This is a genomic window from Bradyrhizobium sp. SZCCHNRI1009 (assembly GCF_032487575.1).
In the GTDB taxonomy this organism is placed as follows: Bacteria; Pseudomonadota; Alphaproteobacteria; order Rhizobiales; family Xanthobacteraceae; genus Bradyrhizobium.
The window spans coordinates 1-112533 of sequence record NZ_JAUEUL010000009.1 but is presented as its reverse complement, the minus strand read 5'-3'; the positions used below and the strand labels follow the sequence as shown (position 1 = coordinate 112533).

Below are 112533 nucleotides of genomic sequence, written 5' to 3'. Positions count from 1 at the left end.
GCTCGGGGTCGGAGAGGTCGACACCTCCGAGCTCAATGCGGTCGTCACTCGCCGGGATTTCGGCCTGGGCATGATCGATCCCGGCCACATGCGCGCCCCGTGCGAGCGCGAGATCGGCCACGCTGCGTCCGAGCGCCCCTTGCGCACCCGTAATGACAATCACTGCTCCGTTCATTCCGTCCCTGGTCTCCGTTGACGCGCCCCACAGCGCCGCTTGTTATACTATGGCCCTGCCGATGAGTTGCAATGGCCGGACGGCCGGGGCATGCAATTGCAATCAGAAAGCGTGGTTCGTCAGAGGTGACCATGACGGCGACAGACTCTCTCGAATTTCCCGACGTCGCCACCGGTTTTGTCCGTCCGATCAGACAGTTCAGGCAGAGTCTGGATGCGCAGCGCAAGACCCGGATCGTGGCGCTTGGCTCATCGTCCACCGCCGGCACCAACGGAATTGTCGCTTTCCCGGCCCGGATCGAGCAGGCGCTGCGCAAGACCAATTTCGGCTGCCTGATCGACGTCCTCAATCGGGGTGTGGGCGGACAGGAATCCCCGGAGGAGCTCTCGCGCTTCGAATGCGACGTGATTGCGGAGCAGCCCTCGCTGGTCATCTGGCAGGTCGGCACCAACGCCGCCTACAGGCCTGAGGTCTATAGTCCCGATGAGGTCGAGGCGGCGCTGCGCGTCGGCCTTCGATGGCTGGCGGGGCTGGCCATCGACGCCATCGTGATGGACCTGCAATATACCGCGGCGATCGTGACGGTGCCGAACAGGCTGGCGCGTGCCGAGGACATTCAGCGACGGATCGAGAAGGTCACGTCTGCGGCCAACGTCAATCTCTTCGGGCGCTGGAATTTGATGAAGAGCTGGCATGAGGCTGGCCAGATTCCGTTGTCGGCGCTCGACGACGGGCACGGTGACCGCTTGCATGTGAGCGAGGCCGCCACCGCGAAGATCAGCGACGTTTTGGCCAGCGCCATCATGACGGCGCCTGCCGCGCTGGCCTGATCGATAAAATTAGCCGGACTTTCGTAAGTGGATTGCCAGCGCCGCCCGCTAGCCTGTCGCTATGCCGCTTGAGGGGCGTTGGAGCTTTGACATGATGAGACATCTGCCGGACCACGGTTTGCCGCTGGTGCAACTGAAGGAGCAGCGGCGGGATCTGGTGGTCGCCTTGCAGAACCGTGCAGGTCCGGTGACGGGCTGGGAATTGATGCAGATCGCGGCGGTTCAACAGGCGATTTCCGCATTCGAGGAGGTGATTGCCGATCTCGACGCGATGGAAGCCGCCGAGACAGCCGATATCGAAGCGGCCTGATCGGGCTCAAGCGTATTCGTGCCGCCCTGGCTCACAGTGTGAGATAGCGCGCCTGTAACGTCTTTCGTGCAGCGCCGTCGATGCCGAGACCGTCGCGCAGGTAGGTGTCGACGTCGCCGAAATCATCACGCATGGCGTCGAACGCAGCGGCGAGGAACGAGGCCTGGACCGTCCCGATCGCCTGGACGACATCAGCGGGAAGATCCGCGTGAGCTGCAGTCTCGCGACGATAGAGCTGGTTCGTGAGCAGGTAGTCTTCCAGGATCACGTCATCCGGAACGTCGAGCGCGTGCAGGACCAGTGCACAGGCGACACCGGTGCGATCCTTGCCGGCCGTACAATGGATCACCAACGGCGCATTCCCGTTGAGAACATGTTCGAACAGCGCGCGGAAGCGCGGCGTGTAGCTGCGGATGTAGTTGCGGTAGGACTCGCGCATCAGCTCCAAGGCATGGTCGGTTGTGAGCTGTCCTCCTGTCGCCAGGGCCCGCAGCGCCGGCAGGACGCTCGGCTCGATCGGCACGGAATGCACGGCGATCTCGGCGATCGTGCAGAGGCCGGCCGCGCGCTCGTCGCGACCGCGGAAATCGAACGCTGCGCGAATGCCGAGTTCCCGCAGGACCGCGAGGTCGGGCTCCGTCAACTGACCGAGATGGTTCGACCGAAACAGCTGCCGCCATCGCACGTGCCGGCCATCCCTGCTGGGATATCCGCCGAGATCTCTGAAGTTGCTGGCACCGTGAAGTCCGAGATGGCGGAGCGGATGGGCGGGCATGAACGCATTCTAGGGAATGCGGGCTTGATGTGAAGCGTCGTTTCGCCTGCGCGACGGCAAGGCAGAGGAGAGCATGAAGCGGCTCAGGACGGCGGAACGTATGCACCCGCCACGTCGAGCCCGTCGGTGACCGCCAGCAGTAGACATGGTTGACAGCGGGCAAGAAAAAGGGCCGGAACCTTGTCGGTCCGACCCTTCAGCAAAGGCGCGTGAGCGGCACGGTACAGTCGGACATCAGCGGTCCCACGCCGGCTTGGCTTCCTGGATCGCCTCGTCGTGATACCAGCTGCCGCTGTAGATCGTCGGCTGGATCGAGGGCGCGATCGGCCGCGCCGGCGATGCCGCGGATTGGCGAGGCGCAAGACCTGCCCGCCCTCCGCGCGGAAATTGATAGATCCTTGCGGACCCCTCGTGCACGTTAGTGTCCATTCCTCAGTCTCCTTCCATCGGGCCACACGTCATGCTGCGCCCGACTCGTTCTCTTGTGGTTACCGATCTCGATATCGGCTCTGCCCGGAGGGAATGCAACGTGACCAAAATCAAATCACATGTTGCGCGTTTTGCGGGCATTTCTGTCTTTGCTTCCTCCGCAGCAACGTGCAGCTGACCAACACTTGGGCTGGACCAAAGGTTGCGGAAAGAGGCTCAGGTCTTTTCAAAAATGTCCCGGACTTGCTGAGAGCTTGTTCGGACGTTTTTGCGCATCGCCGCAAATGCCACGGAATCAAGCGGGTTTTGACCAGCCTCTGATTTCCGCCATGCGTTCCGTGCAATCCCGGTCGCGCTGCTTTGCCGCACCCCTGACGTGCAAAAACCAGCGCCAGCTCCGCCCTGATTGGCCTTCGTCCATGCGACGGGACGTCGCGGGACTTGGCACGTTCCATGCTTAAGAGTGCGCTGGCCGATCGTGGCCGGGTAAGCGGGGAGCCTTCGATTGCTGGGCTCCCACCTTTCGATAAGACAGAGAGGCTCAATGACGAAGTACAAGCTCGAGTACATCTGGCTCGACGGCTACAAGCCGGTGCCGAATTTGCGCGGCAAGACACAGATCAAGGAATTTTCCTCGTTTCCGACCCTGGAACAGCTGCCCCTTTGGGGCTTCGACGGCTCGTCGACGATGCAGGCCGAAGGCCATAGCTCCGACTGCGTGTTGAAGCCGGTCGCCGTGTATCCCGATGCCGCCCGCACCAATGGTGTGCTGGTGATGTGCGAAGTGATGATGCCGGACGGCAAGACCCCGCATCCGTCGAACGCCCGCGCCACCATCCTGGACGATCCGGACGCGTGGTTCGGTTTCGAGCAGGAGTACTTCTTCTACAAGGACGGCCGTCCGCTCGGCTTCCCGGAATACGGCTATCCGGCTCCGCAGGGTCCGTATTACACCGGCGTCGGCTTCAAGAACGTCGGCGACGTCGCCCGCAAGATCGTCGAAGAGCATCTCGACCTCTGCCTCGCGGCCGGCATCAACCACGAAGGCATCAACGCCGAGGTGGCGAAGGGCCAGTGGGAATTCCAGGTGTTCGGCAAGGGCTCGCGCACGGCTGCTGACCAGATGTGGATGGCCCGCTACCTCATGCTGCGTCTGACCGAGAAGTACGGCATCGACATCGAGTTCCACTGCAAGCCGCTCGGCGACACCGATTGGAACGGTTCGGGCATGCACTGCAACTTCTCGACCAAGTATATGCGCGAGGTCGGCGGCAAGGAGTACTTCGAGAAGCTGATGGACGCCTTCAAGGAGGCGCGCGCCGACCACATCGCCGTGTATGGTCCGGACAACCACATGCGCCTGACCGGCAAGCACGAGACCGCTTCGATCGACACCTTCAGCTGGGGTGTGGCCGACCGTGGCGCCTCGATCCGCGTGCCGCACTCGTTCGTGAACAACGCCTATAAGGGCTATCTGGAAGACCGCCGTCCGAACTCGCAGGGCGACCCCTACCAGATCGCGTCTCAGGTCCTGAAGACGATCGCGATGGTTCCGACCGGCGCGAAAGCCGCAGCCTAAGACGCCGAACACATTACCCCGGGGCCGGGGCTGACATGATGATCCGCCGGAGCAGCCGCTTCGGCGGATCATTCGTTTGGCGGGCTGGCGTGATCGCGGAGGCGCCGCCTTGATCAATCGCAAGTCCGTCTCCGATCGCAGCGGTATGTCTTTCTGGAAGCGGTTTATGGAAGCGGGGCGTCGAATGAATTATCGCAAGTGGGTTTCAGGCGTTCTGATCGCCTGTTCGGCCATCTCCCTGGCGGCGGCACAGTCGCAGTCCAATGCAGAACAATATCTGCCGCGGCTCGGCGACATCATGAATCTGATCCAAGTCAGGCATGCGAAACTGTGGTTCGCGGGACAGGCCAAGAACTGGGATCTCGCGTCCTATGAGCTCGCGCAACTGAGGCAGAGCCTGACCGACGCCGCGGTGTTCTATTCGGGACTGCCGGTGGACAACGTCACCACGCTGGGCCAGCCGATTCAGTCGATCTCGGACGCCATCGCCGCCAAGGATGGCAAGCGCTTCGCCTCCGCCGTGACCGAGCTGACGTCGGGATGCAACGCCTGCCACGCGACCATGGATCGCGGCTACGTCGCGATCCGCATTCCGACCGACAAGCCGTTCGGCAACCAGGATTTTCGGCCTCAGGGCCGCTGACCGGGATGGGGCGGACAGAGCGGCGGAGGGCGCCTAAATTGCGCCTTCCACCGGCGGCGCGCATCGACTAAGAGCGGCGGCAACCTGTCCATGTCCTGAGACCTCATGATCCGCCTCGATAACGTCAGCAAGCAAGTCGGCCACCAGATTCTCTTCATCGAAGCCTCCGCCGCCCTCCAGCGTGGCGAGAAGATCGGCCTGGTCGGTCCGAACGGGGCCGGCAAGACGACGCTGTTCCGGATGATCTCGGGCCGCGAGCAGCCCGACGAGGGGCAGGTCTCGATCGATCGCGGCGTCTCGATCGGCTATTTCAACCAGGATGTCGGTGAGATGTCCGGCCGCAGTGCCGTGGCTGAGGTCATGGATGGGGCTGGGCCGGTGTCGTCGGTCGCCGCCGAGCTCAAGGAGCTCGAAGCCGCGATGGCCGATCCGGACCGCGCCGACGAGATGGACGACATCATCGCGCGCTATGGCGAGGTGCTGGCGCGGTTCGAGGAGCTGGACGGCTATGCGCTCGACAGCCGGGCCCGCGAGGCACTGGCCGGCCTCGGCTTCTCCGAGGAGATGATGGACAAGGATGTCGGCCTGTTGTCCGGCGGCTGGAAGATGCGCGTCGCTCTGGCGCGCATCCTCCTGATGCGTCCCGACGTGATGCTGCTCGACGAGCCGTCCAACCACCTCGATCTCGAGAGCCTGATCTGGCTGGAGCATTTCCTGAAAGGTTACGAGGGCGCGCTGCTGATGACCTCGCACGACCGCGAATTCATCAACCGCATTATCAACAAGGTGATCGAGATCGACGCCGGCCAGCTCACGACCTATTCCGGCGACTACGATTTCTACGAGCAGCAGCGGGCGCTGAACGAGAAGCAGCAGCAGGCGCAATATGAGCGCCAACAGGCGATGCTCGCCAAGGAAATCAAGTTCATCGAGCGGTTCAAGGCGCGGGCCTCGCATGCGGCGCAGGTGCAGAGCCGGGTCAAGAAGCTCGACAAGATCGAGCGGGTCGAGCCGCCGAAGCGGCGCCAGACCGTCGCGTTCGACTTCCTGCCGGCGCCGCGCTCGGGCGAGGACGTGGTGGCGCTGAAGAAGGTGTCGAAGAGCTATGGCAGCCGCCGCATCTACGACGGGCTGGACTTCATGATCCGGCGCCGCGAGCGCTGGTGCGTGATGGGCGTCAATGGCGCCGGCAAGTCGACCCTGTTGAAGCTCGTCGCCGGTAGCGCGGAGCCCGATGACGGCTCGGTGACGATCGGCGGCAGCGTCAAGATGGGCTACTTCGCGCAGCATGCGATGGACCTGCTCGACGGCGACGAGACGGTGTTCGAGTCGCTCGAGCATTCGTTTCCGCAAGCCGGGCAAGGCTCGTTGCGCGCACTGGCGGGCTGCTTCGGCTTCTCCGGCGACGACGTCGAGAAAAGATGTCGGGTGCTGTCGGGGGGCGAGAAGGCACGGCTCGTGATGGCCAAGATGCTCTACGATCCGCCGAACTTCCTGGTGCTGGACGAGCCGACCAACCATCTGGACATGGCGACCAAGGAAATGCTGATCGCGGCCCTGTCGAACTTCGAGGGGACCATGCTGTTCGTCTCGCACGATCGTCATTTCCTCGCCGCGCTCTCCAACCGCGTGCTGGAGCTGACACCCGACGGCCTGCACCAGTATGGCGGCGGCTACACCGAGTATGTCGCGCGCAGCGGCCACGAAGCGCCGGGCCTGCGCGGCTGATCGAGGGCAAGACGGCGGCGATCACGCGTTCAGCTCTCCACCATCTCGCCGACGCGGGCGGCCAGCGCCTCGACGTCGAACGGCTTGGTCAGCACCTGCATCCCCGGCGCGAGCTGGCCGCTGCTCAGGATCGCGTTCTCGGCGTAGCCGGTGATGAACAGCACCTTGAGATCCGGCCGCGTCGCGCGCGCCGCATCGGCCAGCTGGCGGCCGTTCATGCCGCCGGGCAGACCGACATCGGTGATCAGGAGATCGATGTGCGCGTCTGATTGCAGCGCCGCAAGGCCGGTCGGTCCGTCCTTGGCTTCGACTACCGCGTAGCCGCACTCGTCGAGCACCTCCATCACCACCATGCGCACCGTCGGCTCGTCGTCGACAACGAGGATGGTCTGGCCGGTGCGGGAAGACGGCGCCGCGCCGGCGCGCGCGGGATCGCTGGTCTCAACGGCACCGGCATAATGCCGCGGGAAATAGAGACACATCGTGGTGCCCTGACCGAGCTCGGAATAGATCCGCACCTGTCCGCCGGACTGCCGGACGAAGCCGTAGACCATCGATAGGCCGAGGCCGGTGCCCTGGCCGATCGGCTTGGTGGTGAAGAACGGATCGAACGCGTGCTCGATCACGTCGGGTGTCATGCCGGTGCCGGTATCGGTCACGCACAGCGAGATATATTGGCCGGGCGGCAGGTCGCGCTCGCGCGCGGCGCGGTCGTCCAGCCATTTGTTGGCGGTCTCGATCGTGATCCGGCCGCCCTCGGGCATCGCGTCGCGGGCATTGATGCAGAGGTTGAGCAGTGCGCTTTCGAGCTGCGACGAATCGATCAGTGCCGGCCAGAGCCCTCCGGCCGTCACGACCTCGAGCGCGATCTGCGGGCCGACGGTGCGGCGAACCAGCTCCTCCATGCCCATGACGAGCCGGTTGACATCGGTCGGCTTGGGATCGAGCGTCTGCCGGCGCGAGAAGGCGAGCAGGCGATGGGTCAGCGCGGCGGCGCGCTTCGAGGCGCCCTGGGCGGCCGCGACGTAACGGTCCACATCGGCAAAGCGGCCCTGGCGCAGGCGGGTCTGCAGCATCTCGAGCGAGCCCAGGATGCCGGTCAGCAGATTGTTGAAATCATGGGCGATGCCGCCGGTGAGCTGTCCGACGGCTTCCATCTTCTGCGACTGCCGCAACGCCTCCTCGGCCTCGTGCAGCCGGGTCTGTTCGCGCAGCCGGTCGGTGACGTCATAGGCGAACTGATAGGCGCCGATCTGTCGGCCCGCGGCGTCGCGCAGCACCGAGAAGCGCATTTCGTAGAAGCGGCGGTCGCGGCCGGGATCGCCGAATTCCTCGACCGCGACGAACTCCTCGCCAGCCAGCGCGCGGGACCATACCGCGCGAACCGCCGCCCGATGCTCCGGTAGATCCTTGAACAGCTCCAGCATGTCGTCGCCGATCTTGGGCTGGAGGCCGAAGACACGTCCAAACTCCTGCACGGCTGCGCCGTTGATCGCGATCAGGCGGTATTGCGTATCGACCACCTGTACGAAGGCGTTGGTGCCTTCGACGATGTCGGCGAGCAGCTTGCGCTCGGCGAGCGCGGCGACCACGCGGGCCTCCAGCGTGTCGTTGATCTCCTGTAGTGCAGCCTCGGCGCGCTTGCGCGCGGTGATGTCCTGGAACAGCACCGCGACCTGTCGACGTTCGGCCGGCTCCACCCGGAACGCCGCGAGCTCGAGATAACGTCCGGTGGCGACCAGCTCGCGCTCGAACCGGATCGGCTCGCCGGTGCGCAGCACGCCGCCATAGAGCTCGACCCAGCCGTCGGCCTCGCCCGGCACCATCTCCCGCACCTTCTGTCCGACCACGTTCGGAATGCCCGCATGCAGCGCGTAGGCCGGGTTGGCCTCGACATGGACGTAGTCGCTCAGCGGGCCGTGCGGGCCGTCGAAGAACTCGATGATGCAGAAGCCTTCATCGATCGAGTTGAACAGCGTCCGGTACCGCTCCTCGCTCTCCGCCAGGGCGGTCTCGGCGCGCGCGCGCTTGCCGGCATCGGCGGCGAACAGGGCCTGAAGACGGGCATTTTCGCTTTCGAGCTCCCGCAGCCGCTGCCGGAGCGCATCGATCGCTGAGGGACTCACGCCGCCTCGCGCAGATGAGGAGGCGGGGCAGGCAAAGCGGAGAACATTGAAGGGCCTATGCAGCTCGATGTGGAGATCGCTTGACGTCATAACATGTCAACGATCGTCCGTCAGGCCGCTGCCGATGGAACCCGACGATCATCGAGCGGCCCCGCCCACCCATGGCGGGGCCCAGATGTCGTCCAGCCCGGCGTCCGGTCAGCCGCCGGCCTCGCATTTCTTCATGAAGCTGGTCTTGGCGGCGCCGGCGAGCTTCTTGCCGTCGGAGCCGACCGCCTTGGTTTCACACGTCTCGGCCATGCACTTCTTCATGAAAGAGGTCTTGGCGGCACCGGCCAGTGCCTTGCCGTCCTTGCCGACGGCCTTGGTCTCGCAGCTATCCTCGGCGAAGGCGGAGCCGGCGGCGAAGGTCGCGAGCGCGGCAATCAGGAACAACTTCTTCATGAGTGTGTCTCCTTGGGACAAACAATGCGGCGGATGGGAGCCGCAAATCTTGGCGTGATCAAGTTTCCTGTTCGGCCTATCACCCGAAATCCGGCCGGGTCGGCCGGCGAACTCATCAGCATGCTACCGATGACGCGGACGCGACGCGCTTTGCAGCGAGTGGTCATCCCATGCCGCGCTGCAGAAACGCCAACGTCTGGCGATCCCGCACCCCGTCGCAATAGCGATCGAGCGCCTGCGCGAAGATCCCATTCGGGCTGATCGAATCGAACAGCGTCATGCATGAGCGGAATTTGGCATCGTCCGGCACACCCAGAATGTCGCGCAGCGACTTGCCTTGCACCGCGAGCACCAGTCGGGTGCATTCGACGAGTCGCGGGCCGAGCAGGGGATGCGCCAGATAGGCCTCGGCCTCGGCGCGGGAGCGGATCGCGTAGCGCTGCGCCATGGCGGAGCTGCCGAGCCCCTCGACCTGGGGAAAGATGAACCACATCCAGTGGCTTTGCTTGGCGGCGGCCGCAAGTTCGGCGGTCACCCGTGAATAAATCGAACTTTGTGCGTCGGCAAATCGGCCGAGATCATCCCATTCGGCGTTCATCCATTCCTCCAACCGGCTGATTCATCGATGTAATCGGCTTTCTGGGACGGTCGCGGCGCGGCCCTGCGAGGCTTGGATCCCGGTCCATTCCCCATCACTCCGGGCTGGCGTTTGTCTAGATTATGCCGCACTCTTGCCATCCTATGTCATGACGGGTCGAATCGTACCCCTTGGGGTCGGGCACCTTTCCCGGGTGGTCCGAAAAGGGGGGTATATCGGGGACGTGATGGCTTCCAGTGAAGCAAGCGTAGACGTTCTGTTGTCGCAAGGCCGCTTCGGGCGCTCCGAAGCGATCGCACTCGTGCTTGCAGCACTTGCGGTCGCAGCGGGCGCGGCCGCATGGGTCGGAGCCAACAGCGATGAGACGCCCCTTGCGAGCGCGGCGATTCCGGCCGCCGCGCCGTCCATGACCTTCGAAACACGTTTCGCGCCGGCCTCCGCCTCGGCCACGGCGTATTCGGAAAAAGACGCGGTTCGCGCGCTCGACCGTTTCGCCCTTCGCGGCGCGATCGACCGCCAACTGCTCGATGCCCGGGCCGCGCTGGTGAAGGGCATGGAAGCGCGCGATTCGGGCGCACGCGACCCCAGCAACAGCGATTGGCGGCCGATGTTGACGGAGGGCAATACCGTCACGATGCCCGCACCGGGCGTGCCGCTGCCGCGACCGCGGCCGTCCGTCGCCAACCTGCCGACCAGTCTGGTTTCGGCCAGTGCGCCTGAAGCCGTCGGACGCGTCGACGATCGCTCCATCCTGCAGAAGCTGTCCGACCTGTTGCCGAGCCCGACCAAGTTCGCCTCGCTCGGCCCGGATAGCGGCATCGTGCGCTCCGGGATCGATCTCGGTGCGCTCGGCTACGACAAGACCGCCGTCTACGACATCAAGGCCAAGATGGTGTATCTGCCGTCGGGGATCGGGCTCGAGGCCCATTCCGGCATGGGCAGCCTGCGCGACGACCCCGAGCACGTCAATCAGCGCATGGTCGGCGCGACCCCGCCCGCCACCTATGACCTGAAGCCGCGCGAAAAGCCGTTTCACGGCGTGCGCGCCCTGCGCATGAACGTGGTGGAGGGATCGACCCTCGGCCGGAGCGGATTGCTGACCCACCCCTATATGCTGGGGCCGGAGGGTGATTCGAACGGCTGCGTCTCGATCAAGAATTACGATCGCTTCCTGAAGGCGTATGATGACGGCGAGTTCAACCGACTCGTTGTCGTCGTCGGGCTCGAGGCTGGCACCCCGACGCGGACCGCGCAAAAGACCGAGTGACGTTTTGTTGCTGGGCCTCGGCGCGACCTCGGCGGTGACGCCCGTCGCATCTTCCGGAAGGTCCCCATGATTGATCCCGCAAACTCGGAAACGCGTCTGCGTACCACCTTCAACATCAAGGTGAACGGCAAGCCGGTCGTGATTTCGACGGTCGGGCAGGCCCATCAGTTCCTCACCAGCCTCAACGCCGTCGAGTGGATGGAGTTCAAGTCGCTGCACGACCAGGCCATGGCCGCGCTGCAGGCCGCGGCCGACAACGCGATCATGACGGTCCAGGCCACCACGGCGGTGCGCACGCTGTTCGTGAGCGCGAAGCTGTTGTGAGAAACCTGGTCCGAGACGGCTGCCGTGTCGGGCCATGCCGCGCGTGTTGCTCGCGTCACTGTCCGCCCCTTCACACTTGGTGTCATCGCCCGGCTTGCCGCCTCCGTTAAAGCTGCGGCGCGCCCTGGCGCTCGTTGCCGCGTCGAAGCCGACAGGCGAAGACGGGACCGGGCGATCCAGCACGCCGAGGCCGTCGTGATTGCGCGAGCGGCCGCGGCGCACCGGATGCCCCGCCGGAGCCTGTCCTCGGGCTCGCCGAAGGCGAGACGCGGGGGCGGGGCATGACAGCGGTGGGAGGAGCACCATCTCGCCTCATCGTCATGCAGGGGCGCGTGCAGCGCGAGCCCGGCATCAATAACCACGAGCGGCCGTGTGAGGCATGTTGGCCGCTCCATCTCGCTCAATCATTCCTGCCTGTGAGTATGGATTCCAGGCTCGCGCTGCGCGCGCCCAGGAATGACGGTGAGTCTGTGGAAGCGCTGCTCCGCTCATGACCTCACCTTTTCGCAGACTTCGAGATGTTCACGCATGCGCTCGCGCTCTCGCGACGCTCCGCGCCCGAGGGATCCGTCCGTCTTGCCCTCTCCATAAAAAGAGGGCGCGGGGAATGCCGGGATGCTGGCCGCAACCCATGGCCCGCCTGCAGAAAAAAAGCAGGCGGCAGTCACCACAGGTTCAGCCGGGCAACCGGCATTCCCCGCGCGATGATCTTAACGGCTGCTTCGCGCGCTCCCCGGTGCGCCGGGCGTTCTGGTCACCGTGCACGATGACGCGCTTTGGGCGCGCCACCGCGGGGGCATCAGCGTCGGGATGCCAGGACCACGCGACTTGACCGTACGCGACACCAGCGTTCGTCGGCGCAAAGATGCGCTGCGCTGCCATCGCGTTCACCGCTCCTCCCGCTCCACGTCCGTGACGACCGCGAACCGCCCCTCCTGCGAGCGGGAGATGGCGCGACAAAAGCACTGAATTCGATTTAGGAAAAGCAGAATATTTTCGACGAAGGGACTGGACAGGCCAAATCAGCTTGATGGGCCTGCGGAAAATCGTTTCCGCGCGCACCGCCGTTGTTGCCGATTCAAGCCCCGGAGGTGACGCCACCAGATGGACATGCGCCTTGATTTGCCCGGCGGGCAGGCGTTCGCGTCGTTCCGATGATCGTTGTTCGGCCGAGAGCCGCGGCGTGAACATGTTTGTTAGTTGCCCGGCGCACGCTGATCGCGCGAGGAAGCGAAGGCAGGCTGAAGCACGCTCGATGCGCGCCACGCGAAGCGACCGGGGATGGTCTTCGCGTGCATGCCGCGATGCACGCGTGGGGCCGTCCAACGCCATTGCGCGGGAGTGGATCGGCAGGACCAAGGCCCAGATCGAGCTGCCGCTGGAGGGATTCTACGACGGCGGCGACTGAAGCCCGCCGATGTTGCGGCGCGGCGGCCGTATCAGTTGGCCATCTCGGCGGCGTCGAGCGCGATCTCCTCGCGCTCGGCCTTCTCGGCCGCCGGAGCGTTGGCGGTCTCGGCCGTTTCGAAATCGTCCTCGGCGATCTCCTGGACCGCAGCCTCCTGGACTTCTGCCGTCTCGACCTCGGCCGTCTCGACCTGCTCGGCGGCGAGTGCGGCGGCCACGACGGCCTCCGGCTCGGCGTCGTCATTGGCCGGCGTCGCGAACAGGTTGGGGGCGGGGATGGTGGTCGGCACCACCGGCCGCTGCTTGGCCTTGTACCAGGACGAAAATTTCTGCGACAGGCCGGCTTCGAACTCGGCGAGCGGCAGGCTGTTGCCGTCCTCGTCGGTGATGACGACCTGCCAGCCTTCAGCCTCCATCACCTGTGCGTTGGCGAGAACGATGAGGGCGCTTTCGCGCTGCTTGCGGATCGTCTGCTGCTCCCGCTCAGCCACCATCGTGTACGCCATGAACCTGACTCCCACACCTGAACTCGGGACACGTGATGGTCCGAAGCACCATCAGGACGCCGCCACTACGCCGTGAGAGTGTGAGCGCGGCTGGGCCGGATTGCGTTCGCCTAATGACAATTTGGCGGCGTCTCACAGGTTCCGGCCGGCCAAGGGAGTCGAAGATGCAACAGGCCGCAAAATTGTGGTGCAGGACCGAGAGCGCTTGTTGAAGGCGCGCCGCGACGTGTCATCATTTGATTCTGCGGCGGCAACTGCTTCGCGACATCAGCGAAGGCAGCGGGTGAACCGGACAAACAGCGGGCGAATTGGGGACGGCGATGCGAACTCATCTGTTCAGGATGCGGAATTGGAATGTGGCAATGGCGGGGCTTGCGCTGGCGATGGTCGCCAGCCCGCGCGCGGGCCATGCCTTCACGGAGGACGACCAGCGGCGGCTGTGCACGGGCGACGTCTTCCGGCTGTGCTCATCGGAGATTCCCGATCGCGACCGCATCATTGCCTGCATGATGAAGCAGCGCGCCAGCCTCAGCGACGGTTGCCGCAGCGTGTTCGGCCGGCCATCGGAACGCTCCGCTTCGGCCACCGTGACGCGCTGAGCGTGCCACGCCTCGTTTCCGCCAGCCACGCGCCGCCGGTCCTTCGATCTGCGGCGTGACCAGAACTACCTCGATGACATGACGGCGTGTTAGCTTGGCGCGGATTGTACGGCCAGGAGTTGACCCGCCATGAGCTTCCGCATCCTCGTCCTCTACGGCTCCTATCGCTCCGACCGGATGGGCATCCGGCTCGCGCAATTCGTCGTGGACGGGTTGCGCGCCAGGGATCAGGTCGTCGAGCTGATCGACGCCAAGGCGGTCGGCCTGCCGATGCTCGACCGCATGTACAAGGAATATCCGCCCGGCCAGGCGCCAGCAGCCATGGCCGAGCTTGCGGCCAAGATCCGTGCCGCCGACGGCTTCGTGTTCGTCACTGGCGAATACAACTGGGGCATGCAGCCGGGACTGAAGAACCTCACCGACCACTTTCTCGAGGAATGGTTCTGGCGTCCGGCGGCGATCGCGAGCTATTCCGCCGGCCGCCTCTCCGGGGCACGGGCCGCCACGGCGTGGCACGGCACGTTGTCGGAGATGGGCATGGTGGTGGTGTCGAGCACGCTTGCCGTCGGCCCGATCGGTCAGGCGCTGTCCGCCGACGGCAAGCCGACCGGCGATTCCGGCCAATCGCTCGAGCACGCGTTTCCGCGCTTTGCCGACGATCTCTTGTGGTGGGTCGAGGCGGGCAGGGAGCAGCGGGCGCGCAGGGCGCCACCTTACTGAGTGCGGGCATCAGCGCAGGCCGGAGCGCAAGCGCTCCAGCTCTTGCGCCAAGTCCGCTCCAAGTCCGCTAACGTTGTTCCGCGCTGCCGGTCCCGTTGGTGACCGCGCGCTGACGCGCCGGGGCGCTTGCGCTCTGCCCCTGACAGGGCCGCTCCATCCAGCTCCCGTCCGGGGCCTGCTGGTAGGCGCGGCACGGCAGGGACGACGTGGCCTGATCATCCGGCTTGGATGCCTGGGAGCTTTTCGCCAGTGCGGGGGCGGCCGTCGCGACGAGGGCTGCCAGCGAACCGACGTAGATCATTTGGCTGATCCGCATCTTGGGGGTTCTCCTGCTCGAAGCACCCCCGATTCAAAGTCGAATTGTGGAAACTTTGAGGCAAATCCCGCCTGTCGTCGCAGGACGCTTAAGGATCGCTTGCGACGTGGCCTGCGGCGTTAAGGCAAATGCGCGGTCCGGCGAGCGTGGCTTTCTCAAGGCTGGCGTTGCGCCCATGCTGACGGTAAGAGCGGCATGACGCGCGAAAGCGCCCTCGTGATCCGCGATGCGGGTGCTCCGCCCGGAGCGTCCTGTGCGGTCAACGGACGCCGGCATGGCCGCCGGCGCTCCCGACATCAGCCGCGCGACCGACGGATCGTGGCGGTTCCGCTTCAGGGCGGGGAGGGAGACCGCGCAGGCTGAGAACTGTGCGAGCATGACGAGACCCCGGTTGCCCTCCCTGATCGCGCTGCGTGCCTTCGAGGCCGTCGGCCGCAAGGGCAGCGTGCGCGCCGCCGGCGACGAGCTCGCGGTCAGCCACACCGTGGTCTCGCGCCATCTGCAGAATCTGCAGCGCAGCCTGGGCGTGGCGCTGGTGCGCGCCGAGGGACGGGGCCTCGCGCTGACCGATGCCGGACGTCAGTTCCATGCCGAGGTCAGCCAGGCCTTCGACATCATCGCCCGCGCGACGATGTCGGTGCGGCCCGTGGCGCGTCCGACCCTGAACATCTGGTGCATTCCGGGCCTCGCCAATCGCCGCCTGCTGGCGCGGCTGCCCGAGCTGAGCGGCCCGCCACGCAACTGGGACATCAACCTGCAGCCGACGCTGGCGCACCCCGACCTGCAGCGCGGCGAAGCGGATGCGGAGATCGTCTATGCCGAAGCGATCGACCGGAGCGGCGGCGTGGTCGCCGAGGAGCTGGTGTGCCCACGCGTATTCCCGGTCGCAAGCCCGGCCTATCTGGCAAGGTTTCCGGCGATCGCGACACTCCCGGGCCTCGCCAGGGCCTCGCTGATCCACGAGGAGTCCACCGCGCAATGGGAGCAATGGTTCGAGCTGGCGGGGTATCGCGAGCCGGTCACGTTGCGCGGGCAGCGGCTGTGGCACGCGCATCTCGCCATTGAAGCCGCCCGCTTCGGCCAGGGCGTCGCGCTCGCCAACGAGGTGCTGGTCGCCGATGATCTGCGCAGCGGTGCGCTGGTCGAGGTGATCCCATCGGCACTCCACATGGGAGCCTATCAGCTCGTCGCGCTCCGGGAGCGCTGGGACGAGCCCGCGATCGTGGCGCTGCGGGCGTGGCTGAAGAATGTGCTCGCCGCGTAGCTGCGCGCTCATCCTGCTGGGTCTGGTGCATTGCAGGCACCTGTCGTCAGGAACAAGCTGATTGATCGCGACGGCTCGCGGCTTAGCCTTCTGCTCGATTTTCCGACGAGGAGTTGAGCCATGGTTGCCAATTTGGCTGCGAATTTGGCTGCGAACGAAGAACTGCTGGCGCGACGTCATGAGGCCGTCGTCCGGGGCGTGAGCTATGCGACGCCGCTGTTTGCCGACCGCGCCCTCAACAGCGAGGTGTGGGACGTCGAGGGCAAGCGCTACGTCGACTTCGCCGGCGGCATCGCGGTGCTCAACACCGGCCACTGCCATCCGCATGTCGTTGCCGCGATCCGGGCACAGCTCGACCGCTTCACCCACACCTGCTTCCAGGTGCTGCAATACGAGCCCTATGTGCGGCTGAGCGAGCGGCTCAACGCGCTGGCGCCGATTTCGGGGCCGGCCAAGTCGATCCTGCTGACGACCGGCGCGGAGGCGACCGAGAACGCCATCAAGATCGCACGCGCCGCCACCGGCCGCAGCGGCATCATCGCCTTCACCGGCGCCTTCCACGGCCGTACCGCGCTCGCCAATGCGATGACCGGCAAGGTGATGCCGTACAAGAAGCATTTCGGGCCGCCGCTGCCCGGCGTCTGGCACGCGCCGTTTCCGATCGCCGGCAGCAACGTGACGGTCGAGGACACGCTGTCCTACATCAACTTCATCTTCAAGGCCGACATCGACGCCTCGCAGGTCGCGGCCATCATCATCGAGCCCGTGCAGGGCGAGGGCGGTTTCCACCAGGCGCCGCCGGAGCTGATGCGGGGCCTGCGCCGGATCTGCGACAGCCATGGCATCGTGCTGATCGCCGACGAGGTGCAGACCGGCTTCGGCCGCACCGGCAAGATGTTCGCGATGGAGCACTACGACGTGCAGCCGGACCTGATCTGCGTCGCCAAGAGTCTCGCCGGCGGCATGCCGCTGTCCGGCGTGATCGGCCGCGCTGCGATCATGGACGCCGCCGAGCCGGGCGGTCTCGGCGGCACCTATGGCGGCAATCCGCTGGCCTGCGCCGCGGCGCTTGCCGTGCTCGATGTGTTCGAGCAGGAGAAGCTGCTCGACCGCGCCAATGCGATCGGCGAGCGGCTGCGTGCGGCGATCGCGCGCTTCTCGCGCGCCAACACGCTGGTTCCGGTTTCCGGCCCGCGCGGTCCTGGCGCAATGGTTGCATTCGATATCCTGAAGCAGCGCGGCAGCGACGAGCCGGATGCGGAAATGACCAAGCGCGTGACGCGCGTGGCGCACGAGAACGGCCTGATCCTGTTGTCGTGCGGCGTCACCGCGAGCACCATTCGCATCCTGGTGCCGCTGACGGCATCGGACGAGATCGTGGACGAAGGGCTCGCGATCCTGGAGAAGTGCCTGGCCGCCTGACGTGCGGCCGAGGTGAACGGGAAGGCTGGAGGTTTGCAACGTGACTGAAGCTACGGCGGCTGTGCCGAATGACGTGATGGAGCGGCTCGCCGCCGCCGTCGATGCCAACTTCGCCAAGCAGGTCGCCTTCCTGCAGCAGCTCGTGCAGTTCCGCAGCCTGCGCGGCGAGGAAGCGCCGGTGCAGGACTGGCTGGCGCGCGAGCTCGCGAGCCGCGGCTATCAGGTCGACCGCTTCAGCCTGGGCGATGTCGACCTGATGCGCCATCCCAAGGCGGCGCCGATGGACGGCATCGCACTCGACGGCTCGCAGCAGGTGGTGGCGACGCTCGACGGAGCGGGCAAGGGCCGCAGCCTGATCCTGCAGGGCCACGTCGACGTCGTGCCGGAAGGGCCGACCGATCTCTGGAACGACCCGCCCTATGAGGCGATCGTGCGCGACGGCTGGATGATCGGGCGCGGTGCCCAGGACATGAAGGCCGGCGTCTCCGCGATGATCTTCGCGCTCGATGCGATCAAGGCGGCCGGCTTCGTGCCGGACGGACGCATTCACCTGGAGACGGTGACCGAGGAGGAGAGCACCGGCAACGGCGCGCTCTCGACTCTTTTGCGCGGCTACACGGCTGATGCTTGCCTGATCCCGGAGCCGACCGGCCACACGCTGACCCGCGCCCAGGTCGGCGCGATCTGGTTTCGCTTGCGCGTGCGCGGCACGCCGGTGCACGTCGCCTACGCCGAGACCGGCACCAATGCGATCCTGTCGGCGATGCACCTGATCCGCGCGTTCCAGGAGCACACCCGGGAGATCAACGCGCGCGCCAGGTCGAACGCGTGGTTCGCCGCGGTCAAGGATCCGATCAAGTTCAACGTCGGCATCATCAAGGGCGGCGACTGGGCCAGCTCGACGCCGGCGTGGTGCGACCTCGATTGCCGGCTCGGCGTGCTGCCCGGCGAGACGCCGGCGCAGGCCATCGCCGGCATCGAGCAATGTCTCGCCATAGCGCAGGCCGCAGACAGCTTCCTGTCGGAGAATCCGGTCGAGCTGGTGTGGAGCGGCTTCCAGGCCGATCCCGCCGTGTGCGAGCCCGGCAGCGCCGCGGAGGCCGCGCTCGCCGACGTCCATGCGCGCGTGTTCGAGCAGCCGCTGGACGTGCGGCTGTCCACGGCGGTCAACGACACCCGCTACTATCAGGTCGACTACGGCATCCCGGCGCTGTGCTACGGGCCCTACGGCATCGGTCCGCACGCGTTCGACGAGCGCGTCGATCTCGACAGCGTGCGCAAGACCACGCTGTCGATCGCGATGTTCGTCGCGCAATGGTGCGGACTGCGGCCGGCATGATCACGGTCGCGCTTCTCAGCCGTCCCGGGCTGATGGATCCGATGCGGGCGCTGCTCGCGCGCGAGCTGCCGGGCGTGGCCGTCGCGTCATGGCCGGAAGCCGCGGCGCGCGACGCCGAGCTAGCGGTATGCTGGAAGCCGGAGCCCGGTGCGCTGGCGGCGATGCCGAAGCTGAAGCTGATCCATGCGATCGCGGCCGGCGTCGACAACATCCTGTCCGATTCCACCGTGCCGGATGTGCCGCTGTGCCGGATCGTCGATCCCGACATCTCGGCGGCCATGACCGAGTTCGTGCTGTGGGGGACGCTGTATTTCCACCGCGATTTCGATCGCGCCGTCGGCAACGCGCGGAACGGCGTGTGGCGGCGCTACGAGCAGCGTGCCGCCAGGGACCGTCGGGTCGGCATTCTCGGGCTCGGCGAGCTCGGCTCCGCGGCCGCGATCCGTCTGGTCGAGCTGGGCTTCGCGGTGAGCGCGTGGTCGCGCTCGCCCAAGGCGCTCGCCGGCGTGCGGACCCATTGCGGCACCGCTGCGCTCGACGACTTCCTGGGCGAGACGGAGATCCTGGTCTCGCTGCTGCCGCTGACGGCCTCGACCGTGGGGCTGCTCGATGCCGAGCGTCTGGGCCGGCTGCCCAAGGGCGCCGCGCTGATCCTGTGCAGCCGCGGCGAGCACCTGGTGACGGAGGATCTGGTCGCGCTGCTGCGCAGCGGCCATCTGCGCGGCGCGGTGCTCGACGTCTTCGCGCATGAGCCGTTGCCCCCGGACCATGCGCTGTGGCGCGAGCCGGGCGTGCTGGTGACGCCGCACATGGCGGCGATCGCATCCTGGGAGGTGATCGCGCAGCAGGTCGCGGAGAATGCCCGGCGGCTGCTGCGCGGCGAGCCGTTGCTGAACGTCGTCGATCGCGCCCGCGGCTACTGATTAGTCAGCTACTCAAGCGTCTGCACCGGCGGCGCCACCGGACCGCGCGGCGCCGGCGGAGCGACAGCGATGGTCCGTGCAGGCGGTGGTGCGCTGCGCGGCGCGGCCTGCGGTTGCTGCTGAGACTCGGTCATCGCAGCCTGGCTGTCCCTGACCGGACGCCGGACCTGCTGTGACCGCGCCGCGCGCGAGCGGCGGAAGCCCCAGGAGCGCGCGATCGAGGGACCTGCCGTGTAGCCGACGACCGCGCCGGCAACCGCTCCAACCGGTCCGAACACGACGGCGCCCGACAAGGCGCCCAGCGCGGCATCGCCGCCGCGGTGCTCGTCGGCCATCGCCGCCGATGCCGTCAATGTCAGCGCCAAGGCCGCGGTCGCCAGCAGTCTGGTCATGAGATGTCCCCTCCGTCGCAACAGCGCCGAAATGGCGGACAAATGTGGCGAGAAGAATGCGGGGAGTGGAACCTGTCAGGGAACCGGTAACCCTAATGCGGACACAATGTCTCAGCGCCGCGGCATGGCGCGCAGCGTCGTTCAATGCATCGCGCCGAGCACCGACGTGAACGGCATGGCGATGATTTCCTCGCCGAGATCATCGGAAATGTGCAGCACCCAGTCGCGCCAATCCTCGTCGCTTTCGGAGGAAATCAGCGAATGCATGACGCGCTCGGCGTGATCGCAGGCCTCGGCGAGATCGACGACCGCGGTTCCACGCCGATCGACGAGAAACTCCTCGGGATTGGAGCAGTGGAAGAAGACCTGCGTCATGTCCGTCTCCTCAATCGCCATCCGGCGAATCTCAGCCAGGAGTAACAGCGTGGCGGCGCACGCGAAATCGGATTGATCACGTAAGGTAAATTACGGGGAGAAGTCTAAGCCTGGGGAACCGGGCCCGCAGTGATCCATCTCACGGAACGCATCGGTGTGGAGAAAGTTGACCTGGGTTATTCGATCCGGCGACAGGAGCTCGACATGATGTCTGAAGTCCAGATCCATGCGATCGCCCGGCAGATGCTCGAGATGCACGGCGCCTCGGCCGTCGCGCAGGCTGCGCAGAAGGCGCAGCAATGCGAAGCCAGCGGCGAGGCCGAGGAGGCCCGCGAATGGCGCCACATCTCGGATGCGATGCGGATGATGCGCGGCCCGCACCAGAGCTGACATCGGATTCCATTTTACCGAATATTGCCGCGCGTTCCGCCGGATCGACCGACTCTGCTCCGCAGCAGCCGGCGGTGGATACGTTCCGTCAAGGGAAACGTGTGCCGCATCTCATCCTGGTTTCCGACCCATTTTCCACGCAAGAATCGGGCAACATGATTCGGCGGTGGATTCGCCGACCAACGTTTGCCGGCGCGCCCGCCGTCCAGGGATTATTGCCATGGTCTTCTTCAAGCGTGAGCTGAGCCCCGTCGAGATCTTCGAGCGTGCGCTGAAGGACAAGCAGGCCGCGCGGCAACGGCTGACGGATCGCCTCCGCGTGGCCGAGGCGGCGCTGGACGAGAAGAAGGTTGCCGCAGAGCGGCTCGCCAAGGCCGGCGCCAGCAACGGGCAGCTCGATCGTGCCGAATCCAAGATGCAGGCCGTCGAGCAGAAGGCCAAGGCGCTGCGCGCAGCAGTCGCCGAATGCGATGAGCAGATCATCCTGGCCGAACGCGCCTTCGCCGACGCGGTGGCGCAGCGCGACCGCGACCGCGCCGCCAACGACATCGAGGCCGTCGCCACCGCGATCGAGCAGGCGGTTCCGCGCTTCGAGATCGGTGCGGCGGCGCTCGTCGATGCGGTCACGCGCGGCCGCGCGGCGTTGAGCGAGGCCAGCCGCTTCGCGTCCGATGTCGACGACATCCGGCGCGAGGTGATGTCCGCCGCGGAGCTGATCTGCTGGGAGCTGCGCGCGGCCGCGAGCCGCACGCGGGCCGGCAACATCAACGTGGCCCTGCTGGCGCCGCCCGAGATGCGGCAACTGCCGGCGCCCGAGACCGACCGCCAGATGATCTATACGCTGAGCCCGCTGACCTGGCGTGAGGGCGAGGAGGTGAAGCGCGTCGCCGCCTTTACCATGACCGCGCTGCCCAAGGCCCTGCTGCCGCTGGCGCTGGCGCATCAGCACGTCGACTATCTCAACGCGCGCCGGGTGCAGACGCTGATGCACGTCCATGGCGGCGGACAGCAGCAGAGCGAGCCGATGCCCGACGATCCGGCGCTGGTCGATCTCGATGCGCTGGGTACGCAGGCCGAGGAAAGCCCGCAGGCTGATGTCGCCTGAGCGCGTCCCTGCGCGCAGGCGCGCCGGAGCGCAGCTGGGGCTTGTTGGATCGGCCGTGCTGCTGCTGATTGTCATCAGCGGTGCACGGGCGGAAAATCTCGATGCCGGTAAATCCGGCGCGCGGCTGTTTGCGGACAGCTGCGCCACCTGTCATCGCTCGGCACGTGGGCTCGCCAAGGGACGCTTCCGCCTGACGCTCTATTTGTTCCTGCAGAAGCACTACACCAGCAGCGACGACGCCGCGTCGGCCTTGAGCACCTATCTGCAGTCGGTCGATGCGCCGGCAGCCGCGCCGGCCCGTCGTCCTGCTGCGCGGCGACGGGATTATCGCGGTGAGACGCGACCGCCGCGGCCGCCGCTGCCGGTCCGGGGACGCTAGTCCGGCGGGCCGCACGACGATCTCCGCTCGCTTCGTCCTGCGAGGGGAACGGGCCGCGGCGAGTGAACGTGAGCTGCTCAGGTTCAGCCGCTCGGCCCGCAGTTTTCCGGTGTGCGCTCGTCCGGGTGTGGCCGATATCCGCAACCTGGGCTATGCTCGTCGGCCAAGGTGCTCGACGCCTCGGGGGTGCCGATCTCGTGCGTGTCCGTGCGAAGCTGGCCGCCCCGAGCCGTATCGTGACGTCTCAGTCGTTCCACGAGCCGCGTTATCGTGATTGTGTTTTCGGGCGTTATGTCTTTTGACGTTGTGTTAGGGCTGTCTGAGGCAGGGCAGCGGCGATGATGACCTTACCGGAGCTCGCGGCAGCGGCGTTGGAGCGTTTCCTCAGCTCCTATATGCGACGCCGTTTCGGATCGTCTCATACCCAGTTGACGGAGATGCTTCCGGCGGCTGCGCGCATTGCGCTGGAATGCATCGGCAACAGCGATGCGCTGTATCACAACGTCGAGCACACCTTGCTGGTGACGCTGGCCGGCCACGAGATCCTGCGCGGCCGTGCGCTGCACAGCCACATGACGGCGGACGACTACGTCCACGTCATCCTGGCCTGCCTGCTTCACGACATCGGCTATGTCCGCGGCCTGTTCAGGGAAGACGATGTCAACGGCTTCGTCGTCGATCGCGGCGGCCGCAAGATCTGCCTGCCTCGCGGCTCCTCCGACGCCAGCCTGATGCCGTATCACGTCGACCGCTCGAAGCTGTACGTGATCAACCGCATCGAAGGCATGGCGCCCCTGGACAAGGACCGCATCGCCCGCGCCATCGAAGGCACGCGCTTTCCGCCGCTCGCCGGCCAGCACTTCGACGAAGAGCAGTCGATCGTGCGCGCCGCCGACCTGATCGGACAGCTCGGCGACCCCAACTACATCCGCAAGGCCAACGCGCTGTATCACGAGTTCGAGGAGGTCGGCATCAACCGGCAGCTCGGCTATGAGTCGCCGGCCGACATCGTCAACCGCTATCCGCAGTTCTATTGGAACAGCGTCGCGCCGCACATCCAGACCGAGATCCGCTATCTCAACATGACCTCGACCGGGCGCCAGTGGATCGCAAACCTCTACGCCAACGTGTTCCGCGCCGAACGCGACATCTCGCTGTCCGGCCCGCAGAGCTGACTGGCGGGAGTTAGCGCCGGCCGCCGACCTCGTCGATGTGGTCGAGCAGGTCGGCCGGGTCCTCGTAGACTCGGATGGCGCCGGACTGGCGCAATTCCTCCGAGCCATAGCCGCCGCTCAACAGGCCGACTCCGAGCGCCCGGCAGCGGGTTGCGGCGAGCATGTCCCAGATGCTGTCGCCGACCACGACCGCGCGCTCGATCGACATGTCGAGGCGGGCGGCGGCGGCGAGAAACAGATCGGGATCAGGCTTGGCGTAGCGGACCTCGTCGCGGGTCACGACGGCGCTGGTCTTGGGATCGACGCCGAGCGCGGCGAGATTGACGGCCGCCGTTTCCATTCTGCCGCTGGTCGCGATTGCCCAGGGGATGCCGGCATCGGTCAGGAAGCCGAGCAGCTCGCGGGCGCCGGGCAGGGGGCGGACCTGGCCTCCGAGCTTCTGATAGGCCGCCGCATGCGCCTTCCGCAGCCGCTCGATCCGCTCGGGCTCGATGGCATAGCCGGTCTCGCGCAGCAGCTGGTTGGTGAACAGGCCGCCGCTCATCCCGATCTTGCGGTGGATGCGCCAGACCGAGAGCTCGATGCTCTCGGCATCCAGCGCCGTCTTCCAGGCCAGCACATGCTGGTAGACGCTGTCGACCAGCGTGCCGTCGAGGTCGAACAGGAAAGCGGTTTCGATGCGCATGGCTCGCTCCGGGCTGGACGTCTGCTACGCAGCAGCCGCTACGGCCAAGCGGCAGCGGACATTCTGGTTCCTGGCCGCTGCGGGAGCTGTGCTGTGCCTGCGCCGCGACCCGGCTCAGCCCTTCGGACGGATGAAGCCGGCCAGCGTCTTCTTCTGCTCCTCGCACCAGTTCGTCATGCCGAGGCGGCGCTGATCCATGTCGATGGCCTGGGTGGCGACGGCGACCTCCGCCATCAGATCGTCGTCCTGCTTCTCGCCCATCTTGCCGCCGGTGTGCATATAGGCGATCGCCTTGCGCACCTTCTCGGTCGTGCCGTCAGGCATCTTCATGTCCTGCGCCTTCTGGACCAGATCCTGATAGACGACGTCGACGCCGGGACATTCGACCTTGGTGGCGAACGCCTCCAGCACCATGGTCGTATACATGTGGCGTGGCTCGGCGCTGCCCGGTGTCAGGGCCGCCAGCAATGCCGCAATGCTCAATGCCGCAAGGGTTGACGTATAAAGCAGACCGTTTCGCATCCTCTGGCTACCTCCCGCTTGTTTTCGGCGAGGCTAGCCTGTGGGCGAAGCCCGGGCAACAACGAGCGCAGTGCAGCACGCGCGAATTGATCGAAGGGGCCGCCGGCTATTTGTTCAGCCGCCGCTCCTGCTCCTTGAGCAGAACGTCGAGCTCCTCGCTCTGCTGCGCGAGGCGGTCGGCGTTGCGCTCCTCGTCGGCGGCACCCGACTGCGAGGCGGCCTGCTCGGTGATCTGGCGGATGTTGTCGCGCAGGATCGCGATGCGGTCTGCGAGGTCGGAGGCGGACAGGACGGTCGGATCGGTCAGGCTCATGAACCCCTCGGGATGCGCATTGTCAGGCGCAGCTCCTTAGCTCGGAAAGCCGCGTCGCGACAAGTGGATCGACGGCATCGATCACCCCCGCGCCAATCGGCGCGGACCGGCGCGGGCGCCTGTGCGGATCCCTCAGCGCACCGGCATTGGCGGACGCACCACGGGCTGGTCCGGATCGACCGGCGCCGACGGCAGCGGCATCGGAGCGGGCGGCGGGGGTACCATGTTGGCTGCAGCCGGCGGCGGCATGCGCGGCCGGTGCGGCACCGCTGCTCCGGGCTGTGCCGGGGTTACGGCCGCCGTCGCAGGGCGCGCGGCCGGGCGCGGCCGGATCGTCTGCTCGATGGCGCGCGGATCAAACGACCGTGCTTCCGCGGTCCGCTCGCTCGGCCGCTCGGCGGGCCTGTCGCTGGATTTGGCCTCGGCGACCCGCGCCATGTCGCGGACCATCTGCTCCTGCCCGGCCTTCAACTGTGCGAGGCTCGTCTTCAGCTCGCCGATCTGCTGGCTCAAGGCAGCCAGGTCGTGGGCCATCGATTGCAGCAACTGCGCCTGCTCCTGCGACGCGGTCGCGCCAGCCGCGCTCGTTGCGTGCTCCTGCGCCTCAGCCGGCGCTTCTGCGGCCGTCTGCTGGGGCGCGGTCGCGGCTGGCTGTGCCGCGGCATCCTTGTCTGTGTTCGATGCCAGCGAGATCCGCGGCATCCAATGCGCGATCATCTCCTGGGCCTGGTCTCCATAGCTCTGCCAGGCGGCTGCGGCGACCGCGCTACCGACCGCGAACAGCACCGCCAGAATGGTGCGCACGGCCCAGGTGGCGAACGTGCTGCGCTCTCCAGTGACCGCGAAGTCGCTCGTCGCCTGCGTCCTGTAGTCAGGGTCGATCTTTGGCGAGGGCACATCCGGTGGCCGTTGCGAGCTGCGCCTGTCCGCTTCGGCGGCTGTGCGATCGGCGCGGGCCGCCAGCACGATCTCGGGATCGATCACGGCATGAGGCTGCTGATCGCCGTCTTTGGTCGTCGTTGCAAGCATTGACGCTCCGTCCTCCGTTGTCGTCCACCTCGCAGGCGGCGCTCGGCTCTGTTCCGATGCGTCGTCCTACCAACGCCTCGTGCACCAACGCTTCGCGTACTCACGCTGCATCGTACTGACGCCTCGTGACACCAACGTCGGATGACGACTGCGCCACGGGACGTTCGGCCTCTCCGGCCGCATCAGCACAGAACCTGGATACCGGTTGTCCCTCGTGCCCACGCATCTGCATGTTCACGGTCATCCATCTTGGCCAGAGCCGCATGCTCAGGAACGTCCCATCATCGTTCCGTCGCGACGCTCGGCTGATTCCTAATCTCATCGACACTTGGTCATATCCGCCCGAACCAAGGCGAAGACATGGCGGTTGCGCGACCCATGCGACCTCCACCTCAGGCCGCAGGCGGAGCATACCCCGAATGCACTGCGAAGGCTATGCCGACGGCGTTCGCCGTGCCGGCGAGATCCCCGGCCGTTGTGACCGACCGGTGCCGCGGAACGAAGCTTCGATCGGCCCGTCAACGCTTGAGAATGTCGCGTGTGGGCAACCGGATTTCGCAGCAGAGGCCGCTCGGCTCAAAGCGCCGGACGACGCGGGCACCGACCTCGTACGGCAGCATCTGTTCCAGCAGTACGGTTCCAAAGCCCTGGCGCTGCGCAGCCAGCGGACGGCCGGACATGCCGGTCTCGGTCCAGTCGATGACCAGCCAGTCGGCCGCGTCGCGCTCATCGAGCCGCCATTCGATCCTGATGAAGCCCCGCGGCACGGTCAGCGCGCCGTATTTCAGCGCATTGGTCGCGAGCTCGTGCATGGCAAGCCCGATGCTCTCGGCCGCCTTCGGCCTCAGTCGCACCTGGGGGCCCGACAGCGAGAATTGCCTGTCCTCGCGCGCGGCTCCGGCGCGCAGCTCATCGGCGATCAGCTCCGCCAGATCGAAACCGGCGAGGGGATCGCGCGTGACGACCGCCTGGATGCGCGACAGCGCCGTGATGCGGCCTTCGAGGTGACTGGCGAAATCCTCGACGCTGTCGCTCGAGTCGCCCGTGCGGCGGATGATCGAGCGGATCACGGCGAGCATGTTGCGGACGCGGTGCTGCAGCTCGGCGAGCAGCAGCTTCTGGTGCTCGGAGGCCGAGACCAGCGCCGTGATATCTTGGGTGATGCCGCCGATGCGCTGCACCCGTCCCAGCTCGTCGACCATGGGAAAACTACGGATGCGCAGCCAGCGCGCGACGTCGTCCGGCTGCGTGACGATACGGACATCCAGGCTGTCGCGCTGGCCGCGCCGGGCGCGCTCGAGGCTCTCGACAGCGCGTGGCCGGTCCTCCGGCAGCATGAGCTCGGTCCACGATGCGAGATGGTCGCCGCGGAGCACAGCGGTGCGCGGCACGCCATAGATCGTCTCGAATGCGGGGCTGAGATATTCCCAGTGCAGGGTCTCGGCATCGCGGATCCACACCACGTCGGAGGATGCTTCGCCGAACTGGCGGAAACGCGCCTCGCTGTCGCGCAGCGCGGCCTCGGTGCGCTTGCGGTCGTCGATGTTCATCGCGAGCTCGACCAGGGTGCCGTCGCCGAGGTCCCGGCCGGCGAACATCATCCAGGCGCGTTCGCCGTCCTTGCGAAAATACTGTTTCTCATAGGGACCGATCCGGCCGGTCTGCCGCAGCAGCTCGATCTGGTCGCTCGATGTACCCATCCATTCCGGGGGTGTCAGGCTCTTCCAGGTCAGCTGGCCGCTGTCGATGTCCTGACGCGAATAGCCTGTCATCGCCAAGAAGGCCTCGTTGGCGTCGACCAGGGTGCCGGCTGCATGATCGAAGAACAGCACGCCGACCGAATCGATCTCGAGGAGGCGGCGCAGCCGATGATCGCTGGCATCGCTGCCGTTCGAATGCGGCTGCGGTGCGGACGGCCCGGCCTCCGGCAGCTCGCTGCAGCCGAGGCAGACGGCGAGCTCGGGATCGGTCCGTGCGAGGGCAAGCACGTCCGAATCGATCGCGAGCAGGTGTGCATCGGCCCAGAAGTGGGCTGTACGCAGATAGGCGAGGAAGGCCGCCAGCAGATCGAACCTGGTGTCGCCGAAGGCATGTCGGATTGCGCGCCGCGAGCGGTCGAAATCAGCACGCTGCATGAACAGCACCGACGCGGCCTCGAACAGGTCCGCCTCACCGTCGCTGCCCGGCTCCGGGATGTCGAGCGGGGGCTGGATGAGCTCGAGCCGGTCGAGCGCCGCCGCGGTGCGCGCGGGATCCGCGAGCGGCCGCGCGAGCAGGTGACGCGCCCGATCGATCGGCTCCGGGCGGGACGTCGAGTCACCCGCGGGCTTGCCAGATCCAACCAGAAATCCGAAATGCCGGGTCAGACAATAGGGCGAACGGTTGAGGCGCGACAGATGGACGGCGAGCCGCTCCTTGAAAAGGGCCGGAAGCGGGGTGTCGAGATAGGCGCATTTGGCGAACTGCCAGAGCTGTCGGGTCGCCTCAGGCGCAGACGGCGCCGACCTGAACAGGTTGGGCATCAGCCCGAGGCGCTGCACGATCTCCTGCTCGAAGGGTCCGTCCACCATGCGCTGTTCGACCATCGCCGTTTCCCCGGCAGAGTGCCGAGACAGTCAGCATAGCGCAAGCGCCAGCGCTCCGAACCTCTCACTCATTCGCGTCGAGCTGACGGCCTTCGCGGTCCAAATGCAAGTAATTCGCGTTGAACAGGCCGGCGCTCATCAAGCGCTCGAGGTCCGGAAGTACCAGCATCTTGCCCTTGAGCACGATCAGGTTGCTGGCGCGCAGTTCCTGCAGCGTGCGGTTGACGTGGACCTTCGACAGGCCTGTCGCCTCGGCGAGATCGGCCTGAGTGAGCGGGAAGCTGCAGCTGCTGTCGTCGGCCAGGCCCGCCAGGCGTAGCCGGAAGAACAGTTCGCACAACAGGTGAGCCATGCGTTCGGACGCCGTGCGTTGCCCGAGATTCATGGTCCATTCGCGCTGGATTGCGGCGTTGACCAGTGTCTCCCACCAGAACGCCGTTGCAATGCGCGGATAGCCGGCGCTGATCTCGTCGAAGAACTCGCGCGGCAGATCGGCGATCGACACCGGCGTGATGGTGCCGATCGAATGGTCCATCTCGCGCAGGATGAAGATGTTGAGATCACAGATATCGCCGGGCAGGAAGAACGAGACGATCTGGCGGCGGCCGTCCTCGAGCTGCTTGTAGCGGCAGGCCCAGCCGTTCAGGATCAGATGCACGTCCTTGGGCTTCTCGCCTTCGCGCGCGATGTCGGTGCGTGGCGCGAAGGTCCTTACCCGTTGAGCCGCAGCGCGGTTGAGCATCAGGCGGTCGGCCGCAGAAAGGCGGACGAAATTCTCAAGCTTGCGGACCAGATGACTCAAAGAGTGGTTCCCCCGAATTAGTTTATTGGGGTTCCAAGCGGCGCGACTTCAATAACTTATGTTAGCATGATACCGCGTTGACCGCTGATCTTTCTGCACCTGCGCAAGGAACCAACGCGTTGTCGATGTGCGTGGGTCTGCTGCCGCAATCTCGGTGATGATTTCGCCATCGCGCGATGGTCGGAGCATGAGCGACATCGCGCGAGTCCGACCTGCACTGCGCGCTTCTGTCGTCGAACTCTCATGAAAGTCGATGATGAATCACTGTCGAAGCCCGTGAAAATACGGGAATCGACGTGCGGCCGCGACGATTTGCCCCCCGGCGGCGTGCCTGCACAAGTTAATAGCCTCTTAGGCTGCGCTTCCTAAGTTGACCGAAACAATCAACTGGAAATGCACGATGCGAGTCGGTCAGCTCTTTGCGGTATCGATGCTCTCGGTCACGGCGCTTGCCTGTGTTCTCGGAGGCGAGGTGCTGGTATCTCACTATCGCGCCTACGCGAGCAGAACCGAAGCGATCAAGTCAGTCGACGCGTTCGCTGCCGTGCTCCTTGCAGGCCAGGCCGTCGCGGGATTGCGGGCGCCGTTCGTCACGCCGATGTTCCAGGACGTTCCGGCCACTCCTGTGCAGCTGGACGTCGTCGACAAGGCCGGGCAGCAGGCCGACGCCGCCTTCGCCAAGGCGAAAGCGGCCGTTGAGACGCTCTCCGACAGCCAAGCCATCTTCGACGGACTGAACGCCGCCAAGGCAAAGCTCACCGACGTGCGCACGATGGTCGACCGCGCCGTGAGATTGCCGCTGAATGCGCGCGACCCGGCAGCGATGAAGGGATTCCTGCCCGGCTTGACCGACGTGCTGAAATCGGTCGAGCCGCTGCTCAACCGCCTCGAGAACCGCGTCGCGACCGCCGATGCATCGCTGACGCCGCTGCTGTCGATTGCGCGCATCACGCAGGACCTGCGGATCACGGCCGGCGGCCGCGCCGCGATGCTGGCCCCGGCGCTCGGCGCCAAGCGTCCGCTGGCCCCGGCCGAGTATTCCAACATCGATCGTGCGCAAGGCCGGATCGAGGTCGATCGCGAACGGATCGAGTCGAGCATCGATCAACTCGGCAATCCTCCGAAAGTCGCGCAGGCGATGTCGGAGGCGGTCGAAGCGTATTTCAACAACGCTGCGGGACTGATCGAAAAGGAGATCGCGGCGTCGCGCAGCAATGCCGGCTACACGCTGTCACCGGAGCAGTTGGGCGGCACCGTCGTGCCGCCGATCGGAAAATTCCTGACCGTTCGCGACAATGCGCTGGCCGAGGCACGGACGCGCGCCGAGACGGCGCGGGACGATGCACTGGTGATGTTCGGGATCGGCAGCGGCGCGGTGCTCGCGCTGCTCGGCATGCTCGGCGTCGTGACCTTCATGCTGCGCCGTCGCGTGATCGCGCCGCTGGCTGCGCTGACCGGCGTGGTCGGCGACCTCGCGGCTGGCCGTGACGACGTCGTCGTTCCGGCCAGCGATCGGCAGGACGAGATCGGCACGCTCGCCGCCTCGCTGCAGGTCTTCAAGGATGCGCTGCTGGCGAAGAAGGCGGCAGACCGGGCCGCAGCGAGCGAGGCGGAGGCCAAGATCCAGCGTGGACAGCGGGTGGATACGATCACCCGCGAGTTCGAGGCCGTCATCAGCGAGATCGTCGATGTCGTGTCCTCGGCGTCGACGGCGCTCGAGAGTTCGGCAGGAACGCTCACCACCACGGCCGAGCAGTCCGAGCGGCTCGCCACCACCGTCGCTTCGGCGTCCGAGGAGGCCTCGACCAACGTGCAGTCGGTGGCATCAGCGACGGAGGAAATGTCATCGTCGGTGACGGAGATCGGCCGCCAGGTTCAGGATTCGGCGCGCGTCGCCAACGAGGCCGTGCAGCAGGCGCAGCGCACCAACGATCGTGTCGGCGAGCTTGCCAAGGCCGCGGCCCGCATCGGCGACGTTGTGGAGCTCATCAACTCGATCGCCGGCCAGACCAACCTGCTGGCGCTCAACGCCACCATCGAGGCGGCACGCGCTGGCGAGGCGGGGCGCGGCTTCGCCGTCGTGGCCTCCGAGGTGAAGGCGCTGGCCGAGCAGACCGCGAAGGCGACCGACGAGATCAGCCAGCAGATCAACGGCATCCAGGCGGCCACGCAGGAGTCGGTGAACGCGATCCGCGATATCGGCGAAACCATCGAGAAGATGTCGGAGATCGCCTCGACGATCGCATCCGCGGTGGAAGAGCAGGGCGCGGCGACGCAGGAGATCTCGCGCAGCATCCAGCAGGCGGCCCGTGGCACGCAGGAGGTCTCGGCCAACATCACGGATGTGCAGCGCGGCTCCAGCGCCACCGGTCAGGCGTCGGCGCAGGTGCTGAATGCGGCGCAATCGCTGGCCGGTGAAAGCACACGCCTGAAGCGCGAGGTCGCGCGCTTCCTGGGCTCCGTGCGCGCCGCGTGACGACGGGACTGCACGGCACTGCATTCCAACATCATGAGCGCCGGCTCGGACCGGCGCTCATATCATTCGCTCACTTGCCCTTGTCGAGGGTCTGCGCCATGTCGAGATGATGCTGCAGGGCCGGCAGGGTCTTGCCGCCCAGTCCTCGGTGGCGGATCGTCGCCGCCCTTCGCATAGCGCTCGAACAGCGACACCGGGTCGCAAACCTAAACCGAGAGATGTGCACGATGTCCCGACGAACTGGCGCGCGCGGCGCGGCGTGCCTGGTGAGAAGATGCCGCGAGCAGCCGGCGTAGCCGCAGAGCGTCGGCGGGCGCCGCGCTCTTCTGGTCGTTGTCGAAATAGGCGTAGACGTCGATGCCGTGCGACGCCCAGGCGCGAATGCGCTTGGCCCAGGCTTCGAGTGTCGCGTCCGGATAGTTGTCCTTGTAGCGGCCGCCCGGGCCATGGCCGCGCACATAGACGAAATCGGCCGTCCGCCTCCACGGCGCCGGCGCGTCGTGATGGTCCGACAGGCAGAGCGAGATGTTCGCGTCCCTCAGCAGGCGCATGATCGCCGGTGTGTACCAGCTCGGGTGACGGAATTCGAAGCTGTAGCGCCGGTGCGTCGGCAGCAGCGGGAGAAACGACTCGAGCCGTTCTCGATTCGCCTTCGAATTGCGGCGGCAGCTGGAACAGCACGGGGCCAGCCTTGTCGCCGAGCAGCGACAGCCGGCTCTCCATCAGCGCGATGCTGTTGACCGAGCGCGCAGAGAGGCGCTTCCAATGCGTGATGAACTTGGAGGCCTTCCAGGCGAAAACGAAATCGGGCCCGGTCTGATCGCGCCAGCCACGGACGGCAGCTTCCGTCGGCGTCCTGTAGAACACGCCATTCAGCTCCGTGGTCTCGAACTGGCTGGCGTAGTAGGGCAGCTGATGTCTGATCAGCAGTCCCGGCGGAAAGAACGCGCCGCGCCAGGACCCGTAGTGCCATCCCGATGTGCCGATCACGACCCGGGCCATCATCGTCCTCTCGCCGAGACCAGACCTCGAAAGCAAAGCGTCGTGAGGGCGTTCGGGTTCCTTTCAAAGCCGCAGCAGACGATACGGCGCGCGCTCTAGCGCTCGGCGGCGTGCAGCACCGGTGCGCTCAACAGCTCGTTGATATGCGCCGCCGTCTCCGCCTGCATCGCCTTCTTCAGCATGATGTCGCGCTCGGGGCCTACGGGAAGACGTGCTGCCGCTTCGCGGGCAGCTGTTGCAGCCTGCTGCAGCCGCTGGCCGAACGACACTGTCTGCTTACGCCGGTTCCGGGTGACGCTCATGGCGAACTCCTGTTGCTTCGAACAGAAGTCTGCGAGCCTGTCGGCCTTGTGTCGCTAACACACGTTAGCGTGCAGTTCACTATCCCTGGAGGTCCTGTTGGAACAAGACGACAGCGTCGTGGTGCTGATTAGTTGTTCGATCGATCTGGGTCATTGCCCGGAACGCTGAGATGCACCTCGTGGCCTTGCTTGATGGCCAGCGTCGCGGCTGATGCAGCGGATTCGAACGCAGCCTCCTTGGTCGCGTAGTCGCCATGGGCGTTGCCGTCATGCAGAACGCTCCAATGATCGTCGACCGCGACGATGGCGTATTGAGCCAGTCCCATGTCCTCCTCCATTCTTCGCGTCATTGGGTCGAAACGCTCGGGGACGCCCGATGCCGTGCCGCGGGCGCGGCTCGTCTCGGCGGGCACGAGACCAACCAGAGCAGGTTGCATCCGTTCCTGCGCATGCGGACCAGCCCTGGCTGGATGCGCCCGCTTCCCGATGCCGGCGAACCGCGGGGCAGCCGGCCCGTTCTCAGCCCTTGCGTTGGGTCTACCCCGCGGGCCGATAGCCTGTTAAGCAACGGCGCAGGACGGGGCGGTCCCCGCGGAAGAGACTGAGAGGAAGCGGCAATGATTCAGACGGTCGGCATCATCGGAGCAGGCACCATGGGCAACGGCATCGCGCAGGTTTGCGCGGCCGCGGGCGTACCGGTCGTCATGGTCGACATCTCCGAGCAGGCGGTGGCGCGCGGGCTCGCCACGGTGGGCTCCAGCCTCGATCGCCTGGTCAAGAAGGAGAAAATGACGGCCGCCGACAAGGACAAGGCGCTGTCGCTGATCACCGGCACTGCCGACAAGGCGAAGCTGTCGAGCTGCGATCTCGTCATCGAGGCCGCCACGGAGAACGAGGAGCTGAAGCTCAAGATCCTCAAGGACCTCTGTGCCGGCCTGAAGCCCGAGGCGCTGATCGCGACCAACACCTCCTCGATCTCGATCACCAAGCTGGCCACCGCCACCGATCGGCCCGACCGCTTCATCGGCATGCACTTCTTCAATCCGGTGCCGATGATGGCGCTGCTCGAGCTGATCCGCGGCCTGCAGACCTCGGATGCGACCCATGCGGCCGCCGCCGATTTCGCCAAGCGGATCGGCAAGGTCGCGATCACCGCGAAGAACAGCCCGGGCTTTGCCGTGAACCGCATCCTGTGCCCGATGATCAACGAGGCGATCTTCGCGTATTCGGAAGGCATTGCGACCGCGGCGGACATCGACGAGGGCATGAAGCTCGGCTGCAATCATCCCATCGGTCCGCTGGCGCTGGCCGATCTGATCGGCCTCGACACGATGCTGTCGGTGATGGAGGTGTTCTACAATGGCTTCAACGATCCGAAGTATCGGCCGGCGCCGTTGCTGAAGGAAATGGTGGCCGCAGGCCAGCTCGGCCGCAAGACCGGCAAGGGCTTCTACGACTACGGCAAGTAGCTACAGCCAAGTAGCTACGGCATTGTGCGACGCGAGCGGCGGGTGGCCCATGCGCCCGCCGTGCCTCGGTTGACGATCGACTACTCGGACGACGGATTAGCGGACGACGGATTGGCTGACGACGGATTGCGTTGACGATGGATTGCGTTTCGAGGCGCGCGGGAGGACCACAGAACCACAGCTCCCCAAATGAGAGCTGCCGAGTTCGCACTGATCCGATGATCCAGATTCACGGCACAGCGCCGGGTGGGCAAGGGGCCATGCCTCGCTGATGCAGCCCACAAAGCCGCGACCCGGCGTGCCGTTCGTGATTTGCCGCTATGCGATGGTCCGAGCGATTACCGTCGCACTCAGCGGGCCTGGTACGGAGGTGGAGTCATTGAACCTCCCTGCAATCAGATGGATCGTCGTCGTTCCAACATCATCGGCACCATGAGCGGCTACCGCAATGGACGACGGCAGCGATCGTCCTCCCGGCGGCCGGCGCTGTCAAGGCGCAACATGACGCATTGATGAATTCGACGTGACAGGTCCGGTCGATCCTGCGCGCGCGGAGAGACTCTGGTCCGCCTTGGAGTGATGACAAACCCGTGCAAATCATTACATGAGGGCAGCCGGCCGATGAGGCTATGCGGTTGCGCCTTGCTCGAGCTCGTGTCGTTCGCATCGGCCGACATAAGGATCTGCAGCGGCGATTCACAGAGTGTGGCTCGGGTTGCGGCCTTTCGGGGAACCAAAGAATTCGTGGTGTTTTGTTTGCCGCGAAAAGCAAGGCAGGAGAACAGCGATGAGAGCAGTTGGCATCATTCTGACGACGGTCGCAATGTTTGTGGGAACTCTGCCTGCTCTGGCAGCGGAGCAGGGTACGGCGGGCATGGTCACGGGGATCAACCGTCTCAACGGCACGATCGCGATCAAGCGCATTCCCGATGGAACCGTCGGCGCCAACACGGCCGGAGCAGCCCAGGAGTTCAAGATCAAGGACAACGCCATGATCGAGAACATCCACGCCGGCGATCGCGTGACGTTCTCGACGTCTGACGCCGCCACACCGACGATCGTCAAGCTCGATCGGCAGAAATAGCCATCATAGCCGGATCGAGGGGCGCGATGAGACAGTGCGGTGCTCTCCGCGGACGGGGCGTATGGCGTCTCGGGCTCTGGATGATGATGGTCGTCGGGAACTGCACTATTGCGACTGCGGCCCCGACCGACCTGTACCAGGCGCAGACGGTCGTGACCGGTCAGGGCGAGGACAATCGTCGGGCGGCCTTTGCAGCATGTCTGGAAGACGTGCTGATCAAGGTGTCCGGTGCATTTCAGCTCAGAAACGATGCAAGGCTCGCACCACTCGAGGCGCGGGCCGCGGAGTTCGTCACCGGCTTCGATTATCACGATCAGATGTCGGGCAAGCCGAAGCATGACGAGCAGGGTACGCGCGACCGTCCATATGACCTGACCGTGTCATTCGATCGCGCGCGGATCGATCAGTTGCTTGCGAGCTTGAACATCAAGCCGTGGCCGGCGCCGCGCCCGTCGATTGCCCTGATTGTGACGATGACGTCGGGCGGTCGCACTTTCTTCGTTGCATCCGACGACCGGAGGTCCGATCTGCAGCGGGACGCGCTGCGCGCAGCGGCCGTCAAGCGTGGGCTCGAGATCGTTCTGCCAAGCGCCTCCGAGGTCTCGAAGGCCGCTATTGAGCGCACCAAGTTGAACGATGTCCAGCCCGCGGCGGTCGCGTCGTGGTTTCCCGGAGCCGATGTCATGCTCTTTGGCGATCTCACCTGGGACGATTCCGAACTGGGCTGGGTCACGCAATGGCGCCTCGATCGCGCCGGCAAGCAGGACCGGTGGCAATTCCGTGGCGTGACGTTCGACGAAGCATTTCGCCGCGGTCTCGGTGGAGCAGCGCAACTCCTCTCCGACAACGGAGCGCCGTGAGGTTGCCGCGATAGTCTGCGACCGTCCCTGTAAAGTGGATGCCTGAGCCGCGCATGCGGGCACGAGAGTCTCGCGCCCGAGCTCGCTCCGGCAAACAGGCAGGAGGGTGCCCGTGGTGAAACTCAGAACGTGTCTCGTTGCTGCGCTGTTGATTGCCACGTCCGCCTCGCTGGCCGTGGCCGCGCCGGGCCTGGTGCGCACCGCGGCCACCATGCGCGCAGGACCGGGCCCAGGTTTTCCCGTCGTCGAGCGCATTCCGGCCGGTGCCAGGATCACCATCCATGGCTGCATTCAAGGCGGCGCGTGGTGCGATGTCAGCTTCGGAGGCGAACGCGGCTGGGTCGCGGCGCGGACGCTCGCCTATCTGTATCGTGAGCAGTACGTTGAGCTGCCAGAATATGTCGAGTACGTGCCGACTGTCGGCTTCACGCTGACCACCTATTGGAGCAGCTTCTATTTCGGCCGGCCTTGGTATCATCGGCATGCGTTCTGGAACCGCTACTGGCATCGCCATCCGCCGGTCATGGCGCAAAATCCGCCTCAGCCTGGCATGACCCCGGGGATGCCGGGGCGCGGTCCCGGCGGGGTGATCCAGCCGGGCGCGGTCGCCGGCACAGGCCAACGATCCGGACCGCCTTCGGGCATGCAAGGTCGTGTGCCGCCTGCGACGGCCGCCGGCCCCGCCGCACCTCCGGTCGTGGCTGGTGGTCCCGCGCGAGTTGCAACGCCACCCATGGTGCAGCCGTTGATGAGCCGAGGCAGCGGTGCGCCGCAGAGCGCCCGCGCGCAGATGGGCGGCATGCGCATGATCGGGACTTCGCCGCAAATCGGTTTGGCGCATATCGGGGGCGGCCCCGCCATGGGTGCTGCGCGTGTGGGCGTCAGCGGCCCTCGCGGTGGCGGGCGTTCCGGCCCGGGCGGTGGTTTCCGCCGGCACTGAATCTTCAGCACTGGCGTGGTGTCCGGATTGTGAAGGCGGCGTGCAGGCCGGCGCTGGCGACGGCGGGTGCGATGACTACATGGATGTCATTCCTCGATGCCTCCCCATTGTTCTCGCCTATCGTGAAAAAGCCCGTGCTCGCTTTCCTGCTGCTCATCTTCGTGCCCATCTCGCTGTCGGCCGCGAACTATCTGCGCGGCGATCGCCGCGGCAGCTGGCAGACCGCGGACCGTTCGAGCGCGGGCCTGCTGCCATCGCCAGCTCAGCATGCCGACGCGGTGGTCCGCGTATTCGCTGCGCGCACGGTGCGTTGGCGTGGCATCTTCGCGGTCCACACTTGGATCGTCGTGAAGGAGAAGGGCGGCCCGCGCTATACCCGCTACGACTACACCGCGTGGGGTGAGCCGATCCGGGTCGATGGCTTCGCGCCCGATGGTCGCTGGTTCGGCGCGTTGCCGGAGACGGTGCTGGCCGTCGACGGCGAAGAAGCCGAGCGGGTGATTCCGAGGATCCGCAGCGTGATCGAGAACTACCGCTTCCGCGCCTATGGCGACTACAATGCTTGGCCGGGACCGAATTCGAACACCTTCGTGCAGGCGGCGCTGAACGCGGTTCCTGAGCTGAACGCCGTGCTGCCGCCGACCGCAATCGGCAAGGACTTCCCCTTTGACGGCTGGTGGGGGCGCACGGCGTCCGGGACCGGTCTGTTCGTATCGCTCGGCGGCTATCTCGGTGTCACCGTCGGGTGGATCGAGGGCGTCGAGCTGAACTTCTTCGGGGGAGTTCTCGGCGTCGATCTGCGCCGGCCGGCGCTGAAATTTCCCGGGATCGGCCGCCTCGGCATGCCACCGGCCTGAGGCCCACGATCTGCCTGTCAGGCACTGGCTGGCATGCTGCTTGCTGCGAGCCTCTTCAGCGCGCCTGCGATGTCGCGGATGCGCCAAAACGCCAAGCGAGGCGAGAAGAGGCGGACGATGAGCACGCTGTTTGCGATCTGCGCGACCTATGAGGTGGACGATGGCGCGGCGCGTGGCTTTGTTCTCCAGCGCCGCGAGCCCGACGGCAGCGCCAAGCCTTGGCCGATCCTGGTCACGCGCAAGGGCAACAACTTCTACGGCTTCGAGAATGCCTGCCCGCATCAGGGCGCCCGCCTCGACAAGCATCCGGGCGAGTTCATGGACGAGGAAGGTAATTTCCTCGTTTGTGGCGAGCATGGTGCCCAGTTCGACCTCGATACCGGACAATGCTTCATTGGGCCCTGTCAGGGCCGGACGTTGTCTGTGGTCGAGCTTGTGATCGACGACGGTGACATCTGCCTCTCCGGGATCGATCTGGACGAGGAGGACGGCCTCGACATCGACGATCCCGAGGATGACGTGCCGGAGGTGCAGATCACATCGGATTGAGGCTGAGCGCCGGCCCCCCGACCGGGTCAGCGTTTCTTCCGTTCAGCGCGGCTGTAGTTGCTGAAGTGCCCCTCGCGTGCTGCCTGGCTGCGAGCGGCCTTGATCAGGCCGGGGCTGCGCGCCGGCGGCGCCGGTAGCGAGGGCAGGCGGGTCAGCTTGCGGCTGCCGCAGGTCGGACAGACAGGCTTTTCAGACATCCCGATCAGCAACTCGACATCCTCTGCGCAGGCCGCGCAATGGAAGCTGTAGAATGGCATGACGTCATCCCTCATTGTCGCGAGGGTGCATTGCACGAAGCGGGCCAGCGCAATTGCGCATCGAATTCGCCGCTTCGGGGCTCGTTTGCATGCGAGCGGCAGCAGTTTTTTGCTGCGGTGTCCCGAATGCGACGCGGCTGGGGTCGAACATTCGACAGCCGTGCAGAGCTCCTCCGTCCGGCCGGCCCCGGATATCCGGTCGCCGGCCGGACGGACAAAGCGGATCAGGCGCTGGTTTTCGGCACGTACTTGCCGGCGACACACTTGTAACTCTGCAGATGCCACTCGTGATAGGGACTCTTGGACATCCAGTCTGCGATTCCGATCTGCGCGCTGACGGCGCAGGATGTCATCGTGATGCCGGACATCTCGCTGTTGGTGACGACCTTCTCCATGCAGAGCTGGCCGTTGCATAGCATTGCGACGAGAGTGACGAGCACGTTGATTCTGCCTCCAAAGAGTGGGACCCGGTCAGGATCGAGAAAGCAGAGTTCATGCCAAGTTATGAATCCAGGTCGTGCTGCTACGGGACGGATTGCTACGGGTGTCACTTCATGGCGACAGAAGCGTGATGGATTCACTGCTTGGATCACGCAGCGTTCGGCAACTGGCCCGTGTTTGCTGCTCGATCATTTGGCGATTTGCTCGTGTTGCGTGGTTCGGCCTGAGTGCCGAGGCTGAGCGGGGCCTATTGCGTCAAATAACAGGCAGCGCCTGCGCAGTCCTGCGGCGCTCGCGGACATTGGCTTCGGGGGCTTCGGGCGGAGTATCGCCGTTCATTGGCTGAATCAGAGTTCGGTTCGCACGGGCGTCCGCAGACGAACCGTCGATCCCCAGGATGATATCCGGCCTGATGCCAGACTTCCGGTGGCGCTGATATAGACGCCCCGACGCCCGGTGCTGGGAGCCTCCGCGTCGTCAGGCCTCGTTCAATCCGGCACCTCGATCGGTCAGGATCTTCTGCCCCTTCGCTGTCAGCTCGTAGATGTCGCCGTCCTTGGCGACATAACCCTCGCGGATCAGTCCATCGAGTTCGTCCTGCCGGTCGGGTGAGAAGGCGATTGCCTGGCCGATATCCGAAAGCATCGCGATCTGGTCGTCCGTCAGCATGGCCATCCTCCCGTTGTTGATCCGAACGCCATGGCGTCGCGAATGTTCCGGGAGCACGAGGCCCTACGCCTTGCGCACGAACTCCGACTTCAGGTTCATCTGGCCGATGCCGTCGATCTTGCAGGCGATGTTGTGGCCGTCGCTCGCCTCCTGCAGGCGGATGTTGCGCACCTTGGTGCCGCCCTTCACGACAGACGACGATCCCTTCACTTTCAGGTCCTTGATGACGATGACGCTGTCACCGTCGGCCAGAACGTTGCCGTTGGCGTCGCGGATGCTGGCGTCGTCGCCGGCCGCCGCCGCAAGGGCGGCGTCGCCGCTCCATTCATGGCCGCATTCGGGACAGACCCACAGCGCGCCGTCCTGATAGGCGTGCTCGGAGCGGCATTGCGGGCAGGTCATTGCGTCGGTCATCTTATCCTCGGGCGCGGCAGAAGCGTAGCGTTAGAGGCTCGGATGGAACCGGGCAAGGAAAAATCCCGGGGGAGGGCAGCGCGCGGCGCAGATGGGCTGCGCGCCGCCATCGTCGGTCGGCAGCGTCACGCCGCCTTGCGCTCGGGGGCCTTGGCAGCCGGCGCGGTCTCGGCCGCTTCCATCGCCCGGAGATAGGTGTCGAGCAGCGTCTCGTGCTCGTCGCGCTCGTCCTGGTCCTGCTTCCTGAGCTTGATGATCTCCTTCAGGATCTTGACGTCGAAGCCTTCGCCCTTGGCCTCGGCGAACACTTCCTTCTTCTGCTCGTTCAGCTCCGCCAATTCGCCGTCGAGGTGCTCGATCCGCTCGATGAAGGACCGGATGCGCGCGCCGGGAATGCCGATCTCTGACATGGTGACTCCTGTACTAATGGGACGGAGAAAATGCGCGGCAGTTCGTTGCCAATGTCTTAACGGGCGCGCTTTGCCCACATCAGTGAATCCGACGTGCTTAACGCGGAACCGGGCGGGCTCTCGATGTCGCCGAGCGGGCGCCATGCGCTAGCTCCGCTCCGCCGCCGAGAGCTTCTGAAACTGCTTCTTCATCGCATTGACGCGGCCGAGATAGCCCGCGACCGAATGGTCGCCGCAGCGCTCGCCATCCGCCGGCTTGAAGCCGCGCCGCGCGAATCCGGCCGCCGGCCCGGCGCCGCACAGATGAATGACGGCTGCGAGATCCTGCCGCTGCTGCGCGCTCGGCTTGGCGCCAGGCTGCCGTGCGAGCACGGCGGCGACCTGGCGGTCGAGCGAGATCGCCGTCAGCGCCACCGCATGCGCCGGCCATGCGCGGACGTACAGGCTCGGCGACCCGCAGCCGTCGCTGACCACCTCGTGATCCCGGATGCAGAACCGTGCGGCGTCGGCAAAGGCGCCGTCGGTCATCTGGAACAAGCCGACGGCGCTGGAAGCCGGCTGATACAGCGCGAACGGATTCCACGCGAAGCGCCAGCGCCAATAGGTGCGCGCCACCGGATTGCCCGAGCTCTCGGTCTGCGCCAGGGCGGCGAGCAGCTCCGGCGTGATCGATCCTGTCGAGCTCTCACGGAACAGCGCGCCATATTGGCGCCACGTCTCCTCCGGCTCCTTGTCGAGCGAATGACCGGTCACCACGAACAGCTCGGTCGGCTTGCGCAGGACGTGATAGGCCAGATTGACCAGCGCGAAGGTCAGGAGCAGCACCAAGGCGCCGCAGGTGATCTTGATCCACCGCGGCGCCGCGCCCACCGTCCGGCCCAGCCACTGCGCACCGCGCCCTGCGATTCGCTTCGCATCGCGCCGCAGCGCGCGCCAGCGGCTGCCGCGTTGCGGCTTGCGCGTTTTTTGTTGGCGTGGAGCAGCGGATTTCGGCAACTGATTACCTCGGGCGCCGGTGTGCCGGTCCATGGTTAAGGAAGAATTTGTGCAATCGCGTCATCCTGCCACTTTCTGGTGTGAGGCGGTGCGTGATGAAGAAGTCGGTCAGTACTCTGCTGATGGTGCTGTTGTCGGTGCTGGCGGCGGGCATCCTGGCGTCCACGGCGATCCTGATGAGCGGCGCCGCGGGCCGCTATCGCGAGAGCGTCGCGACCGAGCATTTGACCGCGGCCGACAAGGCGATCTTCCAGAACGTCCTGGTCATGCGCGCCCACCGCGGCGACATCCAGAGCGTGCTGCTGAGCGAGGACGATCCGCGCGCCAAGCTCACCGAATATCAGGGCATCGAGGCCAAGGGCTATGACGGCATCGTCGCCGCGCTCGCCGGCGTCGACATGCCCGAGCGCGACGACCTCATGGCCAGGTTGAAATCGAGCTGGGACGCCACGGTTCCGCAGTTCAAGCTGCTGTTCGATGAGGCCGCGAAGCCGCGCGCCGAACGCGTGCTGGCGCATACGCAGCCCTGGTACCAGGCCATGACCAAGACGCTGGACGCCGCCAACGCCGCCTCGCTCGCGGTCTCCAACCGCGCCTGGATGACCGATCCGGCGATCGCCAAGATGGTGCAGGCGCGGCGGCTGGCCTGGCAGGTCCGCGACCGCTACGGCCTGCAGTGCTCGGCGCTGCGTCCCAACATCAACGCTTCCAAGCCACTCGACGACACCCAGAAGGGCGCGGTCGCGCAATGGCGCGGCACCGTCGCGGCCGGCTGGTCCGGGCTCGACGACCTCCTGGCGGGGGGCGGCAGCGCCGCACTCGCCGGGGCCGTGAAGACCTCGCACGCCGAGGTCGAGGCCGCCCATCAGCGCATGGACCAGCTCACCAAGGGGTTTGACGGCAGCGGCAAGCCGGCGATGCCGGCGCCGGAATGGAACGCGTTCTGCCAGGGCCCGTTCGCCGGCATCATCGCCGTCGGCATGACCGCGCTCGACGGCTCGATCGCGCGCGCCGAGGAGATCAGGACCGCCGCGTTGAGCAGCCTGGTCGTCCAGTCGCTCGCCTTCCTGGCCGCGCTCGTGGTGGCCGGCCTGGCGCTGCGCGCGGTGCGCGTCCGCCTGATGCGCCCGGTCGGCGTCCTGATGCAGGCGATCCAGCGCATCGGCCAGCGCGACTACCAGACCCCGGTGCCGCAATTCGCTCATGCCGACGAGTTCGGCGCCATGGCTGCCGCCCTCGAGGGCCTGCGCGAGAGCGCCGCCACCGCCGACCGGCTGTCGCGCGAGCGCGAGCTCGACCAGGGCCGCCGGCTGGAGCGCTCGCAGGCGATCGACAGCGCCTGCAAGAGCTTCGACGACACCGTGCAGGCGGTCATCGTCAGCATGGGCAACTCGACCGGCCAGCTCGATTCCAGCGCCGGCGAGGTCCGCAAGCTCGTCGACGAGTCCACCGAGCAGACCGCCGCGGTCGCCAGCGCCGCGGAGACCGCGACCAGCAATCTCGAGACCATCGCCGCCGCCACCGAGGAGCTGACCGCGTCGGTCTCCGAGATCGCCGCGCAAGTGCAGGCCTCCGCGGCCGATGCGCGCCAGGCGGTGGAGAAGGCGGCGCAGACCAACGCCACCGTCGAGATGCTCGACCGCGCCGCCAACCGCATCGGCGAGGTGGTCAAGATGATCACCGCGATCGCCGCGCAGACCAATCTGCTGGCGCTCAACGCCACCATCGAAGCGGCGCGCGCCGGCGAAGCCGGCCGCGGCTTCGCCGTGGTCGCCGGCGAGGTCAAGAACCTCGCGGCGCAGACCGCGACCGCGACCGACGATATCACCCGCCAGATCGCCGAGATCCAGGCCGCCACCGGCGAGTCGGTCGAGGCGATCCGCGCCATCAGCCACAACATCTCCAGCATCGACGAGAAGATGACGGCGATCGCCGCGGCGGTCGAAGAGCAGCGCGCCGCCACCACCGAGATCTCGCGCAACTTCCAGCATGCCGCCCAGGGCACCCGCGCCGTGACCGACACGATCGGCTCGGTCGCGGCGCTCAACCGCCAGACCGGCAATGCGGGCGCGGCCATGGTCGACTCCGTCCGCCGCATGTCGACCGATGCCGATCGTTTCCGCGTCGCGGTGGAGGGCTTCCTCGGCACCGTGCGCAAGGCCTAGCATCGGCCAAGCGGACGCGATCCCGCGGCGCAGATGGCGCCCGAGCCTTGCCGGTCGTTGGCCCTCTGAAGGGAGAGGGCGCGGGGAATGCCGGGCGCTGGCCGCACCCATGGCCCGCCTGCAGAAGATAAGCAGGCGGCAGTCACCACAGGTTCAGCCGAGGCATCCCGGCATTCCCCGCGCGATGGTTTTCACGCTTATAACGCGATCTCCCCGGTGTCCGGCTTGTAGCCACCGTCGCACGGCGGGATCATCATCACCGCCGCACTTGGCGCCAGCTTCGGGGCGCCAGGACCACGCGTCTTCACGTCCGCAAGCGTGCCGTTCGTCGGCGGGCCTCGAGCCCGCTGCGGCACACCCACAGCCACCGCATCTCCGGCCCACGTCTCGTGACGATCGCGATACGCCCCTCTCGGCGGGCCAGGATGGGCGTAGACAATCATGAATTCAGAAAAATAGAAAGTAATTTATTTTTATCGGAAGGTCTGGACACGACCGATCAGCCTGATGGTGTTGGCGAAATCAGCCGCGAGGCGCAGCAGGATTTCGCCGCGCATGACGCTGTCGGAGGGTGGGCCAAGCGACGCCGCTGGCGGCGCGTGCCCACCATCGGCGCCGGCGGGTGCGGACGGTGGGCACGGCGCGCGAACGATGTTGCGCGACGAGATCGAGCCGGGCGGGCCTTTGCCCACCCTGCGGCTGCGTCTGCGCGGAGGCGCGTCGCGGAACACATCTCCCATCCGCCGGTTGAAGCTGCTTCCACATTAGCCACGGAGCACTCCCCCAATGCAGGACATCAGGGAACACATGGAAGTCATCGGCGCCGACGGCGCGCATGTCGGCACCGTCGACCGCGTCGACGGCAACCGCATCAAGCTGACCAAAAAGGACAGCGGCGAGGGCAGCCACAAGGGGCATCATCACTTCATCGACAAGGGCCTCGTCGCCGGCGTCGAAGGCGACAAGGTGCGGCTGTCGGCCATCGGCGCCGTCGCGGTGACGATGGAGGAGGAGAAGTAGGGGCGGGGATCCTCCTGTCTCCGTCCTCCGCTCGCAGTGATGCGCCCTTGCTCTCCTACGCGACCGGCCCGTGACGTGTAGGGTGGGCAAAGCGGCGCTGTCAGGCGGCGCGTGCCCACCATCGACGGCAGGCACGGTGGCGTGCGCATTTGCTCCAAAGCTTGTCATTGCGCGGTGGCGTCGAACCAATCATCGGATGCCGACGACACATGAAGATGTGATCGACGCGTGACCACGCGGAACTTGTGATGGCCAGGCGAGACAGCTACTCCCTGCGGAGCACATCAGCGCGAACGCACAGAATGGACGAACGTCGACGTCATGGACGGTGCAGACCTTATCGGCTTGCTGATTGCGTTCCTGCTGCCGCAACCGATGTCCCACGCCGAGCTGGCGCCCACCGGCATCTTCAAGTCGCCCTTGTACTACACCTATAACGGCCTTCTGCTGGCGCTGTTCGCGCTGATCTTCACGCCCATGTTCGTCCGCTTTCCGTCCGCTGCGCTCAAGGCCGATTTGATCGCTTTGGCCATCGTCGCGGTGGCCGCCTTCTTCGCCCGTCGCGCGCTGAAATGGCGCTATCCAATCTGACCTAACGGCTGCGCTCGCATGACAGTGAACCGTAGGGTGGGCAAAGCGGCGCCGTCAGGCGGCGCGTGCCCACCATCGACGCTGGCGGGTGCGGGCGGTGGGCACGGCGCGCGCAAAATGGTGCCCGACAAAACCGACGCTGGCGCGCCTTTGCCCCGCCCTACGTTTCGGCTACTCCGCGTAGCCCAGAATCGTCTTCAACAATTTCGGGAACCGGGCATTGAGGTCGGCCTCGCGCACGACGTTGCGATGCTCGACGCCCTGCTTGGTGGTGTGGATCAGGCCAGCCTCGCGCAACACCCGGAAATGGTTCGACAGCGTCGATTTGGCGATGCCGGGGCAGGGCGCGGCCTCGGTGCAGGACATGCAGTCCTTCCGTTCCATCAGGCTCTTGACGATGCGCAGCCGCAAGGGATCGGCGAGTGCGGCCAGCACTCCCGCTAATGTGATGTCCTCGCGCGACGGGTGAAACAGCTGCGCCATGAAAAACATATAGCGACGGCCTTGCGCGCGTTCAATAGTTCACTAGTTCTGAACGATTGAACCGAACGCCGCAGGCGGCGCAATGTGGAGAGCAAGATGAGCAAGCGACTTGAGGGCAAGGTGGCGCTGGTGACCGGCGCGTCCAAGGGGATCGGCGCCGCGATCGCGGCCCGGCTGGCCGAGGAAGGCGCCGCGGTCGCCGTCAACTACAGCTCCAGCCGGGAGGGCGCCGACCGCGTCGTGGCGGGAATCACCGGCAAGGGCGGCAAGGCGGTGGCCGTGGGCGGCAACCTCGCCAATCCCGGCGACGTCAAGACCATCGTCGCCGAGACGGTGAAGGCGCTCGGCCCGATCGACATCCTCGTCAACAATGCCGGCGTCTACGCCTTCGCGCCGCTCGACGGCATCACGCCGGAGCACTTCCACAGCCAGTTCGACGTCAACGTGCTCGGCCTGCTGCTGGTGTCGCAGGAGGCCACGCGGCATTTCAATCCGGCCGGCGGTAGCATCGTCAACATCTCCTCCGGCGTGTCCACCCTGACGCCGCCGAACACCGCCGTCTACACCGCGACCAAGGCCGCCGTCGACGCCATCTCCTCGGTGCTGTCGAAGGAGCTGGCGCCGCGCAAGATCCGCGTCAACACCATCAATCCCGGCATGATCGTGACCGAGGGAGTCGTCGCCGCCGGCCTGCACGAGGGCGACATGCGCAACTGGATCGAAACGGCCACGCCGCTCGCGCGCGTCGGCAAGGCCGAGGAGATCGCCGCCGCGGTGGCATTCTTCGCCTCGGACGATGCGTCCTACGTGACCGGCGAGACGCTGCACGTGACCGGCGGGCTGCGCTGAGCGATCACGTCACTTCGGTCGCAGTCGCGAGCGGTGAACCGTAGGGTGGGCAAAGCGCCGCCGCAAGGCGGCGCGTGCCCACCGTTCCGGTGTTTGGACGAAGCCAAATTCCCGTCTCGCCCCCCGGCGCCTATCGCGCTATGATGACAGCCGCGGGAAAGGAAGGCAGCCATGACCATCAAGGTCGCCGTCAGGTCAGAGGTCGTTCGTGATCCGACGGTCATGAGCGGCGATCCGGTGGTTCGCGGGACACGGGTGCCCGCCGAAACCATCCTGGCCTACCTGCGCGCCGGCTATCCGGCGCAGGAGATCTTCGCCGACTATCCGAGCCTGCCGATCGATGGCATCGACGCGGTGATCCGCTGGGCCGAGGTCACCTATGGTGCCGATTGGCGATCGGCGGAGAACGCGGCAGCCACCCGTTGAGCGAACGATTCCTGATCGACGAGTGCCTGAGCGGCGCCTTGGTGGGAGTGGCAAAGGCGCGCGGCTATCAGGCGGACTACGTCACCCATCTGGGCAAGAGCGGCTGGCAGGACTGGAATCTGGTGCGGTTCGCAAGCGCGAACGACTACATCATCGTCACCGACAATCGCAGAGATTTCCTGAAGGAATATGCCAAGCTCGACGTACATGCCGGGCTGGTGATCCTGATCCCGAAGGGCACGCGGGATGAGCAGATGAGTCTGTTTCAGAAGGCGCTCGATCTCTATTCCGTCCGCAACGCCGATCTCGTGAACAAGCTCATCGAAGTCGCGCGCGACGGCTCGGTCCATATCCGCGAGTGGACCGCCGACGATCACGACATCAACCATATCAACGATCCGAAGTGGCGGTGACCGTAGCCCGGATGAGCGGAGCGATATCCGGGGTCTGCCGCAGCGCCAGCGATGAACCCGGATGTCGCTTCGCTCATCCGGGCTACGCGGCAACGGTGATTTTTGGCAACTATAGGTTGATGAATCGTCCGATATAGGATCAAATCGGGCTTGCCGAATCCGTGATGCGCGCATCGCGGACGAGCTGCGTTTCAACCCACCGGTCGGGCGCATGGCGTTTTGCCATGGCGCAGTCCTGGCCGGCTGAATTTCAAATCACCAAAGGAGTTTCTCATGCGCATCGGTTTTGCATTGTCGACCATGTCTGTCGTCGCCGCATCGGTGGCCCTCGGTTGGGGCCTGACCGCGCCGCGCCCCGCGCACGCGTTCCTGGAGGACATCTGTATCCCGCGCGTGAAGGACGGGCTGAAGAATTGTCTCGCGCCGGCCAGCGCCTGCAAGGATCCGGCGGAGGCGCTGAACCGCGGCTGCCTGCTCGAGGCGGTGCAATTCGCCGTCATTCCGCCCGGCCGCAGCATGATCCATGCGGACTCGACCTATTTCATCGCCCAGGCGCTCGGCTACCGCGCCGACGTCGCCTATTGGATCGCCGCCTACAACGAGAATTCCGACTACGCGCAATATGCGCCGATCGATCAGTGCGGCGGGCAGGCGACGTCGACCAATTCGGGCGCCGGCTACATCACCGCCAGGTTCAACGGCTTCCAGCGCACCAACAACACCACCGACGGGCCGCTGTATCATTATCTGCTGAACTTCTCGCCGAACGGGCAGGGCACCGACGTGCACGGCGCCAGCGGCGTGCAGGCGGTGTATCCGTTCCATTATCCGCCGCCCGGCTATCCCATCACCATCGACAGCGTCTATCAGGGCACGCTGTATGACCTCCGGCAATGGGCGATGAAGGGCGACGAGGCGCCCGGCCTGCTGTGCACCGCCGGATACACCGTGCCGAACGGCTCGTCGAACTTCAGCGGCCCGAAATGCCTGGCGAACGTCCCGATCAGCGGCAACGTGCCGCTGCTGGAGAACTACGCGATCGGGCCGGCGATCAACGTGACCTCCGGGCCGAAGATTCTCGACAACAGCAACGGCAATGTCGACTACACCCAGCTGAAGTCCTGGCTGGACGACAAGAGCCGGACCACCGGCGTGCTGTTCGACGATCCCCGGAAGCCGCCGGTGCCGGTGCAGATCGCCCGGATCGGGCTCTATCTGCACTCCCTGCAGGATGCCTCCTCGCACGGCACCTTCTGCGGCGACGACGCGCCGTCGCCCCCGGGCGGCTCGGATGTCGGCAGCTACATGTTCATGAGCTCGGGCAGCATCAAGCTGAGCTTCGGCACCTATTGCGCGACGGGGCCGCATCTGGCGAGCCACGTGCAGGAGACCGGCACCGGCGACATCAGCCTGCCGCTGCGCGACTACGTGGCGCTGAACAACACGGTGGACGAGCTCATCCTGTTCGGCAACAACGTCGCCAAACAGCGCGGCTGGATCGTCAACCCGAGCCTGCTGCCGCCTGATGTCGTCGGGGCTAAGAGCGCCGCCGGCGACAGCGCCGCCGATTTGAAATCGCGTCTCGTCGGCCGCATCGTCTCGGGCCAGGAGTGGTCCCGCGCCGAGGTCTACAACTCCGGCGTCATCACCTTCCCGCTGCAACGTACCGACGCGCAGGATCGCCTGAACACGATGAACGCCGCGCTCGGCGCGTACTCGAAGCGCCTGACCAACGCCAACCCCAAGCTGACGCCGCTGAAGCCGATGCCGGGAAATTCGTTCGTGGCGGGGGATACGTCGGTGTGTTTCAAGTAGATGGCGGAGCGACTACGTCGCTCGTCGCCGCCGAGATGTCGCGAGATGGAGCGGAGTGCTTATGAATGTGCCCCCTCCTGCCATGGCGAACCTTCGTTTCGCCTTGGGGGAGAGGGCGCGGTGTCGCTTCAGCACCACCCCTTCTTCCAGTGACCGGGCGGGCAGTGATGGCCGCGCCAGCCCACCTTGCGGCCGCGGCTCCAGCCGAAGGCCCGGTGGCCACCGCCGCGGCCCCAGCCGTGACCATGGCCCCCGTGGCCATGCCCGCCTCTGACCGCGATGACATCAGACGCGCCGCGATCGGCGTGATCGACCTGGATGGGCGCGAGCGGCATGGCGCCGACAGGCGTGATCAGTGCGGTCGAGATCGATGCAGCCAGGATGAAGAGCGCTTTGCGCATGGGACTCCTCGGATGTCGGACAATGAAGCGATGGATGGAGCGGCTTTGCGGCTTGTCTGTGTCGCCAAGCCAAGGGGGCGGGCCGAGTTCGTCGATCTCACACCCGCTCGCGCGAACTACTTCCGGGTCGTATTGGAGCCGGTCGTCGTCATGCGCTGGCCGGGAGCGCTCTCGGAATGACCCGGGCCGGCGGCCGTGTTGCGCTGATGACCAGGCGCGTATTCGGACGCGCCGGGCGCCGTCGACGTCCTGCTGGTCTGCATGCGATGGCCGGGCGTCGTCTTCGACACGCCGTGCGAACTCCCTCCGGTCTCTGCGGCGAACGCTGGTGAAGCAGCAAACAGCGCCGCGGCCAGAACGACTGCCATCCTCATGAACGAACCTCCTCCTTGTTGAGACCGGAGCAACATGGAGTTCCTGGCGATCGTTCCGGCTCCCGTACTATCCCGGTGTTCCCGGCGGGGACGCCGCTGGCGTCAATGTCGGCGTCGCACATTCCATCACCCGCGCCGCAGCGGGCGCGATGCGACGCGGCGTTGCCGCGAGCCTCCTGATGTGTCCTGCGCCGTCTTAGGGGGATGCCGTCGTCGAAAGCGTCTTCCAGAGCAGATATCCGCCCAGCACGATCAGGATCAGCGGCATGAGCGGCAACGGCAGGGCAAGAAGATCCCACAGGCCGGCCGCAAGAATGATGACCCCGATGACCACGCCGAACCTGTCGACCTTCAGGCTCCGTTGCGTCCGCACCATCTGTGCGCCCAGGATGAGGACGCCGACGCCCACCAGGAACCAGCCCCAGGGAAGCCCGGCGAGCATGACTACGCCGAGCCATATGAAGAAGACGGCCCAAGCGGCTGAATCGATCTGACGGTGCGGATCGGGTGTGTCGTGGGACGGGACGAGAGACGCCTGCGTATCGGCCATGATGCTGCCTCCGCTTCTCTGACGACGACAGCTTGGTGCGGATTCACGTCGGCGCTGTTGATGCAAGTCAACCAAAGCGCGGGGGAAGCGCTAGGTCGTGGCGGATGCAACGACCTTCGATCCAGCACAAGCGAGCCAGTTGAATGCGCCGGCAGGCAGCGTCGGCCAATTCGGATAGCGCGCGTAGCCCGGATGAGCGATAGCGACATCCGGGGCCTCACACGTCACCTGCGATGAACCCGGATGTCGCTTCGCTCATCCGGGCTACGGGACCTCGACGACCAGGGCCGGATCGAATTCCGGGTTCTCGCGGCCATAGCCGTGCGGGTTGCAGACCACGCGGGTGGCGCCGATGTGGTAGTCCGAGGGCGTGTGGATGTGGCCGTGGATCCAGAGCGCAGGGCTCGTCGCCAGGATCAGCGCCGAGAGGTCGGAGGCATAGGCGGCGGTGACGCGGTCGTTGCGATAGCGCTCGGCGACCGAGCCCCAGCCGGGGGCGTGGTGGGTGACGACGATGGTCGGGCCGTCGAACGGCGTCTCCAGGAGGCCGGTGAGCCAGGTGCGGGATTTCAGGTGCAGGCCGAGCGCCTCCTGCGGCCGGAAGCGCAGCCAGGGGTCTTTGCGCCAGGTGATGCGGCGATGGTCGTTCATGCGGTCGCGGCAGACCGCCATGGTGTGGACCTCGGAGCCGGGGCCGAAGATCGCATAGTCGGTCCACAGCGTGCAGCCGGCAAAGCGCACGCCCGCGAGCACGACCGCCTCGTTCTCCAGCAGATGCACACCGAACCGCGCCGCCTCGGCGCGCGCCTGCTTCAGCTCCTCGGGAAAAGTGCGGTGATAGAACTCATGGTTGCCCATCACCATGACGATCGGTACGTCGTCGGCCACGATCTCGCGCAGCCGCGCAAACCCGTTCACCGCCCCCTCGCAGATATCGCCGGCGACGACGACCACATCGACCCCGGGCAAGGCCTCGATCGGCTTGATGTCGGCCATATCACCGTGGAGATCGGAGAAGATGTGGAGGTGCATGGGGGCAGGGCGGTGGAGCCCAGGGCTCACTGCGTAGGGCGCGTTAGCGAAGCGTAACGCGCCGCTCCGGTCAAGCGGCGGATTGTGCTCCGCCAACTAACTAATCCGCCCTAAGCCTAGTATTTATGGTATTAAGCGACTTTTGGTTGTTCAACCGATGGGGCGGATAACTATGGAGTGGGATCGTCTATTACTGCGTGAGAGGTTAGGAAAAAACGGAAAAGATATTCCTGAGCGGCCTGGTCGGTCCGAGTTCGATTCGGACATCGGTCGAGTAACCTTTTCTGGTGCCTTTCGGAGACTTGGGCGGAAAACGCAGGTCCACCCAATGGCTCCCAACGATCATGTACATAGCCGTCTGACGCACAGTATGGAAGTGGCTTATGTCGGACGCGCGCTTGGGAAAGAACTCGGCCGTCAAATTGCGGGTGATCTCCCAAGAGGATACGGTCCTGATGATCTAGGGGCGATTGTACACGCTGCGTGTCTTGCTCATGATCTTGGTAATCCGCCATTCGGGCATGGCGGTGAAGAGGGAATGATCCACTGGTTTGAAATTAATGGGCCGGATATTTTCCAGAGCTTATCTGGTGACCATAAGCGCGATTTAATTTCTGTTGAGGGAAATGCGCAGGGATTTAGAATTATAAGTCAGACAGAAAATCACCTTTTCGATGGCGGTCTACAACTCACATACGCAACACTCGGAGCGTTTCACAAGTACCCTTGGACTAGCCGAAAGGGGGAAAAGAAGTTTGGGTCGTTCATCTCCGAGGAGTCGTTGTTGGAAAAAGTGGCGGAGAAGGTGGGGCTTGTTAGTACCGGAAAATCTTCCTGGTGCCGTCATCCGTTGGCTCACCTCGTGGAGGCCGCTGACGACATCTGCTACTCCATAATAGATCTGGAAGATGCTGTAGAGCTTAAGATACTTCCTTTTGAACAAGTGGCTGAGTTTTTCCTGGGCGCCTTCGAAGGAGCGCAGAAAAGGAAGATCAAAAAGGAGTTTGTCCCAGGAAATAATCACCGAGTTAATCTTGCGCGCTTGCGAAGCCATATTTTCGATAAGGCTATCTCGCGGACAATAGAGACGTACGTGGATGCTTACCCGGTTATCATGGAAGGTCGATATGACGGTAATATCTTGGATTTGCTCGATCCTACCGATCCGACCTTCAAAATGATCTACGGAGCAAAAATGCTTGGACGCAAGGAGGTGTACACCGACATAAAAAAGGTGGAGATGGAGATCGGTTGCTATGCAATCTTCGACATCTTGCTAACTGATCTTTGTGCGGCGGCCTTGAACCAAGCAAAGGTATTAAGCGACTCGGGAGGTGAGGCTGCGTTGAGTTGGAAGTCGCGTCAGGTTCTTCAGCTATTGGGAGATCATGCTCCAACAGCACAAAATGCTCCTCGCGGAGGTTGGAGTTCTTACCAGTGTTTGAGGAGAGTTGTTGATTATGTAATGGGTATGACAGATAACTATGCGACTTACATCTCTCGCCAGATGCGGGGTACGGCCTTTGCGGGGACGCAAAGGCCTTGATCCTAATAGTTTGAACTAGCTGCGCTTTAGATATTCGCTTAAAGAACGGGCTCCAGAGCTTTCCAATAAAGTATCTAGTCTCATGTCGCCTCTATGTCCTTTGGCGAAATCGTTCCCATAAGTTTCGCGTAGGGTGTCAATTCGGGTATTGCCATTTTTCTGGCGAATCTCTCCGTTTAGGTCGCGGTGACGACCGTCCAGTCCGGGCTGTTTTTTTTCCATTGAGATGCTCCTCTCGGTTGTTTGATGGTACACGATTTGTTCTTCTTGGAAAGTTAAAAATGGAAGCCCGCGCAGTAATACTGCGCGGGGCTGCCGATGATCGTTGTCAGCTGCACCCCGTCGTGCTGCCGCACGTATCGCACTTCATACACGTCCCGTTCCGGACCAGCGTGAAATTCCCGCACTCCGAGCACATCTCGCCTTCGTAGCCCTTGGCCTTGGCTTCGGCGCGGCGTTCGGCCTTGGAGGCGACTTGCGCGTTGGCGGTGCCGGCCTTGCTCCATTGCAGGGCTTCGAGCTTCTCGGTGGGCGAGAGGTCGTGCTGCGCCTCCTGCTTCAGGGCGACGGCGCCTTCGATGGCGTCGCCGGCGCGGGAAGAGGAGAGGGCGGTGACGCGGCCCGACGGGCCGCCATCATGCGGAGCGGAGACCGCGGCCGTGCTCGACGAGGAGCCGCCGCGCATCACGACGAGGTTGTCGGTGCGGGAGCGGGTCAGGCCGCGCGAGACGTACTTTGCGGCCTGCTGGCTCGGGCCGTCCTCCGACGGCTTGCCCTCGTCGACGCCGCGGCCGAGGGCGTCGAAATTGCTCTCGGAGGGGTCGACATGGGCGAGGTCGAAGCGCGACATGTAGCTGACGGCGAGCTCGCGGAAGACGTAGTCGAGGATCGACGTCGCGTATTTGATCGAGTCGTTGCCCTGGACGGGGCCGGCCGGCTCGAAGCGGGTGAAGGTGAAGGCGTCGACATACTCCTCCAGCGGCACGCCGTACTGGAGACCCAGCGACACCGCGATGGCGAAGTTGTTGATGAAGGAGCGCAGCGCCGCGCCCTCCTTGTGCATGTCGATGAAGATCTCGCCGAGGCGGCCGTCATCATACTCGCCGGTGCGCAAGTACACCTTGTGGCCGCCGACGACCGCCTTCTGGGTGTAGCCCTTGCGGCGATCCGGCATCTTCTCGCGCTCGCGCATCACGACGATGCGCTCGACCAGCTTCTCGACGATCTTCTCCGAGACCTGCGCGGCGCGCGCCGCCATCGGCTTCTCGTAGAAGGACTCGACCGTGTCGTCCTCGTCCTCATCGTCGGAGATGAGCTGCGAGTTGAGCGGCTGCGACAGCTTCGAGCCGTCGCGATAGAGCGCGTTGGCCTTCAGCGCGAGCTTCCAGGACAACAGATACGCCGCCTTGCAGTCCTCGACCGTGGCGTCGTTCGGCATGTTGATGGTCTTGGAGATCGCGCCCGAGATGAACGGCTGTGCCGCCGCCATCATGCGGATGTGGCTCTCGACCGAGAGATAGCGCTTGCCGATCTTGCCGCAGGGATTGGCGCAATCGAACACCGCGTAATGCTCGGCCTTCAGATGCGGGGCGCCCTCGACCGTCATCGCGCCGCAGATGTGCACGTTGGCGGCCTCGATCTCGCGCTTGGTGAAGCCGATGGCGGCGAGCAGCTCGAAGGTCGGCGAGGCCAGCGCGTCCGCCGAGACGCCGAGTTGCTTGACGATGAAGTCCTCGCCCAGCGTCCACTTGTTGAACACGAACTTGATGTCGAAGGCGGTCGGCAGCGCCTTCTCGACCTTGGCGATGGCCTCGTCGGTGAAGCCCTTGGCCTTCAGGGTCGAGGCGTTGATGCCCGGCGCGTTGGACAGCGAGCCGTGACCGACGGCATAGGCCTCGATCTCGGCGATCTCGCTCTCGCGATAGCCGAGCGCGCGCAGTGCCTCAGGGACAGCGCGGTTGATGATCTTGAAGTAGCCGCCGCCGGCCAGCTTCTTGAACTTCACCAGCGCGAAATCCGGCTCGATGCCGGTGGTGTCGCAGTCCATCACCAGGCCGATGGTGCCGGTGGGGGCGACCACGGTGACCTGGGCGTTGCGATAGCCGTTGGTCTCGCCGAGCGCGAGCGCGTCGTCCCAGGCCTGGATGGCGTGGCTGACGAGCGAGACCTGCGGGCAGTGGGCGTGGTCGAGCGGCACCGGGGCGACCGAGAGCGCCTCATAGCCGGTCGCTTCGCCGCGTGCCGCGCGGCGATGGTTGCGGATGACGCGCAGCATGTGCGCGGCGTTCTTCTTGTAGCCGGGGAAGGAGCCGAGCTCGCCGGCCATCTCCGCCGAGGTCTTGTAGGCGATGCCGGTCATGATCGCGCTGAGCGCGCCGCACAGCGCGCGGCCTTCCTTCGAGTCGTAGGACAGGCCCATGGTCATCAAGAGGCCGCCGATATTGGCATAGCCGAGGCCGAGCGTGCGGAACTCGTAGGACAGCTCGGCGATCGCCTTCGACGGGAACTGCGCCATCAGCACGGAGATCTCGAGCACGACCGTCCAGAGCCGGCAGAGATGCTCGTAGGCGCCGACGTCGAAGTGCTTGGTCTTGACGTTGTAGAACGTCAGCAGGTTGGCGGAGGCCAGGTTACACGCCGTGTCGTCCAGGAACATGTATTCCGAGCACGGATTGGACGCGCGGATGTCGCCGGACGCCTTGCAGGTGTGCCAGTCGTTCATCGTGGTGTTGAAGTGCAGGCCGGGATCGGCCGAGGCCCAGGCGGCGTGGCCGATCTTCTCCCAGAGGTCCCTGGCCTTCAGCGTCTTGACGATCTTCTTGTTGGTGCGGCCGATCAGGTTCCAGTCGCCGTCGGTCTCGACGGCGCGGAGGAAGTCGTCCTTCAGCGACACCGAGTTGTTGGAGTTCTGGCCGGACACGGTCAGATACGCCTCGGAATCCCAGTCCGTGTCGTAGATCGGGAAGTCGATGTCCTTGTAGCCCTGCTTGGCGAACTGGATGACCCGCTTGATGTAGTTGTCGGGCACCAGCGCGCGGCGTGCAAGCTTGATCTCGCGGCGCAGCGCCGGGTTCTTCTCGGGATCGAAGCAGTCGTCGCCGGAGCCCTCGCAATTGACGCAGGCCTTCATCACGGCCTTCAGGTGCTTCTGGTTGATCTTGGAGCCGGTGACGAGAGCGGCGACCTTCTGCTCCTCCTTCACCTTCCAGTCGATATAGGCCTCGATGTCCGGATGGTCGGCGTCGACCACCACCATCTTGGCGGCGCGGCGCGTGGTGCCGCCCGACTTGATCGCGCCGGCGGCGCGGTCGCCGATCTTGAGGAAGCTCATCAGGCCGGACGAGCGGCCGCCGCCCGACAGCCGCTCGCCTTCGCCGCGCAGCCGCGAGAAGTTGGAGCCGGTGCCGGAGCCGTATTTGAACAGGCGCGCCTCGCGCACCCACAGGTCCATGATGCCGCCGTCATTGACGAGGTCGTCCTCGACGCCCTGGATGAAGCAGGCGTGCGGCTGCGGATGCTCGTAGGACGATTTCGACTTGGTCAGCTTGCCGGTCTTGTAGTCGACGTAATAATGGCCCTGGCCGGGGCCGTCGATGCCATAGGCCCAGTGCAGGCCGGTGTTGAACCATTGCGGCGAGTTCGGCGCGACCATCTGCTTGGCGAGCATGAAGCGCAGCTCGTCGTAGAACGCCACCGCGTCCTCCTCCGAGGAGAAGTAGTTGCCCTTCCAGCCCCAATAGGTCCAGCAGCCGGCGAGGCGGTCGAACACCTGCTTGGCCGAGCGCTCGCTGCCGTAGCGCTCGTTCTCGGGGAGCGCGGCCAGCGCGTCGGTGTCGGGCACCGCGCGCCACAGCCACGACGGCACGCTCTCTTCCTCGACCTTCTTCAGGCGCGCGGCGACGCCCGCTTTCCGGAAATACTTCTGCGCCAGCACGTCGGAGGCGACCTGCGACCAGAACTCGGGCACCTCGACATTCTCGAGCCGGAACACCACGGAGCCGTCCGGATTCTTGATCTCGGACGTGGTCAGGCGGAAGTCGATCCCTGCATAGGGCGACTGTCCTTCGGTGGTGTTGCGCCGTTCAATCCGCATCGCGAGCCCCAATAGTTCTTGCCGGACCGCGTCGTTGGCGGCCGGGATCATTGCATCCAAGGGCGGCGGCTGGAAGTCCCCGGACGCTGCCGGGAAACTCGTCTGCCGCCGCAGTTCAACCGGTTGCCCGGTCCGCATCTGTTCAGCCTCGAAGCCGAAGGCCTTGCGCCGTTGTCCGGCGTCTCGCCCCGTCTTCCTGCGCGGCGCGTGCAGCCCGTCCGCTGCCTGCGCCGCCTGTTCTCAACGCGTCACTTCCGCCGCTCTGCTCCGTCGTCCCTGCAGGGGAGACCCCACATCTAGTGGGTTCCCCGCCGGAGCGCGGCGGCGCAGCGATGGTACACAGGGCAGACGGCGACCCACGCCCGCAGCCGTACGGACGGCGGCGTGGTCGTCTTCGAACCCTCTCGAGGGAAGCGGCCGGCCAGACCCGAAACATGACTGTGCGCCGAACCGGGCCGGAAGCTAGGACGACTCCGCTTCCCCCGTCAAGGACTAGTGGGGGTTCCCTAACCAAACACTAAATATGGGGGAAAGTACGGGATAACCAGGGCGTGTGCCGGTATCGTGATGGCCGTAACTATCGGCGAGTCCTCGCGGATTCGAAACCGGAAAAATTTGTTCGGAGCGCTGTCCACAGGGCTTCGTCCCGCTGTTCACAGGGGCAGATTTATTCGCGTGCAAACGGCGTGTTTTGCTTGCATCAGCGGGACTCACGGGCGCCTACGGAGCGTTCGCGGGGCAGGCATGCCCCACAATCCCTGGTGTGGCCGGGAAAACGCCGGCAAGGTCGTCCTCCCTCGGACGGCGCCGGTGATTCCATGACAGACAAGCCAGTGACCAGCGGGCGGATCACGCCCGCCGGGCTGATGTTCCTCGCCATCACCTCGCTCGGCTGGGGCTTCAACTGGCCGGTCACCAAGCACCTGGTGGGCGTGCTGCCGCCCTTGACCCTGCGCGGCACCACCGGGGTGGTCGGCGCGCTTCTCCTGGCTCTGCTGGCCGTCATCCGCAGCCAGAGTCTTTACGTGCCGCGCGAGGTCTGGCCGCGGCTGATCCTGGCCGGGATGCTCAACGTCACCGCCTGGATGGTGCTGATGGGACTGGCGCTGCTGTGGCTGCCGGCGGGCGAGGCGGCGCTGATCGCCTACACCATGCCGGTGTGGGCCTCGCTGCTGGCCTGGCCGATCCTCGGCGAGCGGCCGACGCTCCTGCGCGTGCTGGCGCTGGTGCTGGCGTTCGCGGGGCTGGCCGCGATCATGGGCAGCAACGGACTCAACGCCAGCCGCGACAAGCTGCCTGGGATCCTGATGGTGCTCGGCGGCGCGTTCGGCTTCGCGCTCGGCACGGTGATGGCCAAGAAGCTCCCGATCAGGCTGCCGCCTTTGTCGGCCGCGGCCTGGCAGATCGGCATCGGCTGCGTGCCGATCGTGATCGTGGGCTTCGCGGTCGAGCATTCCGACTGGACGAAGCTCGACCGACTCGACTGGGCGCTGATGTTCTATTCCACCGTGATCCAGTTCTGCGTCGCCTATGTCGCCTGGTTCGCGGCGCTGTCGCGGCTGCCGGCCTCGGTGGCGGCGATCGGCACCATGGCGGTGCCGGTGATCGGCGTCGTGGCCTCCGCGATCGCGCTGCGCGAGCCGCTCGGGGCAGGGCAGGTGGCCGCGCTGGCCTTCACGCTGGCCGCGGTGGCGATGGCGACCCGCGGCTAGCGCCAGCCGGCTTGCCGTCCAGCGCGCGTCGCACCATCTGCGCAAGCTCGGCGCGGCGATAGGGCTTGGTCAGCAGCAGCGCGTCCGGCACGAGCTGCTGGCTCTCGACCATCTCATCGCCGGTATAGCCGGAGGTGTAGAGCACGGGGAGCGCGGGGCGCGTCGTCATGATGGTTTCGGCGAGCTGCCGGCCGCTGATGCCGCCGGGCATGATGACGTCGGTGAACAAGAGGTCGAAGGGCTGGTTCTGCGCGGCGATCGCCAGCGCCTCCGAGGCCTGCGAGGCGACGAGGGTGGTGTAGCCGAGGCCCTGCAACTGGGCGAGCACGAAGTCGCGCACCAGCGGATCGTCCTCGACCACCAGGATCGTCTCACGGCCATGCGGCAGCGCCTGCTCGTGCTCTGGCTCGGTCTGTTGCGCCGCCTGCGCCGCCGGCAGATAGAGCCGGATCGTCGTGCCGCGGTTCTGCTCGCTCTGAAGCTTGACGTGGCCGCCGGACTGCCTGACGAAGCCATAGACCATGCTGAGGCCGAGTCCGGAGCCCTTGCCGGCGTCCTTCGTGGTGAAGAACGGCTCGAAGGCGCGGTCTTTCACCTCCCGCGGCATGCCGCTGCCGGTGTCGCTGACCGCGACCATGACGTAGGAGCCCGGGACGATGCCGGGATTGGCCGCTGCATCGGCCGCGTCGAGCGTGGTCTTCGCCGTCTCCAGCAGCAGTCTGCCGCCGTCGGGCATCGCATCCCGCGCATTAATCGCCATGTTGACCAGCGCGTTCGCGAGCTGCGCGGAGTCGACATGGGCGATGAGATCCTCGTCGGCGAGAACGGTCCTGATCTCGACCTGCTCGCCCAGCGTCGGCCGCAGCAGCTTGGCGATGTCCTCCACCGTGGCGTTGACGTCGATGTCGCGCGGACGCAGCGGCTGCTTGCGGGCGAAGGCGAGCAGATGCCGGATCAGCTCGGTGCAGCGATCGGTGGCCCTGCCGATCGGGGCCGCGAACTCGGCCGCCGCCGGCCGGTCCCGGACCGCGTCGATCAGGACCTCGATCGACCCGGTGATGATCGTCAGCATGTTGTTGAAGTCGTGCGCGACGCCGCCGGTGAGCTTGCCGATGGCATCGAGCTTCTGCGCCTGCTGCAGCAGGCGCTCGGTCTCGTGCACGTCGGTGACGTCGTGATACACAAGCGCGGCGCCGCTGATCGCGCCTGCGGAATTGCGCAGCGGCCGGCCGCTGACCATCAGGCGAAACTGCGGCCGGCCGTCGGTCGGCTTGACCACGACCTCGCGGCGGTCGAACGACAGCCCGCGCAGGGCGCGCGCGATCGGGAGCTCCTCGTCGACGATGCGGGTGACGGCGTCGCTCTCGTAGAACTGGTTGGCGGCCAGCATCTCGGCGAAGGTCTTGCCCACATTCGTTCCCAGGAAACGTCCCATCGCCTGGTTCGACAGCATGATGGTGCCTTCGGGATCGACGACGAGGACGCCCTCGGCCATGCTGTTGAAGGTGTTCGTGAGAATGGCGGAGAAGCGGCGCAGCTCGTCATAGGCCGCGGCGAGATCGCTGCGCTGCTTCACGGCCTGGGCTTCCAGCGAGGTCGCGGTCTCCCGTGACAGGGTGAGGGACGAGCGCAGCGCCCGGTCGGCAAGATGAGCGCGCCGGACGAGATAGCCCGACATCAGGAGCAGCAGGCCGACGCCGGCGAGGTCGACCGCCAGCAGCCAGGACCCGGTTCGTCGCGAGATCGTGGCGCGGTCCGCCAGCAGCCGGCGCTCGTCGTCGGTAAAGGCGTCGAGCGTCTGGTTGATCGTCGTCATCGCCGCCGGACCGGCCGCGCTCGCCGCCAGCGCCTGCAGGCCGTCGCGATCGTTCGCCGCGTGGCGACGGATCAGCTCGCCGGCAAGCTGGATGCGCCGCTGCACGATGCCATAAATTGCTCGCAGCCGCTCGCTCTGCGAGGAATTGTCCCGGACGAGCCCTCGCAGGTCGGCCCAGGCCGCAGGGATGAGTCCGCTTGTCTCCTGAAACTCTGCGATGAACCGGTCGGCTCCGGACAAGGCGAAGCCGCGCGAGGCCGCTTCTGACTGACGCAGCAGGACGCGGAGCTCGGAGGATTTCTCCAGCACCTCCATCGTGTGCTCGACGAGGGCGGTATCGTTGCGCGCCTTGATGTCCAGTGCCGTCGACGCGGCGCCGATCGCGAGCAGAGTTCCAAGGCCGAGCCCCAGCACCACGCGCCGGCGGATCATCGGTGGCCTCCAATGGCGCGGGATGCCGTCGTGTCCTGCCAACTGCATGGGAAGGTTTCCATCGGAATTTTTTGGCGCCGAGCTCCGGGACGATCGCAGTTCCGATCCGCGCGATGGTCGAGTCAGGAGAAGTGAGCGCGCGTCGGCACGTCCTCGGAAAAGGCATTCTCGGCCAACGCATCATCGGCCAGGGCGTCATCGGCGGGGTCTGCCAGCGCGAGCCGCACCATCTTGGCGAGCTCCGACTTGCGATAGGGCTTGGTGAGCAGGAGCGCCGCCTGGTCGAGGCGGCCGTGCTCGACCATCGCGTTGTCGGTATAGCCGGACGTGTACAGCACCTTGGTGCCGGGCCGCTGCCGCAGCGCCTCCTCGGCGAGCTCCTTGCCGTTGACGCCGCCGGGCATGATGACGTCGGTGAACAGGAGATCGAAGCTTTGGCCGGAGTCGATCTTGGCCAGCGCCTCGACCCCGGTCGATGCGGTGATGGTCTTGTAGCCGAGGCTCTGCAACTGTGAGACGACGAAATCCTGCACCAGGGGATCGTCCTCGACGATAAAGATCGTCTCCTCGCCGCGCGGCGGCGGCGGCTCGGGCGGAGCAGGGCTCGCAGCCTGTCCCTTGGGCACGGGGATGTAGAGCCGGATCGTGGTGCCCCGTCCTTCCTCGCTGTAGATCTTGATGTGGCCGCCGGATTGCTTCACGAAGCCGTAGACCATGCTGAGGCCGAGGCCGGAGCCCTTGCCGGCTTCCTTCGTCGTGAAGAACGGTTCGAAGGCGCGGTCGCGGACCTCCGGCAACATGCCAGTGCCCGTGTCGCTGACGGCGACCATGACATAGGGCCCGGGCGTCACGCCGGCGTTGGCTGAGGCATAGGCCTCATCGAGCACCACCCGGCGCGATTCCAGCAGCAGCTTGCCGCCATTGGGCATCGCGTCGCGGGCGTTGATCGCCATGTTGACCAGCGAGTTGGCGAGCTGCGCCGAATCGATGTGCGTGATCAGCGTCTCGTCTTCGAGGATCGAGTTGATCTCGATCTGCTCGCCGAGCGTCGGACGCAGCAGCTTTGCGATGTCGAGAATCGTGCTGTTGACGTCGCTGTCGCGCGGATGCAGCGGCTGCTTGCGGGCAAAGGCGAGGAGATGCCGGATCAGCTCGGTGCAGCGGTCTGCCGCTTGTCCGATCAGCGCTGCGGTCGCCGCGGCGGCGGGGCGGTCCTTCACCTCGTCGGCCAGCGTCTCGATGGTGCCGGTAATGATCGTCAGCATGTTGTTGAAGTCGTGAGCGACGCCGCCGGTGAGCTTGCCGATCGCATCCAGCTTCTGCGCCTGCTGCAGCAGCCGCTCGGTCTCGTGCGCCGTGGTGATGTCGTGATAGACCATCGCCGCGCCGGTAATGCCGCCCGCGGCGTCGCGCAGCGGGCGGCCGGAGATCATCAGTCGCAGCGTCTCGTCCCGGTCGGGCCGGTAGACGATCAGCTCGCGGCGGTCGAAGCTCTCGCCCCGCAGGGCTCGCGGCGTCGGCAGGTCGTGGGCCGCGACAGGCGTCACGCCGTCGCTTTCGTAGACGCGCAGCCGCGCGCGGACGTCGGCCAGATTCTTTTCCGGGCTGTAGCCGAGAAGATGTTCGACCGCGGGGTTCGAGAATACCACGGTGTCCGCGGCATCGATGACGAGCACGCCCTCTGCCATGCTGTTGAACGTGTTCTGCAGGATCTCGGCGGAATGGCGCAGCTTCTCATGGGCGGCGATCAGGTCGAGATGCTGCTGCTCGGCCTTTTCCGCCAGCGAGATGGCCTCGGCTTCGGAGCGGACCAGCGACGCGCGCAGCGCACGATCGTGGAGATAGGTCCGCCGGATGAGGTAGAAGGCGATGATCAGCAGCAGCGCGAGGCCGCACAGGTCGATCGTGAGCAGCAGCGATCCGGTGCTCTTCGAGGTCATCGAACGCTGCGTCAGCAGCTCGCGCTGATCGGCAACGAAACGGTCGAGATGGGCCGTGATCTCGCTCATGGTCGCCGGGCCTTCGGCGCGGCTTCTGAGCGCTTCGAGCCCCGCACGATCGGAGGCGGCGCGCAACCGGATCAGCTCCGCGGCGAGCTCGACCCTGCGGGCAACCAGGGCTTCGGTCTCGGTCAGAAGCTTCAGCGGTTCGGGATTGTCGGCCACGGCGCGCCGCAGCTCGGCCATGGCGACCGGAATTTTCGTGCTGACATCGGCAAACTCCGTCCTGAATTGATCTTCACCGACGAGTGCGTAGCCGCGAGAGGCCGCTTCCGCTTCGCGTAGCAGCAGGCGCAGATCGGAGGTCTTCTGCAGGATGTCGAGCGATGAATTCACCCAGGCCGCGTCGTGGCGCGACTTGATGTCGAGCGCCGTGGACGCGGCGCCGATCGCCAGCAGCGTTCCAAGACCGAGCCCCAATGCGAGGCGCTGATAGGTCATCTGCGCTTCTCAATCATCGACATGTCCGCCAGCTGGGCCGGGGATCATCGCGGCCAGCCACATGCATCCGAGTTTCGATGCAGCTGCGTCCAAGCAGTGAAGATATGTCGGCAAGGCGCGCCTCCTTGTTCGAAGTTCTTGGCGCGTTCGCGGGCGGCAGGCCCAAGCCGCTCACCCGCGGCGTTTGCACTGCGCGAGTCCCGCGAAAATCCATGTGTCCATCAACTGATATCAACCAAGCCTGCGAAGCGGCCAAACGGGCAGAATCACGAGCTGAAACGATATTGGACCGGAACGGGCCGATCATCTGCACGTCGCGGGGCACATTTTGAAATATGGGCGAAAATCAGCCTGCAACGTGGCGCATTAGACACAGAACAAACAACAATACGGCACGAAAAAGGCGGCGAGGATAGCCTCGCCGCCTTCTGTTGTCGTAGCTACGATGTCAGACTCTTACGGGCATGGGTGGCGAATGCCATCATAGCCAAGATAAGTTCCCGAAGCCGGATCATACGAGCGGTACCTGCGTGCGCAGTAGCTCGGGTCGACGCCTTCGGTTCCAACGACGGCGACAGGCGCGGAGTCGTCATAGTACGAGTAGTCGGAGTAATAGTCGGGTCCGTAATAATACGGATCATTGTAGTAGGCATAGCTGCTGCCCAACCCGATTCCGACGCCAACGCCGACGCCCGGCCAGAAGCCGCCGCCGCGGTGATGCCAGCCGCCACGGTGGCCGCCATGCCAGCCGCCGCCACTCCAATTGCCGCCGCTCCAATTGCCGCGGGCGCCACCCGTGTTGACGGCGACGTTGGCGCCGGCCGCCGGACCGCGACCCGCGAGCGCTGCACCGCCAACGGCTGCGCGTCCGGCAAAGCTGCCGCCGCTCATGCCGCCGCCACCCGGGCCGGCCGCAAAGCCGCCGCGTCCGCCGCCGCCGATCGCTCCGCCGCCGCCACCACCGATAGCCGCGCCACCGCCCCCGCCGATGGCGGCACCACCACCGCCGCCCGGACCACGACCGCCGCCGCCGGGACCCTGGGCAAAGCTCGTCGTCGCTGCCGCCAGCGGCAGAATCAGCGCCACTGCCGCCGCAGTGCTCCATGTCTTCAGTCTGGTCATCGCTATCGCTCCATCAGGGGGAAAATGACCTAACCGCAGGCCGCGGATGTCGTTCCCCGCCGCGAACCGATACATCGTCGCGGGCGGAGGCGGTGCAACACTGGACAAGATGCGGGCGGGGTGGCATCAGAACCGGGACCTTCACAGAACCGGCCCGAAGCCCATGAAACAGTTCTTTCTCAAGCTCTTCACGTGGTGGAACGGCCAGACATTCGGCACCCAATTGTGGACCTGGCGCTTCGGCGAACTCGTGGGGCAGGATGCACAGGGTAACCGCTATTATCGGACCGCCGGCGGCAAGATCGATCCGGTGCTGCATTTCGAGCGGCGCTGGGTGATCTATAACGGCCTGGCCGAAGCGAGCCGTATTCCGCCCGAATGGCACGGCTGGATGCATCACATGGTCGACGTGCCGCCGACTCAGGACGGCTACAAGCCGCGCGAGTGGGAAAAGCCGCATCAGCCGAACCTGACGGGGACCGCGCTGGCGTATCGCCCGGCCGGCTCGACCTTGGGCAGCGGTCGCAGGCCAAAGGCCACCGGTGATTATCAGCCCTGGACTCCTGGCGGCTGATTCGATTTCGCGCGAGATGACCCGATCGGAAGAGGCCGCCCGAGCTCCGGGCGGCCGCTTTGCTTTCGGGAGCCTGGCAAGCCTGCGCTACGACGGGTTGGTCCGGAGGGCGGCCGCCGCATGCTCCGCCGCCTCGATTCGCCGCTTCCGGAACGGCGCGATCCGCTCCAGCATGCGTGACACCACCTCCGGCGGCGCCGTGTCAGGGGAACCAGCGTTGAAAGGGGGCGCCGGATTGTATTCGAGCCTGAGCTGGATGGCCTCCGCCGTCTGACGATCGACCAGCTGCGCCACCAGGGTCAGCGCGAAGTCGATGCCGGCCGTGACACCGCCGCCGGTGATCCGGTTACGGTCGATGCAGACGCGCTCTGTGCTGACGGTGGCGCCGAACAGCGGCAGGCACTCGCGCGCGCTCCAATGGGTCGCGGCGCGATAGCCATCCAGCAGGCCGGCGGCGCCGAGCGCCAGCGAGCCCGTGCACACCGAGGTGACGTATCTGGCCCCTTCGGCCTGGCGGCGGATGAAGCCGATGACTTCGGCGTCGCCGAGGATGGCGTCGACGCCGAAGCCGCCGGGAATGCAGATCACGTCCGCCTGCGGACAGACGGCAAAGGTCGTCGTCGGCAGGAGTGTGAGAACTGAGTCGGTCGGGATCGGCTCGATCTTCTTCCAGACCAGGTGCAGCGTCGCACCGGGCACGCTCGAGAACACCTGTACCGGTCCGGTGAGATCGAGCTGGGTCACCTGGGGAAACAGAACGAGAGCGATCGAAATCGGTTGGGGCATGGCGGTGCTCGCAGGACTGGTGCTTGACGGCAGTCATTCTGCATGGTCCGCTGGATGGCTCATATGCCGAAGTTCCCTCGTTTTCGGACGGACGTGGGAACCCATATTTAGCGTCTCAGACTTGGGATCACCGACTTGGGATGACTGACTTGGGATCACGGAGCCATCCACTATGATTGGCGTGCTCATCTATCCCGATTTTCAGTTGCTCGACGCTGCCGGACCGATCTCGGTGTTCGAGATCGCTTCGCGCTATGCGCGCGCTGTGCCATCGATCAGGGTCGTCGCCGCCACGCCCGGACCCGTACGGTCGTCGTCGGGGGCCGAGATGCTGGCGCGCAAATTCGGTCCGGTGTCGGCGCTGACCACGCTGCTGATCGCCGGCGGCGAGGGTGTGGAAGCCGCGAGCCGCAACACATGCACGCTGAATTTCGTTCGCAAGGTCGCGCAGCGCGGCACCAGGCTTGCCAGCATCTGTTCCGGTGCCTTCGTGCTGGCCGAAGCGGGCCTGCTGGACGGGCGGCGCGCGACCACACATTGGCAGCGCACGCGGCAATTCCTGCGCGCCTACCCCCAGGTGAAGCTCGAGCCTGACAGCATCTATGTCCGCGACGGCAACGTCTGGAGCTCGGCCGGCATCACTGCCGGCATCGACCTCGCACTCGCCATGGTCGCCGACGATCACGGCGAGGAGATCGCGCAGAAGACCGCACGTCAGCTCGTGCTGTACCATCGCCGCAGCGGCGGGCAGTCGCAGTTCTCCTCGCTGCTGGAGCTGAAGGCGCCGAGCGGCCGCTTCGCCGAACTCCTGACCTGGGCGCGCGAGCATCTCGATGCGCCGCTGACGGTCGACGACCTTGCCGAGCGTGCCGGCATGAGCACGCGGCATTTCACCCGCGCCTTCGTGGCCGAGACCGGCACGACGCCGTCAAAGGCGATCGAGCGTCTCAGGCTGGAGGTTGCGCGCGATCGCGTGCAGGCTTCGCATCAGCCGATCGAGCTGGTGGCCGAGGCGACCGGCTTTCGCGATCCTGAGCGGATGCGTCGCGCCTTCATTCGCGCCTTCGGCCAGCCGCCGCAGGCCCTGCGGCGCGCGGCACGTCTCACCGGCTGACCTGCATCAGTGGATTGGAGGCGCGAGCCTCGATCGTCGATGGCAATTGAAACAATTTAAAGTTGTATCTCGTGCGCAGAGCGCGCATACTGAATATATTGCCATTGTTCATGGAGGATACGATGCGCGTATTTCTGTCCCTGATTTTGTTTGCTGCTGCCGCGCTCGGCAGTGTCGACAGCGCTTTTGCCGCAAAAGCCGAAGTCACCGGAATGTGCGTCTGCAAGAAAGGCGGCAGCACGATCGAGACCTATAGCGAGACGATCTGCGTGAAGAACGATCATGCGGGCTGCACATCCGCGAAGGTCGCCTGCGTGAATGCCTATGCCGCCACCTGCCAGGGCAAGGGCGGCACGATTTCACAGTCGACCAACAAGTGCAGTGTCGGCGCCAAATGCTGAACAGCTGATCAGCTAGACGTTTCCGAACATCTGTGACACGCAGACCCGCGCGGCGGACATCGGTGCATGTCCGCCCGCGTGTTGGCATCGGCAGGTGTGAGACCTATAGTCCGCCCCGCGAAACCGAGGGGTAGACGAGGCGCGATGCGTGTCACCATCATCACCGGCAGCGGAGCCGGCATCGGCGCGGCCGTGGCGCGCCGCCTCTCCGCGCCGGGACAGGCCGTGATGCTGCACGGGCAGGGGGCCGACGAAGCGGGTCTGGCGCGTCTGCGGGAGGTCGCCGCGGCGTGCCGCGAGGCCGGCGCCGAAGCCGCGTTTCATTGCGGTGACCTGGCAAGGCCGGGTGTGGGCGCCGAACTGGTGGCGGCGGCCCGCACGCGGTTCGGCCGGATCGACGCGGTGGTGCATGCCGCCGGCTTTGCCGACCGCCGCAGCTTTCGCGATCTGCCGCGCGACGGGCTCGACCGCTCGCTCGCCGTGATGCCGGCGGCCTTTCATGAGCTCGCCAGCGCCGCACTCCCCGACCTCATGCGAAGCGCGGATGCGCGCGTCGTCGCGATCTCCAGCTTCGTCGCGCATCGCTTCGTGCCGGGCGGCACCTTTCCCGCCTCGGCCGCCGCCAAGGCGGCGCTGGAGGCGCTGGTGAAATGCCTCGCCATCGAGCTGGCTGCGTGCGGCGGCACGGCGAATGTCGTCGTGCCCGGCTACACGCGCAAGGATGCGGGGCGGCTCGGCTCGCTCGACCCGGCCGCGTGGCAGACGGCGGCGGCGGCCAATCCGCAACAGCGCCTCGCCGAGCCCGATGACATCGCCGCGGCCGTGACCTTCCTGCTGGCGAAAGACGCCGGCCACGTCACCGGCGCGGTGCTGCCGGTCGATGGCGGCCTGACCCTGATGTAAGCAGCAGATGGATCGAGTGACGATGGAGAGCGTGCAGCAGACAGCCGACGTGGTCGTGCTGGGAGCGGGGATCGTCGGCGTCTCCTCCGCCTACGCCATTCGGGAGCGCGGGCTCTCGGTGATGCAGGTCGACCGCAAGGCGCCGGGCGAGGAGACATCGTACGGCAATGCCGGCATTCTGTCCTCCGGCTCGATCCTGCCGCTCAATAAACCCTCGCTGTTCTCAGCGCTGCCGTCCTATCTCGGCAACCGGAGTGCAGCCCTGCGCTGGGATCCGGCATGGACTCTACGTAACGTCGAATGGGTGCTGCGCTTCCTCGCCAATGCCGTGGAGTCCCGCGTCAGGCCGCGTGCCACCGCCCTGCATGGCCTGATTGGCGCGTCGCTGAAGCTGCATCGCGACTGGATCGTCAGGTCGGGCGAGCCGCAGCGCATCCGCGAGACCGGCTGGCTCAAGGCCTGGCGCAGCGACGCCGTCGGAGCGGCCAAGGCGGAGCAGGCTTTCCTGGCCGAATACGGCATCGAGAGCGAGCTGCTCGACCGCCAGGGCATTTCCGCGCTCGAGCCGAACATGCTGCCGGTCTACAAGGTCGGCCTGCTGCACAGCCAGACGGCGTCGGTCGACTCGCCCGGCAACGTGACCAAGGCCTATGCGCGGATGTTCGAGGGCGCGGGCGGTGTGCTGCGGCAGTCCGAGATCAGGGCCCTGCTGTCGGACGGCGACGGCTGGCGAATCGTGCTCGGCGACGGCGAGATCCGCGCCCGCCATGTCGTGGTTGCGCTCGGCCCGTGGTCGCCGGACATTCTCAGGTCGCTGGGCTACCGGGTGCCGATGGCGTTCGAGCGCGGCTATCACCAGGAGTTCACGCCCAATCCAGCGCGCATGCTGCACCGTCCGATCCACGACGCCGAGGGCAGCTTCCTGATGACACCGATGGAGAACGGCGTGCGGGTCACGAGCGGCGTCGAGCTGACCGATCGCGATGCACGCTCGAATTTCGCCCAGCTCGAGCAGGTGGTGCCGCTGGCGCGCGGCGTGGTCGAGTTCGGCGAGGCCGTGGCGCAGCCCTGGCGCGGGTCGCGGCCGACCTTGCCGGATTCGCTGCCGATGATCGGGCCGGCGCCGCGGCATTCCGGCCTGTGGCTTGCATTCGGCAACCAGCATATCGGCTTCACCACGGGGCCGGCCACGGGCGCGGCGATCGCCGCGATGATCGCGGGCGAGGCGCCGCCGTTCGACGCCTCCGCCTTTGCTCCGAGCCGGTATCTGTGAGGGGCCGCGACCGCGTCACGCCGGAGCTGCGATGAACTACACCTGGGATTTCGCCATCCTCGCCAAGTACAGCCATCTGTTCTGGGTGGGGCTCGGCTGGACCATGGCCTACACGCTCGGCACCATCCTGCTCGGCTCGGTGATCGGGCTCGTCGTCGGCATCGTCAGGCTGCGCCGCCCGGTCGTCATCGACTGGCTGCTGATCGGCTATATCGAGCTGTTCCGCTGCACCCCGCTGCTGGTGCAGATCATCTGGTTCTACTACGCCTTCCCGGTCGTGATCGGCGTCAACATTCCGGCGCATGTCGCCGCGGTCACCGTGCTGTCGCTCTATGCCGGGGCGTTCTATGCCGAGATCGTGCGCGGCAGCATCGAGAGCGTGCCGCGCGGGCAGTGGGATGCGGCGCGCGCGCTCGGTCTGCGTCCGTGGCGGATGATGCGGCTCGTGATCCTGCCGCAGGCCTTGAAGCCGATGCTCGCGCCCTACGTCAACCAGTCGGTGACGCAGTTGAAGAACACCTCGCTGGTGTCGGTGATCGCGGTGCCGGATCTCGTCTACAACGCGACCTTGATCAATGCCGACACCTACCGGCCGCTCGAGGTCTACACCATCATCGCGCTGATCTATTTCGCGATCCTGTTTCCGGCCACGCTCTTGGGCCGCCGTTTCGAGCGCGGCATGACGTACGACAAGGCGTGAGAGGCTCGGCGTAGCAACATCCTCGCCGTCATTGCGAGCGCAGCGGCTTGTCCGCCATAGCCTGAAAGGCGACGGCGGAAGCAATCCAGGGCGGCACGTATATATAGCCCTGGATTGCGTCGTCGCTGCGCTCCTCGCAATGACGGCGGAGAGAGCGCCGCTTCGCTTAGATATTCACCTCGACCGGCACGTCGTCGGCCTTGACGCCGGCCAGCCCCAGGCCCTTGACGAACCATTCGCGCATCTGGCCGATGCCGCGGTTGTAGTCGATCCACACCGCGAGGAAGTCGCGCCAGCGCTTGTCGGCCTCGCGGCGCACGCCCATGCTGGAGGGGATCGCGACCGACGGCGACTGCAGGATCTTGTAGGTGCCGAGGTTGGGGTTCTTGGCGATCGCGGTGAGGCCGAGGATCAGTGCGTTGACGACGACGTCGACGCGGCCCGATGCCATCTCCAGCATCACCTCGTCGCGCGACTTCAGCGACTTGATGGTCGCGTTCGGCGCAAAGCGCCGGGCCACCGCCTCGTTGGCCGAGCCGACGTCGACGGCGATCTTCACTTCCGGCTTGTTGATGTCGGCCCAGGTCTTGGCCTCCATGCCCTTCTTCAGCATCGCGCCGAACGGATGCGGAAACACCGTGCCGCAGAAGTCGATGACCAGCGCGCGCTGCGGCGTCGGGTTGAGCGCGAAGCCGAGATCGATCTTGCCGGCCTGCAAATCGAGCACCGAATTGCCGTAGGTCGACTCGACATATTCGAGCTTCACGTCGAGCAGCTTGGCGATGTCGTTGGCCATCTCGATCGAGAAGCCCGACCACGTGCCGGAGGCGAGATCCTTGTTGAAATAGGGCAGCTCGCCCGGCAGCACGGCGATGCGCAGCACCTTGTTGGCGCGGACGCGGTCGAGCGTGTTGTCGGCGGCCGCCTGCGCCGAAGCCGGCGTCGTCGTCATGGCGGACGCGAGCGCGGCACCGGAGCCGATCGCGAGCGCGTAGCGCAGCGCCTCGCGGCGGTCTTCGGAAATTGTCTGATCGTCTGATGGGGTCACATCATCCTCCTGCACCAACAGGCGCGGAGCGTAGCGCCGGCCATGCACGCCAGCAACAACGATGTCGGCCTTGATAGTAAGCGGCTGGCCGTCGTCATGCCGGCTCGGCCAAACGCCGCTGCCTCATTCCGATGCAGGACTGATCAAGCCGTGATCGGTCCCGCCAGATGGAAGCGGCCTCGGGCGCAGGCGCTCGGCGACCGGCCGCAGTAATTGTGGGGCCAGGTGAATCGGGAACTGGCTCATCGCGAAATACAGCCAGGTCGTGCCGGGGATCGCGCCCTCGGTCGCCGCGAGCATCAGCCCCATGTTGCGCAGCGACACCATCATGCCCAGCGCCATCGCGCGTTCGCGCCCCGCGATGCGAAACAGCAGCATCGTGGTACCGAGCAGCAGGAAGAACATCGCGAAGGCAAGCAGCGCCAGTCCCAGCATGCGGAACGGGCTCGCGGCCAGGTCGGCCAGGAAATGGGCCATGATGGCGGAGGCGAACACGAACAGGATGAGGATGTTGAATCCGTCGATCGGCGCGCGGTGGCGGCGGATCGCGTCGCTCCCGACGGCAAGGCGGATCGCGGCGGCTGCAGCCAGCGCGCCCGCAAGGATGGCGGCGAGCTTCAGCCCGAGCGCGGCCGGAGACAGTGACAACGTCTCGCCCAGGAACACATAGGCGAACAGCGGCGCCGTCAGCGGCACCAGCGCGGTCGAGGTCACCAGCGTGATGAGAACGAGCGTCGCGTCGAGCCCCATCAGCGCGGCGAGCGCGGGCGAGGCCATCATCGGCGAGGCCGTCGCCTGCAGCATCAGCGCGAGATGGAGGTCGGGCGCGGCGGCATCGACGCCCGTGACGCGCGCGATCGCGCCGACCAGCGCCGGCACGGCGACCGTGGTCCAGGCCGTCGCGGCCACCACCAGCAGAGGCCGGCGCAGATGCGCGCGCAGCATCGCGACGTCGACGCGCATGAACGAGATGCAGAGCAGCAGGAAGATCGCATGCGTGACGTAGGGGCGCGTGAGCTCGCCGAGCGGCGGCACTGCGATTGCCACGATCAGCACCGCGACGATGGCGCGGGTGCCCTGATTGCCGAGCCAGCTCAGGGCCTGCAGAGGAAAAGCGAGAGGCCCGAGAGACGGCATCTTCATTCCGAACGATGGGAATCAATGAACGCGCGAACCATGCGTTGGCCGCGCGTTCATGCAAAGTCACATCTGGTTACGGACGATGTCGGCGCCCGCGCGTCATTGCGCGCTGGAGCCGCCGACCACGATCTTCTCGTTGAGCTTGAAGTCGACCGTCTGCACTGTCTGATCGATCTCGGGGTTGGGCATGCCGAGCTGCTGCGAGATCAGCTTCACCAGAAGGTCGACGCGCTCGATGAAGGGCGCGCCGGCGGCGACGGCGCGCGCGGCCGACGACGGCTTGAGCAGGCTCTCGGCCGCCTTGGCGTATTTCTCGAACGGCACCTGGTCGCTTGGATCGGCGCCGAGCTTGCGCGCGATGGCGTCGACGTGCTCGTAGATCGATTTCGACTGGGCGAGGTTGCCGTGCACGGCGTCGCGGATCGCCTGCGGCTCGCCGCGGGTGATGCAGCGGTAGTTGCCGGTCAGCAGCATCGACCACTTCGCCAGCGGCACGAACAGCGAGTCGAACACCTTCAGCTTCACGGGCACGTCCTGGCCGTCGAGCCTGACCGCGTCGATGTCGCGCTCGAGCTCGCGCAGCAGCGCGTTGTGCGTTTCGTCCTCGAACGCAGCGGCCTTGAAGTTGGTCGGCAGGCCGACATGCAGCACGTTGGCACCTTCCTCCGGCGGACGGAAGGCCTGCGGATCCGGCGAGCACAGCGTCACCAGTCCGGGCGTGAATCGTTCCCAGACCGCGGGATTGGTGTAGGCCTCGTCGAGATCGACATTGGCGAGCGCCGGGATGCGCTTGAGATAGGGCAGCGGCGGCATGTTCATGATCGAGAGGCACGGCAGCCTGGCCTCGGCGATCTTCACCATAAGCACGCGGATGGTGTGGTTGGTGTATTGCGGCTCCTGCATCGCCAGGCCGACCAGGTCGTAGCGCGACAGGTCGACACTGTCCGGCGTGGCGGCGTCGAGCTTGCCCGGTAGGTCGCGCGAGAAGATCGAGCGGTGCGTCGGCTCGTCGCGCAGCTTGATGCGGACTTCGGTGCCGTCGCGGTTGATCAGCTCCGCCGTTTTCTTGCGGCAGACCAGCGTCACGTTGTGACCGGCCATCAGCAGCTTGGTGCCGAGGAGGGAGCCGTAGGAGGCCCCGAGAATCAGGATGTTGCGTGCCATGCCTTGGTCGTCCCCAGAGATCGGTTCGAGATTTCGCGTTCGCGTTTCTTATTGGTGATCCAGCCGGACCGAAGAGTCCGTCAGGCGCCCCGCAGGGGCGGACGGAGGCGGTAACCCATTGCCTCGGTTGCTGGCATACCAGAGCTTTCATCCCATGGAATGCGCCGTCTGGCAAGGTGCAGCGCACCCATGCGGCACCCGGCGCGTGTCGCGGCCGAGCCGGCCAGGTGCGATCGACCTTGCGCTTGGAAATCCGGCGGCTCAGCTCAGCGCCATATAGCGCCCGGGCTTGTGGTTGATCGCGATGATGACGTTGACGATCACGATGCCCAGGATCGACAGCGCCAGACGGTTGACCGGGATGACGAAGAACGCGGCGATCATGATGAGGAAGTCGACGGCGAGCTGGAAATAGCCGGCGCGGATCTTCCAGTGCTCCTGCAGATACAGCGCCAGGATGTTGATCCCGCCGAGCCCGGTGCGATGCCGGAACAGCATCAGCAGACCGGTCCCGGTCAGGCCGGCGCCGATCACCGTGGCATAGATCGGATCGATATGGCTGATGTCGATCCATGACGTCGTCAGCCGTGAGAACAGCGCGACGAGCCCGACCGCGACGAAGGTCCGGATCGTGAATGGCCAGCCCATGCGCCGGACGGCCAACGCATAGAACGGCAGATTGATCAGGAAGAAGCTGACGCCGAAGCCATAGCCGCTGATGTAGCTCAACAGCAGCGACAGGCCGGCGGTGCTGCCGACCAGCAGCACCGTCTTGCTGTAGATGAGCATGCCGAGCGACACGAACAGCGTGCCCAGCGTCAGCGCCATCGCGTCCTCGTAGAGCTTGTGCCGCTCCTGAGCGACGATCTCGGTCACGGCCTTGGTCCTTGCAGGCGATGGCTCAAAGCGACTTGAACAGGCCGGCGACGCGCGAGACGTCGGCGAGCTTCAGGCCTGCGATGTTGATGCGGCCCGAGGTCGGCATGTACACGCCGTGCTTTTCGCGCAAGGCCATGACCTCGGCCGGCGTCACCGGCAGCAGCGAGAACATGCCTTCCTGGACGCCGATCGCGATCGTGTTGGACCAGCGCCCGCCGAGCGCCTCGGCAAAGCCGCGCCGCAGGCTCGCCAGGCGGAGCCGCATCGACTCGAGCTCCTCGCTCCAGTCGCGTCGCAGATCGGAGCTGTCGAGAATGGTCTTCACGATCGCCGAACCATGGTCCGGCGGCATCGAGTAGCTGGTGCGCGCGATCGCGACGAGATTGGAGCGCGCGGTGTCGGCGGCTGCCTGCGACGTCGCGACGGCATAGAGCGCGCCGGTGCGCTCACGATAGAGCCCGAAGGACTTCGAGCACGACACGGCCACGAGCGCCTCGGGGACGGCCGCGATCATCGTCCGCAGGCCGGCGGCGTCACCTTCGAGCCCGGCGCCGAATCCCTGGTAGGCGGAATCGATCAGCGGCACGAGCCCGCGCGCGGCGATCACGGCGGTGATGCGCGCCCAATCCTCCGCGCGCAGCGGGGCACCGGTGGGATTGTGGCAGGAGGCGTGGATCAGGACGGCGTCGCCGGGCGCGGCGCGCTGCAGTGCCTCCAGCATGCGGTCGAGCTGCAGCGTCTGCGAGGGCACGTCGAAGTAGGGATAGGTCTCGATCTCGAGCCCGGCCGCGGCGAAGATGCCGGCATGGTTGGGCCAGCTCGGCAGGCCGAGCCAGATCTTGCCGGTGCCGGCCTGGCGAACCAGATCGGCTGCGAGGCGCAAGGCGCCGGAGCCGCCCGGCGTCTGCACGCCGGCGGCGTGGACCGGCAAGGCCGTGCCGCCGACCATCGACCACAGCAGGTCGAGGAATGCCTGGTCGCCTTCCGGCGCCACATAGCTCTTGCTGTCCTGGCTCTCCCAGATGATGCGCTCGGCAGCTTTCACAGCGCGGAAGATCGGCGAATGGCCGGCCTCGTCACGATACACGCCGACGCCCAGATCGACCTTGTCCGCTCTCGGATCAGCCTTGAAGATGCCGATCAGAGCGAGCAGGGGGTCATCGGGTTGGTGGGTCAAGCGGTCGAACATCGGGGCGATCCTATTGGAGGATGGTCTCGCCAGACGGCCATGGGCCGTCCTTGCGGGCGACGGGACACTATCTTGGTTGCAGCGCAAAAACAGCGGACATTTCGGCGATGCTCCGCTTCGTCAGCTGCATGGGCGGCCGTTGCGCCCTCAGAACTGGCCCTGGCCTACCTGAGCGACAAGCGTCAGCGACTGCCGTCTGAGCCAGAACGAGGCTCGGGAGACGGCTGTGGGGACTCGTTGCGGATCCTGCTCGCGCGCTTGGCGGCAAGCTGGGAGCGAACCCTGCCATCGACTTTGCGTCCGGTCGCACGCTGCCATGTCCGAAGCTCGGCGGCGGTCAGGATCACCTTCACGACACGCTGGTCTGGACGATCGCCGATCGTGTCGATGACCTCCTGAACGCTGGGCAGCCATTCTTCGTAGGTATCGTGCAGATCTGGGCAGATACGCCTGATATCATCCCACTCCTCGGGCTTGAACCAAGCCAGCGCAATCTCCAGAGTTGGCTCCATGTTCATCCTGCTCACCTGTCCGCTCCGAATGATATCTCAAACTCGCGGAGTCCCGAAGCTCTGACGTCTTTCGGCGAGTCAGATGCGCGGTTTGGGCGCGGGCACCCGGTCGGAGTCGCCTGAGTTCGGTTCGCCCTTGGGTTCGATCAGGAGCACCTTGACCTCTTTGGCCGCGCGCGGCCGATGGACGACGCCTCTGGGAACAACGAACAACTCGCCGGCCTTCACCGTTCGCGAGGGCTGACCTTCGATATCCATTTCCATCTCGCCTTCCAGGACGAGGAAGAAGTCATCCGTCGTGTCATGCTTGTGGAACGGGAATTCTCCCATGAACTTCACGACCATCACGTCATTGTCGTTGTAGTCCGCGACCACGTGCGGGTCCCAATGGCCTGAGAATTGGCTCAGCTTGTCGGCGAGGTTCACGGTCTTCATGCGCGAGTCTCCTGCTGCGAGGAATGAGATGTGGCTGTCCGGTCGTCCCGGCTGGTTTGCACGGGATGTAGCTGTTGCTCGAGCGCGAGCAAGCCGATCTCACACGAGACGACTTCGACCGCATGTGAGCGCGACCCGCGAACTCGCGGGTCGTTGTGTTCCGAGCTCAGCGCGGTAACGCTCAGATGCCGCCGGGCCGATCGAGCTGCTTCAGCCAGACGCCGATGTCGCGCGCCGCGACATTGGCCTGGTCGAGCAGCTTGCCCATGGTGAAGAAGCCGTGGAACTGGCCGGGATGCGTCCGATAGGTCACCGGCACGCCGGCCTCGCGCAAGCGCCGCGCGTAATCGTCGCCTTCGTCGCGCAGCGGATCGGCGCCTGCGGTGAGCACATAAGCCGGCGGGAGCCCGACCAGGGTTTCCGCCTTTGCCGGCGAGGCCCGCCAATCATGGATGTCGGCGGCACTGTTGAGATAATGGTCGCGAAACCAGCGGATCACCGAATGCGTCAGCAGCACGCTGGTCTCGGGCTCGCTGTGCGAGGGATGGCTCATCGAAAAGTCGGTGGCCGGATAGATCAGCACCTGGCCTGAGAGCTTCGGGCCCTTGCCGTCACGCGCCGAGAGCGCGACGACGGCGGCGAGATTGCCGCCGGCGGAATCGCCGCCGACGCTGAGCCTGGCTGCATCGATGCCGAGCGCGGCGGCATTGTCGGCGATCCATCGTATGGCCGCGGCGGCGTCGTCGACCGCGGCCGGAAACTTGTGCTCGGGCGCGAGGCGGTAATCGACAGAGATCACGATCAGTTCGCCTTCGTGCGCCAGCGCGCGGCAGACCACGTCGTGCGAGTCCAGATTGCCGATCACCCAGCCGCCGCCGTGATAGAACACCAATCCCGGCGCAAGACCGTTGGTCTGCCGCACCGTTTTTGGCCGATAGAGCCGGGCCGGGATTGCGCCATGCGGGGCAGGGATGGCGAGGTCCTTGACCTCCGCAAGCTCGGGCGGCTCGGGATTGCTGACGACGCGCGCGGCCAGGTAGTAGTCCCGCGCCTCCTGCGGTGTCAGCGTCTCATAGGCCGGCCGACCGGCCTCCTGAAATGCCTTGTAGACGGCAGCGGCATCGGCATCGAGTTGCACGGGCATTGCAAAAACCTGTCGGGTTGAAAAGACGGTCGAGTGGAAGGGACGTCAGGCGGCGGTGCGGCCGCCATCGACGGTGTAGGCTGCGCCGGAGACGTAGCTCGCATCATCGGAGGCGAGGAAGGCGACGATCGCGGCGACCTCCGCGCCCTGGCCGAGCCGGCGCGCGGGGACGCGGTCGACGACCTTGTCGGCCGGCACGGGAGCGCCGCTGCGCCCTTCGATGATCGCGCTCAGCATGCGGCTCTCGATCAGCCCGGGGCAGATGCAGTTCACGCGCACATTGGTGCCGGTGCATTCCCACGATGCGCTCTTGGTCAGGCCGATCACCGCGTGCTTGCTGGCGCTGTAGACCGCGATCTGTGGCGAGCCGATCAGGCCGGCGATCGAGGCGGTGTTGATGATCGAGCCGCGGTTCTGCTTCAGCATCACCGGCAGCACGTGCTTGAGGCCGAGAAAGACCCCGACCACGTTGACGTCGAGCACGCGGCGGAACGCCTCCAGCGGATACGCCGTGATCGGCTTGATCTCGCCTTCGATGCCGGCATTGTTGAAGAACACGTCGATGGTGCCGAACCGATTGCAGGCCTGTCGGACATAGGCCGCGACCTGGTCCTCGTCGGTGACGTCGGCGGCCACGGCGAAGGTCTCGGCGCTTGCGGGCAGGCCGGCCGTCGCGGCGGCGAGATCGGCCTCGCGCCGGTCGACGGCGACGATGCGGGCGCCCCGCGCGGCCAGCAGCCGCATGGTCGCGGCGCCGATGACGCCGGCCGCGCCGGTAACGACGGCCACCCGGCCGTCGAGACGGATCGAATCAGACATCGGTTTCCTTCCCTTTGACGCCGGTTCCGTCCGGCTCTTGATCACGACTATCTCATTGGATGAACCGGCTGACCAGCACGCGGCGTGCTGGCAGCTCGCCCTTTCCCCGCCGTATTCGGCATGTTAACGGGAGGGCTGATCGAGAGCGGCGGATGGGTCATGACGCGATTTGATTGTCCCGAACCCCGATTCGCCTGATAAAGCCGCGCGAGATGCACCGAACAATCGTCCTGACCGGTATCGCGGCATTGCTGGCCGCCACATCCCTCACGCTGTCCGTGCCGGCGCGCGCGCAGATCGGTACTATTTTCTCCGATCCGGTTCCGCGCCCGCCGGGCAACATTCCGCGCCGTGGCGAGCCGATTCCGCCTCCCGAGGAAGAGGAGGAGATCCCCGAGCTGCCGCAGGGCCGGGTGCTGCCGGCGCCGACCCGGCCGCCGCCAGGGCAGGGCGCCGCCCTGCCGGGTCCGGTCCAATCCCAGCCGCTGGCGCCGCCGCCGGGAACGACGATCCTGCCACAGAACAATCCTCCGGTCGCGGCCGTGCCGCCGCCCGGCCAGCCGGGGGGTGCGCCCGGTCAGCGGCAGGCGCCGCCACGCGGCGCACCCCAGAATGCGGCGATCCCGCCGAACGGCGCGGTACCGCAAACCCCGGCCACCATCCAGCCGGGCGACGAGGTCGTGACCGAACCGCCGGCGCAGAAGATCGTCAACAAGAAGGCGAGCTTCTCCGGGCTCGACAAGATCACCGGCCGCATCATCAATTTCGACGAGGAAATCGGCGAGACCGTGCAGTTCGGCGCCCTGCGGGTGAAAACCGATGCCTGCTACACGCGGCCGGCCACCGAGGCCGCCAACACCGACGCATTCGTGGAGGTCGACGAGATCACCTTGCAGGGCGAGGTGAAGCGCATCTTCTCGGGCTGGATGTTCGCGGCCAGCCCCGGCCTGCACGGCGTCGAGCACCCGATCTACGACATCTGGCTGGTCGACTGCAAAGAGCCGCAGACCACGGTCGTCAGCGCCGCGCCGGATCAGAAGCCGGCCGCGGCGCCGCAGCCTGCGCAAAAGCGTCCGCCGCAGCAGCGGCAGGCGGCGCCCAGGTCGCCACCGCCGCCGCAGCAGTATCAGACCCAGCAGGTGCCGCCACCACCGCCGCCGCCCCAGGCGGGCGGACCGTTCGGCGGAGTGTTCAGATAACCGGCGCTCAGCCGCGCGCGGCGATGATCGCGAGTGCCTCGGCGCCTGAGATCGGCCGATCAACCGCCAGCCTGGCGAAATTGGCGGCCGGCCCCCTCAGGGCCTTTTCGAGCAGCACGGTGTAGCGCCGGCGCGGGATCTCGAGGGCGCCGAAGGTCTTGAGGTGCTCGGTGACGTATTGGGTGTCGAGCAGCTCGAAGCCGCCGGCGATCAGCCGCGCGACGAGATGCACCAGCGCGACCTTCGAGGCGTCGCGGGTGCGGTGAAACATGCTCTCGCCGAAGAAGGCGCGGCCCAGGCTGACTCCGTAGAGGCCGCCGACCAGCTCGCCATCCTGCCAGCATTCGACGCTGTGGCAATGGCCGAGCGCGTGGAGGCCGCTATAGAGCTCGCGGATGCGCTTGTTGATCCAGGTGTCCTCGCGGCCGGGCTGCGGCGCGGCGCAGCCATCCATCACCGCCTTGAAGGCCTGGTTCACCGTCACGGTGAAGGCATTCGACCGGACCGTGCGCGCCAGGCGCGAGGCGACGCGAAAGCCGTCGAGCGGAATGACGCCGCGCAGCTCCGGCTCGACCCAGAACAAGGTCGGGTCGTCGGCGCTTTCGGCCATCGGGAAGATGCCGCAGGCATAGGCACGCAGCAGGACCTCGGGCGTGATCTCTGACGCTGCGGAGTCGCGCGTATTCATGAGATCAGCATAGCAGGCCGACGTCGGCCGCGCGATGGTCGCGTTCCGTCCGCGCCAGCTCAACCGACCGCGGCAGAAGCGGGCTTGGGAGCATGCTTTTCGAAGCGGAATCGGACGACGATCTTGGTGCCGGCATGGTTCGGGTCCGGGCCGACGCTGGCATCGAGCTTGGTCGCCATGGCGCTGACGATGCGCTGGCCCATGCCGGTCGAGCGCGGGTCGCTGGTCGCGTTGAGGCCGACCCCGTTGTCGGCGATCCACAGCATGATGTCCTCACCCGCGAGCTTCAGCTCGACATGGATCGGGCCAGGGCCGTCGGGATAGGCGTATTTGACCGCGTTCATGACCAGCTCGTTGACGACGATGCCGATCGCGACCGCGCGATCCGGGTCGATCTCGACCGGCTCCGCCTTCAGGGTCAGCCGCGACATCCGGTTGCCCTCGGCCGAGCGGCGGAGGTCGTCGAGCAGCGAATCCAGGTACTGGTTGAGCAGCACGCTCTTGAGGTCCTGGGACGTGTAGAGGCGGCGATGCACCTGTGCCACGGCGGCGACGCGGCCCATGGCGTTGGTCAGCGCCGCCTTGACGTCGTCCTGATTGCTGGAGTTGGCCTGAAGATGCAGCAGCGAGGCGATGATCTGGAGCGAATTGCCGACGCGGTGATTGACCTCGCGCAGCAGGACCTCGCGCTCGGCGGCCAGCGCCGCGTAGCGGTCGCGTGACGCCCGCACCTCGGCCTCGGCCTCGTCGCGCGCCTTCTGCAGCCGTGCCTGCCGCACCGCGCCTTCGGCTGCGACCTGCAGCAGCGGGATGAACTCGCCCTGCACGTCCTTGACGAGGTAGTCGGCCGCGCCCGCCTTCAGGGCCGTGACCGCGATCTTGGAATCCTGTGAGGCAGTGACGAACACCACCGGCGGTGGTTCGGGCAGCGCCATGATGCGCTCCAGCGTCTCGAGCCCGTCGAAGCCTGGCATGTACTGGTCGAGCGCCACGACGTCGATGCCGCCGCGCTCCAGCCGCTGCAAGCCCGCGCTGCCGTCGCTCGCGTGTTCCACCGTGAAGCCCAGGCGCTTGAGCCCGCGCTCCACCAGCCGCGCCAGCGCCGCGTCGTCGTCAATGTAGAGCAGCGTGGGGGCGGCGGAGCTCATGCGGCGGGCGGAACCTGGATGACGGAGAAGAACAGGCCGAGTTGGCGAATGGCGTTGGCGAAGCTTTCGTAGTTGACCGGCTTGGTGATGTAGACGTTGCAGCCGAGTTCGTAGCACCGCTTGATCTCCTGCGAGTCGTCGGTCGTGGTGAGGATGACCACGGGCGCGCTCTTCAGGAAGCTGTTCTGCTTGACCATCTTCAGGATGTCGATGCCGGTCATGTCCGGCAGGTTCAGGTCGAGCAGGATCAGCAATGCGTGCCCCTTGTGATCGAGGCCGGTGCCGTCAGCACCCAGCAGATACTTCACGGCATCTGTACCATTGGTGAACGGCTTGATCTCGTTGTTGACGCCGGACCGGCGGATGTTGCGCTCGATCAGGCGGGCGTGGCCTTCGTCGTCCTCGATCATGATGATCGTCACGGGCATGGTCATCGGTCTGAATTCCGGTTTGAGGCGTTCCAGTTGATCGGGAGCGTGATGGTGAACGTGCTGCCCTGGTCGAGCTCCGACGCGACCGACATGGTTCCGCCGAGCCGGCGCACCAGCGCGCGGACATGCGCCAATCCAATCCCCTGACCCGGACGGTCCTGGGTCCCGGCGCGGCGGAACAGATCAAAGATACGTTGATGATCCCGGGGATCAATCCCCCGGCCGTTGTCCGTGATCTCGAAGATGGCGAAACCGAGCTTGGTGCGGGCGCGAATGGCGATGTCGCCGGGAACGCCCGGCTTGAGATATTTGATGGCGTTGTCGATCAGGTTGGAGAAGATCTGCTCTAGCGCCAGACGGTCGCTGACGATGGCCGGCAGCGGTTCCACGCGGATGGTGGTGTCGGTTTCGGCCGCCTGATGCGCCAGGGTCGAGACGATGCCCTCGATCAGCTCGCGCGTATCGATCCGCACCGGCACGAACTCGCGGCGGCCCTCGCGGGTCAGGTTGAGGATGGCCGAGATCAGCCGGTCCATCTTGGCGATCGAGGATTTGATGAAGCCGAGCGCCTCGGTGAAATCCTCCGACAGCTGCTGGTCGGCGCCTTCGAGCTCGGGCTCGGTGCCTTCCGCCGGCGGCGGCGCGTCGGAGGCCGCCCGCGCCAGCGTCGCGATGCGCCGGAAGATATCGTTGCGCAGTTCGTCGAGCTCGCTGGTGAAGCCCATGATGTTGACCAGCGGCGAGCGCAGGTCGTGGCTCACGATATAGGCGAAGCGCTGGATCTCCTCATTGGCCTCGCGCAGATCGGCGGTGCGCTCGTCGACGGTGGCTTCCAGATTGAGATTGCTCTCGCGCAGCTGTGCCTCGGCATCGTCGCGCGCGCGGGTCGAGCGGCGCACCAGCAGCACCGAGATGATGGCGAGCACGACGACCAGCGCCGAGCCGGTGATGGTGACGATGGCGGCGAGCCGCTGGCTGGCATCGGCATTGGCGGTCCGCAGCGCCAGCAGCCGCTCCTCCTCGAGACGCATCGCCTCGGCGGTGTCGCGCATGGTCTTGCTGCTGCTGGTCGAGCCCGCGTCGCGGACCAGGGCGATCGCGGCGGCGAGGTCGCCGCGCGCGACCAGCAGCTTTTCGCGGTCGAATTGCGACAGCCGGGTCTCGATCACGCTGCGCAGCGCGGCGAGATTTTCAACCTGGGCGGGGTTGTCCGCCACCAGCCCATGGAGCTTCTCGAGCACCGGCCCGATCGCCGCCACGGCCGCCTCGTGGTCGCTGAGGAACTCCTGTCCCTGGGTGAGAAGGTAGGCCCGCGCTGCGCTCTCGGCGCGCCGCACCTCGAGCAGCAGGGCGTTGATCTGGTTCTCGGCCTCGACGGTGTGCACCACCCAGGCGCTGTCGCTGCGGGCCTTGTTGACCAGCAGAACCGACGCCGTGCTGACCGCGACAAGCACGAGGAAGCCCGCTGACAGCAGCAGGACCTGTCCCAGCGTGCGCCTTCGTCTCACCTCAGGCGCCACCGCATACTCGCACGTCGTTGAAAATCACTGCCCCCTGGCGGAACTGATCCGACCCATCAGAACGCGGCTGCGGCCGGATGGTTCCGCTTCGGATGACAGTTTTCTGAATGCGGCCGCTCAGTCGGTCTTCTGGCCGGCCAGATACTGCTCGAGCCAGTGGATGTGATAGTCGCCGTCGATGATCGCGGGCTCGCGGACCAGGGCGCGGAACAGCGGCAGCGTGGTCTCGATGCCGTCGACCACCATCTCGTCCAGCGCGCGCCGCAGCCGCATCAGGCACTCGACCCGGCTCTTGCCGTGGACGATGAGCTTGCCGACCAGCGAGTCGTAATAGGGCGGGATCACATAGCCCTGGTAGACGGCGGAATCGATGCGGACCCCGAGGCCGCCGGGCGGATGGTACTGCTGGATCTTGCCGGGCGAGGGCCGGAAGCTGACCGGGTTCTCTGCGTTGACGCGGCACTCGATCGAGTGGCCGTTGATGACGACCTGGTCCTGGCTCATCGGCAGGTCGCCGCCGGCGGCGATGCGGATCTGTTCCAGCACGAGATCGATCCCGGTGATCATCTCGGTGACGGGATGCTCGACCTGGATGCGCGTGTTCATTTCGATGAAATAGAACTCGCCGTCCTCGTAGAGGAATTCGATGGTGCCGACGCCGATATATTTCAGCTCCTGCATCGCCTTGGCGACGGTATTGCCGATCTTGGCGCGTGCGGCCGCATCGAGCACCGGGGAGGGGCCTTCCTCCCAGACCTTCTGGTGGCGGCGCTGCAGCGAGCAGTCGCGCTCGCCGAGATGGATGGCGCCGCCGCGGCCGTCGCCGAGCACCTGGATCTCGATGTGGCGCGGCTTCTGCAGATACTTCTCCAGATAGACCGAGGCGTCGCCGAACGCCGATCTCGCCTCGTTGGCCGCTGTGGTCAGCGCCAGCTGCAGATCGGCCTCGGTGTGGGCGACCTTCATGCCGCGGCCGCCGCCGCCGGCGGCGGCCTTGACCAGCACCGGGAAGCCGATCTCCTTGGCGATCGCCATAGCGTCCTGGTCGGGCGTCACCGCACCGTCGGAGCCGGGCACCACCGGAATACCCAACCGCTTGGCCGTCTTCTTGGCCTCGATCTTGTCGCCCATCAGGCGGATGTGCTCCGCCTTCGGCCCGATGAAATGCAGATTGTGGTCCGCAAGAATCTCGGCGAAGCGCGCGTTCTCCGACAGGAAGCCGTAGCCGGGATGCACGGCGTCGGCGCCGGTGATTTCACAGGCGGCGAGCAGGGCGGGGATGTTGAGATAGCTGTCCTTCGACGGCGGCGGCCCGATGCAGACGCTTTCATCGGCGAGACGGACATGCATCGCATCGGCGTCGGCGGTGGAATGCACCGCGACGGTGGAGATGCCGAGCTCCTTGCAGGCCCTGAGGATGCGAAGGGCGATTTCGCCGCGATTGGCGATGAGGATCTTGTCGAACATTGTGCCTCGGGCGCGAGTGGCGAGTAGTGAGCGGCGGACGTGGAATGGCGGACCATTCGCTCGTCGCCGTCCGCTAGTCGCGCTTATTCGATGATGACGAGCGGCTCGCCGAACTCCACGGGCTGGCCGTCCTCGACCAGGATCTGCGTCACCGTGCCGGCGCGCGGCGACGGGATCTGGTTCATCGTCTTCATGGCCTCGATGATCATCAGGGTCTGGCCGACCGAGACCTTGGAGCCGACCTCGACGAACGGCTTGGCGCCGGGCTCGGGCGCCCAGTAGGCGGTGCCGACCATGGGCGAGGGCACCACGCCGGGATGTTTTGACAAGTCCGCGCCGGCGGCTGCCGCGGTGGCGGCCGCGACCACGGGAACGCCAGCGGTGGCGGCTCCGATGGCCGAATGGACGGCCGCCGCAACGGTCACGTTGCGGGCAACGCGGATGCGAAGGCCGGCACGCTCCAGCTCGATCTCGGTCAGGCTGGTCTCATCCAGCAGCGCTGCGAGCTCGCGAATGAGCTGGCTGTCTTCGGATTTCGCGATGGTCTTGTCGTCGGGCTGGGGCGCCATGATCTGATCCGGAACGTTGGGATGCGTGAGGACTGTGACGTCAGGCTTGCGCTAGATGTCGGTCTGCGTGACGGCTTTGGCGCCGATCTTGGCGGCGAGGCCGGTAATCGCCAGCCGGTAGCCGTCGATGCCGAAGCCGCAGATCGAGGCAAACGCGGCCTTCGCGGTGAAAGAATGGTGCCGGAAGCTCTCGCGGGCGTGGATGTTGCTGATGTGCACTTCGACGGTGGGAATCTTCACCCCCATCAGCGCGTCGTGCAGGGCAATGGAGGTATGAGAGTAGGCGCCGGCATTGAGGATGATTCCGACCACACCGCGGCTGCGGGCCTCATGGATGTGATCGACGAGCACACCCTCATGGTTCGACTGCCGGCACTCCGCCGTCAGGCCGAAGCGGGCGGCCGTCTCGACGCACAGCCGTTCCACGTCTGCCAGGGTGGCATGGCCGTAGGTCTCCGGCTCGCGGGTGCCCAACAGGTTGAGGTTGGGTCCGTTGAGGACATAGATCGTGTTGTGCGCGGCGTCGGCCATTCCCATCCCGGCGGTGTGGCGGCAGTGGGCGGCGTTATAGGTAACAAAGCCGCCAAGGGGAAGCCTTTCGGCAGCCGGGTAGGCTGACCGAGGCTTGGTCCGTCACACGAAAAAACCGTCTTAAGAGTACGAAATTGCTGAACAACCGGCTTTGTCCACGGGACTGCACGCGTTGCGTGTGATGGCTCCCGCGCGCGCTTTGCGCAATAGGTTGGGGCGGGCATTGCTGCCCGCCCCTCGTTCTCGTCGCCTGCCTGGTCGGGATCAGACGTTGAGAACCGCGACGATCTCGTAGGTGTGAGGATCGATCACGACGATCTGCTCGCGAACCAGGATGAAGTCATATCCGCGCCACTCCGGATAGATCGTCACGACTTCGGTCGGGAGCGGGTGGAAGTGAACCTCGCGCGGCACCCTTGTGCCGACGGAAATGTTGAAGTTGACGTTGGTCACCGGCTCGACGCGCTGGCTGCGGATCACCGTGGTGATCTTGGTGCGCTGCTCGGTGGTGAGCTTGGCAGCGGCGCCGGCCTGTCCGGTGGTGGTCTGCGAACGCTCGGTGCCGGTCTTGGTTTCGGCATTGGTGCTGGTGCCGGTCTTGCTGTCGCGACCCTCGGCCTTCATGTTGTTGTCGCGACCCTCGCGACCTTCGGCCTTCATGTTCTTGGCGCCGCCCTTGCTGTCGCTCTCGGTGCTCGCGCCCTTGGTGGCCGGGCCCTTCATGCCGTCCTCGGCGTGCTGGCTCTTGGTCGCACCGGGCTTCTGTTCCGATTGACTGGAGCGCATGTCGGACGCGCCGCCGGCCGCAGGCGAGGCGCTGTCGCGATGCATCGCGCCGCCGGGCGCGTTCATGCCGCCGCTCGATGCTCCGCTGGCAGCACCACCGGTCGCACCGCCCTGCATGGCTGCGCCGCCGGACTGTCCAGCTGCGCCGCCCGCACCGCCGGCACCTTGCGCATGAGCAAAACCTGCACCCGCCAGGAGCGCGATTGCAGCAACTGATACCATCAAGCGATTGGTCATTCTCTATCCTCCTCGTATTGGCACTGCCCGCGCCGACAACGGCAGGAAGTAGGAGTCGTTCCGTGCGTCTCCGATCGTTCCGGAAAAATGTCGCAGATCGCAACCTTATGAACGGATGCTCAGGGTCATGAACGCCGCATGACCATCGTGGCGATCAGTCGCGCTCGCATGAGCTACGCGCCGTGACGTTCGCGCGCGTAGCGGACGAGAGCCAAGAATCGATAGAGGCCGTGCACGAACTTGCCGTAGGGCATCGTGATGAAGAGCGCGAATACCGCACCGAGATGGAGCGCGAGCAGCAGGCCCATCGTGCTGGTCTCGCGTAGCAAGAGGAGGGCGAGACCGGTTGCGCCGGTGAGCACGAGCATCGCCAGGAACGCGACGTCCATGGCGCGGCTGCCCGCATCCATCATCGCAGGCTCACGCCTGCGCTTGGCGGTGTAGAGTCCGAGCGGGCCGACCACGATGCCCAATCCGCCGAGCGTGCCGAGCACGACCGGCAGATCCCAAAATGGATACGGCGCCTCACGGTGCAGAAGATAGTGGTAGAGCGTCGCAACGCTGGTCGATGCGACGCAGAGCATGAAGCCCCAGAACGTCAGCTGGTGATAGAACCGCCTGGTGTCGCGCGGCCGCTCGTCCTCGTTGTAGCAGCCGACGCCGCCGCCATCGAGATAGCGCAGGCTGGCTGCGTCGCGGACGGCGCGCAGCAGTGGACGTGGCCGCGTCAGGGTCGAGCTCGGCTCGCCGATGTCGTTCCAGAAGGCCCGGGCGCCCATGATGAAGGCGATGATGGCCCACAGGAAGGCTGCGCCGAACAACAGTGCCATCGCGTTGTGGGGCATGAGCGCGTAGAACGAGCCGGGGCCGTGCCGGCCTGCAAACACCGCGGCCGGATCGTTGAAGGCCACGATGCCGAGGATGAACGCGGCCATGCTGATCACCGCGATGAGCGACACCGCGAGGCCGTTGCGCCTGAACAGCGGCGCCAGCGCGCGCGGCCAGGCATAGTCGGCATAGCTCTCGTGCCGCACCCGGGCCAAGACGGAGGGGACGCGAACATCGAACTCGTGCGGCGGCGCGAACTGGCAGTCGACGTAGCAGGCGCCGCAGGCATGGCAGAGATTGGCGAGATAGTTGAGGTCGCCGCCCGTGAAGGCGCGGCGCATCTCCATCGCCGGAAACACGGCGCAGAGTCCCTCGCAATAGCGGCAGGAATTGCAGATCGTCATCAGGCGATCCGCCTCGGTCAACGCCTCACTGCGCTGCATGTGTCGCTGCTCCCCGGCCGGCGATGCGCCCGAACACGCTGCCGATCGTCATGCCGATTCCTGCGGCATAGCCGCGGCCGAGCACGTTGCCGGCCATGATCTCGCCTGCGGCATACATGTTGTCGGCGGGACCGCCGGACTTCATCATCATCTTTGCGGCGTGATCGACCCGCACGCCGAGATAGGTGAAGGTAATGCCGGGCCGAACCGGATAGGCATAGTAGGGGCCGCTGTCGATGCGGCGCGCCCAATGCGATTTCGGGGGCATCAGGTTCTCGGTGCGGCAATCGTCGAGGATGTCGGGATTGAATTGTCCGTCGCGCACCGATGCGTTGAAATGCGCGACGGTGGCGGTCAGCCTGTCCGGATCGAGGCCGAGCTTGCCAGCGAGCTCGGCGATGCTGGCCGCCTCGATCGCGGGGTAGAGCGACGGCATGAACAGGTTCGCCGATTTCGCGTCGAAGATGATGTAGGCGATCTGGTCCGGCTGAGCAGCAACGAGGCGTCCCCAGATCGCGTAGCGCTTCGGCCAGACGTCCTCGCCTTCGTCGTAGAAGCGCTCGGCGTTGTTGTTGACGACGATGCCGAACACGACGCAGTCGAGCCGCGTGATGATGCCGCCGTCATATTTGGGGGCCCGCGCATCGATCGCCACCGCGTGGCACTGGGTCGGATCGCCGATGCTGTCGACGCCGGCGCCGAGCAGCATGTCGAGCACCGTGCCGCGATTGTTGGGCGTGCCGCGGATCAGGAAGTTGCGCGCGATCTCGCCCCAGCCCTCGACCAGCTTGTCGATATTGGCTTCGAAGCCGCCCGCAGCCGCCACCAGCGCTCTGCCGGCGATGCGCATCCGGCCATCGCCGTGCCGCACGATCGCCGCGCGGAAGCGGTTGCCGTCGATCTCCAGCCCCACCACCTCGGCCTCGTAGCGCACCTCGACGCCGAGCCGCACGGCGGTCAGATACAGCGCATTGAGCATCGCCCGGCCGCCGCCCAGGAAGAACGAGTTGGTCCGCCCCAGGCTCAGCGTTCCGCCGAGCGAGGGCTGGAAACGCACGCCCTGTTCGACGATCCAGTCGAGCATGTCCTTGGACTCGCGGATCATCAGGCGCGCCAGCTGCTCGTTGGTCTGGCCTTCGGTGACGCGCAGGAGATCGTCCCAGAACTCGTCCTCGGTGTAGGGGCCGCTCAACGTCGCGGTCGCCGCGTCATGGGCGCAGCGCATGTTGCGGGTGTGGCGCGTATTGCCGCCGCGATAGAACTTCGAGGCCGCTTCGAGCACGATGACCGATGCGCCGGCACGCCGGGCCGCAATGGCGGCGCAGAGGGCCGCGTTGCCGCCGCCGACGACCACGACATCATAGGCCCGCGGATGCTCAGCGATGGCATGCTCGGCCGTCATATCCGGCTCGTCCTGTCATACCGCGAGCGGACGTTCTCGCGCCCCCTCGGCAATGGCTCGGTCGATGGATGGAAACCGGGCTTAAACCCGTTCGAACAGCACATGATTTCGTATACTATTGTATACAAAAATATGCAAGAGATGGTGTCGTCACACGCGCGCATGTGAGACATTGCAGCCATGTCCTCAGGAAGCCCTACGCTCACCATCGATCGCGACAATGTCTCTCTCGGCGAGGCGGTGTTTCGCGCGCTGTGCCGGGCCTTGGAGAATGGCGTCTACCGCTCCGGCGACCGGCTGCGCGAGGACGAGGTGGCGCAGAAGCTGGAAGTCAGCCGGACGCCGGTCCGTGAGGCCTTCGGCAAGCTGGTGGCCAAGGGGTGGGTGCAGCCGGCCGGTGGACGCGGCCTGATCGTGCGCAGTCTCGACGAGAACGAAGTCCTCGAGCTGTACGCGATGCGGGAAATTCTCGAAGGCGCCGCGGCCCGGCTCGCCGCGCAGTATGCCGTGCCGGCCGAGGTCGCGGCGCTCCGCGACATTCATGCGAGCTTTGTCAGCGCGGGGGACGCCGCCGAGCTGGCGCGGCTGAACCGGCTGATGCACGGTGCGATCCAGCGCGCCGCGCGCAACCGCTATCTCGACGCCGCCCTCGAGGACATGCATGTCGCGACGGCGCTGCTGGGAACCACGACGTTTGCGGCCGAAGGACGTGCGGCAACAGCCGCGGCCGAGCATGGTGAGCTGATCGAGGCGATCGCGATCCGCGATCCCGATCGGGCAGAGGCGATTGCACGCGGGCACATCCGCGAGGCACTTCGAACCCGGCTCGGCATGAGGCTGAAGGGATAGGCGAGGGCGCTGCCGCCACCGGTCTGTCGCTTCTTCACCGGCTCACGGCAAAGAAGAAGGCCGGCTGAGACAGCCGGCCTTCGATTGATCCCATGATGGCGAGACGCTTTGGCAGATATGCTCAGCAGCTCGCCTTGCCGCAGCGGGCCGTGCTGATCTTCTCGCGCAGGCCCTCGACGCCGACGGCGCCGATCACGACCTGCTTGCCGATCACGTAGCTCGGCGTCCCGTTCATGCCCATCTCCTCGGCGAGCTTGAAGTTTTCCTCGATCGTCGCCTTGGCCTCGGGGCTCGCCATGTCCTTCTCGACGCGCGCCATGTCGAGCCCGAGATCCTTGGCGACGGCGAGCGCATGGGCCTTGTCGGCTTGGCCGCGGCCGCCCAGCAGCTTCTGGTGGAAGTCGAGATATTTCTGCGGGGCCTGCATGCGAACGGCAACCGCGACCTGTGCGGCCTCGACGGAGCCCTGGCTCAGCACGGGAAATTCCTTGAGCACGACCTTCAGCTTCGGGTCGCTCTTCATCAGCTCCATCATGTCGGCCATCGCGCGCTTGCAGTAGCCGCAATTGTAATCGAAGAACTCGACGAAGGTGACGTCGCCATCCTTGTTGCCGAGCACGACGCCGCGCGGCGAGTTGAAGATGGTCTCGGCGTTCTTGCTGACGCTGGCCTCGTGCTTGGCCGCCTCGGCCGCCGTCTGACGCTTCTGCAGCTCGGCCATCGCCTCTTCGAGCACCTCGGGATGCGCGATCAAATAGTTTCGGACGATGGTCTCGATCTCGCCCCGCTGGCTGTCGGAGAAGCTCTCCGCCGACGCGAGCTGAGGCACGCCGCAGAGCGAAAGCGCGAGCAACATCGCGGGAATGAGCGTGCGGACTGACGGCATGAAGGAGGTCCTCTGGGTCAAATGATCGGGTCCTTGTCGATGGTCGTGACGGTATTCTGATATTCTGGATCGGATGATAGCAGTAGTTCAAAACTTCAGCGGGCGCCAACCCCCGCTGTCCGACACCCTACTGGCCGGAAAGCGGCTTTGCCGTGACGATGTCGTCGGCCCTGACCCAGCCCGGCGAGCCGACCGCGAAGCGGGTTTTTGCACGCGAGGCAAGCTCGCGCGCCGTCTTGTTGTCGCCACGCAGGAAGGCGGCCTGCGCCGAGGCCAGATCCGCCTCCGCATAATCGCCCTTGCGACCGTAGGCCATCGCGAGCTGGGAATAGCCGAGCGGCGCCTCGGATTCGCGCGCGACCGCCGCGCGCAAGATTGAGATCGCCTCGTCAGTGTAGGCTTTGTTCTCGGATGCCACCAAGGCCTGACCAAGTAACATCTCGATGAGCGGGGCGTTATTGGACAGGTGCACCGCCTTGCGCAGCGGGGCGATCGCTTCGGCCGGGCGGCCGCCCTCCAGCAGGGCCTGGCCGCGGACCTCGTAGAAATAGGGGTTGTTGGGCTGCACCTGGATCAGGCCATCGATCTGGCTCAGGGCGCTGCGCAGGTCGCCATGCAGGTAGGTGGAGATTGCCCTGGCGTAGCGGGCGGGCAGGCCGGTGTCCGACAATGGATAGCGCCGTGCCACCGTGTCCGGCCGTTCCATGAAGGCCGAGATCTTGGCACGGACCATGTCGTGGCGGAGCTGCAGTGCGGGGTCGTCCTTCTTGTCCCAATAGGGGCTTTGGCGCGCGAGGCCCTCGAGCGCCTCGACGCGATCGGCCGGCATCGGATGTGATTGCAGATAGGGGTCGGCGCCGCGCGCGGCGAACAGGCTCTCATTGGTGAAGCGCTTGAACGTCTCGTACATGCCCTTCGGCGATTGCGCTGTCGCGGTGAGGAATTTCACCCCGGCACGGTCGGCGTTCTCCTCCTGCTGGCGCTGATACGACAACAGCGATCGGCGGATGACCTCGCCCGGGGCCGACAGCGTCGCGGCGCCCGCATTGGCCAGGCCGCTGCCGCCGCCGCGCGCGCCAACGGCGAGGGCGCCGGCCCCGAGAATGGTGGCGATGATCATCTGGGTCTGCGCGGTGGCGAGCTGCTGGCGCAGCTTGGCGAGATGACCGCCGGCGAGATGGCCCGTCTCGTGCGCGAGCACGCCGATCAGCTGATTCGGATTTTCCGACTGCAGGATCGCGCCGTAATTGACGAAGATGCGGCGGCCGTCGGCAACGAACGCGTTGAAGGACGCATCGTTGATGATGACCATCTGGATGTTCTGCTTTTCGAGCCCGGCGACGCGCAGGATCGGCCGCGTATATTCGCGCAGCAGCACCTCGGTCTCGGTGTCGCGCAGGATCGGCGGTCCCTTGCCCTGCTGCGCCGACGCAGGCGCGAGCGGCGCCAGCGTCACGGCCGCCGCGACGACCGCGGCAAGCCCGCCGGACAGTTTCTTGCGAAGAACGATACGGAGCGACATCAGGCGATCTTTGCAATTGGCGCGAGGCGCGAGACGGGCTATTGCCCACCAAACGGCGGAATGCGGCTCATCTGCGGCGAACGAGGCCCATGGGCTGACCTCGACCGGTTCACGGAGCGGGTCCGGACAGCCGGGGTCAATAGCAGATATCGATGGTGGATGCGACAGTGATACCGACATTGGAACAGCGGATCGCCAACCTGACGGCGCCGTCCGCGCGCAGCAATGTTCCACCGTTCATGGTGATGGACGTGATGGCTGCGGCCGAGCGGATCGAGTCGGGCGGCGGACATGTCATTCACATGGAGGTCGGCCAACCGGCGGCGGCTGCGCCACGAGCGGCCATCGCGGCCGCGCATGCCGCGCTCGATCAGGCCCGCATCGACTACACCTCGGCGCTGGGTTTGCTGTCGCTGCGGCAGCGAATCGCACGGCACTATCGCGAGACGCATGCTTGCGAGATCGATCCGGCGCGGATCGTGATCACGACGGGATCCTCCGCCGGATTCATCCTGGCGTTCCTGGCGATGTTCGAGCCCGGTGACCGCGTGGCCGTGACCGTGCCGGGCTATCCGCCCTATCGCCACATCCTGACGGCGCTGGGCTGCGAGCCGGTGCTGATCGAGACCACGGCGGAGAACCGTCACGCTTTGACCGGCGAGGCGCTGCTCGCCGCGCACCGCAAGACGCCGCTGAAGGGCGTGCTGGTGGCAAGCCCTGCCAATCCGACCGGCACCATGATGTCGCGCGAGGCGCTGGGCGGCGTCATTGCAGCCGCACGCGATGCCGGCATCCGCTTCATCTCCGACGAGATCTATCACGGTCTGGACTACGCGTTTCCGGCGGTGACGGCGGCGGAGCTGTCGAGCGAGGCCCTGATCATCAACTCGTTCTCGAAGTACTTCTGCATGACGGGCTGGCGCATCGGCTGGATGGTGGTGCCGGATGCGCTGGTGCGGCCGATCGAGCGTCTGCAGCAGAACCTCGCGATCTCGGTTCCGACCCTGTCGCAGATCGCGGCGGAAGCGGCGTTCGACGGCCGGGCCGAGATGGAGGCCATCAAGCACGGTTACCAGGAGAACCGCCGCATCCTGATCGAGGGTTTCCCGAAGGCCGGCCTGACCCGGTTCCTGCCGGCCGACGGCGCCTTCTACCTCTATGCCGACGTGTCCGACTTCACCTCCGACAGTTTCGACTTCGCCAAGCGGATGCTGGAGGAGACCCATGTGGCCGCCACGCCGGGCGTCGACTTCGATCCGATCCACGGCCGCAGCTTCGTGCGCTTTTCCTATGCGCGTTCGGCCGAGGACATGCGTGAGGCGGTGGCCCGGATCGCGCGCTGGCTAGGCTAGGGCGCGGGTGAGGTCGGTTGTGCACCCTTCGTGATTGAAGGGCACGAGCGGCGTTGACGGTGCCGGCTTCATCACCTTGGCCAGCAACGCTGGCGGTCGTGAAGCCGCCCTGGTTCCGGGCATGGCGATCGTGTTCTCGATCGACGAGTTCATGCGCGAGCCGCGCGCGCTGGCCAGCATCACCGGCAACGGCACGGCCGCCGTGTTCGTCTCGTGGAGGGAAGACGAACGCGACCATGATCTCCTGCTGAGACGGCTCAATCAGCAGATCGATCCGTCGGATGTCGAGACGGCCGTGACGAGGCTTGAGCGGCCTCCGGTCGTCACGGCCAGGAACGATCGCCATACGCCATATGAAAAACGCCCGGCCATCTGGCCGGGCGTTTTGCATTGAAGCGTCGGAGAGCGGGGGCTACTGCCCGCCACCGAAACGGCGGGACCACCAGCCGGCCCGGCGCGGGGCCGCAGGGGACGAGGAATCGGTGGCCGCCGGCTCGGTGGCAACCGGTTCGGACGCCGCGACATCGGCAGCCGGAGCGGGCGTGCTGCTCTCGGCGAGGTTGACGGCCGAAACCGCGCTCTCCGGCCTGGGCTCGGTGAGGAAGCTGACCTTCTCGCGAACCGTCGAACGCCGCGGGGTCTTCTCGGATTCCGTCTTCGGAGCCTCGGTCTGCTGCACTTCGGGTTGACCGGGAGCAGCCTGGGGCATTGGCGCGGAGGCGCCAGCGAGGGGCTCATCGGCCTCGGTTGCGGCCGGCGCACGGACCGGCGCCGCGGGTTCTGCCGGCTCTTCCTCGTCGTGGTGGGAAGCGCCGTTGCCGTCGAAATCGGCCACGGCGGTTTCTGCCTCCGATGCCGAAGCCGGCGCGAGCTCGTCGCCGATCGATGCGGCGAGACCTTCTTCCGCGCCACCGCGCCGCCGACGACCACCGCGACGTCCACGCCGGCGCGGACGCCGCTCGCCGCCGGGCTGATCCGTCTGCTCGCCTTGGGCGAACGCAGGCTGTTCCTCCGACTCGTCGTCTTCGCCGTCGGAGTCCTCGGCTGACTGGTCGGCGGCAGGGCCCGGCTCCGCGGGCTGCAGTCCGGCCGTTCCTTCAGGCAGCGCGCCCTCGCGGGTCTCGCCGCCGCGGCCGCGACGACGCCGGCGCCGCTTGCGACGCGCGCCATCCCGCTCGCCTTCGGCACCGCTGCCGTCGGCCGTGTCTTCGGACAGGCCTTCGGTCTCCTCGGTCTCGACCTCGGATTCCGTCTCGATGTCGAAGGGTTCTTCCTCGTCGTAGATGTCCTCGGCCACCAGCGGCGGGGCGGAGGCCTGCGCCGCGAGCAGCGCCTTGGCGGCCTCGAGCGTATGCACCTGCTCGCCGCGATCGATGATGAAGGATTGCTGGCCGCTCACGCTCGGGTCGGCGATGACGGCGAGCGAGACCTTGAAGCTGTTCTCGAGGTCGCGCAGATGGCCGCGCTTGTGGTTCAGCACGTAGAGCGCCACCTCGGTGCGGGTGCGGACCACGAGGTTGTGGGTCGCGCCCTTCATCAGCGTTTCTTCGAGGCTGCGCAGCAGTTGCAGCGCCACCGAGGATACCGAGCGCACATGGCCGGTGCCGCCGCAATGCGCGCACGGCTCGGTCGAGCTTTCCAGCACGCTGGCACGGATGCGCTGGCGCGACATCTCCAACAGGCCGAAGTGCGAGATCCGGCCGACCTGGATGCGCGCGCGATCCTGCCGCAGGCAGTCCGACAGCTTGCGCTCGACGGAGCGGTTGTTGCGCTTCTCGTCCATGTCGATGAAGTCGATGACGATCAGCCCGGCGAGGTCGCGCAAACGGAGCTGCCGCGCCACTTCCTCGGCCGCCTCCATATTGGTCTTGAGCGCGGTGTCCTCGATGTGATGCTCGCGCGTGGCGCGGCCGGAGTTCACGTCGATCGAGACCAGCGCCTCGGTCTGGTTGAGCACGATATAGCCGCCGGAGCGCAGCTGCACGGTCGGAGAGAACATCGCGTCGAGCTGGCTCTCGACGCCCATCCGCGAGAACAGCGGCTGGCCGTCGCGATACTGTTTCACCGCCCGGACGTTGGTCGGCATCAGCATCTTCATGAAGTCGTGCGCCTCGCGGTAGCCGTCTTCACCGGCCACCAGGATCTCGTCGATCTCCTTGTTGTAGAGGTCGCGCAGCGAGCGCTTGATCAGCGAGCCTTCCTCGTAGACCAGCGTCGGCGCCTGCGACTTCAAGGTCATGTCGCGGACCGTTTCCCACAGCCGCAGCAGATATTCGAAGTCGCGCTTGATCTCGGGCTTGGTGCGGTTGGCGCCGGCGGTGCGCAGGATCACGCCCATGCCCTCGGGCACGTCGAGGTCCTGCACCACTTCCTTCAAGCGCGAGCGGTCCTGCGCGGAGGTGATCTTGCGGCTTATGCCGCCGCCGCGGGCGGTGTTGGGCATCAGCACGGCGTAGCGGCCGGCGAGCGACAGATAGGTCGTCAGCGCGGCGCCCTTGTTGCCGCGCTCCTCCTTCACGACCTGCACCAGCATCACCTGGCGGCGCTTGATGACCTCCTGGATCTTGTACTGCCGGCGCGGACGGAAGGTGCGCTCCGGCACTTCTTCCAGCACGTCGTCGCCGCCGACGGATTCGACGAGCTCTTCCTCGATCTCCTCGCCGTCGTCCTCGTCGTCCTCGTGGTCGCCGGACACGGCCTCAGAGCCGTTCTCGTCGCCGGGCACGATGGTGACGCCGTGATCTGTGTGCTCGGCCATGGGAGCGACGTCATCGTCGTGATCGTGCTCATCGTGATCATGCTCGTGATGGTCGTGCTCGTGATGATCGAGCTCATCATGCTCGTGCTCGCCATCATGATGCTCGTCATGACCGTGGCTCTCATGGTCATGCTCGTCGGCGTGCTCGTCCGCTCCGAGGACGGGGCTGGCTGCCTCGGTGGCGGGCGCGTCGCCGGTCTGCGCGACTTCGCCAGTGGGCTGCTCGGCGGCGGCGTCGTGGGCCTGCGCGGCGACGGCATCATGCGGTTCTTCGGCATGGCCGTGCGATTCGTCGGCTGCGCCTTGTTGAGCTTCGCCCGGCGCGTCCTGGTCGTGGGTCTCGACCGGGCCCTCGGAGAAGCCTTGCGCCTCGGTCGCGTCGGCGTGCGGCTGATCGTCCTGCGCATAGGCGTGGTGCTCAGGCGCCTCGTGGTCGGCCTCATGCCCCTCGGTCTGGGCAGGGAGGCCCGCCTCGGCGGCCTCGACGATCTCGCTCTGGACGCGTTCGCCGCTGCCGCGGCGCCGTGAACTGCGGTGCCGGTTGCGGCGGCGATTGGAGCGGTTCTCGCTTTCCTCTTCGGCTTCGCGGTGCGCGCGCTCCTCGGCCTCGATCAGAGCCTGCCGGTCGGCGACCGGGATCTGATAGTAGTCCGGATGGATTTCGCTGAAGGCGAGGAAGCCGTGGCGGTTGCCGCCATACTCGACGAAGGCGGCCTGCAGCGAGGGCTCAACGCGGGTAACCTTGGCGAGGTAGATGTTGCCGCGGAGCTGCTTGCGTTGGGCCGTTTCGAAATCAAATTCCTCGACGCGGTTGCCGCGGACGACAACGACCCGGGTCTCTTCCGGGTGGGTAGCATCGATCAACATCTTGTTGGGCATATTGGAACTCTTGGAGGCGACGGGCGCGATTGGCCGCGAGCGCGTGGCGCGCTGTCGGATGACGCGACGGTCCACCTGATTCGGGGGTGAGGGGAAGGCCTAAACGCAGCTGGTCGCGCCGCGCCAACCCTGATGCCGGCGGGGCGATTGGCCGGGCGGGGGTCTGGCCCCGCATCGGCGCGGATCGTCCGCTGGTCATGGTTGGCAACTCAGTCTGGCGCATCAAGCGTCGGCCCGTCTGGAATATGTGGGCGGCAGCGGGTGCCGCCTTCTCTGTTGCCGAAGGCCAGATTGCGCCGAAACGCTTGCCTGGATCGAATACCCACCCTGTCACGGGCGCGGTATCAGGCTATACCGTGTCTGACCTGGTGCCCGGGCGGTCTCTGCGAGGAGGCGCCCTGACAGGCGCCACTCGGCTCGTGACCGGCTCTCCGTTGCGGCCGCGCGGGATCGCGCAGGCTTTGGTGGAGCGTCGGAAAGGCGCTGGAATCTCCGCCACGATCAAGGACTCGATACCGAGCACCCCGATCACGAAGCTTCCGGCGTTTCACCGGAGGTTGAACGCGACACAACCGGCAGTAAGGATTAGCCTTCAGCCCTTCGTACATACGAGGAATGGTCAGGTCGCGCAAGCGAAGCGTCGCGGAACCGCAACAATCGGTGGCCTTTAACGAAAATGACAAAATTTGGCGATTAACCCCTGGGATTGGTTGCGGTAAGACGATCCCGCGGAGGCATCGATTTGGCAGTTGGCCGGGCGAATTACCTTTCCTTGCTGGGATGCGCGTCACTGTGCGTCACGCAAATGTTATGCGCGGCCGCCATTCCGGCCCGCGCCCAGAGCGGGCCGGTCGGCCAGGTTCCGCCTGCCGTAGTCGGGCCCGGGTTCCCGATCGCCACCGATGCACGGGTCGCCGGCGATTCCCGACAGACCCGATTCGTGCTCGATCTCGACCGGACGGTGCCGTTTCGAGCCTTCCTGCTCAGCGAACCCTATCGCGTCGTCGTCGACCTGCCCCAGGTCAGCTTTCATCTGCCCACGGGAGCCGGGACGAGCGGCCGTGGTCTGGTGAAGGCGTTCCGCTATGGGATGGTGATGCCCGGTGGATCCCGCATCGTCTTCGATCTCACCGGCCCGGCCCGAATCGCCAACTCCACGGTGCTGGATGCCGCCAACGGCCAGCCGCCGCGGCTGGTGCTCGAACTGGAGGAGGTCGACGAGGCGACTTTCGCCCGCGCCGTCGGCAGCGACAGCCGGGCCAGGCCTGCCGATTCGGGTTCCGCGACGGCGTCCGTCGCGGTCGCAGGGACCCCCGCGCCGGCAGTCCGGCCGCCGCCGACGACGGTCGCCATCGCCACCCCTCCGACCGATGGCCCGCCGGACACCCGGCCCGTGGTCGTGATCGACCCCGGTCATGGAGGAATCGACTACGGCACCCAGGGCGGCGAGGTGCCGGAGAAGAATCTGGTGCTCGCCTTCGGCCAGGCGCTGCGCGACCGGCTCGAACGGTCGGGCAAGTTCCGCGTGGTCATGACCCGCGACGACGACACCTTCATCCCGCTTGGAGACCGAGTCCGCATCGCCCAGAAGCAATCGGCGGCTCTGTTCGTCTCCATCCACGCCGACGCGCTGCCGCGGGGTGAGGGCACTGCGCAGGGCGCGACTATCTACACGCTGTCGGACAAGGCGTCCGACGTCGAGGCGGAACGGCTGGCCGAGACCGAGAACCGCGCCGACCAGATCGGCGGGGTCAATCTGACCGAGGAGCCGGCTGACGTCGCCGACATCCTGATCGATCTGGCCCGCCGGGAAACACGCACGTTTTCCAACAGGTTCGCCCGTGTGCTGATGAACGACATGAAGACGGCGGTGCATATGCATAAGCGCCCGCTGAAATCGGCCGGTTTCCGCGTGCTCAAGGCGCCCGACGTGCCATCCGTGCTGGTCGAACTCGGCTATGTCTCCAATAAGGGCGATATGGGGAACCTGGTCTCCGACGCATGGCGGTCGCGCACGGCGGACGCAATGGCGCGGGCGATCGATGCCTTTCTGGCCAAGCGCATTGCCAATGCGGGCCCCGAGAGGCCGGACAAGCCGATGGCGGTCCGCGCAAAGCCCTAGTTTGGCCACAGCAACATCCGTATAAACGTGCTGCGAGGCACCCGGAATCAGTGAGGATTCCTTCTCGGCAGACTTGTGATAGGCTTGACCGCTGATAGGCTTGACCGTGCGTTTCTCTGGCATGGGTCACGCGGCATTGCAGCCGACCGTGTGATTTTTGGCGGTAGCGCCTGTGGGTGCGCCGCGTCCGAGCCGAGAGACGAAACAAGAGTTGGAACGGATATTCGCCGATGCGCTTTCTGGTGCGGTTTTTGGGCTTCCTGTTCGCGGCCGGTACCGTCTTGTTCCTGGTCGGTGTGGCAGCAGCGGCCGGCCTGATCTGGCATTTTTCCAAGGATCTGCCTGACTACTCCCAGCTGCAGGATTATGAGCCGCCGGTGATGACGCGCGTGCACGCGGTCGACGGCTCGCTGGTCGGTGAATATGCCCGGGAGCGCCGGCTGTACCTGCCGATCCAGGCGGTTCCCAAGCTCGTGATCAACGCCTTCCTCGCCGCCGAGGACAAGAACTTCTACGAGCATGGCGGCATCGATTTCACCGGCATGGCGCGCGCTGCCGTGGTCTACGCCCAGAACTTCGGCTCGAATCGCCGTCCGCAGGGCGCCTCCACCATCACCCAGCAGGTCGCCAAGAACTTCCTGTTGACCAACGAAGTGTCGTTCGCCCGCAAGATCAAGGAAGCGCTGCTGGCGATGCGCATCGAGCGCACCTACTCGAAGGACAAGATTCTCGAGCTCTATCTCAACGAGATCTATCTCGGCTCCGGCGCCTACGGCATCGCCGCGGCGTCGCTGGTCTATTTCGACAAGTCGGTCAACGAACTGACGGTGGCCGAGGCCGCCTATCTGGCGGCTCTGCCGAAGATGCCGGGCAGCCTGCATCCGATCCGGAACCGCGACCGTGCCATCGAGCGCCGCAACTACGTCGTCGATCGTCTGCTCGAGAACGGCTGGATCAAGCAGGCCGACGCCGACAAGGCGCGCAAGGATCCGCTGACGATCGCGAGCCGCAACACCGGCGCCCACATCTTCGCGGGTGAATATTTCGCCGAGGAAGTGCGCCGTGACATCTTCGAGCGCTATGGCGAGAAGAAGCTCTACGAGGGCGGCCTGTCGGTCCGGACGACGCTCGATCCGAAGATCCAGGTCATGGCGCGCAAGGCCATGGTCGCCGGACTCGTGAGGTACGACCAGGAGCAGGGCTATCGCGGAGCCGTCTCCAAGCTCGACACGTCGGGTGATTGGGGTGTGAAGCTCGCCGATATCAAGTCGCTCTCCGACATCTCGCCCTGGCGGATGGCCGTAGTGCTCGAGACCAGTGACCAGTCCGCCCGCATCGGCTTCCAGCCGCCGCGCGAACTCGGCGGCGCCGTCAGCAAGGAACGCCAGACCGGCCTGATCACGCTTGACGGCGTGAAATGGGCGCGGGCTGCGACGGCCAACGGCCGCGGCAAGGTGCCGACGTCGGTCGCCCAGGTGCTGCAGCCGGGCGACGTGATCTATGCCGATCCGCTGTACAAGGAAGGCAATCCGGTCGAAGGCCAGTATCGCCTCGAGCAACTGCCCGAAGTGTCCGGCGCGATGGTTGCCATGGACCCGAACACCGGCCGTGTGCTCGCGATGGTCGGCGGCTTCTCCTTCGACCAGAGCCAGTTCAACCGCGCAACGCAGGCCTACCGGCAGCCCGGATCGTCATTCAAGCCGATCGTCTATTCTTCGGCGCTCGACAACGGCTATACGCCGTCGACCCAGGTCGTCGACGCACCGATCGAGATCGACCAGGGGCAGGGCGGGCAGGTCTGGCGCCCCGACAACTTCTCCAACGGGAAATATCTCGGGCCCACGACCTTGCGCAACGCGCTGCGTCTGTCGCTGAACACGGTGACCGTGCGTCTCGCGCAGGACGTCGGCATGCCGCTGATTTCCGAATACGCCAAGCGGTTCGGAGTCTATGACGAGCTGCCGAATTACTTGTCCTACGCCCTCGGCGCCGGCGAAACCACGGCCATGCGCATGGTCACCGCCTATTCGATGATCGCCAATGGCGGCCGTCGGGTGAAGCCGACCTTGATCGACCGCATCCAGGACCGCTACGGCCACACCATCTTCAAGCATGATGCCCGGGAGTGCCGCGGCTGCGACGCCCCGGACGGCTGGAAGAACCAGAGCGAGCCGCAGCTGGTCGACCGCCGGGAGCAGGTTCTGGATACGATGACGGCCTACCAGATCACCTCGATGCTCGAGGGCGTGGTGCAGGCGGGCACGGCGACCGTGCTGAAGGAGGTCGGCAAGCCGATCGCCGGCAAGACCGGCACCACCAACGAGGCCAAGGACGCATGGTTCGTCGGCTTCTCGCCCGACCTCGCCGTCGCGATCTACATGGGTTACGACAAGCCGCGGCCGCTCGGTCGGGGTAACGCTGCGACCGGCGGTCATCTGGCCGCACCGATCGCAAAAGACTTCATGAAGCTCGCGCTGGCCGACAAGCCGGCCACGCCCTTCAAGATCCCGGCCGGCATCAAGCTGGTCCGTGTCGATGCCAAGACGGGCATGCGCGCAAGCCCTGGCGACGGCGGCCGCACGATCATGGAAGCATTCAAGCCGGGTACGGCGCCGCCGGACAACTACTCCGTCATCGGTGTCGCCGACGCCGATGGACGCGTGATGCCGTCGCAGAGCGGCGGCCAGCCTGATGCTGGCAGCTTCATCATCCGTCCAGGCACGGGAAGCCTCTATTAGGCTATTGGGCCGGCTGAAACTGATGCCGTTGCGGCGCGGAGCGATTGCGCTTTGCGCCGAGCGCCGTTACATCCCCCTGTGAGAGACGATGCTGCGGCGCTTGGAGCCGTGGCCTGAAGAGAGCGACATGCGCGCGGAAATCGAGAAAATCGTAGAAGAGATCAAGCAGTCGGTCGGGCTGCTGAGGAGGCATCTTTGACGTCGAGACATCGACGGCAAGGCTGGCCGAGCTGAATAAGCTCGCCGAAGACCCCAATCTCTGGAACGACCCCCAAAAAGCTCAGCGGCTGATGCAGGAGCGGACCTCGCTGGAGGACTCGCTCACCGGCATCGGCAAGGTCGAGCGTGAGCTCAGCGACAACATCGAGATGATCGAGCTTGGCGAGGCCGAGAACGATCCCGGCGTCGTCACTGAAGCCGAGAATGCGTTGAAGGAGCTGAAGAAGGAGGTCGCGCGGCGCGAGCTCGAGGCGCTCCTGTCCGGCGAGGCCGACAAGTTCGACACCTATCTCGAGGTCCATGCCGGCGCCGGCGGCACCGAGAGCCAGGACTGGGCGCAGATGCTGCTGCGCATGTACACGCGCTGGGCCGAGACCCACGGCTTCAAGGTCGAGTATCTCGAGGAATCACTGGGTGAAGAGGCCGGTATCAAGTCCGCGACCATCCAGATCTCCGGGCACAACGCTTATGGCTGGCTGAAGACGGAGGCCGGCGTGCATCGCCTGGTCCGGATCTCGCCGTTCGATTCGAATGCGCGGCGCCACACCTCGTTCTCTTCGGTGCAGATCTTCCCGGTCATCGATGACAGCATCAAGATCGACATCAAGGAGTCCGACGTCCGTGTCGACACGATGCGGTCGGGCGGCGCCGGCGGCCAGCACGTCAACAAGACCGAATCGGCGGTGCGGCTGACGCACATCCCGACCGGTGTCGCGGTGGTCTGCCAGGCCGGCCGCTCACAGCACAAGAACCGGGCCCAGGCCTGGGACATGTTGCGCGCGCGGCTCTACGAGATCGAGCTGAAGAAGCGCGAGGAGAAGGCGGCGGCGGATCAGGCGGCCAAGACCGAGATCGGCTGGGGCCACCAGATCCGCTCCTACGTGCTGCAGCCCTATCAGATGGTGAAGGATCTGCGCACCGGCGTGCAGACGTCGGACACCGCAGGCGTGCTCGACGGCGATCTCGACGAGTTCATGGCCGCGACCCTGGCACAGCGCGCGTTCGGCACGACGCCGGGCGCCGCAATCGAGGACGTGGATTGAGCGCGGCGCGCGTTGCCTTCATCGGGCTCGGGCGGATGGGCCACGGCATGGCCGGTCGCTATCTCGATGCCGGCTATTCCGTGGCGGTCTGGAATCGCAACAAGGCAAAGGCCGAGGATCTGATCGCGCGCGGCGCGCGCTGGTCGACCTCGCCGGCCGATGCGGCGATCGATGCCGTCGCCGTCGTCACCATGGTTGCGGATGACGACGCCTCGCGCGCGGTGTGGCTCGGGCCGGATGGCGCCGCCGCCACCATGCGGGTCGGCACGATTGCGATCGAATGTTCGACCGTATCGCGTGATCATACGCTGCGCCTGTCGCGCGAGCTGAATGCGCGCGGCGTGACATATCTCGACTGTCCGGTGACCGGGCTGCCCGACGCGGCCGCAAGCGGCAAGCTGACCCTGCTGATCGGCGCCGACGCCGCCGATCTCGACCGCGCCCGGCCCTATCTGGCGCCGATCGGCTCGACCATTCGCCATTTCGGACCGGTGGGCACCGGGACCGTCTACAAGCTGATCAACAACCTGCTTGGCGCGATGCAGATCGCGGGTCTCGCCGAAGGGCTCGCGATCGCCGAGCAGGCCGGGCTCGACATGAATCTCGTGCTCGAGGCGATCCAGGGCGGCGTCGCGGCGAGCCCGCAGGTGCTGCGCCACGCCCCGCGCATGGTCGCGCGCAACTTCGCCGACGCGAGCTTCACCGCAGCACTCCGTCACAAGGATGCAGCCTATGCGCTGCAGCTCGCCGAGGAACTGCTCGGTGAGCGCCCCGTCATGGCACAGGCGGCCGTCGACGCCTATGCGCGGGCGAAGGCGGCGATGCCGGATGAGGACGAAGGCCGCATGATCGAGCTGGTCTCGCGGCCGAGGTCCATGCCGTAGACACACCAACGGAAAGCGGGTGGACGGCGCGAGGCTTCGCCTGCAAGGCTCGCGCAGATGAAACAGCGGTTTGCGGCGATGACATCCCAGAACGAGAGCATGGACGCGCGGGACTGGTCGCTGCTCGGCCTGCTCTCGCTGCTGTGGAGCGGATCGTTCATCTTCAACGGCCTCGCCTTGAAGGAATTGCCGCCGCTGACGCTGGTGCTGCTGCGCATCGTGCTGGCGGCTGCGATTCTGCTGCCGGTGGCGCGCCTGCGCGGGCTCGGTTTTCCCAGGGGGATTGTCGGTTGGCTGCCGTTCCTCGCCGTGGCGCTGTTCAACAATGTCGTGCCGTTCTGCTTGATCGTGATCGGCCAGACGTTCATCACCTCCGGTCTTGCCGCGGTGCTCAACGCGACCACGCCGCTGTTCACCATCGTGGTAATGGCTGCCGCGGGGGATGAAAGGCTGTCGGTCCGGCGGGCTGCGGGCCTGATCGTGGGCCTCGTCGGCGTCGTGATCCTGCGAGGCGGATCGGGGCTCGGCGGCTCGGCAGGCGGCTACGGCATTCTGTTCGGTCTTGGCGCATCGCTCAGCTACGGCATCGCCGCACTGCTGGTGCGCCGCCATCTCGCCCAATCGCCGCCGCTCGCGACCGCCACCTTCCAGTTCTCGGCTTCGAGCGTGATGATGCTGGTCATCGCCGGCGCGGTCGACCAGCCCTGGCGTCTCCCGCTTCCCGGGCTGCAGACGTGGCTCGCGGTCATCGGCCTTGCGGCGCTGTCGACGGCATTCGCCTATATCGTGTTCTTCCAGATCCTGCGCCGCTCCGGGGCGACCAACGTGATGCTGGTGACCTTGTTGATCCCGTTGACGACGATCCTGCTCGGGTCGCTGGTGCTCGGCGAAAGCATCTCGTTGCGGGAGATCAGCGGTGCGCTGGTGATCGGGAGTGCGCTGCTGGTGATCGATGGTCGCATCCTCAGTGTCATTCGCCTTTCACCGCGACCGTCCTGCTGAACCGTTCACGATCACTTCGTGCCGAACATCCGATCGCCGGCATCGCCGAGACCGGGCACGATGTAGGCGTGGTCATTCAGCTTCTCGTCGATCGCTGCGGTCCAGATCGGGATGTCCGGATGCTCCTTCTCGAACTTGGCGATGCCTTCTGGTGCCGCCAGCAGGCAGACGAAACGGATGTCGCGGGCGCCGCGCGTCTTGAGCAGCTCGGCAGCCGCGCAGGCGGAGTTGCCGGTCGCGAGCATCGGGTCCATCAGGATCACGGTGCGGTCGCTCAGATCCTGGGGCGCCTTGAAGTAGTACTCGACGGCCTGCAGCGTGTTGGGATCGCGGTAGAGCCCGATATGGGCGATGCGCGCGGACGGCATCAGCGCCAGCATGCCGTCGAGGAAGCCGACGCCGGCGCGCAGGATCGGCGCCAGGGTGAGCTTCTTGCCGGCGATCTTCGGCGCCTTCATCGGGGCGATCGGCGTTTCGATGTCGACGAGCTCGAGCGGCAGGTCGCGCGTGACCTCATAGGCCAGCAGCATGCCGATCTCGTTCAACAGCTCGCGGAAGCCCTTGGTCGAGCGGTCACGCTCGCGCATCAAGGAGAGCTTGTGCTGGACCAGCGGGTGATCGACGACGTGAACGCTCGTGTTTGCCATGCTTCAAGTCCAGCGGGATCAGAGATTGTGTCGGAGATGGATACGCGCCTGGCTCATGGCAGCACCTCGCGGCGGTCGGCGAGCATCGCCTCGGCCTGGCTGCGGCGCTCGGAGAGGAGCCCGGCGCTGGCGTCCTGGATCAGGTTGAGCAGCACCTGCGCATCGCTGAGCCGCGGCACGGTCACATAGTCGGCGCCGGCATCGTAGAGGTCGTTGACGTCGGCGAGCAGGTCGGCGGTCGCGACGATCTTGGCCGTTGCATTGATGCTGCGCACGTGGCGCACCAGCTTCTCGTTGTTGGCGCCCTTGAGCAGCGAGTCCGGGATGCTCAGGATGATCAACTCGGCCTGGCCGACCCCCGCGTGAATCAGCGTGTCGACATTGCTGATGTCGCCATAGGTCACCTGGATACCGCGATCGGACAGGGTGCGGAAGACCACCGGGTTGAAATCGACCACGCCGATCTGTTCCAGCAGCGCCGGCTCGTTGCGCTCGATCTCGCTCAGCAGGGCGCTGGCCGTGCGGAAGAAACCGAGGAGAACGATCGGCCGTCCGGCGCCGTGCCCGCCCTCATGGCCGGCCTCGCCGTCCTTGCTCGAATCGAGGTCGCGCAGCCCGAGCCGCTTGAGCAGCGGGATGCTTCGCCGCGCGATCGGGTCAGAGCGGACGATGACGAAGGTCGAGAGCACCGCGAGCAGCACGAAGGCAAAGGACGCCGCGCTCGACGTGCCGTTCTTGAGGTGCCCGGCGGCGGCCCCGGTCTGGATCACGACCAGCGAGAATTCGCTGATCTGGGCGAGGTTGAGTGCCGGCAGCAGGCTGGCGCGCAGGCCCTGCCGCATCATGTAGAGCGGCGTGAACGTCGTCAGCAGCCGGCTCGCCACCGTGAACAGCGCGATCACCAGAGCCAGTCCGACCACGGACAGTGTCGGGATCGGGATGGTCATGCCGAGCGCGACGAAGAACAGCGTGATGAAGAAATCGCGCAGGGTCGTGACCTTGGCGGTGACGTCGAGCGCGTAGGGGAAGGTCGACAGCGAGACGCCCGCAACCAGCGAGCCCATCTCGCGCGACAGGTGCAGCCTTTCCGCGATCTCGCCGATCAGGAAGCACCAGGCCAGCGCGCCGAGCAGGATCAGCTCGGGGGTGCGCGCGATGCGGTGGAACACCGGCGGCAAGACGTAGCGGCTGAGCAACAGGGCGATCGCGACCAGCGTGCCGGCGCGGGCGAAAGACAGCAGGATCACGCTGACATGGAGGTCGTCGAGGCTCGGCTGCACCGCCAGAAACAGGATCGCGAACACGTCCTGCAGAACCAGCACGCCGAGCGTGATGCGGCCGGGCAGGGTGTCGAGCTCGCGCTTCTCGTACAGCACCTTGACGATGATGACGGTCGAGGACAGCGCGCAGGCGACGCAGAGATAGAGCGCGTCGTAGCTCTCGGCGCCCATCCGCATGCCGATCGCGACGAAGAACAGGATGCCGAGCGCGGCGCCGCCGAGCAGCTGGACCCCGCCGGCAATCAGAATCACCGGGCCGGCGCGGATGATCTTCTTGAGGTCGATCTCGAGCCCGATCATGAACAGCATGAAGATCAGGCCGAGTTCCGAGATCACGGAAATCGACTCCTGGGACTTGACCCAGCCGGTGCCGAAGGGGCCAATGGCGAAGCCCGCGACCAGATAAGCGAGAATCGAGGGCTGGCGCCATCTGTGCGCCGCCAGTCCAAGCACCCACGCAAACAGGATGCAGAGCGTGATGTCGCCGATCAGTTCATGCATGAAGCAACCCCCGAGGCGGCAACTTATGTCGGGCCGCCGCGCAAGGAAACCCGCAATCTGTCACATCCGGACCGGCGCATTCGCGCTGCTGCTCATCGCAGCTGTTGCGGCCGGCGCGGCGCAGGCCGCCGACGACGTGACCACCGCTTTCGCGAGCTCGCTGACGCCAGTTCCGGCGGAGCCCGTCACGGTCACGGGCGCCGTCTATGTCCCCGTCTATTCCAGCGTCGCGATGACCCCGGGCCGGGTCCAGGCCGATTTCTCGGTGACGCTGAGCATCCACAACGCCTCCGAGCAGCGGCCGCTGATCGTCCGGCGCATCAACTATTACGACACGGCCGGCACGCTGGTGGAGGCGCATCTGCGCGAGCCCGTCGCCTTGAGGCCGTTCGCGACCGTCGAGATCTTCGTGCCCGTCAAGGACACTCGCGGCGGCACCGGCGCCAATTTCGTCGTCGACTGGGCCGCGACCGGTGAGATCGCCGAGCCCGTCGTCGAGGCGTTGATGGTCGGCGGCATCGGCGCCGGCCACTACGCCTTCATCAGTCAGGGCCGCCCGATCCGGCTGACCGGGCGATGAGAGCGGGGCGGCTCAGGCCGCCCGCACGTTGTCGAGGAATCTGTCGACCTCCTGCCGCAGCCGGTCGCTCTCCTGCGACAGCGACTGCGCCGCCGACAGCACGCTTCCCGACGCGGAGCCGGTCTGCGAGGCGCCGCGCTGGACGTCGACGATGTTGGTGTTGACCTCGGTGGTGCCGCGCGACGCCTCCTGGATGTTGCGCGAGATCTCCTGCGTCGCCGCACCCTGCTGCTCGACGGCGGCGGCGATGGTCGAGGAGATTTCCGACAGCCGCTCGATCGTCGTGCTGATCTCCCGGATCGCCGACACCGATTCCTGCGTGGCCGCCTGGATGCCCGAGATCTGCTGGGCGATCTCCCCGGTCGCCTTCGAGGTCTGCTCGGCGAGCGCCTTGACCTCGGACGCAACCACCGCGAAGCCGCGGCCGGCATCGCCGGCGCGCGCCGCCTCGATGGTGGCGTTCAGCGCCAGCAGGTTGGTCTGGCCTGCGATGGTGTTGATCAGCTCGACCACGTCGCCGATCCGCGCGGCCGCCTTCGACAGCTCGTTGACGCGGTCGTTGGTGGTGCGCGCCTGATCGACGGCGCCGTTGGCGATGCGCGCCGATTCCTGGACTTGCCGGCTGATCTCGGTCACTGACGAGGTCAGCTCCTCGGTGGCCGAGGCGACCGACTGCACGTTCGTGGCGGCCTGCTCGGACGCGGCGGCCACGGTGGTGGCGAGCTCCTGCGAGCGCGTCGCGTTCGAGGTCAGCGTGCCGGCGGACGTCTCGAGCTGGGACGAGGCCGAGGACACCGTCTGCACGATGCCGCCGATCGCGCTTTCGAATTCGCTGGCGAGCTTGTTCATTCCGGCCTTGCGCGTGACCTCGGCCGAGTGCTGCACAGCCTTCACTTCCTCGCTGTTGAAGCGGACGATGGCCTGCACGGTCTGCAGGTTGCGCAGCGCCTCGCCGATCTCGTCGTCGCGCTCTACCGGAATGCGGTTGTCGAGCTTGCCCTGGCTGATGTTCTGCATCGCGTCGTTGAGCACCTTGAGCGGCCGCAGCACCGCGCGGATGCTCTGCAGGCTGAACGTGGCGCCGATTCCGATGCCCGCCAGGATCATCACCGAAATGATCGCGAGCACCACCAGATATTGACTCTCGGCCTCCTCGTAGAGCGCCTTGCCTTCCTTCACCTGGATCTCGACGAGCTTGTCGAGCTCGTGCTTGGCGGCCTCGAACAGATCATGCCCCTTGGTGGCGATATGCTGGCTCGCTTCGTCGAACTTGCCCTGCTCGAGCAGAGCCAGGCCTGGCCTGATGCCTTCCTCCAGATAGGCCTTGCGCCTGATCGCGAAGGCATCGGCGACAATCTTCTCCTCCGGGGTCAGGTAGCTCGCCATGTAGTCGGCCCAGACCTTGGTGATCCTGGCGCTGTTTCCGTCCACCAGCGCCCTGATGCCGTCAATCGGCTTTCCGGCCTTGCCGTTCGCCGCCGCGGACTGTTGCGACGACATGTTCTGCAAGGTGCGATCGTTGATCTCGAACAATTGCGCCAGCGGTATCGTGCGATCCTCGTACAGCGACTTCATGGCGACATTGGTGGAGCGGGTCGAAATCAGGCCGGCTGCGCCGATGATCAACATGAACACGCCCAGCACCGCGGCCAAGGTCGTCAGGCGCGCTTTGAGCGTACCCGTGAACAGCGACAGGCGGTCGAACACCGAGCGGCGGCGGATGATGCCCGCGCTGATGGTGTAGTCCTGCGCCTTGTTCTGGTTGAGAAGCCCGTACACCTTCTCGGCCTCGGCGCGCTGCTCAGCCGGCAGCTTGGTGCGGATCGAGGTGTAGCCGGTGATCTCGCCATTCTCGCGGATGGCCGACGCGGTCGCCTGCACCCAGTAGAAGTCACCGTTCTTGCGGCGGTTCTTGACGGCGCCGGCCCACGGCTTTCCTTGCTTCAGCGTGTCCCAGAGGTTGGCGAAAGCCGCCTCCGGCATGTCGGGATGGCGGATGATGTTGTGCGGCTGGCCCATCAGCTCGTCGGGAGTGAAGCCGGCGGCATCGACGAACTGCTCGTTGAAATAGGTCAGCTTGCCCTTCAGATCGGTGCGCGAGACGATCAGCGTCTCATCGGTGATCGTGTATTCATGGGTCGTGACGGGTAGATTCTTGCGCACGGTATGAACTCCATCTGCCCATTGAATCGGATTCGGAATTTGAACTTCGGACGAACGCGAGAAGGCGGTCCGATCGTTAAATGTTGCGTAAAAGATGGGCACCGTAGGACTACGCGTTGTGCATTGCGATGGTTCGAGAGCCGGATACCGTCTCAAACAATCAGCAATAGAGCATGCGAAATCCCTCGTGACGCACGGGCGTCCGAGCTTTCGGCAGCGAGCCCTCGAGACGAGGGCGCAGGGAATGCCGGGTGAAGGCCTCACCCATGGCCCGCCTGCGAAAAAAATGCAGGCG

The 112533-nt window shown here is 66.0% G+C and carries 108 protein-coding genes and 2 pseudogenes (1 of these 110 only partly in view); 49 read left to right on the top strand and 61 right to left on the bottom strand.

Annotation, left to right across the window (positions count from 1 at the left end; translation table 11 throughout):
- A protein-coding gene (locus tag QX010_RS17700) for an SDR family oxidoreductase (protein WP_316180851.1) crosses the window boundary here: on the bottom strand, window positions 1-175 show its 5' portion. Its footprint begins 506 nt before the window's first position; the window shows 175 of its 681 coding nt (coding positions 1-175); its start codon is at window positions 173-175; its stop codon lies off the left edge, out of view.
- Between the two features lie 131 nt (window positions 176-306).
- On the opposite strand from QX010_RS17700, the gene QX010_RS17695 reads away from it, so the two are divergent.
- Together QX010_RS17695 and QX010_RS17690 are read left to right on the top strand one after the other, a co-directional pair.
- Window positions 307-1005 (top strand): SGNH/GDSL hydrolase family protein, encoded by a 699-nt coding sequence (locus tag QX010_RS17695; RefSeq protein WP_316180849.1) that lies wholly within the window; start codon window positions 307-309, stop codon window positions 1003-1005.
- Window positions 1006-1096: 91 nt separating this feature from the next.
- A complete protein-coding gene (locus QX010_RS17690; RefSeq protein WP_012044361.1) occupies window positions 1097-1315 on the top strand; it encodes a hypothetical protein in 219 nt (72 codons plus the stop codon).
- Window positions 1316-1346: 31 nt separating this feature from the next.
- Here the strand turns inward: QX010_RS17690 and QX010_RS17685 are convergent, their stop codons facing one another.
- Together QX010_RS17685 and QX010_RS17680 are read right to left on the bottom strand one after the other, a co-directional pair.
- A complete protein-coding gene (locus QX010_RS17685) occupies window positions 1347-2090 on the bottom strand; it encodes a tyrosine-protein phosphatase (RefSeq protein ID WP_316180848.1) in 744 nt (247 codons plus the stop codon).
- Between the two features lie 234 nt (window positions 2091-2324).
- Complete coding sequence (locus tag QX010_RS17680; protein WP_315800231.1) at window positions 2325-2519, bottom strand: DUF2735 domain-containing protein; 195 nt, start codon at window positions 2517-2519, stop codon at window positions 2325-2327.
- 544 nt (window positions 2520-3063) lie between these two features.
- Here QX010_RS17680 and QX010_RS17675 point away from each other — a divergent pair.
- The 3 genes from QX010_RS17675 (at window position 3064) to QX010_RS17665 (ending at window position 6469) form a co-directional block, all read left to right on the top strand.
- Window positions 3064-4098: a glutamine synthetase beta-grasp domain-containing protein gene (locus QX010_RS17675; RefSeq protein ID WP_315712320.1), complete on the top strand. Its 1035-nt coding sequence runs from the start codon at window positions 3064-3066 to the stop codon at window positions 4096-4098.
- A gap of 184 nt (window positions 4099-4282) precedes the next feature.
- Entirely contained in the window at window positions 4283-4741 is a 459-nt protein-coding gene (locus QX010_RS17670) for a hypothetical protein (RefSeq protein ID WP_315800230.1), read from the top strand.
- A 105-nt stretch (window positions 4742-4846) separates the two neighbouring features.
- On the top strand, window positions 4847-6469 hold the full coding sequence (locus tag QX010_RS17665) for an ABC-F family ATP-binding cassette domain-containing protein (protein WP_315800229.1): 1623 nt from the start codon (window positions 4847-4849) through the stop codon (window positions 6467-6469).
- 29 nt (window positions 6470-6498) lie between these two features.
- Here QX010_RS17665 and QX010_RS17660 read toward each other — a convergent pair whose 3' ends face one another.
- From QX010_RS17660 to QX010_RS17650, 3 genes are all read right to left on the bottom strand, one after another.
- Window positions 6499-8595, bottom strand: a complete 2097-nt coding sequence (locus tag QX010_RS17660; protein WP_316180846.1) for a PAS domain-containing protein — start codon at window positions 8593-8595, stop codon at window positions 6499-6501.
- A 198-nt stretch (window positions 8596-8793) separates the two neighbouring features.
- Window positions 8794-9039, bottom strand: a complete 246-nt coding sequence (locus QX010_RS17655) for a hypothetical protein (protein ID WP_008961253.1) — start codon at window positions 9037-9039, stop codon at window positions 8794-8796.
- A 163-nt stretch (window positions 9040-9202) separates the two neighbouring features.
- Window positions 9203-9637, bottom strand: coding sequence for a DUF1810 domain-containing protein (locus tag QX010_RS17650; protein ID WP_316180844.1), 435 nt, complete (start codon window positions 9635-9637; stop codon window positions 9203-9205).
- A 226-nt stretch (window positions 9638-9863) separates the two neighbouring features.
- Between QX010_RS17650 and QX010_RS17645 the strand changes: the two genes are divergently transcribed.
- The gene (locus QX010_RS17645) at window positions 9864-10904 is read left to right on the top strand and encodes a DUF2778 domain-containing protein (RefSeq protein ID WP_315800442.1); all 1041 of its coding nucleotides are present in this window, start codon (window positions 9864-9866) and stop codon (window positions 10902-10904) included.
- Window positions 10905-10970: 66 nt separating this feature from the next.
- On the top strand, window positions 10971-11228 hold the full coding sequence (locus QX010_RS17640) for a hypothetical protein (protein WP_315800226.1): 258 nt from the start codon (window positions 10971-10973) through the stop codon (window positions 11226-11228).
- 1439 nt (window positions 11229-12667) lie between these two features.
- Here QX010_RS17640 and QX010_RS17635 read toward each other — a convergent pair.
- A complete protein-coding gene (locus QX010_RS17635) occupies window positions 12668-13141 on the bottom strand; it encodes a hypothetical protein (RefSeq protein ID WP_315800225.1) in 474 nt (157 codons plus the stop codon).
- A gap of 362 nt (window positions 13142-13503) precedes the next feature.
- Here QX010_RS17635 and QX010_RS17630 point away from each other — a divergent pair, with 362 nt between their 5' ends.
- Together QX010_RS17630 and QX010_RS17625 are read left to right on the top strand one after the other, a co-directional pair.
- The gene (locus tag QX010_RS17630; protein ID WP_315712310.1) at window positions 13504-13740 is read left to right on the top strand and encodes a hypothetical protein; all 237 of its coding nucleotides are present in this window, start codon (window positions 13504-13506) and stop codon (window positions 13738-13740) included.
- Window positions 13741-13869: 129 nt separating this feature from the next.
- Window positions 13870-14460 carry an NAD(P)H-dependent oxidoreductase gene (locus QX010_RS17625; protein ID WP_315800224.1) on the top strand — a complete coding sequence of 197 codons (591 nt, stop codon included), beginning with the start codon at window positions 13870-13872 and terminating at the stop codon, window positions 14458-14460.
- Window positions 14461-14527: 67 nt separating this feature from the next.
- Here the strand turns inward: QX010_RS17625 and QX010_RS17620 are convergent, their stop codons facing one another.
- The gene (locus QX010_RS17620) at window positions 14528-14776 is read right to left on the bottom strand and encodes a hypothetical protein (RefSeq protein ID WP_315800223.1); all 249 of its coding nucleotides are present in this window, start codon (window positions 14774-14776) and stop codon (window positions 14528-14530) included.
- A 376-nt stretch (window positions 14777-15152) separates the two neighbouring features.
- Between QX010_RS17620 and QX010_RS17615 the strand changes: the two genes are divergently transcribed.
- The 4 genes from QX010_RS17615 to QX010_RS17600 all read left to right on the top strand — a co-directional run bounded on the left by QX010_RS17615 (window position 15153) and on the right by QX010_RS17600 (window position 19724).
- Complete coding sequence (locus QX010_RS17615; RefSeq protein WP_315800222.1) at window positions 15153-16040, top strand: LysR substrate-binding domain-containing protein; 888 nt, start codon at window positions 15153-15155, stop codon at window positions 16038-16040.
- A 120-nt stretch (window positions 16041-16160) separates the two neighbouring features.
- On the top strand, window positions 16161-17462 hold the full coding sequence (gene gabT / locus QX010_RS17610; RefSeq protein ID WP_316180842.1) for a 4-aminobutyrate--2-oxoglutarate transaminase: 1302 nt from the start codon (window positions 16161-16163) through the stop codon (window positions 17460-17462).
- Between the two features lie 40 nt (window positions 17463-17502).
- Window positions 17503-18801: an ArgE/DapE family deacylase gene (locus QX010_RS17605; protein WP_316180840.1), complete on the top strand. Its 1299-nt coding sequence runs from the start codon at window positions 17503-17505 to the stop codon at window positions 18799-18801.
- Window positions 18798-19724: a glyoxylate/hydroxypyruvate reductase A gene (locus QX010_RS17600; protein WP_316181019.1), complete on the top strand. Its 927-nt coding sequence runs from the start codon at window positions 18798-18800 to the stop codon at window positions 19722-19724. The genes QX010_RS17605 and QX010_RS17600 overlap by 4 nt, the downstream gene beginning before the upstream one ends.
- An 8-nt stretch (window positions 19725-19732) precedes the next feature.
- Here the strand turns inward: QX010_RS17600 and QX010_RS17595 are convergent, their stop codons facing one another.
- Both QX010_RS17595 and QX010_RS17590 read right to left on the bottom strand, forming a co-directional pair.
- Window positions 19733-20116 carry a hypothetical protein gene (locus QX010_RS17595; protein WP_316180838.1) on the bottom strand — a complete coding sequence of 128 codons (384 nt, stop codon included), beginning with the start codon at window positions 20114-20116 and terminating at the stop codon, window positions 19733-19735.
- 141 nt (window positions 20117-20257) lie between these two features.
- Complete coding sequence (locus tag QX010_RS17590) at window positions 20258-20491, bottom strand: DUF6894 family protein (RefSeq protein ID WP_315800218.1); 234 nt, start codon at window positions 20489-20491, stop codon at window positions 20258-20260.
- Between the two features lie 207 nt (window positions 20492-20698).
- Here QX010_RS17590 and QX010_RS17585 point away from each other — a divergent pair, with 207 nt between their 5' ends.
- The 4 genes from QX010_RS17585 to QX010_RS17570 all read left to right on the top strand — a co-directional run bounded on the left by QX010_RS17585 (window position 20699) and on the right by QX010_RS17570 (window position 23540).
- Window positions 20699-20881 (top strand): hypothetical protein, encoded by a 183-nt coding sequence (locus tag QX010_RS17585; RefSeq protein WP_315741166.1) that lies wholly within the window; start codon window positions 20699-20701, stop codon window positions 20879-20881.
- A gap of 220 nt (window positions 20882-21101) precedes the next feature.
- Window positions 21102-21986: a hypothetical protein gene (locus tag QX010_RS17580; protein WP_316180836.1), complete on the top strand. Its 885-nt coding sequence runs from the start codon at window positions 21102-21104 to the stop codon at window positions 21984-21986.
- Window positions 21976-22365, top strand: a complete 390-nt coding sequence (locus QX010_RS17575; RefSeq protein WP_316180835.1) for a cytochrome C — start codon at window positions 21976-21978, stop codon at window positions 22363-22365. Before QX010_RS17580 ends, QX010_RS17575 begins: the two co-directional genes overlap by 11 nt.
- A gap of 338 nt (window positions 22366-22703) precedes the next feature.
- Complete coding sequence (locus tag QX010_RS17570; RefSeq protein ID WP_315800215.1) at window positions 22704-23540, top strand: HD domain-containing protein; 837 nt, start codon at window positions 22704-22706, stop codon at window positions 23538-23540.
- A 10-nt stretch (window positions 23541-23550) separates the two neighbouring features.
- On the opposite strand, the gene QX010_RS17565 is transcribed toward QX010_RS17570, so the two are convergent.
- The 6 genes from QX010_RS17565 to QX010_RS17540 form a co-directional block, all read right to left on the bottom strand.
- Entirely contained in the window at window positions 23551-24225 is a 675-nt protein-coding gene (locus QX010_RS17565) for an HAD family hydrolase (protein WP_316180833.1), read from the bottom strand.
- 114 nt (window positions 24226-24339) lie between these two features.
- Entirely contained in the window at window positions 24340-24747 is a 408-nt protein-coding gene (locus QX010_RS17560) for a hypothetical protein (protein WP_316180831.1), read from the bottom strand.
- Window positions 24748-24853: 106 nt separating this feature from the next.
- On the bottom strand, window positions 24854-25060 hold the full coding sequence (locus QX010_RS17555; RefSeq protein ID WP_315712292.1) for a hypothetical protein: 207 nt from the start codon (window positions 25058-25060) through the stop codon (window positions 24854-24856).
- Window positions 25061-25192: 132 nt separating this feature from the next.
- The gene (locus QX010_RS17550) at window positions 25193-26089 is read right to left on the bottom strand and encodes a hypothetical protein (protein ID WP_316180829.1); all 897 of its coding nucleotides are present in this window, start codon (window positions 26087-26089) and stop codon (window positions 25193-25195) included.
- Window positions 26090-26607: 518 nt separating this feature from the next.
- On the bottom strand, window positions 26608-28674 hold the full coding sequence (locus QX010_RS17545; protein ID WP_316180827.1) for a PAS domain S-box protein: 2067 nt from the start codon (window positions 28672-28674) through the stop codon (window positions 26608-26610).
- A 64-nt stretch (window positions 28675-28738) separates the two neighbouring features.
- Window positions 28739-29476, bottom strand: coding sequence for a Crp/Fnr family transcriptional regulator (locus tag QX010_RS17540; protein WP_315712288.1), 738 nt, complete (start codon window positions 29474-29476; stop codon window positions 28739-28741).
- A 400-nt stretch (window positions 29477-29876) separates the two neighbouring features.
- Here QX010_RS17540 and QX010_RS17535 point away from each other — a divergent pair, with 400 nt between their 5' ends.
- Window positions 29877-31952 (top strand): HAMP domain-containing methyl-accepting chemotaxis protein, encoded by a 2076-nt coding sequence (locus tag QX010_RS17535; RefSeq protein ID WP_316180825.1) that lies wholly within the window; start codon window positions 29877-29879, stop codon window positions 31950-31952.
- A 206-nt stretch (window positions 31953-32158) separates the two neighbouring features.
- On the opposite strand, the pseudogene QX010_RS17530 reads toward QX010_RS17535, so the two are convergent.
- From QX010_RS17530 to QX010_RS17520, 3 genes and pseudogenes are all read right to left on the bottom strand, one after another.
- Window positions 32159-32954, bottom strand: a pseudogene (locus QX010_RS17530) (DUF72 domain-containing protein).
- 95 nt (window positions 32955-33049) lie between these two features.
- Entirely contained in the window at window positions 33050-33256 is a 207-nt protein-coding gene (locus tag QX010_RS17525; protein ID WP_315800208.1) for a hypothetical protein, read from the bottom strand.
- Window positions 33257-33384: 128 nt separating this feature from the next.
- Complete coding sequence (locus QX010_RS17520) at window positions 33385-33582, bottom strand: hypothetical protein (protein ID WP_315755672.1); 198 nt, start codon at window positions 33580-33582, stop codon at window positions 33385-33387.
- Between the two features lie 291 nt (window positions 33583-33873).
- Here QX010_RS17520 and QX010_RS17515 point away from each other — a divergent pair, with 291 nt between their 5' ends.
- The 6 genes from QX010_RS17515 to QX010_RS17490 all read left to right on the top strand — a co-directional run bounded on the left by QX010_RS17515 (window position 33874) and on the right by QX010_RS17490 (window position 39015).
- Window positions 33874-34725, top strand: a complete 852-nt coding sequence (locus QX010_RS17515; RefSeq protein WP_315800207.1) for a 3-hydroxybutyryl-CoA dehydrogenase — start codon at window positions 33874-33876, stop codon at window positions 34723-34725.
- A gap of 787 nt (window positions 34726-35512) precedes the next feature.
- The gene (locus QX010_RS17510) at window positions 35513-35809 is read left to right on the top strand and encodes a copper-binding protein (protein WP_315800206.1); all 297 of its coding nucleotides are present in this window, start codon (window positions 35513-35515) and stop codon (window positions 35807-35809) included.
- A gap of 80 nt (window positions 35810-35889) precedes the next feature.
- A complete protein-coding gene (locus QX010_RS17505; protein WP_316180822.1) occupies window positions 35890-36669 on the top strand; it encodes a DUF2066 domain-containing protein in 780 nt (259 codons plus the stop codon).
- A 112-nt stretch (window positions 36670-36781) separates the two neighbouring features.
- A complete protein-coding gene (locus QX010_RS17500; protein ID WP_316180821.1) occupies window positions 36782-37609 on the top strand; it encodes an SH3 domain-containing protein in 828 nt (275 codons plus the stop codon).
- A gap of 134 nt (window positions 37610-37743) precedes the next feature.
- Window positions 37744-38466 (top strand): DUF3750 domain-containing protein, encoded by a 723-nt coding sequence (locus QX010_RS17495; RefSeq protein WP_316180819.1) that lies wholly within the window; start codon window positions 37744-37746, stop codon window positions 38464-38466.
- A gap of 117 nt (window positions 38467-38583) precedes the next feature.
- Window positions 38584-39015: a Rieske (2Fe-2S) protein gene (locus tag QX010_RS17490; RefSeq protein WP_315800204.1), complete on the top strand. Its 432-nt coding sequence runs from the start codon at window positions 38584-38586 to the stop codon at window positions 39013-39015.
- A gap of 26 nt (window positions 39016-39041) precedes the next feature.
- Here QX010_RS17490 and QX010_RS17485 read toward each other — a convergent pair whose 3' ends face one another.
- The 6 genes from QX010_RS17485 to QX010_RS17460 all read right to left on the bottom strand — a co-directional run bounded on the left by QX010_RS17485 (window position 39042) and on the right by QX010_RS17460 (window position 42133).
- Window positions 39042-39272, bottom strand: a complete 231-nt coding sequence (locus QX010_RS17485; protein WP_316180817.1) for a zinc ribbon domain-containing protein — start codon at window positions 39270-39272, stop codon at window positions 39042-39044.
- Between the two features lie 224 nt (window positions 39273-39496).
- Entirely contained in the window at window positions 39497-39712 is a 216-nt protein-coding gene (locus tag QX010_RS17480) for a hypothetical protein (protein WP_315800202.1), read from the bottom strand.
- A gap of 478 nt (window positions 39713-40190) precedes the next feature.
- Complete coding sequence (locus tag QX010_RS17475; protein ID WP_315800201.1) at window positions 40191-40382, bottom strand: hypothetical protein; 192 nt, start codon at window positions 40380-40382, stop codon at window positions 40191-40193.
- A gap of 63 nt (window positions 40383-40445) precedes the next feature.
- Window positions 40446-40796, bottom strand: a complete 351-nt coding sequence (locus QX010_RS17470) for a zinc ribbon domain-containing protein YjdM (RefSeq protein WP_315755663.1) — start codon at window positions 40794-40796, stop codon at window positions 40446-40448.
- A 125-nt stretch (window positions 40797-40921) separates the two neighbouring features.
- Window positions 40922-41206, bottom strand: coding sequence for a DUF2312 domain-containing protein (locus QX010_RS17465; RefSeq protein ID WP_316180815.1), 285 nt, complete (start codon window positions 41204-41206; stop codon window positions 40922-40924).
- A gap of 147 nt (window positions 41207-41353) precedes the next feature.
- The gene (locus tag QX010_RS17460; protein WP_316181018.1) at window positions 41354-42133 is read right to left on the bottom strand and encodes a transglycosylase SLT domain-containing protein; all 780 of its coding nucleotides are present in this window, start codon (window positions 42131-42133) and stop codon (window positions 41354-41356) included.
- 164 nt (window positions 42134-42297) lie between these two features.
- Between QX010_RS17460 and QX010_RS17455 the strand changes: the two genes are divergently transcribed.
- The 3 genes from QX010_RS17455 to QX010_RS17445 all read left to right on the top strand — a co-directional run bounded on the left by QX010_RS17455 (window position 42298) and on the right by QX010_RS17445 (window position 45978).
- Window positions 42298-44367, top strand: coding sequence for a methyl-accepting chemotaxis protein (locus tag QX010_RS17455; RefSeq protein WP_316180813.1), 2070 nt, complete (start codon window positions 42298-42300; stop codon window positions 44365-44367).
- A 786-nt stretch (window positions 44368-45153) separates the two neighbouring features.
- Window positions 45154-45387 carry a DUF2171 domain-containing protein gene (locus tag QX010_RS17450; protein WP_315800199.1) on the top strand — a complete coding sequence of 78 codons (234 nt, stop codon included), beginning with the start codon at window positions 45154-45156 and terminating at the stop codon, window positions 45385-45387.
- A gap of 321 nt (window positions 45388-45708) precedes the next feature.
- Entirely contained in the window at window positions 45709-45978 is a 270-nt protein-coding gene (locus QX010_RS17445; protein ID WP_315800198.1) for a hypothetical protein, read from the top strand.
- Between the two features lie 171 nt (window positions 45979-46149).
- Here the strand turns inward: QX010_RS17445 and QX010_RS17440 are convergent, their stop codons facing one another.
- A complete protein-coding gene (locus QX010_RS17440) occupies window positions 46150-46461 on the bottom strand; it encodes a helix-turn-helix domain-containing protein (RefSeq protein WP_316180812.1) in 312 nt (103 codons plus the stop codon).
- Window positions 46462-46557: 96 nt separating this feature from the next.
- Between QX010_RS17440 and QX010_RS17435 the strand changes: the two genes are divergently transcribed.
- From QX010_RS17435 to QX010_RS17420, 4 genes are all read left to right on the top strand, one after another.
- Window positions 46558-47310, top strand: a complete 753-nt coding sequence (locus QX010_RS17435; RefSeq protein WP_316180811.1) for a glucose 1-dehydrogenase — start codon at window positions 46558-46560, stop codon at window positions 47308-47310.
- A 171-nt stretch (window positions 47311-47481) separates the two neighbouring features.
- Window positions 47482-47736: a DUF433 domain-containing protein gene (locus tag QX010_RS17430; protein WP_315800195.1), complete on the top strand. Its 255-nt coding sequence runs from the start codon at window positions 47482-47484 to the stop codon at window positions 47734-47736.
- On the top strand, window positions 47733-48149 hold the full coding sequence (locus QX010_RS17425) for a DUF5615 family PIN-like protein (protein ID WP_315800194.1): 417 nt from the start codon (window positions 47733-47735) through the stop codon (window positions 48147-48149). The genes QX010_RS17430 and QX010_RS17425 overlap by 4 nt, the downstream gene beginning before the upstream one ends.
- A 273-nt stretch (window positions 48150-48422) precedes the next feature.
- Window positions 48423-49964, top strand: a complete 1542-nt coding sequence (locus QX010_RS17420) for a hypothetical protein (RefSeq protein WP_316180809.1) — start codon at window positions 48423-48425, stop codon at window positions 49962-49964.
- A 128-nt stretch (window positions 49965-50092) separates the two neighbouring features.
- Here QX010_RS17420 and QX010_RS17415 read toward each other — a convergent pair whose 3' ends face one another.
- From QX010_RS17415 to QX010_RS17400, 4 genes are all read right to left on the bottom strand, one after another.
- The gene (locus QX010_RS17415) at window positions 50093-50365 is read right to left on the bottom strand and encodes a hypothetical protein (RefSeq protein ID WP_316180807.1); all 273 of its coding nucleotides are present in this window, start codon (window positions 50363-50365) and stop codon (window positions 50093-50095) included.
- A 116-nt stretch (window positions 50366-50481) separates the two neighbouring features.
- A complete protein-coding gene (locus QX010_RS17410) occupies window positions 50482-50739 on the bottom strand; it encodes a hypothetical protein (protein ID WP_316180805.1) in 258 nt (85 codons plus the stop codon).
- A 196-nt stretch (window positions 50740-50935) separates the two neighbouring features.
- Entirely contained in the window at window positions 50936-51289 is a 354-nt protein-coding gene (locus QX010_RS17405) for a hypothetical protein (RefSeq protein ID WP_316180803.1), read from the bottom strand.
- 264 nt (window positions 51290-51553) lie between these two features.
- Complete coding sequence (locus tag QX010_RS17400; RefSeq protein WP_316180802.1) at window positions 51554-52321, bottom strand: metallophosphoesterase; 768 nt, start codon at window positions 52319-52321, stop codon at window positions 51554-51556.
- Window positions 52322-52478: 157 nt separating this feature from the next.
- Here QX010_RS17400 and QX010_RS17395 point away from each other — a divergent pair, with 157 nt between their 5' ends.
- Window positions 52479-53867 carry a deoxyguanosinetriphosphate triphosphohydrolase gene (locus QX010_RS17395; protein WP_316180801.1) on the top strand — a complete coding sequence of 463 codons (1389 nt, stop codon included), beginning with the start codon at window positions 52479-52481 and terminating at the stop codon, window positions 53865-53867.
- Window positions 53868-53882: 15 nt separating this feature from the next.
- On the opposite strand, the gene QX010_RS17390 is transcribed toward QX010_RS17395, so the two are convergent.
- Both QX010_RS17390 and QX010_RS17385 read right to left on the bottom strand, forming a co-directional pair.
- On the bottom strand, window positions 53883-54089 hold the full coding sequence (locus QX010_RS17390; protein ID WP_316180800.1) for a hypothetical protein: 207 nt from the start codon (window positions 54087-54089) through the stop codon (window positions 53883-53885).
- A 106-nt stretch (window positions 54090-54195) separates the two neighbouring features.
- Window positions 54196-57960, bottom strand: a complete 3765-nt coding sequence (locus tag QX010_RS17385; protein WP_316180799.1) for a vitamin B12-dependent ribonucleotide reductase — start codon at window positions 57958-57960, stop codon at window positions 54196-54198.
- Window positions 57961-58778: 818 nt separating this feature from the next.
- On the opposite strand from QX010_RS17385, the gene QX010_RS17380 reads away from it, so the two are divergent.
- Complete coding sequence (locus QX010_RS17380; RefSeq protein ID WP_316180797.1) at window positions 58779-59672, top strand: DMT family transporter; 894 nt, start codon at window positions 58779-58781, stop codon at window positions 59670-59672.
- Here QX010_RS17380 and QX010_RS17375 read toward each other — a convergent pair.
- From QX010_RS17375 to QX010_RS17365, 3 genes are all read right to left on the bottom strand, one after another.
- Window positions 59635-61920: a CHASE3 domain-containing protein gene (locus QX010_RS17375; protein ID WP_316180796.1), complete on the bottom strand. Its 2286-nt coding sequence runs from the start codon at window positions 61918-61920 to the stop codon at window positions 59635-59637. The two genes, QX010_RS17380 and QX010_RS17375, sit on opposite strands and share 38 nt — an antisense overlap.
- Before the next feature lie 122 nt (window positions 61921-62042).
- Window positions 62043-64361 (bottom strand): CHASE3 domain-containing protein, encoded by a 2319-nt coding sequence (locus QX010_RS17370; RefSeq protein WP_316180794.1) that lies wholly within the window; start codon window positions 64359-64361, stop codon window positions 62043-62045.
- A gap of 456 nt (window positions 64362-64817) precedes the next feature.
- Window positions 64818-65483, bottom strand: a complete 666-nt coding sequence (locus tag QX010_RS17365; protein WP_316180792.1) for a BA14K family protein — start codon at window positions 65481-65483, stop codon at window positions 64818-64820.
- 163 nt (window positions 65484-65646) lie between these two features.
- Here QX010_RS17365 and QX010_RS17360 point away from each other — a divergent pair, with 163 nt between their 5' ends.
- Complete coding sequence (locus QX010_RS17360) at window positions 65647-66057, top strand: NADH:ubiquinone oxidoreductase subunit NDUFA12 (protein WP_315800436.1); 411 nt, start codon at window positions 65647-65649, stop codon at window positions 66055-66057.
- Between the two features lie 87 nt (window positions 66058-66144).
- On the opposite strand, the gene QX010_RS17355 is transcribed toward QX010_RS17360, so the two are convergent.
- Complete coding sequence (locus tag QX010_RS17355; RefSeq protein ID WP_316180791.1) at window positions 66145-66843, bottom strand: DJ-1/PfpI family protein; 699 nt, start codon at window positions 66841-66843, stop codon at window positions 66145-66147.
- Between the two features lie 172 nt (window positions 66844-67015).
- Between QX010_RS17355 and QX010_RS17350 the strand changes: the two genes are divergently transcribed.
- The 5 genes from QX010_RS17350 to QX010_RS17330 all read left to right on the top strand — a co-directional run bounded on the left by QX010_RS17350 (window position 67016) and on the right by QX010_RS17330 (window position 71234).
- Window positions 67016-67957: a GlxA family transcriptional regulator gene (locus tag QX010_RS17350; RefSeq protein WP_316180789.1), complete on the top strand. Its 942-nt coding sequence runs from the start codon at window positions 67016-67018 to the stop codon at window positions 67955-67957.
- Between the two features lie 110 nt (window positions 67958-68067).
- Complete coding sequence (locus QX010_RS17345) at window positions 68068-68358, top strand: hypothetical protein (RefSeq protein WP_316180788.1); 291 nt, start codon at window positions 68068-68070, stop codon at window positions 68356-68358.
- Between the two features lie 144 nt (window positions 68359-68502).
- Window positions 68503-69261, top strand: coding sequence for an SDR family NAD(P)-dependent oxidoreductase (locus QX010_RS17340; RefSeq protein WP_316180786.1), 759 nt, complete (start codon window positions 68503-68505; stop codon window positions 69259-69261).
- 22 nt (window positions 69262-69283) lie between these two features.
- The gene (locus QX010_RS17335) at window positions 69284-70534 is read left to right on the top strand and encodes an FAD-dependent oxidoreductase (protein ID WP_316181017.1); all 1251 of its coding nucleotides are present in this window, start codon (window positions 69284-69286) and stop codon (window positions 70532-70534) included.
- 31 nt (window positions 70535-70565) lie between these two features.
- A complete protein-coding gene (locus QX010_RS17330; protein ID WP_315780581.1) occupies window positions 70566-71234 on the top strand; it encodes an amino acid ABC transporter permease in 669 nt (222 codons plus the stop codon).
- 166 nt (window positions 71235-71400) lie between these two features.
- On the opposite strand, the gene QX010_RS17325 is transcribed toward QX010_RS17330, so the two are convergent.
- From QX010_RS17325 to QX010_RS17285, 9 genes are all read right to left on the bottom strand, one after another.
- Entirely contained in the window at window positions 71401-72282 is an 882-nt protein-coding gene (locus QX010_RS17325) for a transporter substrate-binding domain-containing protein (RefSeq protein ID WP_316180784.1), read from the bottom strand.
- Window positions 72283-72405: 123 nt separating this feature from the next.
- Window positions 72406-73419, bottom strand: coding sequence for a Na+-dependent transporter (locus QX010_RS17320; protein WP_316180783.1), 1014 nt, complete (start codon window positions 73417-73419; stop codon window positions 72406-72408).
- A gap of 102 nt (window positions 73420-73521) precedes the next feature.
- Window positions 73522-74586, bottom strand: a complete 1065-nt coding sequence (locus QX010_RS17315; RefSeq protein ID WP_315800176.1) for a ketopantoate reductase family protein — start codon at window positions 74584-74586, stop codon at window positions 73522-73524.
- A 261-nt stretch (window positions 74587-74847) separates the two neighbouring features.
- Entirely contained in the window at window positions 74848-75462 is a 615-nt protein-coding gene (locus QX010_RS17310) for a YitT family protein (protein WP_315712219.1), read from the bottom strand.
- 25 nt (window positions 75463-75487) lie between these two features.
- The gene (locus QX010_RS17305) at window positions 75488-76654 is read right to left on the bottom strand and encodes an amino acid aminotransferase (protein ID WP_316180780.1); all 1167 of its coding nucleotides are present in this window, start codon (window positions 76652-76654) and stop codon (window positions 75488-75490) included.
- 182 nt (window positions 76655-76836) lie between these two features.
- Window positions 76837-77172 carry a hypothetical protein gene (locus QX010_RS17300; protein ID WP_316180778.1) on the bottom strand — a complete coding sequence of 112 codons (336 nt, stop codon included), beginning with the start codon at window positions 77170-77172 and terminating at the stop codon, window positions 76837-76839.
- A gap of 72 nt (window positions 77173-77244) precedes the next feature.
- On the bottom strand, window positions 77245-77601 hold the full coding sequence (locus tag QX010_RS17295; protein WP_315800172.1) for a cupin domain-containing protein: 357 nt from the start codon (window positions 77599-77601) through the stop codon (window positions 77245-77247).
- A 181-nt stretch (window positions 77602-77782) separates the two neighbouring features.
- A complete protein-coding gene (locus QX010_RS17290) occupies window positions 77783-78745 on the bottom strand; it encodes an alpha/beta hydrolase (protein ID WP_315800171.1) in 963 nt (320 codons plus the stop codon).
- A gap of 45 nt (window positions 78746-78790) precedes the next feature.
- Window positions 78791-79564, bottom strand: a complete 774-nt coding sequence (locus QX010_RS17285; RefSeq protein WP_316180775.1) for an SDR family NAD(P)-dependent oxidoreductase — start codon at window positions 79562-79564, stop codon at window positions 78791-78793.
- A 212-nt stretch (window positions 79565-79776) separates the two neighbouring features.
- Between QX010_RS17285 and QX010_RS17280 the strand changes: the two genes are divergently transcribed.
- Window positions 79777-80763 (top strand): DUF2155 domain-containing protein, encoded by a 987-nt coding sequence (locus QX010_RS17280; protein ID WP_316180773.1) that lies wholly within the window; start codon window positions 79777-79779, stop codon window positions 80761-80763.
- 7 nt (window positions 80764-80770) lie between these two features.
- On the opposite strand, the gene aat is transcribed toward QX010_RS17280, so the two are convergent.
- The 10 genes from aat to tcuA form a co-directional block, all read right to left on the bottom strand.
- Window positions 80771-81451, bottom strand: coding sequence for a leucyl/phenylalanyl-tRNA--protein transferase (aat, locus tag QX010_RS17275; RefSeq protein WP_316180771.1), 681 nt, complete (start codon window positions 81449-81451; stop codon window positions 80771-80773).
- Window positions 81452-81510: 59 nt separating this feature from the next.
- Window positions 81511-82599, bottom strand: a complete 1089-nt coding sequence (locus QX010_RS17270; RefSeq protein ID WP_316180770.1) for a sensor histidine kinase — start codon at window positions 82597-82599, stop codon at window positions 81511-81513.
- Complete coding sequence (locus QX010_RS17265) at window positions 82596-83033, bottom strand: response regulator (protein ID WP_172109443.1); 438 nt, start codon at window positions 83031-83033, stop codon at window positions 82596-82598. Before QX010_RS17265 ends, QX010_RS17270 begins: the two co-directional genes overlap by 4 nt.
- Window positions 83030-84550, bottom strand: coding sequence for a sensor histidine kinase (locus tag QX010_RS17260; RefSeq protein ID WP_316180767.1), 1521 nt, complete (start codon window positions 84548-84550; stop codon window positions 83030-83032). The genes QX010_RS17265 and QX010_RS17260 overlap by 4 nt, the downstream gene beginning before the upstream one ends.
- Before the next feature lie 117 nt (window positions 84551-84667).
- Window positions 84668-86017 (bottom strand): acetyl-CoA carboxylase biotin carboxylase subunit, encoded by a 1350-nt coding sequence (gene accC, locus QX010_RS17255; protein WP_315800165.1) that lies wholly within the window; start codon window positions 86015-86017, stop codon window positions 84668-84670.
- 83 nt (window positions 86018-86100) lie between these two features.
- Window positions 86101-86586, bottom strand: a complete 486-nt coding sequence (gene accB / locus QX010_RS17250) for an acetyl-CoA carboxylase biotin carboxyl carrier protein (protein WP_315800164.1) — start codon at window positions 86584-86586, stop codon at window positions 86101-86103.
- A gap of 51 nt (window positions 86587-86637) precedes the next feature.
- The gene (aroQ, locus tag QX010_RS17245; protein WP_315800163.1) at window positions 86638-87117 is read right to left on the bottom strand and encodes a type II 3-dehydroquinate dehydratase; all 480 of its coding nucleotides are present in this window, start codon (window positions 87115-87117) and stop codon (window positions 86638-86640) included.
- A 264-nt stretch (window positions 87118-87381) separates the two neighbouring features.
- Window positions 87382-88140: a DUF1236 domain-containing protein gene (locus QX010_RS17240; protein ID WP_316180765.1), complete on the bottom strand. Its 759-nt coding sequence runs from the start codon at window positions 88138-88140 to the stop codon at window positions 87382-87384.
- Between the two features lie 173 nt (window positions 88141-88313).
- Window positions 88314-89411 (bottom strand): tricarballylate utilization 4Fe-4S protein TcuB, encoded by a 1098-nt coding sequence (tcuB, locus tag QX010_RS17235; RefSeq protein WP_316180763.1) that lies wholly within the window; start codon window positions 89409-89411, stop codon window positions 88314-88316.
- Window positions 89398-90813, bottom strand: coding sequence for an FAD-dependent tricarballylate dehydrogenase TcuA (gene tcuA, locus QX010_RS17230; RefSeq protein WP_316180761.1), 1416 nt, complete (start codon window positions 90811-90813; stop codon window positions 89398-89400). Before tcuA ends, tcuB begins: the two co-directional genes overlap by 14 nt.
- Before the next feature lie 180 nt (window positions 90814-90993).
- On the opposite strand from tcuA, the gene QX010_RS17225 reads away from it, so the two are divergent.
- Window positions 90994-91662, top strand: coding sequence for a GntR family transcriptional regulator (locus tag QX010_RS17225; RefSeq protein WP_316180759.1), 669 nt, complete (start codon window positions 90994-90996; stop codon window positions 91660-91662).
- A 121-nt stretch (window positions 91663-91783) separates the two neighbouring features.
- On the opposite strand, the gene QX010_RS17220 is transcribed toward QX010_RS17225, so the two are convergent.
- A complete protein-coding gene (locus QX010_RS17220) occupies window positions 91784-92548 on the bottom strand; it encodes a DsbA family protein (protein ID WP_316180758.1) in 765 nt (254 codons plus the stop codon).
- Window positions 92549-92675: 127 nt separating this feature from the next.
- Window positions 92676-94070, bottom strand: coding sequence for a M48 family metalloprotease (locus QX010_RS17215; protein ID WP_316180756.1), 1395 nt, complete (start codon window positions 94068-94070; stop codon window positions 92676-92678).
- A 152-nt stretch (window positions 94071-94222) separates the two neighbouring features.
- On the opposite strand from QX010_RS17215, the gene QX010_RS17210 reads away from it, so the two are divergent.
- Together QX010_RS17210 and QX010_RS17205 are read left to right on the top strand one after the other, a co-directional pair.
- Entirely contained in the window at window positions 94223-95422 is a 1200-nt protein-coding gene (locus QX010_RS17210) for a pyridoxal phosphate-dependent aminotransferase (protein WP_315800157.1), read from the top strand.
- 37 nt (window positions 95423-95459) lie between these two features.
- Window positions 95460-95723: pseudogene (locus QX010_RS17205) on the top strand (dicarboxylate/amino acid:cation symporter); the annotation flags it as partial.
- A gap of 111 nt (window positions 95724-95834) precedes the next feature.
- Here QX010_RS17205 and QX010_RS17200 read toward each other — a convergent pair.
- Entirely contained in the window at window positions 95835-99059 is a 3225-nt protein-coding gene (locus QX010_RS17200; protein ID WP_410051959.1) for an Rne/Rng family ribonuclease, read from the bottom strand.
- Window positions 99060-99864: 805 nt separating this feature from the next.
- On the opposite strand from QX010_RS17200, the gene QX010_RS17185 reads away from it, so the two are divergent.
- From QX010_RS17185 to QX010_RS17165, 5 genes are all read left to right on the top strand, one after another.
- Window positions 99865-101181 (top strand): N-acetylmuramoyl-L-alanine amidase, encoded by a 1317-nt coding sequence (locus QX010_RS17185; protein ID WP_316181015.1) that lies wholly within the window; start codon window positions 99865-99867, stop codon window positions 101179-101181.
- A gap of 230 nt (window positions 101182-101411) precedes the next feature.
- Window positions 101412-103919, top strand: coding sequence for a penicillin-binding protein 1A (locus QX010_RS17180; RefSeq protein WP_315800153.1), 2508 nt, complete (start codon window positions 101412-101414; stop codon window positions 103917-103919).
- Between the two features lie 127 nt (window positions 103920-104046).
- Window positions 104047-105181 (top strand): peptide chain release factor 2 gene (gene prfB / locus QX010_RS17175; protein ID WP_315737783.1). Its coding sequence is split into 2 segments (ribosomal slippage): window positions 104047-104115 and window positions 104117-105181, totalling 1134 coding nucleotides; the frame shifts between segments, so codons are not numbered across the junction.
- On the top strand, window positions 105178-106065 hold the full coding sequence (locus QX010_RS17170; RefSeq protein ID WP_316180749.1) for an NAD(P)-dependent oxidoreductase: 888 nt from the start codon (window positions 105178-105180) through the stop codon (window positions 106063-106065). The genes prfB and QX010_RS17170 overlap by 4 nt, the downstream gene beginning before the upstream one ends.
- 78 nt (window positions 106066-106143) lie before the next feature.
- Window positions 106144-107067 (top strand): DMT family transporter, encoded by a 924-nt coding sequence (locus tag QX010_RS17165; RefSeq protein ID WP_316180747.1) that lies wholly within the window; start codon window positions 106144-106146, stop codon window positions 107065-107067.
- Between the two features lie 11 nt (window positions 107068-107078).
- Here QX010_RS17165 and upp read toward each other — a convergent pair whose 3' ends face one another.
- Complete coding sequence (gene upp / locus QX010_RS17160) at window positions 107079-107714, bottom strand: uracil phosphoribosyltransferase (protein WP_315800151.1); 636 nt, start codon at window positions 107712-107714, stop codon at window positions 107079-107081.
- 53 nt (window positions 107715-107767) lie between these two features.
- On the bottom strand, window positions 107768-109495 hold the full coding sequence (locus QX010_RS17155) for a cation:proton antiporter (RefSeq protein ID WP_315800150.1): 1728 nt from the start codon (window positions 109493-109495) through the stop codon (window positions 107768-107770).
- A 25-nt stretch (window positions 109496-109520) separates the two neighbouring features.
- On the opposite strand from QX010_RS17155, the gene QX010_RS17150 reads away from it, so the two are divergent.
- Window positions 109521-110075, top strand: coding sequence for a DUF3124 domain-containing protein (locus tag QX010_RS17150; protein ID WP_316180745.1), 555 nt, complete (start codon window positions 109521-109523; stop codon window positions 110073-110075).
- A 12-nt stretch (window positions 110076-110087) separates the two neighbouring features.
- Here QX010_RS17150 and QX010_RS17145 read toward each other — a convergent pair whose 3' ends face one another.
- A complete protein-coding gene (locus QX010_RS17145) occupies window positions 110088-112238 on the bottom strand; it encodes a PAS domain-containing methyl-accepting chemotaxis protein (protein WP_316180743.1) in 2151 nt (716 codons plus the stop codon).
- Window positions 112239-112533: the final 295 nt, after the last annotated feature.

Bases quoted from the DNA above. Each gene is read 5' to 3' on its own strand.
- QX010_RS17380 (WP_316180797.1), top strand. From the start codon at position 58,779: ATGACAGACAAGCCAGTGACCAGCGGGCGGATCACGCCCGCCGGGCTG.
- QX010_RS17695 (WP_316180849.1), top strand. From the start codon at position 307: ATGACGGCGACAGACTCTCTCGAATTTCCCGACGTCGCCACCGGTTTT.
- QX010_RS17155 (WP_315800150.1), bottom strand. From the start codon at position 109,495: ATGCATGAACTGATCGGCGACATCACGCTCTGCATCCTGTTTGCGTGG.
- QX010_RS17420 (WP_316180809.1), top strand. From the start codon at position 48,423: ATGCGCATCGGTTTTGCATTGTCGACCATGTCTGTCGTCGCCGCATCG.
- QX010_RS17395 (WP_316180801.1), top strand. From the start codon at position 52,479: ATGGGGCGGATAACTATGGAGTGGGATCGTCTATTACTGCGTGAGAGG.
- accB (WP_315800164.1), bottom strand. From the start codon at position 86,586: ATGGCGCCCCAGCCCGACGACAAGACCATCGCGAAATCCGAAGACAGC.
- QX010_RS17510 (WP_315800206.1), top strand. From the start codon at position 35,513: ATGAGAGCAGTTGGCATCATTCTGACGACGGTCGCAATGTTTGTGGGA.
- QX010_RS17355 (WP_316180791.1), bottom strand. From the start codon at position 66,843: ATGCCCCAACCGATTTCGATCGCTCTCGTTCTGTTTCCCCAGGTGACC.
- QX010_RS17630 (WP_315712310.1), top strand. From the start codon at position 13,504: ATGGCGGGGCTTGCGCTGGCGATGGTCGCCAGCCCGCGCGCGGGCCAT.
- QX010_RS17200 (WP_410051959.1), bottom strand. From the start codon at position 99,059: ATGCCCAACAAGATGTTGATCGATGCTACCCACCCGGAAGAGACCCGG.
- QX010_RS17340 (WP_316180786.1), top strand. From the start codon at position 68,503: ATGCGTGTCACCATCATCACCGGCAGCGGAGCCGGCATCGGCGCGGCC.
- QX010_RS17645 (WP_315800442.1), top strand. From the start codon at position 9,864: ATGGCTTCCAGTGAAGCAAGCGTAGACGTTCTGTTGTCGCAAGGCCGC.
- QX010_RS17680 (WP_315800231.1), bottom strand. From the start codon at position 2,519: ATGGACACTAACGTGCACGAGGGGTCCGCAAGGATCTATCAATTTCCG.
- QX010_RS17565 (WP_316180833.1), bottom strand. From the start codon at position 24,225: ATGCGCATCGAAACCGCTTTCCTGTTCGACCTCGACGGCACGCTGGTC.
- QX010_RS17640 (WP_315800226.1), top strand. From the start codon at position 10,971: ATGATTGATCCCGCAAACTCGGAAACGCGTCTGCGTACCACCTTCAAC.
- QX010_RS17330 (WP_315780581.1), top strand. From the start codon at position 70,566: ATGAACTACACCTGGGATTTCGCCATCCTCGCCAAGTACAGCCATCTG.
- QX010_RS17690 (WP_012044361.1), top strand. From the start codon at position 1,097: ATGATGAGACATCTGCCGGACCACGGTTTGCCGCTGGTGCAACTGAAG.
- QX010_RS17185 (WP_316181015.1), top strand. From the start codon at position 99,865: ATGTTATGCGCGGCCGCCATTCCGGCCCGCGCCCAGAGCGGGCCGGTC.
- QX010_RS17685 (WP_316180848.1), bottom strand. From the start codon at position 2,090: ATGCCCGCCCATCCGCTCCGCCATCTCGGACTTCACGGTGCCAGCAAC.
- QX010_RS17405 (WP_316180803.1), bottom strand. From the start codon at position 51,289: ATGGCCGATACGCAGGCGTCTCTCGTCCCGTCCCACGACACACCCGAT.
- QX010_RS17435 (WP_316180811.1), top strand. From the start codon at position 46,558: ATGAGCAAGCGACTTGAGGGCAAGGTGGCGCTGGTGACCGGCGCGTCC.
- QX010_RS17335 (WP_316181017.1), top strand. From the start codon at position 69,284: ATGGAGAGCGTGCAGCAGACAGCCGACGTGGTCGTGCTGGGAGCGGGG.
- tcuA (WP_316180761.1), bottom strand. From the start codon at position 90,813: ATGACGGCCGAGCATGCCATCGCTGAGCATCCGCGGGCCTATGATGTC.
- aat (WP_316180771.1), bottom strand. From the start codon at position 81,451: ATGAATACGCGCGACTCCGCAGCGTCAGAGATCACGCCCGAGGTCCTG.
- QX010_RS17285 (WP_316180775.1), bottom strand. From the start codon at position 79,564: ATGTCTGATTCGATCCGTCTCGACGGCCGGGTGGCCGTCGTTACCGGC.
- QX010_RS17505 (WP_316180822.1), top strand. From the start codon at position 35,890: ATGATGATGGTCGTCGGGAACTGCACTATTGCGACTGCGGCCCCGACC.
- QX010_RS17595 (WP_316180838.1), bottom strand. From the start codon at position 20,116: ATGACCAGACTGCTGGCGACCGCGGCCTTGGCGCTGACATTGACGGCA.
- QX010_RS17305 (WP_316180780.1), bottom strand. From the start codon at position 76,654: ATGTTCGACCGCTTGACCCACCAACCCGATGACCCCCTGCTCGCTCTG.
- QX010_RS17415 (WP_316180807.1), bottom strand. From the start codon at position 50,365: ATGCGCAAAGCGCTCTTCATCCTGGCTGCATCGATCTCGACCGCACTG.
- QX010_RS17625 (WP_315800224.1), top strand. From the start codon at position 13,870: ATGAGCTTCCGCATCCTCGTCCTCTACGGCTCCTATCGCTCCGACCGG.
- QX010_RS17655 (WP_008961253.1), bottom strand. From the start codon at position 9,039: ATGAAGAAGTTGTTCCTGATTGCCGCGCTCGCGACCTTCGCCGCCGGC.
- QX010_RS17545 (WP_316180827.1), bottom strand. From the start codon at position 28,674: ATGGTCGAACAGCGCATGGTGGACGGACCCTTCGAGCAGGAGATCGTG.
- QX010_RS17555 (WP_315712292.1), bottom strand. From the start codon at position 25,060: ATGAGCCTGACCGATCCGACCGTCCTGTCCGCCTCCGACCTCGCAGAC.
- QX010_RS17520 (WP_315755672.1), bottom strand. From the start codon at position 33,582: ATGGGACTGGCTCAATACGCCATCGTCGCGGTCGACGATCATTGGAGC.
- QX010_RS17180 (WP_315800153.1), top strand. From the start codon at position 101,412: ATGCGCTTTCTGGTGCGGTTTTTGGGCTTCCTGTTCGCGGCCGGTACC.
- QX010_RS17430 (WP_315800195.1), top strand. From the start codon at position 47,482: ATGACCATCAAGGTCGCCGTCAGGTCAGAGGTCGTTCGTGATCCGACG.
- QX010_RS17535 (WP_316180825.1), top strand. From the start codon at position 29,877: ATGCGAGTCGGTCAGCTCTTTGCGGTATCGATGCTCTCGGTCACGGCG.
- QX010_RS17650 (WP_316180844.1), bottom strand. From the start codon at position 9,637: ATGAACGCCGAATGGGATGATCTCGGCCGATTTGCCGACGCACAAAGT.
- QX010_RS17485 (WP_316180817.1), bottom strand. From the start codon at position 39,272: ATGCCATTCTACAGCTTCCATTGCGCGGCCTGCGCAGAGGATGTCGAG.
- QX010_RS17670 (WP_315800230.1), top strand. From the start codon at position 4,283: ATGAATTATCGCAAGTGGGTTTCAGGCGTTCTGATCGCCTGTTCGGCC.
- QX010_RS17410 (WP_316180805.1), bottom strand. From the start codon at position 50,739: ATGAGGATGGCAGTCGTTCTGGCCGCGGCGCTGTTTGCTGCTTCACCA.
- QX010_RS17465 (WP_316180815.1), bottom strand. From the start codon at position 41,206: ATGTCAGAGATCGGCATTCCCGGCGCGCGCATCCGGTCCTTCATCGAG.
- QX010_RS17490 (WP_315800204.1), top strand. From the start codon at position 38,584: ATGAGCACGCTGTTTGCGATCTGCGCGACCTATGAGGTGGACGATGGC.
- QX010_RS17635 (WP_315800225.1), bottom strand. From the start codon at position 13,141: ATGGCGTACACGATGGTGGCTGAGCGGGAGCAGCAGACGATCCGCAAG.
- QX010_RS17320 (WP_316180783.1), bottom strand. From the start codon at position 73,419: ATGCCGTCTCTCGGGCCTCTCGCTTTTCCTCTGCAGGCCCTGAGCTGG.
- QX010_RS17350 (WP_316180789.1), top strand. From the start codon at position 67,016: ATGATTGGCGTGCTCATCTATCCCGATTTTCAGTTGCTCGACGCTGCC.
- QX010_RS17400 (WP_316180802.1), bottom strand. From the start codon at position 52,321: ATGCACCTCCACATCTTCTCCGATCTCCACGGTGATATGGCCGACATC.
- QX010_RS17360 (WP_315800436.1), top strand. From the start codon at position 65,647: ATGAAACAGTTCTTTCTCAAGCTCTTCACGTGGTGGAACGGCCAGACA.
- QX010_RS17600 (WP_316181019.1), top strand. From the start codon at position 18,798: ATGATCACGGTCGCGCTTCTCAGCCGTCCCGGGCTGATGGATCCGATG.
- QX010_RS17220 (WP_316180758.1), bottom strand. From the start codon at position 92,548: ATGCCGTCAGTCCGCACGCTCATTCCCGCGATGTTGCTCGCGCTTTCG.
- QX010_RS17475 (WP_315800201.1), bottom strand. From the start codon at position 40,382: ATGCTGACGGACGACCAGATCGCGATGCTTTCGGATATCGGCCAGGCA.
- upp (WP_315800151.1), bottom strand. From the start codon at position 107,714: ATGGCAAACACGAGCGTTCACGTCGTCGATCACCCGCTGGTCCAGCAC.
- QX010_RS17225 (WP_316180759.1), top strand. From the start codon at position 90,994: ATGTCCTCAGGAAGCCCTACGCTCACCATCGATCGCGACAATGTCTCT.
- QX010_RS17560 (WP_316180831.1), bottom strand. From the start codon at position 24,747: ATGCGAAACGGTCTGCTTTATACGTCAACCCTTGCGGCATTGAGCATT.
- QX010_RS17240 (WP_316180765.1), bottom strand. From the start codon at position 88,140: ATGACCAATCGCTTGATGGTATCAGTTGCTGCAATCGCGCTCCTGGCG.
- QX010_RS17165 (WP_316180747.1), top strand. From the start codon at position 106,144: ATGACATCCCAGAACGAGAGCATGGACGCGCGGGACTGGTCGCTGCTC.
- QX010_RS17450 (WP_315800199.1), top strand. From the start codon at position 45,154: ATGCAGGACATCAGGGAACACATGGAAGTCATCGGCGCCGACGGCGCG.
- QX010_RS17620 (WP_315800223.1), bottom strand. From the start codon at position 14,776: ATGCGGATCAGCCAAATGATCTACGTCGGTTCGCTGGCAGCCCTCGTC.
- QX010_RS17580 (WP_316180836.1), top strand. From the start codon at position 21,102: ATGGTCTTCTTCAAGCGTGAGCTGAGCCCCGTCGAGATCTTCGAGCGT.
- tcuB (WP_316180763.1), bottom strand. From the start codon at position 89,411: ATGCAGCGCAGTGAGGCGTTGACCGAGGCGGATCGCCTGATGACGATC.
- QX010_RS17345 (WP_316180788.1), top strand. From the start codon at position 68,068: ATGGAGGATACGATGCGCGTATTTCTGTCCCTGATTTTGTTTGCTGCT.
- QX010_RS17440 (WP_316180812.1), bottom strand. From the start codon at position 46,461: ATGGCGCAGCTGTTTCACCCGTCGCGCGAGGACATCACATTAGCGGGA.
- gabT (WP_316180842.1), top strand. From the start codon at position 16,161: ATGGTTGCCAATTTGGCTGCGAATTTGGCTGCGAACGAAGAACTGCTG.
- QX010_RS17390 (WP_316180800.1), bottom strand. From the start codon at position 54,089: ATGGAAAAAAAACAGCCCGGACTGGACGGTCGTCACCGCGACCTAAAC.
- QX010_RS17615 (WP_315800222.1), top strand. From the start codon at position 15,153: ATGACGAGACCCCGGTTGCCCTCCCTGATCGCGCTGCGTGCCTTCGAG.
- QX010_RS17525 (WP_315800208.1), bottom strand. From the start codon at position 33,256: ATGAGCGTCACCCGGAACCGGCGTAAGCAGACAGTGTCGTTCGGCCAG.
- QX010_RS17295 (WP_315800172.1), bottom strand. From the start codon at position 77,601: ATGAAGACCGTGAACCTCGCCGACAAGCTGAGCCAATTCTCAGGCCAT.
- QX010_RS17550 (WP_316180829.1), bottom strand. From the start codon at position 26,089: ATGCTTGCAACGACGACCAAAGACGGCGATCAGCAGCCTCATGCCGTG.
- aroQ (WP_315800163.1), bottom strand. From the start codon at position 87,117: ATGGCCGACGCCGCGCACAACACGATCTATGTCCTCAACGGACCCAAC.
- QX010_RS17290 (WP_315800171.1), bottom strand. From the start codon at position 78,745: ATGCCCGTGCAACTCGATGCCGATGCCGCTGCCGTCTACAAGGCATTT.
- QX010_RS17150 (WP_316180745.1), top strand. From the start codon at position 109,521: ATGTCGGGCCGCCGCGCAAGGAAACCCGCAATCTGTCACATCCGGACC.
- QX010_RS17585 (WP_315741166.1), top strand. From the start codon at position 20,699: ATGTCTGAAGTCCAGATCCATGCGATCGCCCGGCAGATGCTCGAGATG.
- QX010_RS17470 (WP_315755663.1), bottom strand. From the start codon at position 40,796: ATGACCGACGCAATGACCTGCCCGCAATGCCGCTCCGAGCACGCCTAT.
- QX010_RS17210 (WP_315800157.1), top strand. From the start codon at position 94,223: ATGGTGGATGCGACAGTGATACCGACATTGGAACAGCGGATCGCCAAC.
- QX010_RS17300 (WP_316180778.1), bottom strand. From the start codon at position 77,172: ATGAACATGGAGCCAACTCTGGAGATTGCGCTGGCTTGGTTCAAGCCC.
- QX010_RS17365 (WP_316180792.1), bottom strand. From the start codon at position 65,483: ATGACCAGACTGAAGACATGGAGCACTGCGGCGGCAGTGGCGCTGATT.
- QX010_RS17445 (WP_315800198.1), top strand. From the start codon at position 45,709: ATGGACGGTGCAGACCTTATCGGCTTGCTGATTGCGTTCCTGCTGCCG.
- QX010_RS17570 (WP_315800215.1), top strand. From the start codon at position 22,704: ATGATGACCTTACCGGAGCTCGCGGCAGCGGCGTTGGAGCGTTTCCTC.
- QX010_RS17265 (WP_172109443.1), bottom strand. From the start codon at position 83,033: ATGACCATGCCCGTGACGATCATCATGATCGAGGACGACGAAGGCCAC.
- QX010_RS17455 (WP_316180813.1), top strand. From the start codon at position 42,298: ATGAAGAAGTCGGTCAGTACTCTGCTGATGGTGCTGTTGTCGGTGCTG.
- QX010_RS17215 (WP_316180756.1), bottom strand. From the start codon at position 94,070: ATGTCGCTCCGTATCGTTCTTCGCAAGAAACTGTCCGGCGGGCTTGCC.
- QX010_RS17375 (WP_316180796.1), bottom strand. From the start codon at position 61,920: ATGATCCGCCGGCGCGTGGTGCTGGGGCTCGGCCTTGGAACTCTGCTC.
- QX010_RS17385 (WP_316180799.1), bottom strand. From the start codon at position 57,960: ATGCGGATTGAACGGCGCAACACCACCGAAGGACAGTCGCCCTATGCA.
- accC (WP_315800165.1), bottom strand. From the start codon at position 86,017: ATGTTCGACAAGATCCTCATCGCCAATCGCGGCGAAATCGCCCTTCGC.
- QX010_RS17315 (WP_315800176.1), bottom strand. From the start codon at position 74,586: ATGGCACGCAACATCCTGATTCTCGGGGCCTCCTACGGCTCCCTCCTC.
- QX010_RS17270 (WP_316180770.1), bottom strand. From the start codon at position 82,599: ATGAGCTCCGCCGCCCCCACGCTGCTCTACATTGACGACGACGCGGCG.
- QX010_RS17280 (WP_316180773.1), top strand. From the start codon at position 79,777: ATGCACCGAACAATCGTCCTGACCGGTATCGCGGCATTGCTGGCCGCC.
- QX010_RS17665 (WP_315800229.1), top strand. From the start codon at position 4,847: ATGATCCGCCTCGATAACGTCAGCAAGCAAGTCGGCCACCAGATTCTC.
- QX010_RS17370 (WP_316180794.1), bottom strand. From the start codon at position 64,361: ATGACCTATCAGCGCCTCGCATTGGGGCTCGGTCTTGGAACGCTGCTG.
- QX010_RS17515 (WP_315800207.1), top strand. From the start codon at position 33,874: ATGATTCAGACGGTCGGCATCATCGGAGCAGGCACCATGGGCAACGGC.
- QX010_RS17590 (WP_315800218.1), bottom strand. From the start codon at position 20,491: ATGACGCAGGTCTTCTTCCACTGCTCCAATCCCGAGGAGTTTCTCGTC.
- QX010_RS17675 (WP_315712320.1), top strand. From the start codon at position 3,064: ATGACGAAGTACAAGCTCGAGTACATCTGGCTCGACGGCTACAAGCCG.
- QX010_RS17575 (WP_316180835.1), top strand. From the start codon at position 21,976: ATGTCGCCTGAGCGCGTCCCTGCGCGCAGGCGCGCCGGAGCGCAGCTG.